The following is a 107,815-nucleotide window of genomic DNA, read 5'->3' as shown; positions in this document are numbered from 1 at the left end:
GAAGGACCAGCGCGGCGACGCCGGCCAGCACGCTCAGGATCGCGATCGGCAGTGCCCGGCCGAGAAGCCCGTCGAAGAGGCGGCGGGCATCGGCGCGCAGGACGAAGATCCCGGCAATGCTGAGCAGGCCGGTCACCCACGCGGTGAGCCATGCCCGCTGCCGGAAGTAGGGCACCAACTCGGGCGGGGCGTCGGCGGTGAGGAAGACCGCCGCCAGGTACGCGCACACCGCGACAGCCAGCACACCGGTGAACAGCGAGGTCGGGTTGATCCAGCTGGCCAGCGGCCCACCGGGCACCCGGCCGGAGGCGATCCCGCCGGCCACCGTACCGAAGAAGAACGGTGTCACCACGGAGCTGACGGCGAACGCGGCACCGGCCACCCGCTGATATGGAATCTCCTGTAACGCCTTGCGGAACGCGAAGCCGCTCCCGCGCAGCACGATGCCCAGCGCGGCCAGGCCGAGCGGAAGGTAGAGGGTGCGCATGACGGTCGCGAACGCGGGCGGGAACGCGGTCCAGAACACGACCAGGCAGTAGATCAGCCAGGTGTGATTGGCCTCCCAAACCGGGCCCAGCGAGTGGTCGATCACGGCGCGGGGAGCGCGGCCGTGCTGCGCGCCGCCGGCGGTCAGGTCCCAGAAGCCGGCACCGAAGTCGGCGCCGCCGAAGACCGCATAGGCCAGCACACCGAGCAGCAGGGCGATCGCGACCAGCGTGCTCACGGTTGCGGTCCATACGGTACGGGGGTCGACCAGCGCCGGCGCATGATGCGAAGAACGAACACGGCGCCGGCGCCCACCGCGACATAGATGATGAGCGCGCCGCTGAAGAACGCCCACACGTTCCCGGAGGTGGTCACCGCGTCCCGGGTCAGCAGCATGCCGCGGACGGTCCATGGTTGCCGGCCCACCTCGGTCACCACCCAGCCGGCTTCCAGGCACACGACCGCCAGCACGCCGGAGACCGCCGTGGCGCGCAAGAACCAGCGGGAGCGGGGAAGGTCCCGGCGCCGCCACCACACGATCGCGAACCACACGGCGAGCGTCAGTAACACGAAGCTGATCCCGACCATGATGTCGAACGACCAGTGGACAATGGTGACAAGACGTGGTGATGGCCGCACCTCCACCGGTATCGCGTCAAGTCCACTGATCCTGGTGCCCGGCGAGAATCCCGACAGCAGCGAGGCGCCATCGGGGATCGAGATGCCGTACTTGACCTGCCCGTTCACCAACACGCCGCCGAGCGTCTCGGGCACATGGGTGGACGTGTGCGGCAACGCCTCGATCGCCGCGAACTTGTCCGGCTCGCGATGGAACACCTCGCGCGCGGCAACGTCGCCCACGAAGATCTGCAGCGGCATGACCACCGCCGCGGTGACGAACGAAATCAAAAATCCGAGCCGGTGGTACGCGTCCCGCCGGCCCCTCAGCATGCCGGTCGCGTAGACGCCGGCGACGACAAAACCGGCCACCACGTACGCGGCGAGGAACATGTGGATGGCCTCGTACCAGAATGCACCGTTGAAGAACACCCGGACGGGATCGACGTCGACGACCCTGCCGGCCGAGTCGACAGTGATCCCGGCCGGCTGGTTCATCCATCCGTTCGCAGCGACCACCGACAGCGTCCCGCCGAGGCCGGCCAGCGTGACCGGCACACCGGACCAGAAATGCGTCCACGGGCTGAGCCGGCGCCACCCGTAGATGTAGATCGCGATGAAGATCGCCTCGATGAAGAAGAAGATCCCCTCGACGCCGAACGGAAGTCCGTACGCCGCGCCGTACCGGCCCATCAGCCCCGGCCAGAGCAGCCCGAGCTCGAACGAGAGCACGGTGCCCGACACCGCACCGACCGCGAACAGCACCGCCGCCACACCCGACCACCGCTCGGCGAGAAGCAGGGCGGTGTCGTCGTGGCGGCGCAGGCCACGGTAGTTCGCCACCAGCATGAGGAACGTGAACGCGACGCCGAACGGCACCAGGATGATGTGAAAGCCGAGGGTGAACGCCATCTGCTCGCGAGCCGGCAGCAGCTGCGCGGGATCCCCGGGCTCGGCCAGGAACGCCATCAACGGCATGGTGCCCGCCTTCCCCGCTACTGCTGGGGTAAACACCAGGTAGAACAGTGTTTACGGGTGCATCAGGGTGGTGGTCGGGGGCTCGTCGCCGGCCAGGATGGACTCCAGGTGCGGCGGCAGGCCGATTATGGTCATGGTGACCTGGGACCGCGACGCGGATATCCGGGCGTCACGCAACACCGCGGCACCGGTAGTGTCGATGTTGAGCACCCGGGTCAGGTCGACGCCGAGCCGGCCTTGCTGCCCCTGTTGGCCTTGTTCGACGGCCAGCGAGATGGCCGACTGTAGCCGCCGGGACAGCCGGTCCGCGGTGTCTGCGTCGATGTCGCCGCCCACCCGGACATCGATCGATGTGTCGGTCTTCCGTAGCTGCACCTTCATGGTCTCCGGCTCAAGGTATTCGTGCACCTGGTGCCACGATGGTGGTGAATCGCTGAGCAGAGCCGTCCGCAACCACGCCAGGCCGCGGCGCAGCAACCGCGACACGTGCATCTGCGAGATGCCGAATTCGGTAGCGATCTGCGACTGGGTCCGGTTGCCGTGGAACCGCATGATGATCATGCGCTGGATCTCTGGCGGCAGTTCGCGCACCAACTCCTCCAAGGCGAGCCGATCCGCGACGCTCTCGAGCGTTGAGTCCGATTTTCCGATCAGGTCACCGAGTTCTCGGCCGTCGTCGCCCAGCTGCGTGTTCAAGGACATCGGAGTGCGCCCGGCTGCGCACATATGTGCGTTGCGTACGTCGTGCTCGTCCACCTTGAGGTGCCGGGCGATCTCGGGAGCAGTAGGCGTCCGGGACAGGGCCTGGGTCAGTTCGGCGGTGGCGTGACCCACCTCCATGGACAGGTCTTGCAGCCGCCGGTTCACGTGCACGCTCCAGGTGCGGTCCCGGAAGTGGCGCTTCACCTCGCCGTTGATGGTGACGAAGGCAAAGGCGGTGAACGAGCCGCGCTCCGGGTTGTATCGGTCGACCGCCTTCACCAGACCGAGCCGGGCCGCCTGACGAATATCGTCGAGCGGTTCGGTGCGTTCCCGGTAACGCGATGCCAGCCGATCCGCGAACGGAATCAGACGGCGGATCAAATCGTCCCGCAACAAGTATCGGTGGCTCGTATCGGAAACCATCCAGGCGATGGCGTACTCCGATGCCGCGTGGTCCAGGTCCGCTGTCTCGGAAAAGTCTTCTTCCCGACGTCCTCCGTGCATCCGAAACCCCTCGCGGTGCTGGCGGATGATGTGAGTAGTGCGGTATCACCGCCATTGTTGAATGCTGTATCGGTTTCGGACGCAGGTCACGGATCCTTGACGAGGATGGCCACCCGCCTACCGCTTGCTTCGTCGGCCATCTTCGATTCCCCCGTCCGCGAGATGCCGTACCACCCATATGACCCCGGATGGTCGTTCGAGCGCATCGGCACAACTGCCATGATCCGTCCACCGCTCGCAGATGACGCCAGACCGGCTGCCGCAAGGACTACCCGGCGGCAGCGGCGTTCTCACTTGGCAATTCTGCCAATCGACGTCGGGCGCGGATGCTGCTGGGATGGGTCGGAGGAGGAGAGCAGGATGTCACGACGCGCGCGGTTCCGGCATGTGCCGGGGCGCCTCACCACCGGGGTGTTCCTCATCAACTCAGGCCTGTCCAAGCGGCACGCCGACGACGACACCGCGGCGGCTCTGCACGGCATGGCGACCATGGCCTATCCGTTCCTTCGTTCGGTATCCCCGCAGCGATTCGTCCGCTTGCTCTGCGCCGGAGAACTGGCGCTGGGAACCGTATTGCTCGTTCCCGTCGTACCCGCCGCAGTGGTCGGCGCCGCGCTGACGGCCTTCTCCGCAGGTCTGCTCGGCCTGTACCTTCGCACCCCCGAGATGCGAGAGAAAGGCAGCCTGCGCCCGACCCAGCAGGGCTTGACCATCGCCAAAGACGTCTGGATGACCGGCATCGGTCTCACCCTGCTCATCGACGGTCTCGGCGACGACGAGTGCTGAATGCACCGGTTCCGGCGATGATGCCGATCGGCGCCGACCGCTGGACGCGACATTGGGTCCTTCGAGGGGCTCGGTGCGGAACCGGACGTCGGCATCCCCAAGCGCGTGCGACGGTTGGCAGCCCGCGGCGCAGCCGCCGGCCACCGTACGGTGCCGGGGCGCGCCGCCGACCGAGAGGGCCTCGGGCAGGTCGGCGCACGGCGCCGACCTGCCCGAGGTAGCGAACGGGGCCGTGGCCGTCCTGACGTTTCGGCGGCCGCCCGATACGAATCGTTTCGAGCGGCCGAACGCGGGAACACGCGCCGCCATGTCGTACAACGCCGTTCCCTCGGGAAAGCTCCGCCGGTCGCGTTCCTCTGCGATCTGTGTCGCCCGGTCGGCCGTTGCCGCGGCGGCCGCGGCGGCCGCGCTCGCCGGCTGCTCGTCCGGCCAGGCCGCCGAGACCGCGACCCTCAAGCCGCCCATCTCCGGGCTCAACACGCAGAGCCCGGACGGCAGTTTGCTGATCCGCAATCTGCAAGTGCTCTACGCCGGACCGGCCGGCTATCCCGCCGGCGGTACGGCGCCGCTGCAGGTCAGCTTGTTCAACGAGACCGAGCAGCCGATGACCGTGGTGATCCGCAGCGCGCCGCCGACGGTCGATGTCCCACCGCCCGGGTACGTGACGGCACAGCGGATAGCGCTCACCGGCGGGACAGCGGCCGCCTCACCCAGCGCGAACCCGGAACCGGCGCCCGGCGGCAAGAAGTCGCCGCATCCGAGCCTGTCGGCGGGCGAGGTCAACGACCCGTCCGGGGCGGCCTCGACGGCGCCGACGCCGGGCGCCTCCCTGGTGTCCGGCTCCGCCGGCCAGCCCGCGCAGATCACCATCCCGGCGCTGGGCGAAGCCTCCTTCCAGCCGACCATGGCGCAGAAGCTGCTGGCGGTCGGCCTCAGCGGCCGGTTCAGCCTCGGCAAGTCACTGAGCCTTGTGCTCGAACGCGGCGCCGGCCTCGCACCAATGAACCTGCTCGCGCCGATGGAGGTTCCGCTGTCCCCGGTCCCGGTTTCGGCCGGCGTCAGTACGGCACCCGAGAAGAACATGGGCGAGGGCCAGTAGACCAGCGCCGCTGACCTCCGGGCCATGCCCCGCCGGGGCCGGCGCGGCAGGAATGCCGCGTGTGCCCGGACTGGCGCCCGCGCCGCCGGCCTGCGCCAGGACATGGCCGCCGCCCGGCTGACCGCCCGCACCTGGACCCGCGAACACGGCGCCGGCCTGCCCGAGGTCGCGAACTGGACCTGGTCAGTCGGCGCTGCGCGGATACTCGTCGTCGTCCAGCCGGTCCGGGATGGGCGCCCGGCCCGACTCGCCGCGGGGCTTCAGTTCGGTCCGGTCCGGCCGTACGGGGACGCACCGTCGGGTGAGGGCCGCAGTCCCCGCCCCTCCGCGGAGGTCGCCTCCGGGTCACCAACCGCCGAGTCGCCGTCGCTGGGCCTCGCCCGTGCGCCGTGACCGTATTCGTCCTCGGCACCGGCATCCTCGCCGGTCAGGTCGTCGACCTGCCCATCCTGCGAGTACGACGCCATCGCCTTGGTCAACTCGGACAACGGCAGCGAGCTCTCGTCGCGCCACACGCCATCGGTCTCTTCGCTCATGGGATCCCGACTACCCACCGCGCTGCGATCTACCCCCGCCAGGCGCGCTTCCTCGATCGAGCTTCGCTGCAGACGGTGACCGGCGTTCCGGGGGAGCGCCGGGCCGGCGACGCGACGCGCTGATCACCCGGGAGGTCGACCGGCCCACCTGCGAAGCAACTCGGAAGTCCGCCGGTCTTCCAGCAGCGTCTGCACTCCGGCGACGGCAGCAGCCTGCTGCCGCGCATTCCCGGCGGTGCGCCTTAAAACCGTCGTCCCGGCTGCAGCGACGTCAGTGCCGGGAACCACATGTTTGCGGGTCGATGCGCGGGGAAGACGACCGCTTGCTCGGGGAAGGCGGTGGCCAATGGTCGAGCAGGCAGACGGGGTACGGGCGCCGGTGATCATCGGGCCGGGGACCGCGTCCGGTGGTCCGGGTCCGTTGCGCCGGCGGGTGCGTGGCTCGACGTTGGCGCCGATTCTGCGCACCACCAGCGACGGCTTCACCGCGCTCAATGACCAATTCAAAGCAATCGAGGACCGCAGCGGAGAACCGCTGACTGCGGCGCAGATCGACGCAGACCGCACCTCGCCGGACCGCTCGACCGCCGAGCCGCACGCCGGCGGGGACCCGGAACCGGCCGAGCGTCGCCGATGAGATATCCGGGCGAAGTGATGTGCGCGGACAGCGTCGGCCGCACGCTGCTGGCGGTGGCGGTTCCGCCGGCGCAGCGCCGTGGCGGCGGGCTGCTGCGTGTTCCGGTGCTCGGCCGGTTCGGTGAGCTGTCCGAGGAACGCCGCCGCCTGGCGCTTACCTCGGAGGCGGTGGCGGAAGCCGTGCCGGCGGGGCAGATCGACGACGTGGACGCGGCGGCCGTCGCCGCATGGATCGTGGAACACTACCGCCAGCGCATCTACCCGGCCGTCGCTCTCGGCTCGCCGCACGGGGCCGCGGTGCACCTTGCGGCCGGCTGCGGCGCGGCTTGGCTGCCGACGTCGTTCACGATCACCGCGCCGTGGCCCGGCGGCTCGCCGGGCAACTGGCCCGGCGCCATGGACTGGGGCAGCAAGCTGGCGGAGCGCTTGGTGGCCCGTAATCCCGACGTGACGGTACGGCAGGTGCACGACCCGGTGCTGCGTGGTCCATTGTGCGGGGCAACGGTCTCGCTGCACGTGCAGTGGCGGACCTTGCCTGTGGCCTATCGGTCGTTCCTGCGTTCCCGGCTCGCGCCGAATGGCGCCGCCGTGCTCGTCCGCGATGTGCGTACCTGGCCGGTGCTGGACGGGTCGCCGGGGCACAGCTTCCAGATCGGCACCCCGACCGGCGGCTGGAAGGCGGACTGTTACTCGACCGGCGAGGCCGGATTCCGGCGGCTGTTGTGCGCCATCGGCGTCGACGAGTGGCCGGACCCGGTCGGCACGGCGCCGCGGCGGTACGCGGAGACCAGCGGGGATCCGGCGCTGGGACCGGAGCTGTGCGAGGTCGTCGAGGTGGCCGGCGGGGTCAGTTGTCGGGTGCTCTACCGCGATTCGCAGGCGTTGAGCGCCGGCGTCGCCGACGTCCTCCGACGCTGGCTGCGCCCGAGGACCGGCGCGCAGCATTGCGTTGTCGGGACCGGTCGGATGGCCGACCCCTGGCGGATCATCGCCGGCGGGATGGTGCCCTACTGGTGCGAGTCGTCGTCGCGTTCGGCCACCCAAGCCGCCGAGTTGTGGCTGGCAGGAAGTGAGCCGTTCGAGCGGATCAGTGTCCTGCCGGAGCCACCCGGGACGCTCAACGACGATACGGCTACCTTGTCGCACTGGCGGTCGGTGGCCGGCTTCGCCCGTGGCTGCGGAAGAGTGGATAGCCTGGTCGCCCGCCGCTATCCGATGCTGCCGCCCGCTCCGGGCCACGCAAGCCGTTTCCCGGAGGACACCGTTCTGTCGCCCCCGATTCCGGTGATGCCGATGGAGCAGGCCGTGCGGCGACTGGCGGTCGCCGCAAGGTCACTGGGTCTGCTCATCGTCTGACATCGGGTCCGGGCCGTCGCCCTTCCGTGTCATCTCGGCATGTCGCCCGGGCGCGTTCAGCGGTTCTCGAGGGGCGCCGGGTGCACATCCTTCTCGGCATGGACGCCGGCGATGCCGACGTGGCCGCCCGGCTCGACCGGTCGGCAGGTCACCGCGCTTGGCTACACCGACTCGGCTCGGCGCCTGCGAGCCGCCATCCGGGTCAGCCCTTCGACATCGCCGTGCCGGAGCCGCCGCGTAGGCGCCGTCGGCGAGCCTGCAACCCGTGGCCGATTCACCGGAAACCGGAAAGAGGTACCGATGCCGGTGTGGACTGTCCCCCATGGTGCTGCTCCGCCACGGCAGCTTCCCGAGCAATCGCGAACCCGGGGGAGTAGCGCCGCTCGTTGCGGGTAGTCGGCGCGGATGAGTCCCTCCATCGGCGGCAGCACGGGAAGACAGGGATCCGGGATCAGTCAGCCACCGGTCCAACCCGAGCATGAGCTGGAGGAAGCGTTCGGCCTGCTGGTCGACGAAGGGTCCACGCGCCTGGCGCGGCCGTGGTCCAGCCTGACCGTCACCGGTCTGGTGGGTGGGATCGACATCGGCACGGGCGTGCTGGCCTATTTGATCGTGCACCGCGCCACCGGATCGACGGTGCTGGCCGGGCTCGCGTTCAGTATCGGTTTTGTCGCGCTGGTGCTGGCCCGCAGTGAGCTGTTCACCGAGAACTTCCTGGTGCCGGTCGCCGCGGTGGCCGCCCGGCACGGCTCGCTCGGCGGGCTGGCCCGGCTGTGGGCGGTGACCCTGTTGGGCAATCTGGCGGGCGGCTGGGTAGTCGCCTGGCTGATCATGCGGGCCTTCCCCGAGCTGCACCCGACCGCGGTGCGGGCCGGTGCGAATTACGCCGACCTTGGAGTCAATCTGCGTTCGTTCTGCCTCGCCGTGCTGGCCGGCATGGTGATCACGCTGATGACCCGGATGCAGCACGCGACGGAGAGCCTGGGCGTACGGCTGGTGCCCGCGCTGTTGTTCGGCGCGCTGCTGGCGGGCGGCCAGCTGTTCCACTGCGTGCTCGACTCGATCCTGATGTTCGCCGCGCTGATCGCCGGGGCGCCGTTCGGCTACCTGGACTGGCTGGGCGCGCTGGCGTTCTCGGTTGTCGGCAATGTCGTCGGCGGGGTCGGGCTGGTGGCGTGCCTGCGGTTGGTGCGGGTGCCGCACCGGATCGCGGAGGAACGCCGCCGCGCCGGCTGACGCCACCGATCCGGTGTGGTTCTCACGCCGGCCGGGAACCGGCTTCCGGCTCGGTCGGTCATCCTGCACGGCGGGATCGTCGCGCTCGAGGCCGGTGACCGGCGTGCGAGTCGATCAGACGTAGCGGCGTGCGCGGGAGGCTCGTTGAGCGGCGTCCAAGCAGGCGAGGCGGGCCTCCACCCGGGCTGGGCGCGGTCGGCGTTCAGCCACGACCCAGGGCAGGCCGCGGATCGCGTCCCAGGCGGCGAAGGCCGAGACCCGGTCGCGCGGCACACTTCGGGCGAGGAACACCGTACGCCGTAGAGCCGGCCCGATCGGGCGGCGTAACCAGGTGAACCAGAGCGTGTTGCGCAGGCCGACCCGGCGCCGTAAGGCGGCGTCTCGCGTACGGGAGGCGTGGTGGTGCACGACGGCGTCCGGCAGGTAGCACAGCTCCCACCCGGCAGTGAGCAGGTCCGTGGCGAGCAGTTCCTCCTCGCCGCCGAGCCACAGCCGCTTGCTGAACCCGCCGGCCCGCAGGAACGCCGAGCATCGCACCATCGACGCGCCGGCCAGGAAGCTACCCAGCGCGGGACCCGGCAGCCAGTCCGGCCGGGGCACCGAGGAGTCGCGCAGTTCGGCCACGATCGGGTCGTCCTGGCCGCCGGGCTCGACCATGATGCGGGCGTTCACCACGGCCAAGCGTGGGCAGGCGTCGAGCGCCCGCGCGGCCATGGCGAGGCTGTCCGGCTCCCACCAGGTGTCGTCGTCGCAGAACGCGACGTAGGGCGTCCGTAGCCGGCCGACGCCGATGTTGCGGCCGACCGCACCCAGGTTGTTCGCCAGCGCTACCACGTCAACCTGCGGGAACAGCTTCCGTACGGCGTCCGCGGTGCCGTCGGTCGAACCGTTGTCGACCAGCACGACCGGCGGCTGCTCGGGCAACGCGAGCAGCCGTTTCACGGCCGTCAGCGCCTCGTCGCGCCGCTGGTGCGTGATCACGACGACCCCGACACTCGCCATGCCGGGCGCATTCCCCGGCCATCGCCGGCGAAACCGAGACGGCGAGGCTGGCGCCGGTACGGTGTGGACGTCCCGGCGCCCGGCGGCACCCAGCACGAAGCCACCCGGATATTGGGCGGTTGGCTGCGCGAGGTCGTGGACGCGAACCGGACCAGCTTCCTGACCTTCGCCCCGGACGAGCTGACCAGCAACCGGCTGCAGGACATCCTCGACGTGACCGACCGCGACTGGCAGGCCGAGATCGGACCGTACGACGAAAAGGCCGGCCCCCGCGGCCGCGTCATCGAGGTGCTGTCCGAGCACATTTGCGCCCGGGCCACTCCGGCATGAAGGGCGGTTGGCCGGGTACCGAGTTCGGTCAGCACAGCAACTTCGGCGAGCATGTCGACGAGCGTTTCTTTCCGGTTGGAGGAGGGGATCATGGCGACTACGCAGGCTCTTTCCGAACTGGTCGACGAGCTTTATGCCGGGCAGGAGCGGATCGACCGGGACGAGATCCATCGCCGGGCGGTCGCCGCGGAGTTGCCCTCCGGCGACATGGCCGTGCTCGACCGGCTGCCCGAGGGTGAGTACGCCGAGGACGAGTTGAACGAGGCGATCGCCCTGATCGCCGAGCCCGGCGCCTCCCCGCTGAGCGTCGACGAGGAACCCACCGACTGACGCGCCCGCTCCGTCCCTTGGGTGCCTTGTCCCTGATCAGAGCAATGCCGTGCGCTGCGGAGGTGGCGGTGACCGCCGGCGTTTCCCGCGCGGCTCATTCGGCGACGGACTTCCGTTCGCGGTCAGCGGCGGGCGAACCTCAGGGGCAGGCTCTCCGGCCCGTAGAGCGCGGTCGGTGGCCGCCATGGCACGGTGCCGGTGATCGAGGGCGGCCCCAGCCGGTCGGTCAGCGCGATGAGTGATTCGGCGATCTCGGCGCGGGCGGTCGCGGCCCCGACGCAGAAGTGCGGGCCACCGCCGAAGGTCAGGTGCGGTGTCTCCCGCGGGACGGTGATGTCGAAACGGTCGCCGTCGCTGAGGACGCGAGGGTCGCGGCTGGTCGCCTGCGTCCCGAGCATCACGAAGGTTCCGGTGGGGATGTGGACGCCTTGCACGTCGAGGTCCTCGACGGCGAATCGGAAGTTGGTGGGTACCGACGGAGCCCAGCGCATGACCTCCTCCACCGCCTGCGGCACGAGTTCCGGACGGGTGCCGAGCAGCCGCCACTGATCGGGATGGGCGGCGAACGTCGAAAGGGTCAGGCCGAGCTGGTTGCGTGTGGTGTCGTGCCCGGCGAACACGAGGGTCACCGCGAGGTTGCGCAGATCTTCCGTACTCAGGTGGTCTCCGCTTTCCTCGGCGGCGATGAGAGCCGACAGCAGATCCTCGCGCGGATCGACACGGCGTTGCTCGATCAGCGAGTCCACATACGCGTGCAGCCCCACCACGGCCTCCTCGACCCGAGCGCGCACCTGCGGCAGGTGGAAGCTGAACACCAGCCCGACATCGGTGGACCAGCGCCGGAACAGGTCGTAGTCCGCTGCCGGGACGCCGAGCAGCGCGGACATCACCCGTACCGGCATCGGGTCGGCGAAATCCGCCATGAATTCGCACTCGTCGCGCTCGGCGAGCGCCCCGGTCAGTTCAGTGGCGACGTCGCGCATGAAGGGGCGCAGGCCTTCGATCATGCGCGGCGCGAACGCCTTGCTGACCAGCCGACGCAGCCGCAGGTGGTCCGCTCCGCGCCGGTGCAGGATCATCGGTACGAACCAGTCGTACAGCGGCCCGTCAGAGATGCCCATGAGCTGGAGGTAGCGTTCGCCGCTCTGCGCCAGCCGTGGGTCGCGCAGCAGTTGCTGCATCTCGGCGTACCGCAGCACGATGAGGCCCATCGGCGTCATGGCGCACCAGCCGGCTTCGCGTGCGGCGGCGACCACCGGCGAGTCGAAGCGGAAGTCGGGGGCCGTGATGTCGAGAAACGGCAGGTCCACGGCTGGCGTCGTCATCCGCACTCCTGATTGCTGATCGAGATGCATGGATTTATGCCCTCGCCACGGTAACCGCAGCGGAGTCACGGCAACACTCGCAGTGATATATGTCCCTCGACCCGTCGGCCTCGACGCGGGGGAGGGGCGCAGGAGTCGGTGCGGGACACGTGGCGTCGTCGAACGCGCGTACATGGATCATCTTGATCGTCGCTCGGCTGTCAGTCTGACTCGTCCATCTACCTAGGATCTGGAAGTTTGCTGATAGATATAGATACTTGTCAGTCTGTTGACCCTGCTTCGGGCGTAGCTGTAGGTTCGCCATCACCCCAGAAGAACGCGCGTTCATGCGCCGCCGGGGCGAGGAGAAGCCATGAAGCGTCCTCAGTGGGTCAGGGCGGTCGCGGTGACGCTCGGGGCGACGGCGGGCCTGGCGGTCGCGGCCGTCGACTCGGCGCGCCCGGCCGCCGCGTCCGACAACGGGCTGTCGATCCGGCCCGCGATGGGGTGGAGCAGCTGGAGCTTCGTCCGGCGTTCCCCGACGGCGGCCGTCATCGAGGCCCAGGCCGACGCGCTCAGGAGCAGCGGGCTCGCCGCGCACGGCTTCGTGTACGTGAACCTCGACGACTTCTGGATGAAGTGCGACAGCAACGGCCCGGTCGTGGACGGCAACGGCCGCTGGGTCGTGGACACCGCGAAATTCCCGGGCGGCATGAAGACGCTCGCCGACCACGTGCACAACGATGGCCTGAAATTCGGCCTCTACGTCACGCCCGGCATCGCCCAGAACGCGGTCACCCGGAACACGCCGATCGCCGGCACATCGCACCACGCCGCCGACATTGCCGACACCTCCGTCAGCGAGAAGAACTACAACTGCAAGCACATGTACGGCATTGACTACGGCAGGGCGGGCGCCCAGGAGTTCGTCAACTCGTGGGCCGCTCAGTTCGCCTCCTGGGGCGTCGACTACCTGAAGATCGACGGTGTCGGCAGCCAGGACATCCCGGACGTGCAGGCGTGGGCGACCGCGCTGCGAGCCACCGGCCGGCCGATCAACTACGCGCTGTCCAACAACCTCGCCATCGCCGACGCGGCCACCTGGCGGCAGTCCGCGAACAGTTGGCGCACCCAGGGCGACGTCGAGTGCTACTGCGGCCCCGGGCCCAACGGCAGCGGTTACCCGATCACCGACTGGCCGCACGTCGTCGCGCGGTTCGCATCGGCCGCGTCCTGGCAGCCGTGGGCCGGCCCGGGCGGCTGGAACGACCTGGACTCCCTCGAGATCGGCAACGGCGACCAGATCGGGCTCACCGCCGACCAGCGCCGCAGCCAGTTCACCCTCTGGGCGATGGCCGCCTCGCCGCTCCTGCTCGGCGCCGATCTGACCCATCTCGACAGCACCGACAAGGCGATGCTCACCAACGACCGGCTGATCGCCGTCGACCAGGACGGCGTGGCCGCCAAGCGCATCGTCAACAGCGGCACCAAGCAGGTGTTCGCCAAGCGCGAGGCCGACGGCTCGTACGCCGTGGCCCTTTTCAATACGGCTACGAGCGGTTCTGCCACGGTGAGCGTGAACTGGTCGCAGGTGGGCTTCGCCGGCTCCGCGACCGTCACCGATCTCTGGTCCGGATCGAGCCAGGGCACGGTCACCGGCTCGTACAGCGCCACACTGCGGCCCGGCGAGACCCGGCTGATCCGCGCGGTGCCTTCGAACCCTGGCGCGGTCACCGTCGAGGCCGAGGCGACCGGCAACACGCTGGCCGGCGCGGTCACCGTCGCCGCCTGCGCGACCTGCTCCGGCGGGGCGAAGGTGCGGTTCATCGGCAACGGCGCCGCCAACTACGAGACCGTCAAGAACGTGACGGTCGCCGCCGCCGGCAACCACGAGCTCACCATCACCTACGAGGTGGACGGCACCCGGACGTTCTCGGTCAGCGTCAACGGTGGCGGCGCCATCGAGGTGCCGGTGAGCGGCGCCAGTTGGTCAACGCCGGCGAGCGTCACCGTGACCGTGGCATTCGCCGCCGGCGCCAACACCCTGACCTTCGCCAATCCCTCGGCGTACGCGCCGGATCTGGACCGCATCTCGGTCAGCTGATTCCTCCTGGAAGGACGGCAGGATGCCGCTTGCGCCGGTAGGCGGGAAGGGCAGCCGGCCCTTCCCGCCGGGACGAATGTCTTCTCAGCCGGTCGGTGTCGATGTCAGGTCGTTCGTGATGAGAACCCGGTCGAGCCTGGCCCCGTCCTCGCGATAGGCGTAGGTGATCGTGTGGGCGCCGGCTGCGAGGTCCGGCAGCAGCACCGCATCGCCCCGGGTGTCGTCGGTGACGGCCGCCCAGTGCCAGGAGCTGCCGGTGGGGATGTCGTTCCAGTCGGTCCAGGGCTCGTTGTCGACGCGAACCCAGAACGAGTCGTCATCGTCGGTCGGTGCGATGACCCGGCCCCAGAGCTTGTAGGTCCCGGCGGCGCTGACGGTGAACGGGACGACCGTCGATCCGTTCGACGGCGCCGACGGTTTGCTGTTGTTACCGGCGGCGACCGTGACGTCCTGGCCGCCCGAGGCGCTCGAGTCGGTCTCGACCTGCATCGGCGCGGTCACGGTGCCGCTCTCGGCCTCGGCGGTGACCGTCACCGTGGTCGGCGGCGTGCCGCACGACGTGGTCGAGCTCGACGAGTCGACCTTCACCGCGGCGCCGGTGGTGGTCTTGGCGTTGGTGACGCAGTAGCCGGTGACCGACTGGAAGCCCATGTCGTACGGGCTGTTGCTGCCGCGTTCCACGGTGAACCCGTCGAACCTGAGGTTGTTGCCGGCGTTGGCGATCACCGCGGGCCGGCCGTCGTTCGAGGCGAACTCGACCGAGCTGCCGGTGAAGGTGACGTTTTCGGCGTTGTGGATGTACCAGCCGTACGCCGGGCGGGTGCCGATGCTCTTGGGGTTGTAATCGGTGGCGTTGTTGCTCGGCACCGACGTCGACATGGTGCCGTTGCCGCCGGGCACGGTGATGTGCACGTTGGTGAAGGTCACGCCGCTGATCCGGTTGCCGCCGGACTCGCCCCACAGGGTCGGGCTGAAGGAGGGGCTGTTGCCGGTGGCGGTGATGTCGTCGTACGTGATGTTGCTGATGTGCCCGACGCCGGGACTGTTGCCGCAGCGTTTCCGGGTGCCGATCTTCTGCATGATCGGCGAATGCACGCCGGTCATGGTGATGTCGCGGTAGTGCACGTCGCTGATGTTCGCACCGTCCATCGAGACCATACCCAGGCCGGACTTGTCGGCGCCGGTGATGGTGATGTGCTGGAAGGTGTAGTCGCTGAAGTCGCCGCACGTCTCCGAGCCGAACATCAGCGCGTTGCAGCACTGCGCGGACAGGTGCGAGCCGGTGACGGTGACGTGCCCGTTGGGCAGCTTCGCGCCGAGCGCGTAGTCGCTCTTGAAGACGAGCGCGTCGTCGTTGGCGCTGATGTCGGCGTTGGTGACGGTGACGTTGGACGCGCTGATGACGTTCCAGCCGTCCCGGTCGCTCGCGGTGTCGATCCGCAGGTGGTCGGACGTGATGTTGTTGCAGTTGTTGGTGAGGACCGCGAAGTGGCCGCCGCGGCGGAACCGGACGCCGTCGAGCGTTAGCCCGTTGCACCGGGTCAGCGAGAGGATCTTGTCAGCCTCGCCGCTGTCGGGGTTTCCGGTGATGAGGTGACCGCCGCCGTCGATCGTGCCGGACCCGACGAACCCGATGCCGGTCAGCCGGTCGCCGTAGAACATCGCGTCGTGGAAGTGGCTGTGGCCGTAGTCCTGGTACCGGTCGTACGGGTTGGACTCGGCGGCGTCGTAGCCGGCGCCGGACGCGCCGGTGATCGTGGCGCCGGAGTCCAGTTGGAAGATGACGTTGCTCTTCAGGTGGATCGTCCTGGCCGACTTGTACGTGCCGGACGGCACCCGGACGGTGCCGCCGCCGGCGGCTGCGGCCGCGTCGACGGCCCTCTGGATCGCCCCGCTGTCGTTGCCGGTGCCGTTTCCGGTGGCCCCGTAGTCCCGGATGTTGAAGGTGCCGGCCGCCCACGCGCCGTTCGCGGCGACGAGCGAGGCACCGATTGCCAGCGCCGAGACGGCGGCCAGCAGCCCGAGGGTTCGCCTTCTTCTGGACATGTCCTTCCTTCCCGAGCGAGGACGGTCGCAGACATCCGATCTATCTGCCAATTACGACGGTACACATCATGATGTATCGATGGAATACTCCGGCATAGATCCTATGTCTGCGCGAAGAGAGGAGTTACCGATGACGCGACGAATGGGAGCCGCGCTCGCGGCCGGCGCTCTGCTGGCCGCTCTGGTGGCCGCAGTGCCGGCGCCGGTGGCGGCCGCCGGCCCGCGGCGTACGGCGCCGGTCGACTGGTCGGTGGAGATGGTCCGATCCACGATGGAACGATTCACGCCCAAGACCATCGGTGGCTGGAGCTACCCGGTCGCGCTCTACCTGCTCGGCCAGTACGAGGTGTACCAGCGCACCGGCGACCGTACGTACCTGGCGTTCGTCAAGAGCTGGGTGGACCGGTTCGTCGACAGCAAGGGTGTCATCAAGCAGAGCTTCAACAACTTGGACAGCATGCTGGCCGGACGGCTGCTGCTGGTGATGTATCGCGAAACAGGGCAGGCGAAGTACCGTACCGCCGCCACGAAGATCCGCCATCGGCTCGACACCTATCCGCGGACCAGCGACGGCGGCTTCTGGCATGCCACATCGGACAGCCGCGCGTGGCAGCTGTGGTCCGACGGCACGTTCATGCTGCTGCCGTTCCTGGCTGAATACGGCCGGACGGTCGGGGACAGCACGTACGCCTGGGACGAGGCGACCAAGCAGCTGGTCATCTACGCCGGTCATCTGCAGCAGCCGAATGGGCTGCTGAAGCACGCGTACGACGAGAAGCGCGCGCAGAGCTGGGCCGACCCGGCGACCGGACTGGCGCCCGAGTTCTGGTGCCGCGCGATCGGCTGGTTCGGCCTGGCCGCCGAGCAGGTCCTCGACGCGATCCCGGCCGATCACCCGCGCCGCGCCGCCGTCGTCGGCATCCTGCAGAACCTGGTGCGTGGCGAGGCCGCCGATCAGGATCCGAAGACCGGGCGGTGGTTCCAGGTGGTCGACAAGGGTGGCCGCGCGGACAACTGGACCGAGACGTCCTGCTCGAGCATGTTCACGTACACCATCGAGGTCGCGGTCGCCCGGGGCTATGTGGCCGCCGGGTACCGGACGAGTGCCGACCGTGGGTATCGGGGCGTCCTCGACGAGTTGTCGCTCGGTGCGGACGGGCGTACCGACCTCGCGAACATCTCGGTGGGGACCAACGTCGGGTCGTACGGCTACTACGTCGGCCGCACCAGGGCGACCAACGACTTCCACGGCCTGGGCGCCTTCCTTCTCATGAATGAGGAGCACGGCTCCGTACCTCGAAAACAATTGCCTGTGCCGGGTCGAGAAACGGCGCGGTGAGCCCGGCCGTCGCCAGCACCCGGCCGGTGACCTCGACCGGCTCGGCCAGCCACGGTGCCCGCCGAGCCAGGTCGGGTCGCGGCAACGCCAGCTCCGGGCAGGGCGCGACGGTGTACGCGGTGTCCGGGTCGAGACCGGGCAGCCGCAGGCGCGGTGGCGCCGCCGCCACGCTGACCCCCAGCTGGGCGAGGGAGAAGACGCCGTGCCGCCGGTCGGGTGCCACGACGCCGTGCAGCCACGCCTGCGGATCGGGGTGGTCGGCGGTGACCCGGCGCCCGGTATGCATGAGCGGTCGCAGGCGTTTGTACAGCGATATCCACGCGGCCAGGTCGGTCATCTCGGCCGGCGAGCAGGTGGTGATGTCCCACTCGATCCCCGCGTGCGCGAACAATGCGGTGGCGAGCCGGAACGGCAGGTCGGCGGTGCGGCCGGTGACATGGGCGCGGGCGGCGCCGACGTGGCTGCCGATCAGTTCCGGCGGCAGCAGCAGTCCGGTCCATCGCTGGATCTCCTGGCGCTGCAGTGGATCGTTGGTGTCCGACGTCCACACCCGGTCGGTACGGTCGAGAATGCCGTAGTCGACGCGGCCGCCGCCGCCGGCGCACGACTCGATCTCCAGCGACGGGTGCCGGGCTCGAAGGTCGTCCAGCAGCCGGTACACGGCCAGGGTCTGCTCGTGCACACCCGCGTGCCCGTCGTGGACCGCCTCCAGCAGGTCCCGGTTGTGGTCCCACTTCAGATAGTCCAGGCCGTACTCGTCGACGAGCCGGTCGAGATGGTCCAGCAGGTATCCGTACACCTCCGGCTGCGCGAGGTCCAGCACCAGCTGGTTGCGTTGCAGCGCCGGCCGCCGGCCGGGAGCGGCCAGGATCCAGTCGGGATGGGCCCGGGCCAGGTCGGAGTCCGGGCTGACCATCTCCGGCTCGACCCACAACCCCATGGCCAGGCCGAGATCACGCACCTGCTTGACCAACGGCCGCAGACCGTCCGGCCAGATGTCGCGATCGACGGTCCAGTCGCCCAGCCCTCTCGTGTCGTCACGCCGGCCCCGGAACCAGCCGTCGTCGAGGACGAACAGCTCGGCCCCGATGGACCCGGCCCGCTCCGCGAGCTCGCCCAACTTGGTCAGGTCGTGGTCGAAGTAGACCGCTTCCCAGGTGTTGAGGATGACGCGCCGGGGCGTACGGGGATGGACGTCACGGGCCCGCAGCCGCTCGTGCAGGCGCGCCGCGAGCCCGTCGAGGCCCTCGTCCGACCAGGCGAAGTACACCCAGGGGCTGCGGTACTCCGCGCCCGGTCGCAGCCGTACCTCCCCGGGGCCGAGGAGCTCCCCGCCGGCCAGGACCGGCGCGTGCTCGGGCAGGTTCTCCAACCAGTGCGCGTGGTCACCGCTCCAGCCGGTGTGCACGGCCCACACCTCACCGCGGCCGAACCCGAACCCGGCGGTGCCGGCGACCAGCAGCCCGGTGGCGTCATGACCCGTCTTGCCACGTCGCGACTCGCGCAGGGTGAGCCCGTCGCGCAACGGCCCGCGCTGGGGGCTGCGCTCCCCGGCCCACCGACCGGTGAAATCGAGCACCTCGGTGACCGGGCCGTCGACCGGCAGCTGGCAGGAGACGGCGTCCACGGTGTACATGTCGGCGCCCTCGTTGCGGACCCGGGTCGCCATCCGCACGACGCCGGAGGGCTCCATGACGATGTCGACGGTCACCGCTATCTCGGCGGCCGGGTCGCCGGCCTGGATCCGCGCCGTGCCGCCGATCAGCGACACCTCGCCGACCTCGAGGCGCGGGTGCGGCCAGCCGCCGTCCCGGTGCCCCGCCAGGGCGGGGCGGCCGTGCCACCCTTGCGCCTGGGCCGGCAGCACCGTGCAGGTGACGCGCGAGTCGAGGGACGGCGCGACCGCCTCGCTCAGGCCGATCGGCGGGCCCGGATCGGCGCCCCAATGAACGACCCGCGGCAGTGCCGGCCCCTCGGCGTCCAGGATCAGCGCGCATCCCGCAGCGGACAGGACGAGCATCCGGGGCGCATCGGCCATGGGAAGTCCTCTCTACCTGGCGGCCCGTGGCGGCGCCGTCGAGTTGCGGACGATCAGTTCGGTGGGCAGGCGCAGTGGCTCGGGCGCGCGGACGGTCTTGCCCGGATCGTCGCCGACGAACTCGAGCAGCGCCTTCACCGCGCCGTTGCCCATCGCGTCGGTGTCCTGCCGCACGGTGGTCAGCGCCGGCAGGGCGTACGCCGCCAGGTCGATGTCGTCGAACCCGGTGACCGAGACGTCCTTCGGAACCCGTAGGCCGTGCTCGTGCAGAGCGCGCAGCACGCCGATGGCCATCATGTCGCTCTCGGCGACGATCGCGGTCAGATCGGGCCGGGCGTCGAGCAGGTCGTTGGCCGCGTGGTAGGCGCCCTCGGTGGACCAGTCCGAGCGCCGGTGCAGGCCCGGGTCCTCCGGGATCCGGGCGGCGGCGAGGGCGGCGCGGATGCCACGGAGGCGCTCGCCGCCGGACGGGTCGGTCTCGGTGCCGGTGATCCGGGCGATCCGCCGGTGCCCGAGCTCGATCAGATGCCCGGTCACCGCCTGGGCGCCCTCGTGGTTCTCGGAGGTGACACAGGTGGCGCGCGGTCCGTACGCCACCGCGTCGATGAACACCGTCGGCAACCGCGCCTCGAGCAGTGCCAGGATCCGCACATCGTCGGGCGGGCAGGCCACCATGATGGTGCCGGCGACCCGGCGCGCCCGCAGTCGCCGTACGTAGCTCTGGCTGCCGATCTCGGCCTCTTGCGGGCGGGTCGGCAGCAGCAGGTCGTACCCCGCCTCGGCCGCGGCGGCCTCGATGCTGCGCAGCACGTTGAGGTAGAAGTAGTGCTTCGGCTTGGTCAACTGGGACAGCGCCCACCTGTCGTCGGCGAAGAAGCTGACCGCGATGGTCCGCGACGGTCCGCCGGACAGCGACTGCGCGGCCACGTCAGGCACGTAGCCCAGGACGGCGGCGGCCGCCTCGACCCGCTGCCGAGTTTCCTCGCTGACCCTCGCATTGCCCGACAGGGTGCGCGAAACCGTGGCGCGCGAGACGCCCGCCAGACGTGCCACATCCCCACTCGTCGCCAAGGTCCACCCCTTCCTCGTGAACGCGCGTACATGCTTTGTCGTCATCATTCAGGCCGACCCGAGGCCTGTCAAACGACGCAGTTAGTAAGGCTTATTGCCGATCTCTTGACCGCGGTTCGACGCCGAGAGTACGTTCCGCATCGCGCCCCAAGAACGCGCGTTCATAGGACAACTCCATGCATGTCGCTCGATTAGGCAGCTTCCGCCTACCGAAGGGCACCTCTCATGACCACGCTCTCCCGACGCGGCCTGCTCGCCGCCGGCGGCGCCGTCGCCGTCGCGGCCGCGACCAGCGCGTGCAGCGTCAAGGAACCGTCCAGCTCGTCGGGCCCCAAGGCGATCAGTTTCCTCACGTTCGAGACTCCGAACCTGACCCCCGCCTACTGGGACGCCGCCATCCAACGGGTCACCGCCAAGAACCCGGACATCAAGGTCCGCAAGCTGGTGTCGCCCACCGCCGACGGGCGTACCGACTACGCCAAGCAGCTGCTCACCTCGGGCCAGTTCCCGGACGTCATGATCGCCGTCTCGCCGGCCGGGTTCGCCGAGGCCGGCGACCTGTACGCGTGGTCACCGAGCGAGCTGGCGGACTTCGTCTACCCGACCGCCAACCCGATCAAGGGCAAGTACTACCAGCTACCGGCCAACACGCAGACAATCCCGCCGGTCTACTACAACAAGCAGATGTTCGCCCAGGCGGGCGTCACCGCGACGCCGGCCACCTGGGCGCAGCTGCTGACCGCCGCGGCGGCGCTGAAGGCCAAGGGCCACACGCCGTTCGTGGTGGGCGGCGGCAAGGACGCCTTTGCCTCCTCGATGATCCTCGACGGGATCGTGAGCGTGGATGTCTACGGCAGGACTCCGGACTGGATGACCAGACGGCGGGCCGGGACGGTGAAGTTCGCCGACCCGGACTTCACCGCGGCGCTGGCCAAGTTCGCCGACCTCGCGGCCAAGGGGTACCTCAAGGCGTCGGATGTGTCCCGCGACTACGCGGCGACCGAGCAGGCGTTCCTGGACGGCAAGGGCGCCATGTACCCGATGGGCAACTGGTTCGCTGCCAACGCCGACAGCAAACCCCACGCGTTCGACATCGGCGTGTTCAACCTGCCCGGCGACGACGGCCGTACCGTGGTCCCGGCGTACACCGGCGGCGGCATGATCGTCAGCGCCAAGGCGGCCAATCTCGATGCGGCGAAGCGGTTCGCCCTGGGGTTCCAGCTCGACAAGACCCAGTTGGACGCGTCCGTGAAGGCCGACGGCCTGATCCCGGCCATCAAGGGATACACGCCGCCCGCCACGGTCGGCTCGGTCTACCGGGCCGGCTACGACCTGTACCAACAGGCCGTGGTGAAGAACGAGGTGGTCCACGCGTTCCGCTGGGAGACGGCCGACGACGGGCTGCTGCCCGGCATGACCGACAAGGTCGACGCCGCCGCGCAGGACCTCATCACCGGCCGAAAGAACGCCGCGCAGGCCGCGGCGTACCTGGACGCCCAGTGGGCGAAGGCAGGCCGCTGAGCGATGTCGCCGGTTCCCACCATCGAGGCGCCGCCGCTCCCGGTCCGGACGGACCGGCCGGCGCGCTCCCGCCCGAGACGAGGCCGGCTCCGGCACTTCGGCCTGTTCGCGGCGCCGGGCGTGTCGGTTTACCTCTGTTTCGTGCTGGCGCCGATCGCGGTGAGCTTCGGCTACAGCCTGACCAATGCCAATCCGTTCAATCCGCCCACCCGGTTCACCGGCCCGCGCAACTACGTCGAGCTGATGCACGACCCGGAGTTCTGGACGGCGTTGCGGGTCACCGCGATCCTGACCCTGATCGTGACGGTCGTGCCCAACGTCGCCGGCCTGGGCATCGCGCTGCTGCTCGACCGGCGCGGCAAGTTCTACAACGCGCTGCGCAGTGTCTTCTTCACCCCGGTGATCCTGAGCTCGGTGGTGGTCAGCATCGTCTGGTCGCGGCTGCTGGACGCGGGCGGTCCGGTGAACGAGGCGCTGCGCGCGCTCGGCTGGCACGATCCGCCCGGATGGCTGTCCGACCCGGCGTACGCGCTCTACGCGGTGGCCTCGATCATCTCCTGGCAGATGCTCGGCTTCTGCGTCGTGGTCTACCTCGCCGGCCTCCAGGGCATCCCGCAGGAGCTGATCGAGGCGGCGGAGCTGGACCAGGCCGGGCCGGTACGGCGGTTCCGGCACGTGGTCTGGCCGCTGCTCGCGCCGGCCCTGACGGTGAACACGGTGGTGCTGCTGATCTCGGCCTTCAAGACGTACGACTACATCAAGGTCATCACGAACGGCGGCCCCGGAGCCGGGACGACCGCCACGATCGCGTTCGACGTGCTGCAGACCGGCTTCGACGCCAACCACGTCGGCTACGCCTCGGCCATGGCGATGGTGATGCTGGTGATCGTCGCGGTCGCGACCGCCCTGGCGCTACGGATCCTGCGGGCCCGGGAGGTGGACCTGTGACCGGCCGATTCGCCTGGCTCCGCCCGTTGGTCGCCACCTGCCTGTGCGCGCTGTTCTTCGTTCCGCTGTACCTGGTGCTGGCCAACACGTTCAAGCCGGGTGACCGGATCTCCGGGTCGCCGGCGTCGCCGCCCTGGCCGCCGACCTTGCACAACATCACGGCCGTGCTGACCCGGCCGGACCGGCTGTTCTGGGTGTCCTTCACCAACAGCGTGCTGATCACGTCGGTGTCGGTGGTGACGCTGACCGTGCTGTCGGCGATGCTCGGGCACTACCTGGCCCGCTCGCGGTCGCGATGGGCCAGAGGACTGACGCTGGTCCTGCTCGCCGGCTTGATGATCCCGCCGCAGGTCATCCTCATCCCGATCGCCGACGTGCTGCGCGCCGGCCATCTGATGGGCACCCTCCAGGGCCTGGTGCTGTTCAACGTCGGCTATTACGTGCCGTTCGGCGTGTTCGTCTTCTCCGGCTTCATCCGGACCGTGCCGATCGAGCTGGAGGAGGCGGCCACGGTCGACGGGGCGAGCCCGGCCAAGGTGTTCTGGCGGATCGTCTTCCCGCTGCTGCGGCCGGCCAGCGCCAGCGTGCTGATCTTCCTCGGGGTGTGGATCTGGAACGACTTCATCGACCCACTGATCATCCTCGGCCCGAGCCGCGGCACGACGATCACCACCGGCGTCTACCGCGCGGTCGGGCAGTACCAGTCCGACTTCGGCTCGGTGTTCGCGCTGATGTTTCTCGCGACGCTTCCGGTGCTCGCCTTCTACCTCGCCCTGCAGCGGCACTTCGTGAAGGGACTCACCGGCGGCGCCACCAAAGGTTAGGAGACCCCCATGAGACGTCTGCTCACCCTGCTCGCGACGGTCACGATGGTCGCGGCGGCACTCGCCGGATTCGGCGGCAGCCGGCCGGCCCGCGCCGACCTCACCAACCCGCGGCAGGACTTCCTGCGCGCGTCGACCGCCGGGGTGTTCCTGCACTGGGGCATGCTCACCTCGCCCGGCTACACCAGCTGCTCGGCCTGGGAGAACGCGATCACCAGCGGCGGCTGGAACGCCGGCTACTGGGTGAGCGAGGCCCGGAAGCTGCACGCCGGCTACCTCACGCTGGCCACCTTCCACAGCAAGCTGGGCTACGGCCGGGCCTGGCCGTCGAGCATCCCCGGCACGTGCAGCACCAAGCGTGACTTCCTGGGCGAGCTGATCACCGCGGCGCACGCGGCCGGCCTGCGGGTGATCCTCTACATGACCAACGACGCCCAGTGGCACGACTACCGGAACCACGAGTGGATGGATTCGTCCGCGTACTCCTCCTACAAGGGACACTCCGTCGACCTGGACACCCAGGACGGCTTCGGCGAGTACAGCTACGACAACTTCTTCGACGTGATGAGGAGCCACCCGGCCCTCGACGGGTTCTGGATCGACAACGACAACCAGTACTGGCTCGACCACGACCTCTACCCGCAGATCTACCAGCTGCACCCGAACATGACCATCAGCAACAACAACGAAGACACGCCGATCATGGACATGATCAGCAACGAGCAGAAGACCGGGATGACGCCGGCGTACGACATGCCGCAGGCGTACTACACCGCTCAGCCCCGGCTGACCGAGGCGGACTACAAGCTCCCGTCCTCCGGCGCATGGTGGTACGACGGGTCCAACTCGGCGGTGGATTACGCCCTGAACATCGGGCGGTACATCGCCAACGCCGGATCGTCGGTGAAGTCGCTGATGGCCGAGACCGCCCAGGTGAACGGGCAGTTCCCGGCGAACCAGGTCAACTTCAACACCTTCATGAACTCGTACCTCCCGCCGATCTGGGAATCGATCGGGGGCGACGAGGGCGGCGGGTTCATGTACGGCGGCATGCCGGGCGGCAACTTCGGCAGCGGCGCCTACGGATACACCACCATCAACAAGACCAACCCCGATCTCCAGTACGTGCATGTGGTCACCAAGCCCACCTCGGGCAACTCGGTGAAGCTGCGCGACAGCGGCTACGTGGTGTCCGCGGTGACCAACCTGCGCACCGGCGCGCCCATCACCTTCAACCAGGGCAACGGCTTCCTGACGATCAGCGGCGTGTCCACCTGGGACCAGTACGACACCGTCCTCAAGGTGACGATGTCGGGGCGTACCGGAATTGTCACCGGCGTCCGGGCGAGCGCCACGGCCTCGGCCAGCGGGCACGCGGCGGCCAACCTGGTCGACGGCTCGTACCTGACGTACTGGGACAGCAACAAGACCACCCCGGTGTCGATCACCCTCGACCAGGGGTCGGCCCGCACCGTCGCCTACCTCGCGGTCAACCAGCGCGAGGACACGATCACCCAGACCGCGAGCTCCTCCGCCAGGATCAAGAACTACAAGATCCTTACGAGCAACGACAACAGCACGTACGCCACTGTCAAGTCGGGCAGCCTCCCGAACGCCCGCGGCGCCCAGTTCATCGACATCGGGAAGTCGGCGCGGTATGTGCGGCTCGAGGTGGACGGCGTCTACGCGTCGTCGAAGCAGCTGCGCATCGACGAGATGTGGCTGGGATCGGCCTACCCGGGCGGCGGCATGCCGCCGGCCACCGTCGAGGCCGAGGCGTCCGGCAACACCCTCTCCGGAGCGGCGGCCGTCGCCTCGTGCCCGGCCTGCTCGGGCGGCGCCAAGGTGCGGTTCATCGGCAACAACGCGAGCAACTACGAGATCGTCAACCTCACCGCCGCGACCGCCGGAAACCACGAGCTGATCATCACGTACGAGGTGAACGGCACCCGCTCGTTCGACCTGAGCGTGAATGGTGGCGCCTCTGTCCCGGTCAGCTGCACCGGCACCGACTTCAACAGCCCGGCCACCGCCTCCGTCACGGTCCCGCTCAACGCCGGCAGCAACACGATCAAATTCTCAAATACCAGCGCGTACGCGCCCGATCTCGATGCGGTGACGATCCGATGAGACTACGTGCCACCCTGGCGGCCGCTACCGCACTCATCCTCGTGACGCTCGGCGGCGCCGCCGCCCAGGCCGCCCCCGCCGACGCGCTGCTGTCGCTGAACAAGCCCGCCACCGCGTCGTCCTCGGGCGGCTGCTGTCCGGCCAGGAACGCCGACGACGGCGACACCGCCACCCGGTGGGCCAGCGGGGCGAACGTCGACCCGTCCTGGATCTACCTCGACCTGGGCGCCACCTACGCCGTGCACCGCGTCCAGCTGACCTGGGACGCCTCCTGCGCCACCGCGTACCAGGTGCAGACCTCGCCCGACCACGTCACCTGGACGACCATCTACGCCACCACGGCGGGCAAGGGCGGGGTGGAGAACCGCACCGGCCTGTCCGGCACCGGCCGCTACGTGCGGATGAACGGCACGAAACGCTGCCGGTCGGACTCCTCGCACGGCTACTCGCTGCAGGAGTTCGCGGTCTACGGTGCAGCCGGCGACGTCACCCCGCCCGGCGTTCCCGGCACCCCGACGCCGGCCGGCTCCACCCCGAGCAGCGTCACCATCGCCTGGACGGCGGCCACCGACAACGTCGGGGTCACCGGCTACGACATCTATCACGACGGACAGTTGTGCGCGAGCGTCGACGGCAGCACCCTCACCGCGACCTGCGGCGGGCTCAACCCCAAGACGACGTACGGGTTCTACGTCAACGCCCGCGACGCCGCCGGCAACGTGTCGCAGCCGAGCGGCACGCTCTCGGTGACCACCCCGGCCTCCGACGACCACAGCCCGCCCACCGTGCCCGGTAACGTGCACACCACCTCGGTCACCAGCACCAGTGTCGCGCTCGCCTGGACGGCGTCGACCGACGACACCGGCGTGACCGGCTACACCGTCTACGACGTGACGGCCTCGCCCCGCACCAAGATCGGGGCCTCCAGCGGCAACGCGCCCAACGCATCGCTCGGCGCGCTGACCCCGGGGCACACGTACAAGCTGGTCGTGACCGCGTCTGACGCCAACAAGAACGAGAGCGGCCCCAGCACCGAACTGGATGTCACCACCCCGAGCGGAGCCTGCAACCAGCCGATCTGCTCGGTCACCCAGGTCGGCACCGACGACGACGTCGTGTGGGGCCTGGTGACGCTGCCGGACGGCACGATCCTGTTCAACGAGCGGGACTCGCACGCGATCGTCCACCTCAACCCCCGGACCGGTGCCAAGAAGACCATCGGTACGGTCCCGAACACGCAGAGCACCGACGGCGAGGGCGGACTCACCGGCCTGGAGATCAACCCGGTCAGCTTCCCCGCCGACCACTGGCTCTACGTCATGCACACCTCACCGGCCGACAACCGGATCGTACGAATCAAGTACGACCCGTCGACGGACTCGCTGACCACGAGCACCGAGCAGGTCCTGCTCAGCGGGATCGCGCGCAACAAGTACCACAACGGCGGCCGGCTGCGGTTCAGCCCGGACGGCAGGTATCTGTTCGCCGGCACCGGCGACGCCCAGAACGGCGACAACGCGCAGAACAGCAAGAGCCTCAACGGAAAGGTGCTGCGCATCAACCCGAACGGCAGCATCCCGCCGGACAACCCGTTCGGCAACGCGGTCTGGAGCTACGGCCACCGCAACGTGCAGGGGCTCGCGTTCGACTCGCAGGGCCGGCTGTGGGAGCAGGAATTCGGCAACAGCATCATGGACGAGACCAACCTCATCGTGCGCGGCGGCAACTACGGCTGGCCGTCCTGCGAAGGCACCTCCGGTACCTGCGGCACGGCCGGCTTCATCAAGCCGAAGCGCACGTACCCGGTGGCACAGGGCTCCTGCAGCGGCATCGCCGTCATCCGGGACGTCCTCTACGTCGCCTGCCAGCGCGGCACCCGCCTCTACCGCGAAGTGATCAGCGGCAGCAGCCTGACCGATGTGCAGGTCTTCTTCAACGGCACGTACGGCCGGCTACGCACCCCCGAACCGGCCCCGGACGGCGGCATGTGGCTGGCCACCTCCAACGACGGGGACAAGGACAGCGTCCCGCACAACAGCAACAACGTGATCCTGCACGTGAGCCTGGGCGCGGGCTGACGTCAAGACCGCCCGCGGCGGATTATCGACAATCTTAAATTTTCCTAAGGGTTGTTACGGGCCGACGGGCATTGATGCTTGGATCTGTTAGTCAGTCTTACTAACAATTGAAGGACAGGCGTACCCCATGTCATCCCCTCGTACCCTCCTCGCTGCGGCAGCCGCCGCGGCCCTCGCGCTCACCGTGCCGCTCGCCATCAAGAACGCCGACGCCGCCACGACGCCCCCCGCCGTCGACGCCGACTCGGCCGCCACCTCGTTCACGCCCGCCCAGGTGCTGGCGGGCGTGAAGAAGAACATGACGACGGCGAAGAAGGTCAACTCCAAACCCCACATCAACACCATGACGCGGGCCCAGAACGTGAACGTGTACCAGGTGACGTCAGGCGTCTTCGCCTACACCTCGAGCCTGGCCGTGGACGACGACGGCAGCGACCCGGATCCCGACCCCGACCACCAGGGCGAGACGACTTTCCAGGACAGCAACGGCAAGCAGCTGGCCGCGCACCACGTGCCGTTCTACGTGCTGGGCGACGACTGCTGGGATCGCAAGTCCCCCTGCCCGCACTTCTTCTACAAGGAGCACCACATCAAGGGCCGGCAGTTCGCGCTGATGTTCTACCAGAGCAAGTGCATCGGTGCGATCTTCGGCGACACGCAGACCGGCAACGACCAGACCACCTCGGACAACGACTCCCGCGAACTGGGCGAGGCGTCGGTGAAATCGGCCTCGCTGCTCGGCATCCCCAGCAGCGGCACCACCGGCGGCGTCGACAACGGCGTGACCGTGGTGATCTTCTCCGGCTCGGCCTGGGTCGTGAACGGCAGCAACTCCAACCTGAACGCCAACGCCCAGGCCCTGGTCACCAAGGCCCTGGACAGCCTCGGCTCGAGCATGGGTCTCTAGGCCGGCGAGATCGCCGGCCCCGGCCGGCCCGGCCGGCCCGGGTCGGCCCGGGTCGGCCGGCCCCGGCCGGCCCGGTGCGCGGCTACGGCGCCGTGGCCAGGGCCTCGGTCGGGGTCAGCCGGGCCGCCCGGCGTGCCGGGTAGAGGCCGGCCAGCGCACCGACCAGAACCGCCGCGACCACTTCCGCAGCCGGCGTCTGTGCGGGCACGACGAGCGGCCAGTCGCGGTCAGGGCGTAGCCGGGGCAGATGATCAGGCCGAGCCGCACCCCGTGACCCCGCCACCCACCGACGGCACAACCTGAAGACCACTCGGCCGCCGTCGATGTCGCCGACGACGGTCATGAACGGCCGGCTGCCGGTGGCGGGCTCAAGGGGTGGCGCCGGGCCGGCCGGTTGGTGTGCTGGGGTCGCGGTGGTGTTCGCGTTGTTGCTGGGTGGTTTGGCGTAGCTGGTCGGTTTGGTGGCCGACGGTGGTGATCTGTTCGGCGAGACCGGGGTGGCGGCTGTGCAGGTGTTCCAGGGTGGCGGCCAGCGGCGGTAGCAGGGCGGCTGGGTCGGCGTCGCCGAGGGCGTGGTGCAGCCGGTCGAGGCTGGGCTGGGCGTGGGGTTCGAGGTCGGTCAGGGCGGTGATCTGGCCGGCGAGCCGGCGCAGGTCGGCGCTGTGGGTGCGGGCCCAGTCGGCGACGGCGCGGGTGCCGGCGCGGCGGTCGCGTTCGGCGGTGACGCGTTGGTCGCCGGTGGCGCCGGTGTCGTCGTAGGTGGTGCGGCGGATGCGCAGGTAGCGGCGTTCGGCGGCTTGCCGGCTGGCTACGCCGAGGGCGGGGGCCAGGTCGGCCCAGCTGGCTCCGGCGGTGCGGGCGGCGGCGATGAGCTGGGGTTCCAGGGCGTCCAGCCGGTCGCGCAGTTCCCGCAGGGTGATCAGGGCGGCCAAGGTCGCCTGCCGGGTCGTGGATTCGGCTGTGTTCGCGGCCGGTGGTTGTGCCAGGCCGGTCTGGTGATCAGCTGGGTCGGGACGTCTCATGAGCCACCTCGTCATCCTCTAGGTGACATTCTACTTGTCATCGTTTGGACGACATGCTACAACGGTTGGTGAGCGCATTGACACCAGGAATTCGTACGATGGAGGTGGAACGATGTTGGTGCGCACAGACCCGTTCCAGGAAATGGACCGCTGGGCCCGGCAGTTGCTCGGCGACCCGCAGTCGGGGACCTGGTCCCGGCCGGTCGCGATGCCGCTGGACGCCTACCGCACCGGTGACGAGTACATCGTGGCGTTCGACCTGCCCGGCGTCGCCCCCGACAGTATCGATGTCGACGTCGAACGCAACGTGCTGACGGTCAAGGCCGAGCGCCGCCCCCTCGATTTGGGTAAGGACGCGCAGCTGCAGGCCTCCGAGCGTCCGCTCGGGGTGTTCTCCCGGCAGCTGATCCTGTCCGACACGCTCGACACCGAACACATTCAGGCCGGCTACGACAACGGCGTGCTGGTCGTACGGATCCCGGTGTCGGAGAAGGCCAAGCCCCGCAAGGTCGAGATCGCGGTCAACGCCGGCGAGCCCACCGCGATCAACGCGAGCAAGTCCACCGCGATCAACGCCTGACCCCTACCGCGCGTGCCCGGCCCCTCGGACGAAACCCCGAAAGGTGGTGATGACCGTGGATCCCGCGCTGGTCGAGGCTGTCCCGGGCACCGCCGCCGGGCAGGCGTTCGTGGATCTGGTGTGCGCCGACGACGAGTTGATGCGGGCCGAGTTCGACGCGTTGATCGCCGCGTCCTGGCCCTCCCCGCCGGCCGTCCCGCCGGTCCCGCCGCGCCGGCCCGCACCGTGGCCGGGCGGCCCCGCCCTCCCACCCGGCGAGGCCGCACGGCCCCCGATCCACCACATCCCTGACACCAGCTGGCGCCGCCAGCGAGCCCCGCCGTGAAACCGGGCCCCAGTCGCCGCGACCGAAGCTGCCCATGACGCGGCGGCAAGGGCGCAAGCCGAGACTGAGGGAAGGACGGTGATCCATCACCCGGAGCAGTCACGATCCACAGTTCACCCTGCACACAGGCCCGTGGGGCGGCAGGTTCTGCGGCTCCACGGGCTCCCTCGTATCCGGTAAGGCGGGCGATCAGCACCGATCCCGCGGACCCCGCCTGACGGTGGAAGGCTCTCGCCGTGGCTGCCCCCTTGCCTCCCGACCCGCTGCCGTTGCAGGTCGAGGTTCTTCCGACGACGCCGGACGGCCACCTGGCCATCACGATCGCCGGCGAAATCGACATGGACACCGGTCGCCGGCTCCAGCGAGCCATCACGGACGCCCTGGACCATCACCGCCCGCAGCGCCTGAGCCTGGACATGGGACAGGCGACATTCCTGAGCTCTGCCGGTATCTGGGCGCTGCTCGACTGCCACCGGCACGCGGAACAACTCGGCTGCGCACTCGAGATCAGCAAGGCACACGACAACGTACGTCAGGTACTGGCCATCAGCGGCTTGCTGGACATATTCCACCTGTAGGACGCCCGGTGTGGGCGGTCACCGGCGGGCAGGCGTCACCCGAGGTGCCGCCGATCAAGGCCGTCGTTCGGCGGTCCCTCGGCCCAGGGCGGCCCAGACTTCGGTGACCGTGCGGAAGACGACGTTGTCCGGCAGCGTCCGCAGGTCGTCCAGGATGTCGTCCGGGGCCTCGAGGGCCTGCGCGCTTCGTAGCAGAGCGTCGCGGTCGCCGGGCATCGCGGACCGGCCGATGTAGCGTCCGAAACGGCTCAGGTCGTTCCCCCTGTCGGGCTCGACCGTCTGCGTCGCGTCGGGCTGGTCCTCACCCGCCGGCTCGGCCATCTTCCACTCCTCGGCCCGCCCGCCGGCAACGCCCTGCACAGTGCCCAGGACCTCGTGCTTCATCTCTTCATCGACGCGCGGGCCGTGTTTGCTGCTGCCTCGTTCCATGGCCGCTCCGTTCCCCGCCCGGGCCGCTTCAAACGGCGGCCGGGCTTGCCCCGGCCGGCGACGTGGAGGCATGAGTCACCGGATCAAGGGTTCGGGTCAGCTCGCGGCGGTGCTCGCGTCCGCGTATCGCAGGACGGCGCCGATGCCGTGCTCGAGCGGGACCTCGCCGGGTTCGAGCAGAACCAGGTCGGCCCCGGTGCCGGCGATGGCCCGCACCAGCGCGGCGTCGGCGCGGACCTGCTGCGGATCGTCCACGCCCGCCGCACGCAGCACGTGGTCGTCGACCGCCACCAGGGTCGGATCGGCCGGTGCTATCCAGAGCGTGTCGGTCGAGGACTGGTCGTTCACCAGCAGCACGGTGTCGACCTGGCCGCGCTGCAGCCGGCCCACCACGTCGACGAGCCCGGTGCTCGCAGTGCCGACGCCGCGTTGCGCCCGGTAGCGGTCCAGGACTTCGCGGAGGTGCCGGTCGGCGGTCTCGGTGACAGCTTGAATCGTCACCTCGTCCAGCGCCGACTCGTCGGCACCGGCGTGCCGGGAACCGGCGTCGGTCGCCACCACCCGCTCCTGCCAGCGCTTCGGCAGCCGTCCCACCAGTGTCTGCACCGCGCGGACATCACCGCCGACCACGATGACCTCCGCCCCGACCGCCTCGGCGAGCTGCACAGCCGCGGCCGCGACGTCCCCGGCGTTGCGCTTCCACGACTCCTCGACCGCCTGCAGGTAGTGGCGGTGCGACCAGCCACCGACGTGCACCTTGCGCAGCGGGAAGGTCGCGCTGCCGGCCACCGTACGGTGCCGGGGCGCGCCGCCGACCGACAGGGCGTCGAGGTCGGCGCCGGTCCGATCGGCGAGCACCCGCACGTACGGCACCTCCGCGCGACGCTGTTCGAGCAGCGGCAGCACGTGCGGCAGCGGTTCGGAGTAAGCCACGTCGGCGGGAGGAGGCGAGGGGAGTGCCTGTGCCATCGCGACCTCGCCGTCCACGGCGAAGACCGCCAGACCGTACCGTCCTGGCTGGATCGGATGGTCTCGCACGGCTGCCTCCACGGCGTCGAGGGTCGCGACCTCGGCGCCGTGGCGGGTCAGGTTCTCTCGTAAGCCGCGCCAGCGCAGTGTGACCTCGTGGTCAGCGTTCTCGCCGGCCCGGGTGGCGTCGAGATATACCGACACCCACCCGCCGGGATGCTCGAACAGAGGGCGCAGGAAATCGAGATTCACGGCAGGTCACCTTCCGCTGGTGGCTACGGCGCTACGTTCGCCGCCTACCCGCGAATCGCCGCATCTCACCTGCGGACGAAGACATTTCGGCGGCACTCCGGCGGGTCGCCGTCACCCGACAGCCTGACGATTACGACGCGGGGTGAGCACGGGTGCGGCCCCGTGTGCGAACGAGCTCGCTTCGGCGCCACGCGCCGGCGCCGACTGCCGGTCCAGCCGCTCCACGGCCCGTCGCAGGTCTTGGAGGAACAGGTCGGCCAGGTCGTGGGTGAAGCCGTTGCGCACCACGACGCGCAGCACCGCCAGGTCCTGCCGGTTCGCGGGCAACGTGTAGGCCGGGACCAGCCAGCCGCGCTCCCGCAGCGCCATCGACACGTCGAACACCGAGTAGTGCGTGACCTCCGGGTGCAGGGCGAAGGCGAATGCGGGCAGCTCGTCGCCCTTCGTCAGCAACCGGAACGGGCCGAGGTCGCCGATCCGGTCGGCCAGCGAGGTGGCCACCGCCCGGCTGTAGGCATGCACCCGGTGGTACCCGTCGAAGCCGAGCCGGATGAAGTTGTAGTACTGCGCCACGATCTGGGAGCCGGGGCGGGAGAAGGTCAGCGAGAACGTGGGCATCTCCCCGCCGAGATAGTTCACCCGCAGCACGAGGTCCTCCGGCAACGCCTCCCGGTCGCGCCAGACCACCCACCCCAATCCGGGGTACACCAGCCCGTATTTGTGGCCGGAGACGTTGATGGACGCGACCCGCGGCAGCCGGAAGTCCCACCGCAGTTCCGGGTCGCAGAACGGCGCCACCAGCGCACCCGAGGCGCCGTCGACGTGCACCGGGATGTCCAGGCCGGTACGCGCCTGCAGATCGTCCAGCGCGGCGCAGATGTCGGCCACCGGTTCGTAGCTGCCGTCGAAGGTGGAGCCGAGGATCGCGACCACGCCGATGGTGTTCTCGTCACAGCGGGCCACCGCCTCCTCGGCGCAGAGGTGGAACCGGTCGCCCTCCATCGGCACCAGCCGCGCCTCGACGTCCCAGTAGTTGGCGAACTTCTCCCAGCACACCTGGGTGTTGATGCCCATCACAAGGTTGGGCCGGCCGCCGGAACCGTGCGCCCGTTGCCACCGCCGCTTGAGGGCCAGCCCGCCGAGCATGCACGCCTCGCTGGAGCCGGCGGTCGAGCAGCCCGGCGCGCGCAGGGGGTCGGGTGCGTGCCAGAGGTCGGCGAGCATCCGGATGCACCGCTGTTCGAGGTCGGCGCTGCGCGGGTACTCGTCGCGGTCGATGAGGTTCTTGTCCAGCGCCGCCTCGGCCAGCCGGGCGCCCTGCGGCTCCATCCACGTGGTGACGAAGGTGGCGAGGTTCAGCCGCGGATTGGCGTCGAGCATCAGCTCATCGTGGACGATCTGGTAGGCCGCGTCCGGGTCGAGTTCCTCGGCGGGCAGGCGGTTCCGGGGAATCCGGACCGGTTCCCGGACGAAGATGGGGTTGACGGAAAGGTCTGGACGAGGCTTGTCCTGCGGCTCATGCGAGGCCATGTGATCACCCTCCAATGCGGTCCGGTTTCGCGCTCGGCAACGCGGGTAGGTGACCGGCATGTGTCGTTGGCTGGCGTACCTTGGCGAGCCCATCCCGATGGACTGGCTCACCGTCAAGGCCAGCCACTCGCTCATCGATCAGAGCTTGCACGCACGGTTGGGGGAGACCACGACCAACGGCGACGGGTTCGGCCTCGGGTGGTACGACCGCGGCGAAACGCCGGGCCTGTACCGCAGCATGCGTCCCGCGTGGAGCGACCGGAACCTGCGGGAGCTCGCGGCACACGTGTCGTCCGGGCTGTTCTTCGCGCATGTACGCGCTTCCACCGGATCGGCCGTGCAGGACACGAACTGCCATCCCTTCCGGTACCACCGATGGTTGTTCATGCACAACGGCCTGGTGCGGGACTTTCCGCGTCTGAAGCACGACTTGCTGGTAGCCATCGACCCCGCGCTGCTCGGGGCGGTCGAAGGGTCCACCGACTCCGAACTGCTCTTCCATCTCGCCCTCACCTTCGGCGCGCAGGACGATCCCCGGACCGCGCTGGAACGGATGGCGGGCTTCGTGGAGAGCGTGGCTGACCGGCATGGGGTGGCGAACCCGTTGCAGCTGGCGGCGGCGTTGACCGACGGCCGGCGGACGGTCGCCGTGCGGTACTCCAGCGAAGGGCGGTCGCGGTCGCTGTTCTCCTGCGTCGACGCCCGCGCCATCAAGCAGCAGTACCCCGCCGACGACCGCATCCAGAGCGTGTCGGACGAGGCGCACATGATTGTCTCTGAGCCGCTGGTCGACCTGGTCGACGCGTGGACGGAGGTGCCGGAGTCCTCCGTGGTGGAGATGCGGCCCGGGGAGGACGAGTTCCGGCCGTTCACCCCGTGCCGGTGAGAGGGCGGGACGGCGGAGGACACGGGTCCACCGGTCGCCCCGGTTGTCGGACTCGGGCGCTCCAGCCGGTCGCCTTACGGGAGGTCGCCGGCGCCCAGCAGCCCTGCGATCGCACGTCAGCCGGTCGGGCCGAGCAGCTTCCATCCCGACTCCCAGGGCCAGCCGTGCCGGAGGTTGAGGTCGATGTTGAGGAACGCCATGAGTTCCAGCGCCCGTGCGGTGAGCAGCTCCCCGGTGTCGATGGGGCGGAACCCCATCTCGGCCAGCAGATCAGCGACCACCTGTTTGGCCGCCGGATCGTCGCCGGCGTAGAAGCCGTCGAGCGGCACACCGTTGACCACGGGATCACTGAGCCGGCCGGCGAAAACCGTGTTGAACGCCTTGACCACCCGGGCACCGGGCGCGAGCAGCAGGATGGCTTCGGCCAGTGATGTGACGGTATGACCGGCGACGTTCAGGGCGCGGGCCGGCGCACTGCCCATGGTGCCTGCTCCGATGACGGTGATTCGCACCGCAGTCCTCCGAACTGGTTGCTCATCGCATGCTCATTGCCGCGCTTCAGATGCCGGGTGAACCGGGTCGAAGATGTCCTCCGGCTGCCCGTCCTGAGGCGCGAGGTAGAGGTAGCGGACGAAGTCCGCGCCTGGGTCGTTGTCGGTTGCACCGGGCCATTGGCCGCTCGCGTCCACGCCGACCACGGCGCGCCGCGTGCTCGGACCAGGTTCGTCGACGATTGCCCACACCGTGACGGGATGCGAGATCGTGTGTTCAGGGGTTAACCGCCAGCGCGCATACCACCCCGGAAACGCCGGAACGATATCGATGATCTTCCGCATACCGGTATTCCCCTTCTCCTCGGCCGCAGGGACGATCACATGGCATCGTTCCCAACACAGGGGTGACAGTTCCTCCCCCTTCCGAGATGAGTTGCTCCGTCGGCGAGGGGGACGCGGAGAACGCCGGCACGGACCGCGGCTGAGATCACCAGACCGGCGGCGGCTCCGCGCCGGCCGGCAACGGGTCCAGGAAGCTGCTCCGGGCCAGGTCCGGGATGTCGGACCGGCCGGTGCGGAAATAGTCTTGGTGGTACGGGTCGATCACCGACGGGTTCCAGGGCGGGTCGCCGGCGTACATCAGGTCGTCGTGGTTGTTGCCGACGTGCCCGGCCCGGGTGTGATGGGGTGCGGCCGCCGGGACGAAACCCATGGTGTGCAGGATCTCGTGCAGCATCTTGAACTCGTTGATCTCCGGTGTCACCCCGTCCGGGCTGAACCGGTCCTCAGCGCATACCACGTCGTCGTATGTACCCTGCAGGTACAGCGCCGCCACCCGGCCGCGAAGTTCTGGTGGCCAGGCGCCGCCGCCGCACGAAAAGGTGCTGCTGCCGTCGTACCAGACCGCGTACAGCGTGCGCGGTTCGTGAAAGCCCTGTCGCCGCAACAGGCGCTCGATCCGGTCCCGGACGTACGAACCGCGGTCGGCGATCCGGGCGTCGGTCTCGGGCAGCCGGACCGTACGCACCGGTTCGTCGGCGAAGCGCAACCGGGCACCGGTCTGCGCGGCGAACCACGCCTGCATCGCCGACAGCGAGCGGCTGACCGTGCCGTCCTCACCGAGGCGGCGGTCGGCGCCGTCGCGCGGCAGCGCGTAGACGCACCGGATCACGAACGGTCCCACCGAGTCCAGGTCGTCGCTCGGCGGTAGCGGGAGGCCGTCGGTGCAGCGGTCGAGCGGTGGCCGGTTCATCGGTTCAGCATTCCCGACCGTAGCGTGTTCCAACGTGTCCGGTGGGCGCGACGTCGTCCAGCGAAGGGTCCACCGGCCGGAGCACCACTCTGAGGCGTTCTATCGAAGGGGACCCGCGGCGCGGCCACGTCCCGGGGCGTCGGGGGCGTCGAGTAGTTGGATGGCCTGCGGCGCGACCTCAGCGTCGACGAGGACGTCGTAGCTCTCGGCGCGCATGCCGGCGACGGAGCTGAAGTCACGCCGGCCGCCGGTGAGGGCGTGGCCGAGCAGGCCGAGCAGGCCGCCGGCGACGGCGCCGAAGATTGCTCCGTACAGGGCGAGCAGGAGGCCGGAGATGACCGGGTTGACCCAGTTGAACAGGCCGAACAACCAGCCGAACAGGGCGCCCAGGACGGCGCCGTAGGCGGCCGACTGAGCGGCGGCGCGCCAGATCGTCAGCCGCCCGGTGATCCGCTCGACACTGGTGAGTCCGCGGCCGACGATGGCGGCGCGCTGTACGGGAAATCGGTGGTCGGACAGGTAGTCCACCGCCCGTTCCGCGTCGGTATAGGTGGGGTAGGAGGCAACGACGACCTGCTCGTCTGTTGAGCCGCCGGGTTTCGGTGTGGTGGCGGCGGATCGTTTGTCGTACTGGGGCTGCATCATGACGATCGCTCCTTGGTATCGGTGTCCGGTGACGGTCGTGCTCCCGCCGGCGTGGCGGCCAAGCGTCCCTCAGCCGCGCTCGACGTGTCCGGTGCGCGCGCCGCCCCGTCGACTGCTGTCACCAGCTCAGGCAGGGAATGACCACCGGTGTAGAGCATTCCGTTGATGAAGAACGTCGGGGTGCCCTCGACGCCGCTGCGGATGCCACTGACGAAGTCCGACTGGACCTTGTCCAGGAAGGCATGGTCCTGGACTTCGGCGGCGATCGACCGGCCGTCGAGGCCCAGGTCGGTCAGCGCGGCGATCAGGGTCGCCGGACTGAGCCGGTCCTGATTGGCGAACAGCCAGTCGTGGACCGGCCAGAACCGTCCTCTCGCCCCCGCAGCTTCGGCCGCCTCGGCGGCCGGTTCCGCGTACGGGTGAATGTTGATCAGCGGGAAGTGGCGGTACGCGAACCGCACCTGGTTCGTCCGTCGGCGCAGCAGTTCCTGCATGATCAGGTGCGCGCGTGCACAGTACGGGCACTGGAAGTCGCCGTACTCGACGAGGGTGACCGGCGCGTCTTCGGGACCGAGAACGTGATCTCGATCGCCGACCGGTACGGCGAGCCGGCCACCGGCTGTGCTCAGCGGGGACGTCAAGTCATCACCTGCTCCCGTTCAGCGGCTCGCCGACGCGGTCGCGACCAGATCGCGAAACTCTCTCGGCAGCTGGGCCATCGCGTCGGTGAACTCCTTGTGCCCGACCGTCTCGTGCAGTGCCGAGAGCACTGCCGCCACGCCGCGCTCGGCGGTCGGACGGTCCACCCCGGCGTGTTCGGCGACCCGCACCGTGAACTCGTCATAGGAGAACGGCACGGCCGGCTCGGTCAGCTTGATCAAATACGGCCGGAGCTGGTCCGGTACGCGTTCGGCCAGATCCTCCGCCTCACCGCCGCTGATCCGGGCCGCGAGGGTGAGCAGCGTGCCCTCGGTGAGCAGCCGCGCAGTGTCTTCCGAAACACCGGCCCGCTCGGCCACCTTGTCGATGAATGCCAGTTCCGCCATCGCGGTTACCTCCTTCTTCCGCATCCCGGCCGACGCTACGGAGCCCGGAGATGAAGTCAGCTCACCTGACGGAGGTGAATCCGACGACGAGGCAGCACCGAAGCCGGCCGAGCCCTGGTGCATCAGGACCTGCGCGAGCAGGAGGGCGAGCGGCAGCGTGATCTCGCGGTGCGGTTGGCGGCTGCGGCGGAGGCGTACCCGCGGCCCGGGCGGAGCCGGACGATTCTGCCGCAGGTACCGCGCGTGGAGGCGTCCGAGTAAGACAACTAGTCAGTTGCGGGCGAACGGCGACCCGCCTGCGCGGCGCGCGCCCGGTCGAGGCCGTCCAGCAGCAGGTCGAGGGTGAACTCGAACTCGGTCTGGCTGTCGCACCAGCCCAGCGTCGGGTCGCCGGCCGCGTGTATCTCGGCGGCCACCATCGCCGTCAGGTGTGGCACGGTCTCGGCCATCGCGGCCAGGTCGTCCTCGGCGGCGTCGACATCCGTCGCGGCCGGCGTGAACAGTTCCTGCACGAAGCCGAGTGCCATCGTGCCGAAGGCATGCAGCGCCCGATGGGCCAGATTCGGCGTGAAGCCGGCCGCCAGCAGCGTGCCGACGATCTGGTCGTAGTACGCGTAGAGGCTGGGCGGGACCGCCGGCCGGGAACCGAGGACGGCCGGTGCCCAGGGGTGCCGCAGCATCACCTCGCGTGCCCGGAGGAAGCGATGACGCAGCCGGTCGCGCCATTCCCGCTCGTCGTCGCCGACCGCCGCGGCGATCTCCCCGATCACCGACTCGGCCAGCCCGTCGAGCAGGCCCTGTTTGCCGGGCAGGTGGTAGTAGAGCGACATCGCTTCGACGCCCAGCTCGGCGGCCAGCCGGCGCATGGTGAGCGCCTTGAGGCCTTCGGCGTCGACCAGGGCGACCGCGGCGGTCAGGGCGCGTTCGCGGCTCAGCGGTTCCCGGACGATCGGCTCTTCCCCTCGTTTGACCCGAGGCCTTACCTTACGACGTATGGCTACCTTACATAGTAAGAATGCTGCCCGCCTCACCGGCCTCTTCTACCTGGCTCTCGCCGTGACCGGCGCCGCCGGCTTCCTCACGATCCGGCCGATGCTCTTCGCCGCCGGCGACCCGGCCGCGACCCTCGCCCACCTCGACGACCACCTCGCCCTGGCCAAGGCCGGCGTCGTGCTCGAGCTGCTCGTCGTGCTGACCCAGGCGCTCGCGGCGGCCGGCTTCTACCGCCTGTTCCGCGGGAACGACCCGGTCAACGCCGCCGGGATCGCCGCGTTCGGCCTGGTCAACTCGGTGGTGATCCTGGCGAGCGCGGCCATGCTCGGCGCGGCCGTCGAGGTCGCCGGCCGGCCGTTCGGCGACGCTGCCTCGACGGTCCAGCTGCTCCACCTGGTGAGCGGCCACCTGTGGACCGTCGGCGGCCTCTTCTTCGGGCTGTGGCTCATCCCGATGGGCCGCTGCGTCCTTGGCTCGGGCCCGCGCGTCCTGGGCTGGCTGCTCGTCGTGGGCGGCGTCGGCTACATCCTCAACACCTTCGCGTCGTACGTGACGCCGGCCGTCGCCGACTTCCTGGTGGTGCCGGCCACCGCGGGCGAGCTCTGGATGATCGGCTGGCTGCTGGTGCGTGGCTTCTCCGGGCGTGAGCTTTCCGGCGTACGCGAAAAGACGCCGGCCATCGCAGCAGGCTGACCCCGCCGGGGCCTCGCCCGCCAGGACGAATTAGCGTGCTCGGTATGAGCCTGGAAAAGGTGGTTTTCGGCTTCTTCGTGCTGCTGGCGGCGACGCTGAACTTCGGGTTCTTCATCGGCGACCTCTCCGACCCGGCGTTGCACAGCGTCTACGAGCTGTTCGCCGCGCTGGTGGTGAGCTTGATCGCGACGGTGCTGAAGTTCGGCGACCGCACCCAGCTCGGCGCCGTTCACCTGGCCACCAGCCTGGTGGCCGACCTCCAGCTGATCGCGGCGGCGGTGGTGTGGGCGTACGCCACGCAGGTGTCCCACGCGGGACTGGACGCCGAGGCGTTGGCCACCGTGGTGTCGCTGTCCGGCGGGGCGCTGCTGGCCAACCTCGTCTCGGTCGTGCTGCTGGTGATCGAGACCGTCTCGTTCCACCGCCGATGACTCGGCAGCGGCGCCGGCGGCGCCGGATCTCCGCCCGGTACCCGGACACGTCGCCGACGATCTTTCTGATCCTCCGGCGGATGCGCGCGCCGCTGATCGTGCTCATCGTGATCTTCTCGGTCAGCGTGCTCGGCCTGTCGCTGATGCCGCCGAGGATGGGCATCTTCGACGCGTTCTACTTCATGAGCTACACGGCCACCACGATCGGCTACGGCGAGCTGCCGGCCCCGTTCTCCGGTGCGCAGCGGATGTGGGTCATCGCGTCGATCTACCTGACCGTGGTGGGCTGGGCGTACGCCATCGGCTCGCTGCTGACCCTGTTCCAGGACCGGACGTTCCGGCAGGCGATCGCGCTGCGCCGGTTCTCCCGCACGGTGACCCGGCTGCGCGAGCCGTTCCTGCTGCTGGCGGGCTACGGGCAGACCGGGCAGCTGCTCGGCCGGGCGTTCGACGCGCTCGGCCGCCGCCTGGTCGTGCTGGACCTCTCGGCCGAGCGGGTGGACGCCTTGGACATCGACGCGTACCACGCCGACGTGCCGGGGCTGGCCGGCGACGTCACCGACCCGCGCACCCTCGACCTGGCCGGCCTGGAGCACCCCTTCTGCGAGGCGGTTCTGGCGCTGACCGACGACGACGAGGCCAACCTCGTGGTCGCGATGACGGCCGCGCTGATCCGGCCCGAGCTGCAGGTCATCGCGCGTACCGTGTCGCCGGTCATCGAGCAGCGGATGCGGGCGTTCGGCTCACCGACCGTGGTCAACCCGTTCGACCGATTCGGCGACCGGATCCGGCTGGCGTTGCGCGCACCCGCCTCGTATCAACTGTTTTCCTGGCTGGTCGGCGGGCCGGGCGCGGAGCTTCCGGAAGCGGGCCGGACCCCGGCCGCCGGGCGCTGGGTGGTGTGCGGCTACGGGCGATTCGGCCGCAAGTTCACCGAGGATCTGCGCGCCGACGGCCTCGAGGCCACCATCATCGATCTGGCCGGGCACGAGGACGAGCCGGGGGTGATCGTGGGGGACGCGTCCGATCCGGAGGTGCTGCGCCAGGCCCGCGTGGAGGAGGCGGTCGGCTTCGTCGCGGGCACCGACAACGACACCGCCAACCTGTCGCTGATCGCCGCGGTCCGGCGCCGTAACCCGCGGCTCTTCCTGGCGGCGCGGCAGAACCGGCCGGCCAACGCACCCCTGTTCGCGGCGCTCGACATCGACTGGGTGCTCGTTCCGGCCGAGCTGGTGGCCCGGGAGATCTACGCCCAGCTGAGCACCCCGCTGCTGTGGCGCTTCCTGCAGGACATGCCGGCCCGCGGCGAGGAATGGGCGGCGCGGCTGCTCGATCGCCTTCAGGCCCACTGCGGCAGCCGCCTGGGCAGCGTCTGGAGAGCCGTGCTCACCGAGGCGGAGGCGCCCGCGCTCGGCCCGTGGCTGCGCGGCGGCAACGCTCGCCTGGGCGATCTGCTGCGCAGCCCGCAGGACCGCAACCGGACGGTGGCGGCGGTGCCGCTCATGGTCCTGCGCGGGGACCGGGCCATCCTGGGCCCCGACGACGACCAGCAGGTCCACGACGGCGACCACGTGTTGTTCGTGGGCCATCCGGCCGCCCACCGCGCGCTCCTGGAGACGATGACCGACCACCCGATCAGCGAATACGTGCTGTACGACCGGAACGTGCCCAGCGGCTGGCTCTGGCAGCGGCTCAGGCGATCTCGAAGAGTGGGAACGAACAACCCTGCCTGAACCGGGGACGGGTCGGGCGCGTACTCCAAAGTGGATGTCGACAGGTCCTACCTCTCACCCAGAGGACTTGCCCGTCATCTGCCTGATTGAGGTCACATGCGAAGAAAACCGAGGTCCGTTCGCTCGAAGATAGTCCTCGCTCTGCTGGTGCCGGTGGTTGCGCTGACCGGGCTGTGGGTGATCGATGTCAAGGCTTCGTTCGCCGACGCGACGGCGTTGCGCGACACGTACAGCACCCGGGACAACGTGAGCCTGCCGTGCGACCGGATGGTGGCCGCCCTGCAGGCCGAGCGCACCCAGTCGGCGGAGTTCCTGGCCACGCCCAACGGGGACGCCGGCGCCCTGCGGACCCGGCGGGCGGCGACCGACGCGGCAATAGCGCAGTTCCAGCAACTGTCCCGCAGTTACCGGGGGAGCGGGGTATCGGCCGGGATCACGCGGGCACGGTTCGCGGACATGGCCGTCAGCCTCGACTCCCTGGCGCTGGTGCGGGCCAGGGTCGATGCCAGGGACGCCACCCGGACCTCGGCCCTCAGCGGCTACACCGGCGTCATCCGGACCGCGTTCAGCGTGTCGAACGCGGCCGCGGCGTCCAGCGACCCCCTGGTGGAACGGGTGATGCGCACCATGGTCGCCATGCGCCGGGCCGGGGAGCTGCTCTACCAGGAGGACGCCCTGATGACCGGCGCCACCGCGGCGGGCCGGTTCGGCAGCGGGGAGTATTTGGAGCTGATCCAGATCGTCGGGGCGTTGCGCTTCCAGATCCCCACCGCCGGCGCGACGCTGCCGGCGCCCGACCAGGCGAAGTTCAAGAGCATGCTCAGCGGTCCCGCCTTCGCGGCACTGCGGCAGGCCGAAGATCAGATCATCGGGGCGGGACGGTCCGATGGGCCGGTGACGATCAGCAGGGAGGTCTGGCGGGCGACCTCGGCCCCGGCCGTGGGCCAGTTGTTCGCCTTCCTGGCGGACGGCTACGACCACGCCGTCGAGTTCGCGCGGGAGGCTCGTGATCGGATCCTGCTCCGGTTCGGCGTGTCCGGACTGCTCGGCCTGCTCGCCATCGTGGTGTCACTGGTGATCGCCGTGCACATCGGCGGCTCGGTCGTACGGCGGCTGTTCCTGCTCCGGACGGCGGCCACCGACCTCGCCCGCCAGCGGCTGCCCGACCTGGTCCGGCGGCTGCGGGCCGGTGAGCGCATCGACGTGGACGGTGAGGCGGTGCGCCTGCGCCTGGGCGACGACGAGATCGCCGAGGTCGGCGCCGCACTGACCGACGTACACCTCAGCGCGGTCGAGTCGGCGGCCGCGGAAGCGGCGGTGCGGTACGACCTGAACCGGGTTCTGGTCAACATCGCCCGGCGCAACCAGACGCTGCTGGACCGCCAGATCGAGGCGCTCGGTCCGATGGACGGCGCCGACTCCCGCGCCTACCAGCTGGCCGTCCGGATGCGCCGGCACGCCGAGCATCTGGTGATCCTGGCGGGCTCCGCGCGGAGCCGGCGCGGGCACGGCGCCGAGTCGCTGGCCACGATCCTCGCCCGGGCGGCCGGCGAGATGGAGCACGCCGGTCGGGTCGCGATCGGGTCGATCGGGAATGCCGAGGTGCCCGAGCATGCCGTCGGCGACCTCGGCCATCTGGTCGGCGAGCTGCTGGAGAACGCGGTCACGTTCTCGGCACCGGACACGTCGGTGCGCCTCTCGGCCCGGCGGACGCCGGACGGGATGGTGGTGGAGATCGAGGACCACGGGATCGGGATGTCGCCGGCCGCGGTCGAGCAGACGAACCGGAGGCTGGCGCAGCCGGGGGAGTTCGATCCGGCCGACAGCGCCCGGCTCGGCCTGTTCGTGGTCGCGACCCTGGCCGCCCAGCACGGGATCAAGGTGACCCTCGGGCCGACCGGCGAGGGCGGCATCCGGGCGGTGGTGACCATCCCGGCGGCGCTGGCCGTCCCGATCGACGAAGCGCCGGAGGCCGGTTCGACGAGGCGCTCGGATGCGTCCCGGCTGGTCGGGATGACGGTACGGGCCGGCCGTCGACCCCGCCACGCCGCGGTCCAGGCCGACGCCCTGCCGTGACGAAGCGGGGTGGGTGCTCCGTGTCCAACCGGAGCACCCACCACCTCACCTGCGGGTCTTGGGCAGATCGAACTGGTCGGCGGAGCGGCAGTCCTTCTGGTTGCCGATCGCGGCGGGGCCGAGCTCGTCGAGGGCTTCGCGAGCGCGTTGCCGGCCGAGGTTCCACGCGTACCAGGGGTCGGGCTTCTTCAGGTCCTCCGCGATCCAGCTGAGCGTGCAACGGCGTACGGGATCGGGAAGTTTGGTCAGAGCGGGAGTCGCGTCGGCGGAGAGGGCCCGCAGGTACCAGGCGTCGATCTTGCCGGAACCGGCGTAACGGGCCGCGTTGCGGCTGGCCACGTAGCCCTCGGGGTCGAGGGCGGCGAGACCGAGCAGCATCAGCACGGCGAGCGCGACGGTGGTGCCGGGGATCCACTTGCCCTGCCACTTGATGCCGGCGACCGCGATCATCACGAAGATCACGCCGAGCAGCATCTCCGACGACATCACGAAGATCCGCTCACCGGTGAAGCTGTAGACCCGCTGGTACTCCCACATCCGGGAGAGCGCGGACGCCACGATGACGACGCTCAGGGCGCAGAGCAGACCCAGGAGTACGCGCAGCAGCACCCGCTCCACCTTCTGGTCCCGTTTCGCCCAGCGGGCCAGGCTCGCGATCAGCGCCAGCGACAGCAGCGTGACCGCGACCAACTGCCAGAAGCCGCTCCGGGCGTACTGCGAGTAGCTCAGGCCGGCCGTCTCCAGCACGTGCCGGCGTCCACCGAACAGGACGGTGAACTGCACCGCCACGAAACCGGCGAAGAGCAACACGAGCGCGGCGCAGGCCGGCGCCCACTCGATCAGGCCGAGCCGGCCCTTGCCCTCGGTGTCCAGGCCGGACGTCACCGGCGGCGCGGACAGCGTGTAGATCCCGGAGACGGCCAGCAGGCCGCCGGCCGCGGCCAGGAAGATCCACTGGAAGACCGACGCGATCGCGAAATCGGGGACGACGTCGTCCAGCAGCTTGGAGAACGCGAAGTCGGCCGACGACAGCAGCGCGCCGAAGACGAGCAGCACCACGACGGTGAGGGCGACGGAGAAGAAGGCCCGCCGGGCGATTCCCGGGTTGCGGCTGGTTTTCAGGTGCTTTCGGACCCACGGGATGCCGGCGAATGCCGCCCAGGTGGCGGCGACCAGGCTGAACAGGATAGACCGGACCCGCCGGCCGCCGACGAACGCCAGCGCGGTGCAGCCGATCGCGCCCAGCACGCTGAACGTCACCAGCCACCACGCGTTGCGGAACGCCAGGATGAGCAGCAGGGCGAGCGCCGCCGCGGCCCAGCCGGACCGGACCAGCCGCTCCCGGCGCGGCAGGTCGGTGGACCTCCGGACGGCGTACGCCACGCCCAGCGTCAGTGCGAGCCAGCCGAGGAACCAGCCGATACCCACCCGGTTCAACGGCAGGAAGAACAGGAAACCGAGGGCACCGCCGAGCACGCCGGCCGGGACGGCCCAGCCCTGGGCCTCCTTCGGTCCGGGCCAATGCTTCTTGCGGAACTTCTGCCAGGGGGTTTCCATCCGCTCGTACGTGCCGAACGGGCGCATCGGGTACGGGGCCGCATATGGCTGCGGCGGCGCCTGAGCGGCCAGCGCTCGGGGGTTCGGCTGCGGGATCACCGGGGGCTCCGGCATCGCGCTCACGGCCGGCTTCGGCGCCGCGCTCTCGGCCGGCCCGGGCGGCGCGCTCTCGGCCGGCCCGGGCGGCGCGCTCTCGGCCGGCCCGGGCGGCGCGGTCTCGGCCGGCTTCGGAGCGACCGCGGCCGGCTTCGGAGTGACCGGGGTCGGCGTCGGGGCGACCGCGGCCGGCGTGGCCACGACTTTCTCAGGGTGATCGGCCGGCTTGGTGACGGCCTGCGCCGGGATCATCGGCACGAAAAGGGCGTACCCCCGCGTACCAGATGGAATTTGCACCGGGATCGCCCATGCCGTTTCGCCGTCGGTTCCCGGCCAGACCATCGACGGGATCACGTCGGTAGGCGGCATGACCAGCAGTTGGGGTGCCGGCACCGGGGCGTCTTCGGTCGTGTCCGGGGGATCGGACTGCGCTGATGGCAGGTCGGCCACTACACCCTCCTAGGTCGCTCAGTGCGCACACAGTAAGCCGTGCGCACGGCATGTGTACGCCGGGACGGGTCCGTATCGCCGCGACGGCCGACCGGATTGGCACGGATAGGGGAGGCGCCGGCTCGGTAAGATCATCATCCCGGACGTTCTCGGACAGGAGCATCGATGCGCAAGGCCCTCTTGGTCGCCGGTCTACCGGCGGTTGTCGTCATGGTCTTGGCCATGCCGCTGACGGCAGTGGCGACGCAGGCGCTGCGCACCGGCCAGGCCGACGCGGGCCCCGTAACGGCCTGGCCGAAGCAGGCGTCGTCGGTGCTGTCCGGGCATCTGGATCTGATCCTGCGACTGGTCCGCTGCCCGGTCATCCACAACGGGAGTGGTTCGGTTCGCTGAGCGCGATAGCCGGCCCCGCCCTCACTTGGCGATCAGCAGCAACACCGCGCGGCCGTGCAGCACGTAGGTGGTGCCCTGTCCGCCGAGGGCGACCTCCGAGCCGGGGCTGGCGACCTGGTCGGGGCCTTCCGCCCAGGCCGACGTGTCGGTGACCCGGTACCAGGACTTTCCCGCCGGGGGCGCCGGAAGCGTGAAGGTCACGTCGCCCGACCAGCCGTTGTACCCCACATAGAGGGCGGCGGCGGTGTCGCCCAGCTCGGTGCCGTCGTAGCGCCACGCGAGGGCGTGGTTGTTGCCGTTGCCCCAGTACGCGGCGTCCGGTGCCGCCCCGGCGGGGGTGAACCAGTCGAGTTGACCCAGGCCGTTGCCGTTGCCGTCGCCGGCCGCGTAGAAGTTCAGCGGCCGTAGCGCGGCATGCGCCTTCCGGAAGGCGATCATCCGCTGGGCGTACTTCAAGAAGTTCGTCTGGTCGGTGGTCAGCGACCAGTTCAGCCAGTTCGCCGAGCTGTCCACGTTGTACGGGTTGTTGTTGCAGTTGAGGGAACGCAGCATCTCGTCGCCGCCGGTGATGAGCGGGGTGCCGCCGGAGAGCATGAGGAAGGCGAGCCCGTTGCGTGCCGCCTTGCGCTGGTCGGCGGCGACGTTGCCCTGATCCCAGGACTTGTTGTCGTCGCTGCCGCCGTCGGACGGACCGTACGGCCAGGCCTGGTTGTTGTTCTTGGTGTTGCAGCTGTAGAGGTCCTTGAGCGTGAAACCGTCGTGCACCACCATGATGTCGATGGAGTTCCACGGCTTGCGGCCGTCGTCGGCATAGAGGTCCGACGAGCCGGCGAAGCGGGTCGCCAGGTCGCCGGGGGTGACCGTGGCGACGCCGAGCTGGTTCTGGTCGGCCCGCAGCGTGTCGCGGAAGATGCCGTTCCATTCCGACCACCCGGGCGGCAGGTTGCCGACCTGATAGGTGCCGGACCCGACGGCCCACGGCTCGGCGATCCAGTCCACGCCGCTGCCGCCGCCGCCCGGGCGGGCCGGCATCTCGGCGGTGAGGCGGTTGAGCGCCGTCGCCGAGTTCGTGCGGCCGTAGCTGTAGCAGCCGTGCTGGCAGGTGTTGCCGAGGACGGTGGCGAGGTCGAACCGGAAGCCGTCCACGCCGAGGTCGTTCTTCCAGTACGCGACCGAGTCGACGATCAGGTCCTGGGCGACCGGGTTGAACGTGTTGAAGGTGTGCCCCAGACCGGTCACATCCATCTCGCCCTGATGGTCGCTGGTGAGCGAGTAGTACGTCGGGTTGTCCAGGCCTCGCCAGGAGAAGATGTGGTAGACCGTCTTGTCGGCCGGATCGACCCGGCCGCCCTCCGCGGTGTGGTTGTAGACGACATCGACGAAGACCTTGATCCCGGCGTCATGGAACGCCTTCACCATGGCCTTGAACTCACGGGTCGGTCCACCGGCCGAGGTGTCCGACGAGTAGCGCCGGTCCGGGGCGAAGTAGTTCAGCGTCTGGTAGCCCCAGTAGTTGTCGCCGCTCGTACTCGTGGGGTTGATGTCGTTGCTGTCGTTCTGGGTCTCCTGCAGGGGCAGGAACTCGACCGCCGTGATGCCGAGCGAGGACAGGTAGCCGGCCTTGAGTGCGGCGCCCGCATAGGTGCCCCGCACCCCCGCCGGGACGGCGGAGTCGTTCCTGGTGAGGCCGCGCAGGTTCACCTCGTACGTGACGTCGTCCTTGAACGCCCGGGTCGGTTTCGTGCCCGTCCCGGTGGGGTCGGCCGCGAGCACGATGCCCTTCGGCGCGATGGTGCCCGTGTCGGCTCCCCGCCGGGCCGATCCGGTGTTGTAGTCGGTCGCCGCCGCATCCGGGATCGCGGTGTCGTGGCTGATCTCCCGCGCGTACGGGTCGAGCAAGAGCTTGTTGGGATTGAAACGGTTTCCAGCGGCGTCGACGTCGGCGACGAACCCGGTCTGCGATCCCTTGGTCCAAGCCGGATCGTACGGCCAGTTCGGGCCCCACGCCCGGTAGCCGTAGTAGATCGTCGTGGGCACGCCCGCCGAGCGCAGGGTCGCGACGCTGATCGTCGCCGACCAGACGTTCGCGGCGTCTCTGGTGAGCACATAGGACGCCTTCTCCTGCTGACCGGTCGCGGCGGCGTAGACGAAGACCGCGATGCGGGTGGCGTGCGCGGAGAAGACGCGGAATGTGACGTTGGCGCCGGTGCCGTCGAAGCGTGCACCGAGGCGCTGGCCGTCGATGCCGGCGTGGGCGGGGGTGGTGGGCAGCAGGGCCAACCCGGCCAGCACTAGCAGCGGCGTACAGAGAGCGCAGAGCAGTCGGCGCATGGCGGACTCCCGACTACGAGGAGGGAGGTATTCGCAGATCGGTCGAGGTGGAGCGCTTTGCAAAGGGATGACAGATGTGAAAGAAGTTACAAGCATGTTTCATCGGAGTCAATGGATTGCAGGCTGCGCCGGGCGTCCGCCCGGCGATGCGAGGCACCCTTGTGACCCCGGCATCCTGGTCAGGCGACTACTCGGGTTCTGTGGATTGCCGGGCGGCCCGGGTTCCATCGTGGGCAAAGTTGGTCCGGCCCCCGAACGCCGCGACCGGCGCTGCACTCGTTTCGCCGTAGGCGCCGGCCGGGAAGATCTCGATGACGGGCTTCTCAACCATGGGTGATTGGCACGGGGCAGGGCGGGGTGGTGGCGGCCAGCTGGTCTTCGTGTGCGGCGTGGCGGTGTGCGGCGGCCCGGCGCAGCTGTTCGCCGGTGTCGCCGGCGCCGGCTTCGGCGAGGCGTTCGTGCAGGGCGGCGGCGTGTTCATGGGCTTCGGCCGCGGCGATGTGGGCTGTCGCCACGAGGTCGGCGGCGAGGGCTGCGGCCTGCTGTGCCCGGGCGAGGCTGTCCTGCGCGGCGCGGACCTGCTGGGGGGTTGATCCGCTGCGTCTGGTGATCTGTGCGGCGAGTTGGGCGCGGCGTGCGGCGAGTTCGGCGATGCGGTGACGGGCCTGTTCGGCGCGATCACGGGCCTGCTGTCCGCGCTGGTGTCTGGTGTGTTCGTCGGCGGTCATCCGGCACCGGCTCGGTTCGGGTGGTCAGCCATGCCGCTCGGGTGAGCGGGGCTTTCGGTGTGGCGGCGCGGTGCCGGCCGGGTCGGTGAGATCGTGCAGGTCGACGATGATGCCCGCGGGCCGGCTGGCCAAGCAGGTGCACGGAACGGCAGCGACGGTGGTCTTCGGTCCGGGGTTCCAGCGACCGTGCACCGTGATCTCGGCCAGGGCGGTGTCGAAGTCACCCAACACGGTGACCGTTTGCTCGCGCGTGCTGGTCTGGTGCCCGGAATGGTCAGGATCGGACGGCAGGAACGGCAACTGATCACGTCTCATGGCTGCCTGCCCAGCTATACCGAACGACTCCAAGGGGACCACCGCGACGTGGCCCTGGTCACCATGCCCACAGAGTCGGGCAGTGCGCCAGGGCCGAAGAGCCCTAGGCATGCGCGATCGTCGTGGCGGGCGGCGCAGCCGCCTGTGCCGCCTGGAGCCCATGTCCAGGCCGCGGAGGTCAGGCGGTAAGTGGGTCCCGGAGCCTGAGGCTGGCCCAGACCACCTTGCCGTCCTCGCGCGGGTGGCAGCCCCATCGGTGCGCGGTCGCGTCTACCAGCATCAGGCCCCACCCGGCCTGGGGATTCCGCGGTGGTCGCGGATCGAGGCGCGGTGGGGCGGTGGATCCGTCGCGTACGCTGATCAGCAGGAAGCGGCGGCCGACCGAGAACCGGATCGCGGCCAGGGTGCCGGCATGCACTGCCGCGTTGGTGGCCAGCTCACTCGCGATCACGCGGGCCGGGCTGAGCAGGTGCGGCAGTTCCCAGCGGACGCAGGCCTCGGTGGCCAGCTCTCGCGCCCGGGCCGCCGCGGCCCCGGCGACCGGCAGCAGCGTGTCGTGGATCAACATGGTCCGGCGGTGGGCCGGGGACGCCAGGGCCTGCTCGACCGAGCCGAACACCGGCAGCCGCATACCCCGGGTGAGCAGCCGCGCCGTGTGCTCGTCCGGAGTACAGACCAGCAGCGGGGTGCCGGGCCACATCGCGGCCTGCCGGGCCATCGCCGAGAACACCGTCAGCACGTGCGGCTCGCGTACCCGCAGGCCGGTCAGGTCGGCGATCACCGCTTCCGGCCGCTGCGCCAGCGCCTTCACCAGCGCCGCCCGCACCTGCGGAGCGCCGGCCAAAGTCAGCTCCCCGGACAACCGCACCAGCACCCGGTCACCGATCTGCTGTGCAACGCACTCGAGCGGTGCCATGACCCATCGTCTCGTGTCTCTGCACAATCCGCTATCCGCAACACGAGCCGGTGCGTGCCAGGGGCGGTGCGGTCAACCGGAGAGCGGCCGGCTCATCGTGATGGGTAGCACTACGCATTCCTTTGTGCGAGCGACATAGCGTAACCCGTAGCGAAAGAGCCGCGGGATCTCTCGCGTTCCGATCTCGGCCGGGACGACGCGCGGGACGCCCAGATCGAGACATTCCCGGCCGAGCCGAACCCGAGCGCTTCCGGCTTTCGTCACGTTCTTGAACCAGTCCGAGCGGCGACCGAAGTTAAGACCGATGACCACTGTGTCTCTCACCCGGAACGCTCGGACCGGGGTGTGGTACACCTGCCCGGAGCGGCGCCCGATGTGCTCGAGGTCCGCGAAGGCAGCGTGACCGGCGAGACGCAGCATCATCCGATTCATCGGACCGCGCAGGCCCTTGGTCAGTGTCCGCGGGAATGGCATGAACACCTGCCGTGAGACGAAATGCCGCCGGATGTTGCCGCCTCTCACGGTCGAGCCTTGATGTTCCATTGCCAAGAGCCAACCGACTGGCGGACCCGGGACGAAATCCCTTCCGCAGTCTCGCGAAGCGCAACTCCCGCCTCCATGGCATCAATGCCCAAATCCGACGTCGTAGGCATGGGCGAGCAGGAAACGGGTCGCCGCCGCTTGCCGATGCCGAGGCTCCCGCGCTTGATGGCCGTTTCTGGACCGATTCGGGAGCAGATGCGTTTCTCGCCCACAGCAGCGATCGAGCCGTGCTCGACGACCTGGCCACCCGGCTCCGCGCGATCGCGGCTGACGAAGCGCGCCTGCGGCAGGTGATGGAGCTTGCCCGCAGCCGCGGGTTCGAGTTCGACGACTGACCGCGGATGGAAACGTATCGTGCGCCGGCGGCAGACCGGAAAATGGCTGGCCATGCTGCGGTCTCTCGGTCAGGGTGAGTCGTGATCACCATCCAACGGGTACGGGTGCGGTGGAGTGCGGCCGCACGCGGAGCGCCGCACGCGGACGCCCGCCGAGGCCTATGTCGGCCGGCGATGCTGCCGACGGCGACTCCGACCGATGGTGTGGTCATCCATGAGGTGCTCGCTGATGAGGCAGCCCGGTATGCGCGTCACGACGACATGGTCACTGGCGGCCCGGATCGAGCTCGTGACCTCGACCTGTGGTTGTCGGCGGAGGGCTCGGTCCTGGTCGTCGACCGGTTGCCGGGCTGGGCCGCCTACCCGCGGCTGAGCGGCCCCGGCCGTCTTTTCGCGCTCGAGCCAGGTCAGGTGGGCCGATACCGGGCGAACTTCCGGTTCACCGTCACCACCTGTGCGTGTAATCCGAGCTGGTACTACGAGGACTGGCTGATTCTTGTAGCCAATGGCGAGGTGAAATCGGACGGGTTCATCTCCCGCGAGCCGGACTACGACGTTGACCACCGAGTCCACCTCTACGGCGGATCGAGACGGTCGGGCAAGCGTTAGCCCGTTGCAAGCAGCAGCCCACGCCGGGAGAGTTCGACACCGAGGAGGAAGCCAGGGCCATGGTCGCGAGACTCATGGAGGCCGCTGGGCCTGGCGAATGGCGCGAGATGGACAAGTCCCACGCCACGAAGCCGCCGGATCGCTGAAGGGCGGGCCCAAGCTGTATTAGGTCATGACGTTGTTGACACCGGAGTGAGCCGGTTCCCGCCAGCGTCTTACCGTCGAGGCGCCGATATACGCCGGACTGCGGCGACCGCCGTCTCGGTGCTGGTGGCGGGTCGACGATGGGCGCCCCCGCTACGCGCCCGGCAGAGCAGGATCGGGGTTGGCCAGGTCGTCCCGGGTAAGCGTGACGGTAGTGGCCTTGCCGGCCTTGCTCGCCGTCGCAGCTGGCGGGAGTGCCCGGATACCGATGAAGTAGACGCGGACGCCGGCCATCTCAATGTAGGGCGGCCAGGCTCCGGCGGGCCCGTCGGTGGGGAACTGCAGCAGCCGGTCGGTCAGGTTGAACACCACCAGGTAGGCGACGCTCTGGTTGTAGTCGTGGGCGTACTTGATGACCTGGTGGAAGCCGCGGGCGAGGTAGGACTTGCCGCGGCTGTCGAACAGCTTGCCCTCGCAGACCAGGGGGTCGTCGGTGTCCAGCCCGCCGATCAGGTCGGCCTCCCCGGATGCGGAGCGGGCCTTGGCGTGCGTGATGTACCCGCCCTCCTGGAACAGGGACCGCTGCAGGTTGAGGTTGTAGACCTCCTCCCCGTTGGCCCTGTCCGCCTCGAAGTCGGCGTAGAGCTTGTCGCGGTCGAACCACTCGATGGTGCGCACGTACCGCTCCAGCACGAACAGCACGCTGCTTTCGTCACCGACGCGTTCTTCGAGGAAGTCGATCAGCGGCTGGATCACCTGCTCGGGGAACGTCTGCCACATCGCGGACAGGTTGTTTACGCTGAAGCCGGTGCCGTGCGCGTAGTGCATGGTGAGTGCCTCGCCCGAGCCGGCCCTGTCGGCGGCGGCGTGGCGCTTCATCAGGTCCCAGACGAGGGTGGCCCGTCCCTCCTCCGTCCGGCTGGGCCAGGTGAGGTGGCCACGCAAGTTGGCGAAGCTCTGGTGGAACGCCTCGAAGTCGAGGTTGGGCTCGGCCAGGGCAGCCTCGGCGAGGATGGTGCGCAGTGCCGGCTGGCTCTCGATCCAATCGACGGCCAGGCGCACCTCGTGTGACGCCGCGCCGAAGCCGGCGGTCATGAGCCTGCGCAACCGCTGGCGCAGCTTCACCTGAAGATCCTGCTGGTATCTCACTGGGACAAGCCTCCGAAGATCTGGTCGAGCTGCGCGTCGATGTTGGCACCGAGGTTCTGGACGCTGCCAGTGGCGTCGACCAGCCGGACGCGACGTCGGCAGCACGGACACCGGATCGTGGTCTGGGCAACGATCTCCGACCACAGCACCCAGATGGGGTACTCGCACTCGGGGCAGTCAATCTCGTGGTCGCGATGCAGGAGCTCCTGCGCGAAACTCACCTCTTCGTCTCCGATCGTTCGTCTCCGATCGCGCGGCCGGGTCGTCTTCGACCTACAGAGCTAACCGGGAGCTGCGCGAGGTTGATCTCCCGCCGGGGATCGCCTGTGGCATGCATGACGAAGTCGATGCGCTCATCGCTGTGCGTCGGCCCCGGGGTTTCTGCACCAGCAGGACAGCCTAGCTAGCGGGAGCCTCGGCCGCTGGGGGCGGGGCGAGGGCGAAAGTGGGGTTCGGAAGCCTCCGCCGGGTTCGCTCAGACTCCGTCAGAGTGGGCGACCAACTGGCCTTGACCTGGGAAAATAAGGCGGAACCCAATGCCCCAAGCTGGGTTGACCTTGGTTGCGGTCCCGGTTGTCGCCGGTCTGACGGTCGGTCACTCGCATGCCGCCGGCCGGCACGCGTAGCAGCCGCCGCGCGGGCGCCCGACGGCAAATCGGCGGCAACCTGGCCCCACCGGAGAGTGTTTGCGCAGCTAGGAAGCGGTGCGGATCCCGGTCTTCAAAACTGTTGTGACCCGGCATCTCTGTCAGGCGGGTTCGATTCCCGTCCGCCTCCGCTGATCAGCCAGACCCCGCCCGCCGGCGCAAACAGCACCGCCGACGGGCGGACTCGGCGACCGTGGGCACGCGCCGGCGCGGCTCGTCGATCAGCTGTACTCGGCTTCGTGCTTTTCCAGCCACTGCAGATACCAGGTGCCGAAGGTGTGGCGGTTGCCGTTCGCGTCGAGGTAGGGATCGAACGGGGGGTTCAGGGCGCAGTCACGGTCGCGCACTTCCCCCCGGTGCGGGCCGACGATGACGAGCCAGCCGGTCATTCCGCAGCCGTTGTCGCTGATGTGGATCGCGCCCCGACCGCGCTCCCGATGCCAGGCTTCCTCGCCCTGGTCGCCGAACACGGCGACGTAGTCGTCGAAGTAGTCGTGCTCGTCGTCACGGCGGGCGGGCTCGTGGCCGGCAGTTCGGAGAGTCGCCAACTGCTGATCTGCCCAGCCGTCGGTCTCCACGAACGGCCCGCCGGCGTCCAGCAGCCACGGGTTCTTCTCGTCGTGATCCCAGACCCAGCCCCACGTGCCGTCGATCCGCTTCAGCGTGGTCAACTCCAGTGCCGGTCCGGGGCCACCGGCCTCGACCTCCATCAGGAAGGTGCGGTAGTCCTCCGGGAGCGTCACGCCGCACTGGGCTTCGACTTCGGCGACCTCCTCGGCGGTCAGGACCGGCTCGAAGAGGCGATACCGCAATGGAGGTCGGCCCCAGGCGCGCTGCTGGGCCTGTTCCATCGCGATGACACGATCTCGGACGCCTGACCAATACGTTTGTGGCTCCACCGGTGCCCCTCTCGACGAGAGGCTCGACAATAGTCGGAGCGGCCGACACCCCATGGTCAGGAAGGTCGGTGGACCGGCCCGGTGTACTCGGTCAGCGTGAACCGGCGGGGGTCGTCGGCGGGGTGCACGGTGACGGCGACGGTGCTCTCGTCGGCGAATCGCAGCGTGAAGACGGGGTCGAGGTCGCAGAGGAACGCGAACTCGTCGCGCTCGTCCTCGTCGTCGCTGATCAGATGACCGTGGGCGTCCCAACCGGTTTCGGTCGGCGTGATCACGACCGCGATCTCGCAGCCGCCGAGGTTGGTGGAGGAGTTCGCCCACCAGTCCAGCCGGCAGGGCCCTTCGAACCTATCCATGGTTGCCAGTGCACCTCACGCACGGCCCTTCCGGCGACCGTCGGTGCCCGACCTCGGGGGTGGGGACTTCGCGGGGCCGGTTCCGCGCCGCGCTCGGTGGCGGCGTTGCGACGGAATGGTTCCCCGGGCACAGCCTGGCCGCAGGCACAGGCATACCAGCCCGAGTGCCAGCAGCACGCTGAGGCCGAACACGGCGATCACCGGGGACATGCTCTGCGGGCCGATCGCATACAGCACGGCCGCGACACCCGCACCGCTCGCGGCAATGACCGCCGCTTCCCTAGCCTTCTGAGGCATGTACTTCATCCTCGGCACACGGCTTCCGTGCCTTCGCGCCTATGCGCACTTCCTGGGTCCGCCATGACCCCTTTTGCCCGAGATGTTAGCCTGCTCGAACGGGTGTTCGCACCACCGTTTTGGCGGATCAGGCGCCTTTTTTCACTATCTGAAGGTTGTCCGGGACGCACACCGCGGCTCGGCGGTTCTCGGCCCTCCGGATCAAGCTGCGAGAACCGGGCGGAACGGCGTTATCGTGCGGGCATGGCGGAGATGCGACGTTGTCCGCGGTGCGGGCATCCGACCCGCGCCGATCGGATGGTCAAGGGCTTCGGGCGGGAGTGCGCGACCCAGATGGGCCTGGTCGGCCGGACGGTCGACGTCGAGCACGACGGGCCCGATCTGTTCGACGTCCTGGACGAGCTGATGGACGACGCCTGCGACGGCGCCGACCGGCCGGCCGACCGCTGAGGTCACGGCTCCAGGTCGACCGCCGCGCGCAGCGAGCCGTCCATGTAGAACGGGACGGACTCGTGCTCGTGGGTGACCAGCCAGTGGCCGTCGATCCGGCGCAGGCCGAGCGTCACCCGGAACCACAGCGTGAACGGTTCGGTGGCGCCCTTCGGGGTTGCCGTCATCGAGTCCAGGCTCGTCGCGAAGGCCACGTCCCCGTCCGCGGTGATCTCGAGGGAGGTGACCGTTCGCTGCGGGGGCGCCTCGAAACCCTGCAGCCACGCCTCGACGCCCTTCGGGTCGCGGCCGTTCGGGTCGCTGACCAGCGGCGGTGCCAGCGTGAAGGCCATCACCGACGGCGCGTTGTGCTCTTGCATCCCGGCGACGTCGCCGGCCGACATGCGGTCGGCCCGGGCCAGGACGACCTTCCTGATCTGCTCGGTCATCTCTGCTTCCTCCTCTTCCCAGGAAAACTTCCGCCGGTACGTCGAAGCCACGGCCCCGGTTTCGACATGCTGATGAGCACGTCCTCGTGGGCGAAGGAGCGAGCCGATGAAATATCTGATCCTGATCCAGTCCAACCCCCGCAGCCTGGCCGCCTGGGAGAAAATGTCCGACGACGAGCGGATGGCGTTCGGGCGCGACCACCGCCGGCTGTCGGAGCGGATGGCCGACGAGGGGGTGCTGATCGCCTCGGAAGGGCTGGCCGACCAGTCCCTGGCCCAGTGGGTGTCCGTGCGGGACGGCGACACGATCAGCTCGGACGGACCGTACGCGGAGGTCAAGGAGCATCTCGCCGGGTTCTACCTGATCGACACCCCGGGCCTGGACGAGGCGGTGGCGTGGGCGGCCCGGGTGCCGGACGCGAAGTACACCGAGGTGGAGGTGCGGCCGGTGCTCGACATGAGCGGCTGGGAGTTCTGAGGGTGGTCGAGGATCTGCTGCGCACGTCGGCGCCGCAGGTTCTGGCCGCGGTGGCGCGGCGCTACGGTGACTTCGACGCGGCCGAGGACGCCGTGCAGGAGGCGCTGCTCGCGGCCAGCCGGCAGTGGCCGGCCGACGGGATTCCCGGCAATCCGGTCGCCTGGCTGATCCGGGTGGCCTCCCGCCGGCTCATCGAAACCGTGCGCAACGAGCAGGCCCGGCGCCGCCGTGAGGCATTACCCCAAGACCCGGTTCCCGTCGTACGCGGTGACGACGAGCTGACGCTGCTGCTGCTCTGCTGCCATCCGGCCCTGACCCCGCCGGCCCAGGTGGCGCTCACCCTGCGCGCGGTCGGCGGGCTCACCACCGCGGAGATCGCCCGGGCGCTGCTGATCCCGGAGAAGACGGTCGGCCAGCGGGTCAGCCGGGCAAAAAAGCGGCTGCGGGACGCCGGCGCGCGCTTCACGCTGCCCGATGACCTGGAGGCGCGGATCCCCGGCGTACGGCAAACCCTGTATTTGATCTTCAATGAGGGGTCGACGGCGAGCTCGGGATCGGCGCTGCACCGGGTGGAGTTGAGTGCGGAGGCGATCCGGCTGACCCGGCAGTTGCGGGCGATGCGGCCGGCCGACGGCGAGGTGGCCGGGCTGCTGGCGTTGATGCTGCTCACCGATGCCCGGCGGCCCGCACGCACCCGGCCGGACGGTGGGCTGGTGCCGCTGGCCGCGCAAAACCGTACGTTGTGGAACCGGGAATTCGTCGCCGAGGGCGTTTCGCTCATCACCGATGCGCTGCGGCGGTTTCCGATCGGGCCGTTCCAGGTGCAGGCGGCGATCGCGGCGGTGCACGACGAGGCGCCTAGCGCGGCGGATACTGACTGGCCGCAGATCCTCGAGCTCTACCGGCTGCTGGAGTCGCTGGCGCCGGGGCCGATGGTCACCCTCAACCGGATCGTGGCGCTGGCCGAGGTGGACGGGCCGCTGGTGGGGCTGCGTGCGCTCGACGCGGCGGGTTTGGAGCACTATCGGGTCGCGGCGGTCCGGGCGCATCTGCTGGAACGCTCCGGCGACCGCGCGGCGGCCCGGACGGAGTACCGGAGCGCGGCGCGGCTGACGCTGAGCCTGCCGGAACGGCGATACCTGGAGGCGCAGGCGGCCCGGCTGGCGTAAACCTCTTGGTATGCCGGAATGGAAAGAAGTCCTCGACGAGGCCGGTCGGTACGCGGTCCGCTACCTCGAGGGGCTGCCGGCGCGGCCGGTCGGCAGCAACGCCACGCTCGAGTCACTGCGGGCGGCCCTGGACCTGCCGCTGCCCGCCCAGGGCACCGACCCGCGCGAGGTGATCGCCGAGCTGGCGCGGCACGCCGACCCGGGCGTGGTGGCGTCGTCGAGCGGGCGGTTCTTCGGGTTCGTGATCGGCGGGGCGACGCCGGCGGCGCTCGCGGCCGACTGGCTCACCTCGGTGTGGGACCAGAACGCGGGGCTGTACGTGCTCGGGCCGGCCGCCGCGGTGGTCGAGGACGTCGCGGCGCGGTGGCTCGCGACGCTGCTCGGGCTGCCGGCCGGCGTGTCGGCGGGCTTCGTCACCGGCGCGCAGATGGCCAACCTCACCGGCCTCGCGATCGGGCTCGGGTCGGTGCTCGGCCGGGCCGGGTGGAACGTCGCGGCGGACGGGCTGTGGGGTGCGCCGCGGGTGCGGGTGCTCGCCGGGCAGGGCCGGCACGGGACGATCGACCGGGCGTTGCGGTTCCTCGGGGCCGGTACCGGCTCGATCGTCGAGGTCGGGATGGACGACCAGGGGCGGATGCGGCCGGCGGAACTGCGTACGGCGCTGGCCGCGGGCAGTGGGCCGGCGATCGTCTGCGCGCAGGCCGGGAACGTGAACAGCGGCGCGTTCGACCCGGTCGGCGAGATCTGCGACCTGGCCCACGCGGACGGCGCCTGGGTGCACGTGGACGGGGCGTTCGGCCTCTGGGCGGCGGCGAGTCCCCGGCTGCGGCACCTCGTGGCCGGAGTGGAGCGGGCCGACTCGTGGGCCACCGACGCGCACAAGTGGCTGAATGTCCCGTACGACTCGGGCCTGGTCTTCTGCGCCGACCCGGTGGCGCATCGCACGGCCATGGGAACCCGGGCCGGCTATCTGATCCACGGCGCCGAGGGCGAGCGGGACGCGCTGGACTACGGGCCGGAGCACTCCCGGCGGGCCCGGGGCTTCGCGGTCTACGCGGCGATCCGCGCGCTCGGCAGCGACGGGGTGGCGGACCTGGTCGAACGGTGCTGCGACCTGGCGGCCCGGTTCGCCGAACGGCTGACCGCCTCGGGCCGCGCGACGATCCTCGGCGAGGTGGTGCTGAACCAGGTGCTGGTCCGCTTCGCCGACGACCACGTCACGCGATCGGTGATCGAGAAGGTGCAGCGGGAGGGCACCTGCTGGATGAGCGGGACGACGTGGCGCGGGCAGGCGGCGATGCGCATCTCGGTGTCGAACTGGTCGACCACGCCGCAGGACGTGGACCGCTCGGTGGCGGCGATCCTGCGCTGCCTCTGATCACCTAAGGTTCCCTTGTGACAGTACGCGGAGTGCGACGGATCATCGTGTCGGTGGCGGACCGGGAGCGGGCGCTGGCGCTCTACCGGGACGCCTTGGGACTGGCGGAGAAGTACTCCGCGGGCGAGATCGTGGCGCTTGCCGTGCCCGGTACGGAGATCGAATTCTTGCTGCACGAGCGCCCGCCCACCCCGGGCTTGGCCGGTGTCGCCGTCAGCTTCGTCGTCGCGGACGTCGACGCGGCCACCGCCGCGGCGGAGAAGGCCGGCGCCGCGATCGTCGATGCCCCGGCCGACCAGCCGTGGGGCGAGCGGCAGTCGGTGCTCACCGATCCGGACGGTCACGTCCTCTGCCTGGTAGCGCCGCCGGCGTCCTGAAGTTTGCTGCGGCGCGCGCGCCCGGCGGGCTGAGGTTACTGCGGCGAAACGTCGGCTATCTATGCTTCGCGGATGGACGGGGAGCGGATCGTCGAGGTGCACGGGCACGCTCGTGCCTTCCGGCTCCTGGGTACCGGCCCGACCGTACTGCTGCTCGTGCACGGCATCGGATCCGACGGCGACACCTGGGACATCGTCGCGCCGGCACTCGCCGAGCGGTACACCGTGATCGTGCCCGATCTGCTCGGACACGGCCGGTCGGCGAAGCCGCGGGCGGACTACAGCATCGGCGGCTACGCCAACGGCATGCGGGATCTGCTCGGCACGCTCGACATCGACCGGGTGACCGTGGTCGGCCACAGTTTCGGCGGCGGCGTGGCGATGCAGTTCGCCTACCAGTTCCCGGAGCGGACCGACCGGCTCGTGGTGGTCGCCGGTGGCGGGCTCGGCTCGCAGGTGAGCGTGGCGTTCCGGGCGCTGACCCTGCCGGGCGCGTCGCTCGCGCTGCGGCTCAGCCAGCTGCCGCCGTCCCGCCTCGCCCTCGGTGCGCTGCGCGCCGCCGCCGGCCTGGTCGCGCCGGCCGCGCTCGCGGCCGACCTGAACGAGGCGTACACCGTGCACACCGGGCTACGCGACCCGGCGGCCCGGTCGGCGTTCCTGCACGTGCTGCGGCACGTCGCCGACTGGCGCGGACAGTTGATCACCATGCGTGACCGCGCCTACCTGACCCAGGGCCTGCCGGCGCTGGTGATCTGGGGCGACCAGGACCACGTCCTCCCCGTCTCGCATGCCGAGGCCGCTGCCTCCCTGATGCCCGGAGCGCGGTCGGTGGTTCTGCCCGGCGTCGGGCACTTCCCGCACCGGGAGGCGCCCGAGGAGTTCGTCCGCGCGCTGACCGACTTCGTCGAGAGAACCGAACCGAAACGGTGGGACGCCGGCCGCTGGCGCCGCCTGCTGCAGACCCACTCCTATGTCGGCAACTTCGCGATCACGGAATCGTCGAGCGCGGCCAGCAACGCGGCCGGGTCGTCGTAGACCGCAACAGCGCCGGCCTCGCTCAGCTCGTCGGCGGAGGTGCCGCCGCAGACCAGGCCGATGCACGGGATGCTCAGACGGGCAGCGGCCTGCACGTCCCAGACCGAGTCGCCGACGAAGACCGCAGCACCCGGGTCGACGCCCGACTGCTCGATGGCGGCCTGGAGGATGTCCGGAGCGGGTTTGCTCTCCTCGGCGTCCGAGGAGGAGGTGGCCGCGGCGATCACGTCGTCCGCGCCGACCACCCGGCGCAGCTGCTTCAGCTCCGGTTCCTTGGCCGACGAGGCGAGCACGACCGCGATGCCGCGCTCGGCCACCGCTCGAAGCAGCTCGGCCGCCCCGGGCAGCGGGCGCAGCCGCTCCCACCAGGCCCCGTAAAGGACGTCGTGGGCGGTCGAGGCCTGCTCGTCCTGGTCACGGTCGCGGGCGTCGCCGAGCAGGTGGTCGAGCAGTTTGTCCGAGCCCATCCCGATGGCCCGGTGGATCCTCGCCATGGGTACGTCCGCGCCAAGCTGCCGCAGCGCCTCCCACCAGGCGACCGTATGCAGGTACGTGGTATCCACCAAAGTGCCGTCGACGTCGAAGAGAACCCCGGATCGCATGGATGTGGGGTACCCGAGATCAGCGTCGCGAACCACCGGTCCTCTCCGAGAGACCGCAGCATGGCCAGCAATTTTCCGGCCTGCCGCCCTACGGGCAACGATTCTCTGCGTCGAACCATCTCCGGCCGGCGGCATCTGCTGCGGTTTGTGTGCGAGCCGTTATGGTGCTGCCGCGGCGGCCGGTCAGGTCTACCATTCGGTTCCTCTGTCCGGCCGGGCCGGCGGAAGGTCCATCTCCCGCCGGTGTCGCCGGCGGAGCATGACCATGAACAGGGTCAGCGGGATGAGGGCAACTATCCCGAGGCAAAGCCACTCGCCGGGGCCGCCGCCGTCATAGGTGGGCTGGTACGGGGCGGCCACCGGCGTCGCCGCGGCCGTCGAGGGTGTCACGGTGAACCGGAATTCGCCTCGAGCCGGGTCTCCCGTGCCGGTCGCCGCGACCCAGGTCACCTGGTATTCCCCGACGGGCAGAGGGCGGACCTGCTGCTCGAGATTGGTGTAGAGAAGCACCTGCAGGTGGCCGTCGTTGTAGGTGGAGCCGTCGGATCCGCGAACGACGACACTGCTGAGATTGGCGTCGATGTTCTCGGTGAAGCTGAGGCCGACTTTGTCGATTGATCCTTCGGTGACCGTCGAGTCGGCCTGTGGCCAGCTCTGGAGCAGGGTGGTGCTGGCCCAGGCCGGCGTTGCGGCGGGCGCGGCCGCCAGGAGCCCCGAGCCGATCAGCAGCATCAGTACCGTCGCAACGCGCAGGCATAGGCGGTTGGGAATAGAGCATCGGAGCACGGTGAGATGATCACGGATCCGGGCCGCGTCCGCTGTCCCCCGTTCGGCCATGCCGACGAAGAAGATCTATGGAGTACCGACCGCCCCTGCCCGCAACGACCAACGACAGCCCGGTCAGGGTCATGCCGGCGAGCCCGACCCAGAAGCCGTAACTCGGGCCGGCCTCGATGCCAGGGTCGGTGTACCGCCGTAGGTGATCACGTGGCATCAGCGACTCTGCGAACTCGGTGGCAGACACCATCGCTACCGCAGACGCCTGAAGTTCCGACTCTCGGGGCGCGGTGACCTCGGCCGGTGGCCAAGTCTCGACATCGCTGCGCTGCTGAAGTGTCAGCAACACCGAGACCGCAATCGCGGCCAGGGCCGCGAGCCATATCGCCACCGGCACTCGCCCGCGGGCCATCCGCCACGCCAGCCATCCGACCGCGGCTGCCGCCGTCAGCCAGATCGACGCGGTCCATCGGGAGGACATTCGCCACGCCGATCCCACGAACGTCTCGGTGCCCACCCGCATCGTCCACCAGGGCAGGAAACCGCTCACAAGCGTCAGGACGGCCGAACACCCGATGATTCCCGCACGCCATTCCCAGGACACGAAATGACCCTACGGAGCACAGGTCGCGCCCGCGCAGGCTTCCGACCATCCGAGCGGGCCGGAGTCACCCTAGATCTACCCACACAAACCCAGTGGACTCGGAGGCTTCCGGTGCGAGCAGGGAGAGGTCCCGCCGGCCGGCCGGGGTCTGACCGGATTGGCGGAGGCGGACGGGAATCGAACCCGCCTGACCCGGATGCCGGGTCACAACAGTTTTGAAGACTGCGAGGGGCACCAGCCGCCTGAACGCCTCCTCGCTGAGCCTATCCATCCCGCCCGTGCCAGAGTGGGCAGGGTGACGATCGAAGCGGTCAAGAGGCTCACCGGTTACGCGCACGGCGGCGGCTGTGCCTGCAAGATTCCGCCCGGTGAGCTCGAGGCGGTGGTCTCAGGTCTGGTCGGTGGCGTGCCGTCCGGTGTGGGGGAGCTGCTCGTCGGGCTGGACGACGGGGACGACGCGGCCGTGGTCCGGATCGCCGGCGGCACCGCGGTGGTGGCCACGGCGGACTTCTTCACGCCGGTGGTGGACGACGCGTACGACTGGGGGAGGATCGCCGCGGCCAATGCTCTCTCGGACGTCTATGCGATGGGCGGCACGCCCGTCGTGGCGGTGAACCTGCTCTGCTGGCCGCGCGATCTGCTGCCGATGGAGCTGGCCGCCGAGGTGTTGCGGGGCGGGCTCGACGTGGCCCGCGAGGCCGGCTGCCACGTTGCCGGCGGGCACTCGGTCGACGATCCCGAGCCCAAGTACGGCATGGCGGTGACCGGCGTGGCCGACCCGATGCGGCTGATGCGCAACGACGCGGGCGCGGCCGGGCTGCCGCTCACCCTGACCAAGCCGCTCGGCATCGGCGTGCTGAACAGCCGGCACAAGTCCACCGGCGACGTCTTCCCCGCCGCGGTCGACGCGATGACCACCCTCAATCGGGACGCGTCCGAGGCGGCGCTGCGGGCCGGTGTGGTGTGCGCGACCGACGTGACCGGCTTCGGCCTGCTCGGTCACCTGCACAAGCTGGCCCGGGCGAGCGGGGTGACCGCCCGGGTCGACGCTGCCGCCGTGCCCTATCTGCCCGGCGCCCGGCAGGCCTTGGCCGACGGCTTCGTGAGTGGCGGAACAAAGCGAAACCTCGATTGGGTACGCCCGTCCCTCGACGCCGGTTCGACCCCCGAGGGCGAGTTGCTGCTGCTGGCCGACGCGCAGACGTCCGGCGGCCTGCTGGTGGCCGGCGAGATCCCCGGCTACCCGGTCGTCGGCGAACTGCTGCCGGCCCGCGCGGACGGCACCACGGTGATCGTCCGCTGACGGCCCGGCCGGACAAACCTCCGCTGACGGCCCCGGCCGGACAAACCTCCGCCGGGGGTCAGCGCGCCGGCTCGGCCGACTCCGCCGCCACGCCGGCCGGCGAGGGCATCTTGGTGATCAGCGGCAGGGCCATGGCGACCAGCGCGATCCCGGCCAGCACCAGGAACGGCAGCGTGTAGGACTGGTTGTTCGCCTCGTACAGGGCGGCGGTGAGCAGCGGCCCCACCACCCCGCCGATGCTCCAAGCCACGATCATCGCGCCGTAGATCGCGCCCGCGTTCGGCGTGCCGAAGTAGTCCGCCGAGGTGGCCGGCATGGTGCCGAAACCGCCGCCGTACGCCAGGTAGATGAACGCCGCCAGGATCGCGAACAGGGCGAAGGCCGCCGCGAACGGAAGAATCGCGAAGCAGATCGCTTGCAGGCCGAGCATGCCCAGGAACGCCTGCATCCGGCCGACCCGGTCGGAGAGCCAGGCCCAGAAGATGCGGCCGCCGCCGTTGAACAGGCCGAGGATGCCGACCATGGTCGCCGCGGTGGTGGCCGCGACGCCGGCGATGTCCTCGGCCGAGTCGGCGGCCTGCGAGATGAAGCCGATGCCGCAGGTCACGTTGAGGGCGAGGATCGCGGTCAGCTGGTACCACTGCCGGGTGTGCAGCGCCTCGGGCAGGGTGTAGACCCGGGTGCCGGCCACGGCCCGGCCGGTCGACGCGGGCACGAAGCCGGGCACCGCGTAACCCTCCGGCGGGTTGCGGAAGAAGGTCGCGCCGATCAGCCCGGCGACCAGGTACGCGATGCCCAGCGGCAGGAAGACGCTGGTCTTGTCGGCGGTGTTGCCGAGCAGCGCCTTCGCCACCGGCGCGGTGATCACGGCGCCGAAGCCGAACCCGGCCACCGCGATGCCGGTGATCAGGCCGCGCCGGTCCGGGAACCACTTGGCGAGCATCGCGATCGGCGTGATGTACGCGGCGCCCAGCCCGATCCCGCCCATCGCCCCGTAGGTCAGCACCAGCAGCCACAGCTGGCCGGGGGAGGAGACCAGCGACGCCAGCATGATCCCGGCCGAATAGAGGACGACCCCGCCGAACGCGACCGGTCGGGGCCCGTACCGGTCCTGGATGCGCCCGCCGACCAGGCTGCCGATGAAGATCGTGCCGATCGCCACCTCGAACGGCAGCACCGCCTGGGTCTTGCTCCAGCCGAACTCGGCCTGCAGCGGTTTGTTGAACACGCTCCACGCGTAGACCGCGCCGAGCGCGAGCTGCACGAGCACCGCGGCGACCACGATCCACCACCGGCCACGAGTGGGGTTGCTGCTGCTGGACGTCGTCATGGCGACCTCCCTGTCGAAGTGGTCCCCCCTCGGTTTCCCCCTTTCGACGATCGTGAACCGTCGATGCCGTGGCTAGCCAGTGGCCGCACACTAGTTGCCGATTCGGGCCCGGCTCGCGAGCGCCTCGGCCAGCGGCAACGGGTTGAGGTAGTCCCGATAGGACAAAACCAGGTCATGGCGTACGCGGAAGACCGCGATCACGGTCTGGGAGAACGGTGCGCCGGTATCGAGAACCGTCCCGAGCGCGTCATACTCGACGATGACCACCTCGGGGTCGGTGGTCTCGTGGATGACCACGTTCCGGTACTCGGAGAATCGCACGAAGCCCTTGGCCGCCTCGGTCAGAAACGCGCGGATCTCGTCGCGCCCCTGAAGTCTCCCGGGCACCCCGGCCGGCCGGAACGGCCACTCGATGATCCCGTCGGGCGCCATCAGGCCCACCAGGGCCTCGACGTCCGTCTCTCGGCCGGCCCGCAACACCTTCTCGACGATCTCCCGTGCGGTCATCGCCGCCGCCTTTCGTTGAACGGTTGTTGATTGAACGACCGTAGAACGAACTCGGAGGTCGGTCAACAACCGTAGAATGAACAGGTGACTGAACCGAGCCCGCGGCCGACCCGGGCCGAGCAGCGCCGGCAGAGCGAGGAGAGGATCCTCGCCGCGGCCCGCCAGATGTTCGCCGATCTCGGCTACGACCGAACCACGATCCGGGCGGTCGCCCGGGCGGCCGGAGTGGACGCCGGGCTGGTCATGCACTACTTCGGAGCCAAGGACGAGCTCTTTGCCCGGGCCGCCGAGCTCCCCGCCGACGAGCTGCCCGCCGACGAGCTCCCCGCCGACGAGCTGCCCGCCGGCGATCCCGCCCGGATGGCCGAGGCGCTGCTCGGCTCCCTCGCCAAGCGTCTGGACAGCGAACCGGTGGCGTCGCTCGCCGTACTGCGCTCGATGCTCACCAACGCGGGCGCGGCCGACCGCCACCGGGCGGCCGCCGAGCCACAGCTGGGCCAGATCACCGCCGCGATCCCGGGCGACGACGCCGAGCTACGCGCCAGCCTGCTCAGCGCGATCGTGCACGGCGTCATCATCGAGCGGTACCTGCTGCGGCTCGGGCGGCTGGCCGACGCCTCCCCCTCGCAGATCGTCGACCTGCTCCGGCCGTGCTTCCAGGAACTGGCAGGCTCCGGCCCCGCGGACCGATAGAAGGCGCCCGCCGGCCGCCGGGCACGACGGGATCGGCGCGTGTGAGTCGATGGATGCGGGGGCGCGGCTCTGCCACTATGACCGAATGGGTACCGCAGGCGAGCACGAGCATGCCTCCGAGGCCGCGACCGAGCCCCCGATCCGCGCCGAGCGGCATGAATCCGCGCCGGCCCTGGCCGGGTTCGCCGGTGTGCTGCGGCAGGTGCAGCAGACCGGCGGGAATGCCATGGCCGTACGTCTGATGCGGTCCGTCGCGGGCGAGGCCGGCGACTCAGCGACCGACGTCGCCGGGCGGGTCAACCGGCAGCGGGGCGGTGGCGAGCGGCTCGCGCCCGAGGTGCGGGAGCGGTTCGGGGGCGTGGCCGGCGGCGATGCGCTGGACGGCGTGCGGGTGCACCGCGACGCCGAGGCGGCCGACCTGGCCCGGGCGGTCGGGGCGCGGGCGTTCACCGCCGGTTCCGACGTGTTCTTCGGCCGCGGCGAGTATCGGCCGGACACCGCGGACGGGTCGCGGGTGCTCGCGCACGAGCTGGTGCACACGACCCAGACGCCGGCCGCGCCGGCCGGCGGCGGGTTGAGCGTCAGCGATCCGGGCGACGCGCACGAGCTGGCCGCCGAGCGTACGGCGGAGCAGTGGGTCTCCGGGGCGCCCGGCCCGCAGGCCGGCGTCACCCGCCCGGCCGGGATCGCCCGGGTGCCCGATGCCGGCGGCGGCTCGGACATTCCGGAGGGCTACCGCGGTCTGCTCAAGCCCAGCCTCGACGAGGCGGACACGGCCAAGCTGCACCAGGCGACCGGCGGCGCCGGCCTGGTCGCCAAGATCAAGCGGCGGGACGACACCCGGGCGGCGCTCGTGGCCATGGAGGCCGACCAGGCCGATCGCTCCGGCGTGGACGACGTCGCGGCGACCGACTACGAGGCGCTGAAGGCGATGGACACCGAGCTCACCCTCCAGATCGAACACGAGCTGATCGCGCTCGACGTACCCTCCGAGCAGGACCTGCTGAACCTGGTGAACGACTGGTTCCCGAGGCGCTTCCTGGACGAGGCCAAGCAGGTCGCCCTGGACATGTTGCAGCACAACGCCGATGAGGCGCAGGGCGAGCTCGACCGCTACTCCAAGCTGGTCTGCTCCCCGGACATCGACGGCCTGCTCGCCGCCGACAAGGCGCTCGGCGAGCTGGCACCGCAGAGCCTCATCCTGTCCATCCAGGCCGCCGAGCAGGCGCTCTCGAAGTATGCGCCGGCGGCCGGGGTGCTGACGCCCGAGGAGTTCGCCCGGAACGTGCCGCCGAACGAGCAGTCGGTCATGGTCGACATCGCCAACCTGGACCGTAACCGGCAGCTGCTCGCCCAGCAGCTGCCGATCTTCAACGCGGCCCGGTACGCCTACGGCAAGTCGTACCCGATCCTGCTGAGCAGCGAGTACACGCCGGGCTCGTTCTCCGCGGCGGACCCGATGGAGCTCGGCAAGATGGTCGGCGCCCCGGTCCAGGAGATCCTCACCAACATCGACCGGGTTCGCGGCGCCATCAAGGACGACGAGCTCAAGGTCTGGAACATGCGCGACGTCATCCGGATCACCCAGGAGCGGCTCGGCGTGACGCACGAGACGCTGCTGGCGGCGATCGAGACCAGGATCAAGTCGATCGAGAGCGACGAGGCGTTCCTGGGCTGGGTCAAGGCCGCCCTGGCGATCACGACCACGATCGTGGCGGGCCTGCTGTTCACCCCCGCGGTCGGTGCCGCCGTCGCCGCGGCCTGGGGCGCCGGCTCGCTCTACGGCAGCATCAACACCTATCTCAACGAGTCCGCCGCCGACAACATCGCCCTCGACCCGGCGGTGGCCGACCTGTCGCTCAACGAACCCACCCTGACCTGGGTGCTGCTGGACGCGGCGTTCCTGCTGATCGACCTGGCGCCGGTGGCCAAGGGGCTGCGGCAGGCGGCCCGCACCCTGACCGCGAACGCCGATGCGATGGCACTGGCGGCGTTCCGGCGGCAGGCCGTCGAGCAGCTCGGCGAGGACGCCGCCGCCCGGCTCACCGCCCGGGCCGCCGGCCGCTTCGGGATCCAGCAGGCCGGGCTGCAGATCGCCGAGGAGCAGCTGGCCCGGGCCCGGGCCATCCTGGCCGGGCTCGACCTCTCCGACGACGCGATCGTCCGGGTGCTCGCCAAGGGCGCCGACGTCAACCAGGTCAAGGGCCAGCTGTTCGAGGAGCTCATGCACGTCGACGTGGCCCGGCGGCTGGCCACCGGCTCGTCCGACGTGCTGGGCGTCGCCGACGCGGCCGGGCTGGAAGTCATCGAGGGGCATCGCATCACCGACCTGGCCGGCCTGCAGCTGACCGACGGGGTCATCGCCCGGCGGCTGCCCAACGGCACGCTGGAGCTGGTCACGGTGCTGGAGGCGAAGGCCGGCCGGAGCGCGGCGCAGGGCCTGCGGACGGCGTCGAAGGGCATCGGCGACCCGGCGGAGTTCGCCCGGTTCGTCATCGAGGAGAACCGGGCGGCCGTCGTGAACGTGCTGCGCCGGGCCAACCTCACCGCGGAGGCCGAGGCGGTCGCCCGGGGCGGCGAGACGCTGTCCCCGGCCGCGATCGATGTCGTCTCCGCGGACAAGGGCCTGCGCAAGACCGTCACCCAGGCCGAGCTGGGCGGCCAGGTACGCCGCGACGTCGAACGACTCTCGCCGAACACGACCGACGTCGACGACATCGCCCCGCACCTGGACGAGGTGCCGACCCAGATCCTCGTGGACGGCGTGCCCACCACGGTCCGGATCAGCCCGAACAACACCCGCTTCGTCGGGGTGGTGCCGAACGACGTCGCCACCGACGCGATCACCGCGTCCCTGCGCGGCGAGGGCTTCAACTTCACCGCCATGCAGACCGGCGGCCGGGCCGCCGACCTCACCGCCCGCGCCGAACGCCTGGTCGCCGACCAGGCGGCCGCCTCGACCGCGGCCACCGCCACACCGGCACCGGCAGGGACCCCGACGCAGTAAAAGAAGCGATCCGTGCGGGCGGGGACCGGAACGGCTAGGGTCGATCTCGTGGGCGTCCGGACGTGGATCGAGGGATGGCCGGTCTATCGGCAACTGACCGGGACCGACCCGCTGGGCCGGGGCGCGGCCGCGCAGTCCGAGCGGTCGAGGTCGTTGACCGCCCGCACCGAGACCGCCGACCGGGTCGCCCGCTCGGTGTGCCCGTACTGCGCCGTCGGGTGCGGTCAGCGGATCTTCGTGAAGGACGAGAAGATCGTGCAGATCGAGGGGGACCCGGACAGCCCGGTCTCCCGTGGCCGGCTGTGTCCCAAGGGGTCGGCCAGCCTGAGCCTGGTCACCAGCGACCGCCGGCAGCGGCAGGTGCTCTACCGCCGGCCGTACGGGACGGAGTGGGAGAGTCTCGACCTCGAGACGGCGATGGACATGATCGCCGACCGGGTGCTCGCCGCGCGCGACGCCACCTGGGAAGACCGCGACGATCACAACCGGCCGCTCAACCGCACGCTGGGCATTTCGAGCCTGGGCGGCGCGACGCTGGACAACGAAGAGAACTATCTGATCAAGAAGCTCTTCACGGCGATCGGCGCGATCCAGATCGAGAACCAGGCCCGTATTTGACACTCCGCCACCGTCCCCGGTCTGGGGACCTCGTTCGGCCGTGGCGGGGCCACCAGCTTCCTGCAGGATCTGGCAAACGCTGACTGCATCGTCATTCAGGGCTCGAACATGGCCGAGGCGCACCCGGTGGGCTTCCAGTGGGTGGTCGAGGCCAAGAACCGCGGCGCGAAGATCATTCACGTCGACCCGCGGTTCACCCGGACCAGCGCGCTCGCGCACACCTACGTGCCGGTGCGGGCGGGTGCGGACATCGCGTTCCTGGGTGGGGTGGTCAACTACATCCTGAGCAACGAGAAGGACTTCCGGGAGTACGTGCTGGCGTACACCAACGCGTCCACGATCGTGAGTGAGGACTTCCGGGACACCGAGGACCTGGACGGGCTGTTCTCCGGCTTCGATCCGGAGACCAACACCTATCACCAGGGCAGCTGGATGTACGCCGGGCAGGAGGAGGACGGCGGCGATCACGGCGACACCCACATCGGCCGGGAGACCGGCGCCGGCCTTCAGCAGGAGTCGCACGGGCCGCCGATCCACCGGGACGTGCCGCGCGACCCGACACTGCAGCACCCGCGCTGCGTCTACCAGGTCCTGAAGCGGCACTACGCGCGCTACACCCCGGAGGTCGTCGAGCGGCTCTGCGGCGTACCGAAGGAAAGGTTCTTGGACGTTTGCGAGGCCTGGACCGCGAACTCGGGCCGGGAGCGGACCACCGCGCTGGTGTACTCGGTGGGCTGGACGCAGCACAGCGTGGGCGTGCAGTACATCCGCACCGGCGCGATCATCCAGCTGCTGCTGGGCAACATGGGCCGGCCCGGCGGCGGGGTGCTCGCGCTGCGCGGCCACGCCAGCATCCAGGGCTCGACCGACATCCCGACGCTGTTCAACCTGCTGCCGGGTTATCTGCCGATGCCGCATCACGGGCAGCACGAGACGTTCCGCCAGTGGGTCGACGCGATCCGGCACCCGGGGCAGAAGGGCTTCTGGTCGAACGCGGAGTCGTACGCGGTGAGCCTGCTCAAGGCGTACTTCGGCGCGGCGGCGCGGGAGGACAACGACTGGGGCTTCGACTGGCTGCCGAAACTCACCGGTGACCACGGCACCTACCGGCAGGCCCTCGACATGATCGACGGGAAGATCAAGGGGTACTTCCTGCTCGGCCAGAACCCGGCGGTCGGCTCGGCGCACGGCCGAGCCCAGCGGCTGGGCATGGCGAACCTGGACTGGCTCGTGGTCCGCGACCTCTACCTGATCGAGAGCGCGACGTTCTGGAAGGGCGGGCCGGAGGCGGCGACCGGCGAGATCGTGCCCGAGCAGTGCCGCACCGAGGTGTTCTTCCTGCCGGCCGCCTCGCACGCCGAGAAGGCGGGCACGTTCACCCAGACCCAGCGGATGCTGCAGTGGCGGGAGCAGGCGGTCGAGCCGCCGGGCGACGCGCGCAGCGAGCTGTGGTTCTTCTACCACCTGGGCAAACGCATCCGGGAACGGCTGGCCGACTCCACGCTGCCCAGGGACCAAGGGATCAAAAACCTGACTTGGGAGTACGGGGATGACGAGCCGGACTCCGAGGCGGTGCTGAAGGAGATCAACGGGTACGACCTCACCACCGGCAAGCTGCTGTCCGGGTTCACCGAGATGAAGCCGGACGGGTCCACCTCGGGCGGCTGCTGGATCTACTCCGGGGTCTTCAAGGACGGCGTCAACCAGGCGGCCCGCCGCAAGCCCGGCCGCGAGCAGAACTGGGTGGCGCCGGAGTGGGGCTGGTCCTGGCCGGCCAACCGCCGCACGCTCTACAACCGTGCCTCGGCCGACCCCGACGGCAACCCGTGGTCGGAGCGCAAGAAGTACGTGTGGTGGGACCCGGAGAAGGGCGAGTGGACCGGCGAGGACGTGCCGGACTTCGAGAAGACCAAGCCGCCCTCGTACCGGCCGGCCGACGACGCGACCGGCGTGGCCGCGATCTCCGGCGACGACGCGTTCATCATGCAGGGCGACGGGAAGGGCTGGCTGTTCGCGCCGACCGGGCTGATCGACGGTCCGATGCCGACGCACTACGAGCCGGCCGAGTCGACGATCCGCAACCCGCTGTACGGCCAGCAGGCGAACCCGACCCGCAAGGTCTACGACCGGGAGGACAACCCGACCAACCCGAGCCCGCCGGAACGGCACAGCGAGGTCTTCCCGTACGTGTTCAGCACCAGCCGGCTGACCGAGCACCACACGGCCGGCGGGATGAGCCGGCAGCTCGCGTACCTCTCGGAGCTGCAGCCGGAGATGTTCGTCGAGGTCTCGCCGGCGCTCGCCGCCGAGCGGGGGCTGACCCACCTGGGCTGGGCGCACATCGTCACGGCGCGCGCCGCGATCGAGGCGAGGGTGCTGGTCACCGCCCGGTTGACGCCGCTGCGGATCGAGGGCCGCACCATCCACCAGCTCTGGCTGCCCTACCACTGGGGCTCGGAGGGCCTGGTCACCGGCGACTCCGCGAACGACCTGATCGGCATCACGCTCGACCCGAACGTGCTGATCCAGGAGAGCAAGGTCGGCACCTGCGACATCCAGCCGGGCCGCCGTCCGATCGGAAAAGCCTTGCTCGCGTACGTCGAGGAATACCGCCGCCGGGCCGGGCTGATCCCGGGTCACCACACGCCGATCGTCACCACCGGGGACGCCGATGGCTAACAGTCTGTACGGTCCGCTCGACCCGGCGCCGGACGCCGGCTACGTCGACGCGCCACCGCGGATGGGGTTCTTCACCGACACGTCGGTGTGCATCGGGTGCAAGGCCTGCGAGGTGGCCTGCAAGGAGTGGAACGCCATCCCGGACGACGGGTTCGACCTGCTCGGGCAGTCGTACGACAACACCGGCGGCCTGTCCGCGAACAGCTGGCGGCACGTGGCCTTCATCGAGCAGCCCCAGCCGGAACCGGTGTTTCTCGGCATGCCCGGACAGGACAAACCGGACTTCCGCTGGCTGATGATGTCCAACGTGTGCAAGCACTGCACCCATGCGGGCTGCCTCGACGTCTGTCCCACGGGCGCGCTGTTCCGCACCGAGTTCGGGACCGTGGTGGTGCAGGAGGACGTCTGCAACGGCTGCGGGTACTGCGTGGCGGCCTGCCCGTACGGCGTGATCGACCGGCGCGAGGGCGACGGCCGGGCGTGGAAGTGCACGATGTGCTACGACCGGATCGGCGACGGCCTGACGCCGGCCTGCGCCCAGGCCTGCCCGACCCAGTCGATCCAGTACGGCGAGCTCGACCTGCTGCGCGAGGCCGCCGCCGAGCGGGTCGAGAAGCTGCAGGCCGAGGGGGTCGGGTCGGCCCGGCTGTACGGCCACGACCAGGAGGACGGCGTCGGCGGGGACGGCGCGTTCTTCCTCCTGCTGGACGAGCCCGAGGTGTACGGTCTGCCGCCCGACCCGGTGGTGACGACGAAGGATCTGCCCGACATGTGGAAGCGTGCGGGGATCGCCGCGCTGGCCATGGCCGCCTCGGTGGCGGTCGCGTTCCTGGGACGGCGGAAATGAGCCCCCGCGGCGGCGACCGGCCGATGGTGCCCAAGGCCGACTTCCGCTCCTATTACGGCCGGCCGATCGTGCGGCCCGCGCCGTGGACGCACGACATCGCGGCGTACCTGTTCACCGGCGGGCTCGCGGCCGGGTCGGCCCTGCTCGCCGCGGGCGGTCAGGCCACCGGCCGGCCGCGCCTGCGCCGGGCCGGGCGGGTGGCGGCGCTGGGCGCGGTGACTGCCAGCGGCTACTTCCTGGTCGCCGACCTCGGCCGGCCGGAGCGGTTCCACCACATGCTGCGGGTGGCCAAGCCGACGTCGCCGATGTCGATGGGCACCTGGATCTTCTCGGCGTTCAGCGCGGCGGCGGGTGCGGCCGCGGTGGCCGAGGCGGCCCCGCTGGTGCCGTCCCGGCTCGTCCGCAAGGTGCTGCCGCCGGTCGGGTCGGCCGCGGGGCTCGCCGCGGGGGCGATCGCTCCCGCGCTGGCCACCTACACCGCCGTGCTGCTGGCCGACACGGCCACGCCGAGCTGGCACGCGGCGTACCCGGAACTGCCTTTCGTCTTTGCCGGCAGCGCCCTGGCCAGCGGCGCCGGCGTCGGGTTGATCGCGGATCCGAGCCCGCCGGCCCGGCGGATGGCGGTGCTCGGCGCGGCCCTCGAGCTCTACGGCGCGCACCGGATCGAGACCACAAAGGGTCTGCTCAGCGAGCCCTACGCGACCGGGACGGCGGGCCGGCTGCTGCGGGCCGGGCGCGCCCTGACCGCGGCCGGGGTGGCCGGCGCGGTGCTCGGCCGGCGCAGCCGGATGGTGTCCGCGCTCTCCGGCCTGTCCCTGCTCGCGGCGTCCGCAATCACCCGATTCGGGATCTTTGATGGGGGTATGGCCTCGGCGCGGGACCCGCGGTACACGGTGATCCCCCAGAAGTCGCGAATCGCGGGGAAATCGACCGATTAGGAGCGTCGTTTACGTGATCACCTCCGGACCTCACATCGGCTTCACGGATTGAGCCGGTAGGGTTCCCGCGTGTCTTCCTGGTTCCGTCGGCGTGATCACAACATCTTCACCAACGCGGCCTCGCTGGTGGTCTGCGGTGCCCTGGCCGGGGTGGTGGTGGCCGCCGCGGCGTTCCCGGCCGCCGCGATGTCCGGCCTGACCGTCGAGGCGGGCGGCAAGGCGTTCGCGTCGCTGCCGAGTCAGCTGAAAGCGTTCAGCTCCCCCCAGATCACTCGAGTCTTCGCGTCGGACAACAAGACGCAGATCGCGGTCATGTACGACGAGTTCCGCAGCGACGTGCCGCTGTCGCAGATCTCGATCAACATGCAGAACGCGATCATCGCCGCCGAGGACCGGGGCTTCTACCACCACAGCGGTGTGGACATCAAGGGCACCGTCCGCGCGTTCGTCAACGACCAGAGCGGCGGCTCCAAGCAGGGCGCCTCCACCCTGACCATGCAGTACGTGCGGATGGCGCTGGCCTACTCGGCGACCACCCCGCAGCAGGTCGTGTCCGCGACCGAGGACACCGCGAAGCGCAAGATCACCGAGATGAAGTACGCGATGCAGGTCGAGAAGGAGCTGACCAAGCAGCAGATCCTCGAGCGGTACCTGAACATCGCCCCGTTCGGCAACGGCGCGTACGGCATCTTCGCGGCCAGCCAGATCTACTTCCAGAAGAGCCCGAAGGACCTCGACGTCGCCCAGGCCGCGCTGCTGGCCGGCATGGTCAAGGCCCCGACCAGCTTCAACCCGACCACGGCGACCGGCTACCCGCAGGCGGTCACCCGGCGGCAGTACGTGCTCGACGGCATGGTGACCACCGGCGCGATCACGCAGGCGCAGGAGGCGGCCGCCGCGAAGGAGCAGATCCCGCACAAGGTGAAGAAGACCGGCAACGGGTGCGTCTCGGTCAGCAAGAACGAGTGGGGCTTCTTCTGCGACTACTTCACCCGCTGGTGGCTCGGCCAGCAGGCCTTCGGCGCGACCACGTACGACCGGGAGCAGCGCCTCAACGACGGCGGCTACCGGGTCGTCACCACGATGGACCTCAAGGCCACCGCGGCCGCGCACAAGCGGATCACCGAGCAGATCGGCAACAAGAACAAGGACGCGCTGATGCTGGCGGCGGTGCAGCCCGGCACCGGCCAGGTCCTGGCGCTCGCCGCGAACCGCACGTTCAGCCTGGACGACTCGAAGAACTTCCTCTCCTCGAACCCCGCCAAGCGTGACCGGAAGATCAAGGGCACCTACCCCAACACCACCAACCCGATCATCAGCGGCGGCGGCGACGTCGACGGCTACCAGGCCGGCTCGACGTTCAAGCTGTTCACCATGGTGACGGCCCTGAAGCAGGGCATCCCGCTGACCAGGACGATGAACGCGGGCAAGGTGGCACAGACCCACTACATCGTCGAGCGGGGCAGCCCGGCCGCCTGCCCGGGCACGCATTTCTACTGCCCGGGCAACGCGGGCGAGAGCGAGGCCGGCGTCTACAACATGTGGTCGGCGTTCGGGCACTCGGTGAACACGTTCTTCGTGCCGCTCGAGGAGGAGGTCGGCGCCGGCAACGTGGTGCAGACCGCCGAGGACTTCGGCATCCAGTTCCGCGCCTCCAACGACGCCGACCTGGCCAAGCCGGGCAACGCCGAGCAGTGGGGCGCCTTCACCCTGGGCGTCTCCGAGTCCACCCCGCTCGACCTGGCCAACGCGTACGCGACGCTCGCCTCCGACGGCAAGTACTGCGCGCCGACGCCGGTCAAGGCGATCGTCACCCAGGACAACGAGAAGATCGACGTCGGCAGCGCGAACTGCCGCCGGGTCGTCTCGGCCGACGTGGCCCGGGCGGCGCTCGACGCGGCCCGCTGCCCGGTCGGCGACTCGGCCCAGATGGGCAGCTGCGGCGGCGGGGGCACGGCGCCCGGGGCGCACGGCGTCGTCGACCACCCGGTCTTCGGCAAGACCGGCACCACCGACAGCTCCAAGACCGCGGCCCTGATCCTCGGCACGACCTCGATCGTGGTGGCCGGCTACCTCGCCGACCCGGACTGGCCGCAAACCAGCCAGCACATGTCGCACGGCCAGGTCAACCCCGCGGTCTGGAACACGGTGGCCGACTACATGAGGGGCAAGCCGAGCGTCCAGTTCCCGAAGCCCGGCGACGCCAAGGTCGCCATCGGCGACATGGTGCCGGTGCCCGGGGTGTCCTGCACGACCGTGGCGGACGCGCAGGCGGAGCTGAAGAACGCCGGCTTCATCGGTGTCGTCGGCGGCCAGGTTGCCTCGAGCTGCCCGGCCGGCACGGTGGCCGACACCAGGCCGGGCAGCATGGCCCCGAAGAACACGGCGATCGTGCTGGAGATCAGCCTGGGACCGGGCGGTGCCGCACCCCCCAAGCCCGGCACCAAGGGCGGCAAGAAACACGGCCCGGGCCACTGACGGATCCCGCCGAGGCCGCCCGGGCTACTACGCACCCGGGCGGCACCGGACGCCGTACGCAAGAATGGGTTTGTGATCGATCTTCATCCCGTTCCGGAAGCGCGCACGACACTGACGCACGCCAACTGCGTGGTGTCGACTCCGCTCGGATATCGCCCGCTGCACCTCGACCTGCATGTGCCGCCGGGGGAGGGGCCGTTCCCGGTGGTGCTGTGGATCCACGGCGGGGGCTGGATGAGCGGCAGCCGGGTGTGGACGGTGGACGAGCGGTTCCACGAGCGACTGGTGGCCCGGGGCTACGCCGTCGCCGACGTCGACTACCGGCTGGCGCTGGAGGCGACCTACCCGGCGCAGCAGGCCGACATCGACGCGGCGATCCGCTGGCTGCGGCACCACGCCGCCGCGCTGCGGATCGACCCGGACCGGTTCGCCGCGCTCGGTGAGTCGGCCGGCGGCCAGCTCGCGGCGATCGCCGGCCTCACCGGCGCCGGCGACACCGCGATTCAGGCCGTCATCCTCTGGTACGGCCCGGCCGACCTCGCCGGCCGCCCGAACCGCGACGACCCGTTCAGCAACCCGGCGATCCTGCTCGGCGGGCCGCTCGCCGAACGCGCCGCCCTCGCCCGGCTGGCCAGCCCGCTGCACCGGATCCACCCGGCCGCGCCGCCGTTCCAGCTGGTCCACGGCACCGACGACGAGATCGTCCCGTTCGCCGAAGCGGCCGGCTTCGCCGAGGCGCTGCGGGCCCAGGGCGTACGGTGCGACCTGCTGCCGGTCGAGGGCGCGGGCCACGTCTTCACCGGCGCCTCCGTCCCGATCGGCACGCTCACCGAGGCGGGCGCCGACTTCCTGGACGACGTTCTCGGCCGCTCACCGCACTAGAGACGCTTGGACATTCGCCGGCCGGTCTCGACGTAGCCGAGTTGCTCGTACAGGCTGCGGGCGCCGTGGTTGTGGGCGAAGACGTGCAAGCCGATGGTCGCCGCGCCGTGGGCTCGGCTCCAGCGTTCGCCGGCCTCCATGATGGCGCGGCCGTAGCCCCTGCGGCGCTGGTCCTGCTCGACGGCGATGTTGTACACGAAGGCGGTCGTGCCGGTGAGCTTCAGCCAGAGGAAGCCGACCCGGCGGTCGCCGTCGCAGGCGTACCAGAAATGGTGCCCGGCGGTCCCGGAGCCGTCGGGGAGCAGCGTCGCGTAGGTTTCGGCGGCCTCGGCCGCCGCGGTCTCGGCCGGCACGCCGGAGCGGGTGACGCTCTGCGTGAAGTGCGCCTCGGCGTCCGCCCGCCAGGGTCCGAACTGTTCCTCGGTCATCGGTTCGAGCCGCACGTCCACCATGACCGCCAGCCTAGGTCCCGTCCGGACTCGAGCCCGTTCCGGACAGGACCTGGCGGGGGTTCACTTCTTGGCGACGGTGACCTTCTTGCCGGACGCCTTGAGCGTGAAGGCGGCGGTGCGGTGCGTCCACGGGTTCTTGGCGTACACCCGGATGCCCCCGCTGACGCTCTTGGTCTTGATCATGTGCACGCCGAGCATGTCGTTGACACTCCGGACGTCGTCCTTCGTCACGTTCCGCAGCAGCGACACCGCGACCTGGTGGCCGTTCGCGTCATCCAGCGCGTCGGTGGCGGCCTCGCCGGTGACGTACTTGACCGCGGGCGCCATGTTCAAGTACGCCAGCCCGACGTTCAGCCAGGCGTCACTGATCGTCATGCCGGCGGTCGGCAGGGCCACCTTCTGCGGCCCGTACCCGTACCCGAAGTTCACGGTGAAGTCGTGGTCCTTGTCGGCGTGGGACACGTAGTCCGCGGACGCCAGCACTCCGGCCGCGGTGACGTGCACCGTCATGGTGTCGCCGTCCTCGCTGAGCCGGTAGTCGGTGGATCCGTCGTCGTGCACCGTCTTGGTGGCCGGGTACTTGGTCTCTTGGTCCAGGAAATGCCCCGGCGACATTCCCTCGACACCGTCCTCGCCGTCCAGTGAGGTCGACTTGTCCGAGGTGAAGACGTACTTGACCGACGGGCGGCGCATCATCTTCAGCGCCTCGCGGGAGTCCGGGTCGGAGATGTAGTTGTACGTTCCCCGGCCCACGACGATGTAGCGCGACTGGGGCTCGCCGCCGAGGTTGTACCGCACGTAGGCCGCACCGTGGATCGTGTCGACGACGAGGAACTCGTTGCCCGTGAAAGAACCGACGGCCAGCTTGAGGTTGGCCTTCCAGCCGGCGGCGGCCGCCTTCGCGGAGGTGTCGCTCACCGTCTTGAACTCGGCAGCCACCTCGGCCGCGGTCAGTTCCGTCGACGTGTCGGCGTACGCCGCACCCGGGCCGGCCAAGACGCAGGTAGCCATGGATGCGGTGGCCACGAGCAGGGCACCACGGGACACGACGGGCATGTTCACCTCGGGGATAGCGAGCGGGGAGTCGAGCAAGAACATACCGTCAGCAATCGGACAAAACATCATCTGCACGGTTTGCCGGAATAGCCCGATACCGATCGGGGACGCCGGAGCGGTCGGCGCGACCGGCCGTTCAGCCGACCCGACACTCCCCCGAACAGGCCGGCCGCCACCCGGCCGAGCTCGCCGGGCGCCGTCGAGGACCCTTTTCCGCGTACGGCAGGAGGGCCCGGCCTTCCTCGATCAGCGCCACCCCGCGCGGCAGCCGGTCGCCGGTCGCTGGGTATCCATGATGGACAAGCATGCCAGCCATGCCGGACCGTCGCTGGTGGCCGGCCGATGCGCGGCCTAGCGTCGGCCTGATGAGGATGACCTTGGACAACCCGGCGACCGTCGCGGCCCCGTTCGGCGACCGGTTCGCGCATCTCGCCCGCGTCGACCTGCCGGGCGGCTCGCTGCTGATGCTCTCCGGTCAGGTGGCGGTCGACGCCGACGGCCGGGTCGTGGCGCCCGGCGACGCGGGCCGGCAGGCCGAGCGGATCTTCGAACTGATCGCGGCGATCCTGGCGGCGCACGGCGCCGGGCTGACCGACGTGCTGCACATCCGCACCTTCCTGACCGACCTGGCCGACCTGCCCGCCTACGGCGCCGTCCGCCGCCGGCTGTTCCCCGGCACGCCGCCCCCGGCGAGCACGACGGTCCAGGTCGGCGCGCTGTTCCTGCCGGGGGCGGTGCTGGAGGTGGAGGTGACCGCGGCCGTGCCGGTCACCGGAAACGCAGCCGCCACGCGACCGTCGGAATGATGATCGCTCCCGCGATCAGGTGGGCGGCGGCCAGGACGAACTTGGTCGAGGCCGGGGTGTCCGCCGCCGGCAGCGGCGCGGCCAGCGAGAGGACGAGCAGCGGCAACGTCGTACGCAGGTAGACGCGCCGGGGGTGGGTCGCGAACCGGGCGATCAGCACGACGGCGAAGGTGAACCAGAACGTGACGACCAGCGTGCCCATCGCGAACATGCCGACGGTGATCGGTGTCGCGTGGTGCGAGCCGAGCCCGGCGGCCCGCATCGGCACCCCGGCGGCCCGCGCGGCCAGCCCCCACGCCTCGACGGCGACGCAGGCCGCGAGGGCGGCGAGATAGCAGACCTGCCAGACGGGGCGGCGCACCAGGAACGACGTGGTCGGGACGGCTTCCGTGTCGGACATGACGTTTCCTCCCGGATACTCGGATCGTGTCTTCCGCAGGGGACGACGAAGCCGGTCCGCGATCCTCGACATGACCCGTGTCGAGAACGCCGGGGTGGCTTCGTCTGCCGGGTGAGAGCACGTCTACGGCGGAGAGGAAGCCGCGGTGAAATACCTTCTGATGATCTACGGCAACCAGGAGAAGTGGTCGACCATCCCGGCCGAGGACTGGCCGGCCGAGATCGCCAAGCAGGACGCCTACAACAAGAAGTACACGGCGACCGGCGAGTTGATCGGCGGGTACGGGCTGGCCGACGCGGGCGCGGCGAAGCTGGTCGAGCGCAGGGACGGCGCGCCGGTGGTCAGCGACGGCCCCTACCTGGAGACCAAGGAGTACATGGCATCCTTCTACCTGGTCGACGTCGAGAGCGAGCAGCGGGCGTACGAACTCGCCGCCGAGCTGCCCTGGGCGGACCAGAACCCGACCGAGGTCTGGCCGATCCTGCACGACTCCGCGACCGACGTGTGAGTCCGCCACCGATCGAGGACCTGCTGCGCGAGCTGGCGCCGCAGGTCCTCGGCGCGCTCACCCGCCGCTACCGCCGGTTCGACGCCTGCGAGGACGCCACCCAGGAGGCGCTGCTGCGGGCCGCCCGGCGGTGGCCGGCGGACGGGATCCCGGACAACCCGCGCGGCTGGCTGCTGACAGTCGCCTCGCGCGTGCTGATCGACGAGCTACGCCGGGCGGACGCGCGGCGCCTGCGCGAGGACACGGTCTTCGCCGCGACGCCGCAGTCCGAGCTGCTCGCGCGGCCGGCCGACGCGTTCACCGATCCGGACCGGGACGACTCGCTGACGATGCTGTTCCTGTGCTGCCACCCGGCGCTGTCGGCACCGAGCCAGATCGCGCTGACGCTGCGGGCGGTGGGCGGGCTGACCACGGCGCAGATCGCCGCGGCCTTCCTGGTGCCCGAGGCCACGATGGCCCAGCGGGTCAGCCGCGCGAAGGCGGCGATCAAGGCCGGCGGCCTCGAGTTCGACCTGCCGCGGGGCGAGGGCCACGAGCGGCTGCACGCGGTCCGGCAGGTCCTTTACCTGATCTTCAACGAGGGCTACACCGCGTCCTCGGGCGAGCAGCTGACCGGGCCGAGCCTGTCCGGCGAGGCGATCCGGCTGGCCCGCATGCTGCACCGGCTGCTGCCCGACGACGCCGAGACGGCCGGTCTGCTGGCGTTGATGCTGCTCACCGACGCGCGCCGCCCGGCCCGTACCCGGCCGGACGGCGCCCTGGTCCCGCTGGCCGAGCAGGATCGCACCCGGTGGACGCGGTCGTTGATCGCCGAGGGGACCGCCCTCGTCTCCGGGGTCCTGCCCCACGGCGAGCCCGGCCCCTACCAACTGCAGGCGGCGATCGCGGCGGTGCACGACGAGGCGCCCACGATGGCGGACACCGACTGGCCGCAGATCCTCGGCCTGTACGAGCTGCTCGACCGGGTCGCGCCGAACCCGATGACGACGCTGAACCGGGCCGTGGCGACCGCCATGGTGCACGGCCCGGCGGCGGGGCTGGCGCTGGTCGCCGGGCTGGAGTCGGACCGCCGGCTGGCGCGCCACCATCGGCTGCTGGCGACCCGGGCGCACCTGCGGCAGCTCGCCGGCGACCTGGCCGGCGCCGCCGGCGACTACCGGGAGGCCGCCCGGCGCACCGCCAGCCTCCCCGAGCGGCGATACCTCACCGCCCGGGCCGGCGATCTGGACAGCGCTCCGGTCGCCGGCCGAGACGATGCACAAGCGGACGATGGCTTGCATGCGGGCGACGTGGGTTTCGAGGGCGACCGGGCCGGCTGAGGCTCGGCCCGACGATCGCGTCGGCTCCGGCGCGGTGCGGGCGGACGTTGCCGTTCAGGCGAGTTCTGCCCGCGGGTCGGTGATACGCCGGTCGTCGCCGAGCCGCCGGGTCAGCCCGCGCCGGTCCAGCAGCTCCAGCAGCGGCACCGCGACGCGACGGGTGGTGCCGAGCGCTCGGCGGGCCTCGCTGAGCGTGAACGGCTGCTCGATCTTGGAGAGCTCTCGCGCGGCGTGCTCCGCGGCGTCGGCTCGCAGGAGCACGTTGGGCGCCAGCTGGATCAGCAGTCCGGCGCGCACGGCCGCCGCCTGCTGGCGGGGCCCAAGACCAAGATCATTGAGGTGGTACGCCTCGGGCGCGGCGAACGGGCTCCTCCCCGCGAAGGCTTTGTCCACCGCGGCGGTCAGCTGGGCCGGTACTCCGGGCGGGCCGGCCGTCGGCCGGACGCGGCCACCCTTGACGCTGAGCGGGGGTCTGACCAGCGCCTCCACCAGCACCCGGTCCGGCAGGCCGAGGCGGTGGCGCAGGGCCTCGAGCGGGGCGCCCGGCTCGAGCGGGTTCTCCCGGGTGTGCCGCTCGACCTCGTCGGCCAGGCGCCGGTGCAGGTCCGCCCAGTGGTCCGGGTCGACGAACCAGTCGCCGGCGGTCGGATCGCGGTCGACCGGCACGCCCATCGCGGTGAGGTCGCCCCGCCTGGCCAGGCGCCGGCGGCGAACCTCGGCGGCCAGGTCGGGCACGCCGTCGACGCCGTCGAGAACGGCGGCCCGCGCCGCGGCGGCCCCCCGGCGGGTGAGGCCGGGCGGGGCCACGTCGAGCACGGTGACGCCGCCGGCGATGTGCCGGCGGCCGGGGTCGCGCACCAGCGCCCGGTCGCCGATGTGCATCGGCAGCGGGCGGGCCAGCCGCAGGCGCGCGGTGTCCGCGCCCAGCGGGCGCACCCGGGCCGGGACGGCGGCCGAGCCGAGGTGCAGGATCAACGTCTGCGGCAGGTCCGCGACCGGGTCGCCGTGCACCCGTACGTCGAGCAGGTCGGTGGCGCGGAACCGGCCGGGGGTCAGCAGGGCGTCGCCGCGGGCAGCCTGGTCCCGGTCGACGCCGCGCAGGTTGACCGCGACCCGGGCGACGGCGGAGACCTCGCCCCGTTGCTCGCCGAGGGACTGCAGGCCGCGGACCCGGACGGTGTCCGGGCCGAGGGTGAGCTCGTCGCCGGGGCGCAGGCGGCCGGCGCCGAGCGTGCCGGTGACGACCGTACCGGCGCCCTTGATGGTGAAGGCGCGGTCGATCCAGAGCCGGACGGGTGCCTCGGGGTCGGGCGCGGGCAGGCGGCCGGCGAGCCGGTCGAGCGCCGCGCGCAGGTCGTCCAGGCCCGCGCCGGTGGTCGCGCTGACGGTCACCGCCTCGGCCCCGGCCAGCGAGGTCCGGGCCAGCTCGGCCTGGGCCTGCGCCTGCGCCGCGCGCGGGTCGGCCAGGTCGGCGCGGGTCACCACGAGCAGGCCGTGCCGCACGTCCAGCGCGTGCAGCGCGGCCAGGTGCTCGGCGGACTGCGGCTTCCAGCCCTCGTCAGCGGCCACGATCATCAGGGCGGCCGGGACCGGGCCGACGCCGGCCAGCATGTTCGGCACGAAGCGCTCGTGGCCCGGAACGTCGACGAACGCGACCGTCCGGCCGGTCGGCAGCGTGGTCCAGGCGAAACCGAGGTCGATCGTCATGCCGCGGCTGCGCTCCTGCGCCCAGCGGTCCGGCTCCATCCCGGTCAGGGCGCGGACCAGGGTGGACTTGCCGTGGTCGACGTGCCCGGCGGTGGCTACGACGTGCATGCGCGTGCGGCCTCCAGCACCGCGGCGACCAGGTCCTCGTCGGACTCCGGCGAGACGCAGCGCAGATCGAGCAGGAGCCGGCCGCGCTCGAGCCGGCCCACGACCGGGCGTGCGCCGGTGCGCAGGCTCAGCGCGTACGGCTGGGGTAGGGAGAGGGACCACGACGGGAGGGTGACGCCCGGCGCGCCCCCGCCACCCACGACGGCCTCGGAGGCAACCAGGGTGACCTCGACGCCCTCCTCGGCCAGACGCTTGGCGGCCCGCTCGGTGCGGGTCTTGAGCTCGGCCTCGGACAGGTGGAGGGCCTGCCAGGTGGGTGTGGGCGGGCCGGTCAGCGTGGCCTGGAGGGCGGCGAGGGTGAGCTTGTCGACCCGCAGCGCGCGGGCGAGGGGGTGCCGGCGCAGGCGCTCGACCAGGGCGGTGTCGCCGAGGATCAGGCCGGCCTGCGGGCCGCCGAGCAGCTTGTCGCCGCTGGCGGTGACCAGGGCGGCGCCCTGCTGGAGACAGGTGGTGGCGTCCGGCTCGTCGGGGAGGAGCTGGTCGGGCCGGAGCAGTCCGGAGCCGATGTCCACGACCACCGGCGTGGTGAGCCGAGCCAGCTCCTGCGTCGACGCGCCGCTGGTGAATCCGCTGATCACAAAGTTGGACGGGTGAACCTTGAGGATGAAGCCGGTGTCTGGGTTTATCGCTGTTTTGTAGTCTTCGACGGTGGTGCGGTTGGTGGTGCCGACCTCCCGCAGCCGCGCGCCGGTCGACTGCAGCAGGTCGGGGAGGCGGAAGCCGTCGCCGATCTCCACCATCTCACCCCGGCTCACGATGATCTCCCGGCCGGCGGCGAGGACGGTGGCGGCCAGGACCAGGGCGGCGGCGCCGTTGTTGACCACGTGCACCGCCCCGGCGTCCGGGACCGCCGCGCGCAGGGCGGCCAGCACGCTGCGGCCCCGCCGGGCGCGGGCGCCGGTGTGCAGGTCGAGCTCGACGTCGGTGGGCCCGGCGGCGGCGGTCAGCGCCGCCACGGCGGCGGGGGAGAGGGCGGCCCGGCCCAGGTTGGTGTGCAGGACCACGCCGGTCGCGTTCAGCACGGGCCGCAGGCCGCCGGCGGTGGCCGGCAGGGCGCGCACGGCGGCGTCGGCCACCTCCTCGGGGGCGATGTCGCCGGCCCGGGCACGCTGCTGGGCGTCGGTCACCGCCGCCTTCACGGCGGCGCGGCCGATCCGTGCGGCGGCGTCGGCCAGGCGAGGGTCGGCCAGGACCACATCGGTACGCGGCACGCGCCGGCGCGGATCCGTCATCGCTCGAATCTATCGGTTCTCCGGATGGGCGGCGCGTCAGTCGGTTCCACGGGCCTGGTCGCTTAAGTCCCGAGCTTGTGGGGCGCGTCCATCGGTTCCTCGATCCTCCCTTCAACTGGTCCACAATGGATGACATCATCCTTCGATGCGTTTGTTGACCCGGCCGGCCGCCGCCTCCGCCGTGCTGCCGGCCGCCTGCGGCGTGCTGCCGGCCGCCTGCGCCGTGCCGCTGGCCGCCTGCGTCATGCTGCTGGCCGCCTGCGCCGTGCTGCTGGCTGCCTGCGGAACCGCCCCCGGCGAGGCCCAGATCCTGGCGCCGTGGGCGGCCAGCGCGCCCGGGGTGGTGTTCGCGCCCAGCGGGGCGACGAGGGTGGTCGGCAGCGTCGGGCAGATGGCGTTCTGCCTGGACCGGCCGGGAGCGGCCCGGGTCGACCGGGTCGTACCGCACGTGGTGGCCGGAAGCCTGCGGATCGACCGGTTCTGGGTGCAGAGCGCGGGGAGCGGCGGCGGCGCGGGGACGGTGGTCGATCACACGTGCCCGCGGGCCGGGCGCCGGGCCACCCGGGCGGAGCTGTCGACCATGGTGTTCCTGCAGCTGAGGGTCGTGCAGCTGGCCGAGGTGTCGACGGTCGTGGACGCGTTCGTGCTGGAGTACACCTCGGACGGGGTGCAGCTGTCATACACGTTGCCGTGGGGTTTGACGGTGTGCGTGCCGGGGGATGCGGCCACGCCGCTGTGCGATCCGCAGGGATAGATCCCGTCGACGATGGGTGAACCCAGCCCGGTAGGGTCTCCGTCCCTGAGGTGGGATCGGGGGAGGCGTGCGGGTGGAATGGCAGACCGCCGTTCTGGCGGCAGAGTCCGACAGCGGCGTGGCGTACAACTTCGGCTTCGTGGTGGGCAGGCTCCTGTGCTGCCTCATCATCGTCGGCGGCATTGCGGGGCTGGTCGTGCTGGCGGTGCGCTCGTCACGCAGACCCCCTGCGCCGACGAATGCCACGGAGCCGCCTTATCCGTCAGCGCCCGGCTCGTATCCGCCGCCGGGCTCTTACCCGCCGCCGGGCTCTTACCCGCCGGGCGCGTATCCGCCGCCCGGCGCGTATCCGCCGCCGGGGTCGTTCCCGCCGCCGTCTGAGCCGCACTCACCGGGCACTCCGCCCGGTCCGCCGCATCCCTAGATCACTCGCCGTGGCCTGCCCGCTTGCGCCCGACGTCGCCACGGGTCGATCTTGGAGATTTTCGGTTTTGTGCGAGCACAAAATTGCCATCCTTGGGCCGATCATCAGCCGTATGAATGCGGCTGCCGCGGCGCGATATTGGCATGATCGAACAATGGTTCCGGCTTACCGCGGGCGAGCTGAACGTGGGACAATTCTTGGGTGGGACAGCTAGGATTGTTTTCGAGGGCCGAGCTCGCCGAAATGCGTGATCGGACCAGATCGCGACGATATTCGCCCGAGGCCGAGCGGTTTCGCCGTGAGCACGAGCGGCATCGTGCGTGGGGCCTCAAGCAGCGGCACGCCCAGAGGCTGAGCCATCCGCACGACGGCGAAGCGGCCGCAGCGCCTGCAACGGCGATTACGGAGACGGCTTCCGGCCCGGCGATCCCACAACGGCCAAGCTCGGCAGCTGCAGAGCGGCCAGGCCCGGCGGGTGCAAGACGTGCAGGTTCGGCGAGTGCGGGGCCGCCAGGCCCAATGGGTGTGGGGCGGCCACGCTCGGCGGGTCTGAGGCGGCCACGCTCGGCGGGTCTGAGGCGGCCACGCTCGGCGGGTCTGAGGCGGCCACGCTCGGCGGGTCTGAGGCGGCCACGCTCGGCGGGTCTGAGGCGGCCACGCTCGGCGGGTCTGAGGCGGGCGGGCCTGGCCGGTGCAGGGCCGGACTGAGCTGGCGAAACACCGCGGGCGGCAGTCGGGCGGCAAGCTGGCAGGCGGCGCAGTTCCGATGAGGCGTGCCATTCCGGTGTTATTCGCTTTCGTTTCTGCTGCCATTCGCGCGCGTTTCTGCGCTGCGGTTTCGGTTCCTTGTCGGTGCGGTGCGGTGCGCGCGATCGCAACCGGTCGGTCTCGGGGATTTTCGGTGCCATTTATTCCCCGGGTATCTGGCTCCGGACGTGTTTGCGTATGTGGCACGGGCCGCGGCCCTGCTGGGCCGCGGGCCGTTGTGGTCATGCCTTGTGTGGGCAGTTCGTCTGGTATTCGCTGATGCCGTTGCTGGACGGGCCGGGGCACAGGAACTGCTCGAACCTGGTGTCGCCGTCTACGAAGCGCTTCAGCCAGGCGATGCTGGTTGAGGCGATCGTGGGGTTGGGGATGTTCGGGGCGAAGTGTGATGCGCCGGCCAGTTCCAGGTAGCCCTTGTTGGTGGCGGCGGGCAGGCTGGCGAAGAACTGGTCGGAGAAGCGGCTGGGCGGCGCGATGGTGTCCGACTGGGCTCCGATGATCATTGTGGGGACCTTGACCGTGGCGAAGTTCTTGGTCAGGTCCCAGGGGGTCAGTGGCACTGCCGCCTTCAGTGACGGGCGCGCCTTTGCCGCCTCCAGGGTGCCGCCGCCGCCCATCGAGTGGCCCATCACCGCCAGCCGGGTCCTGTCGATTTTTGCTCGGGCGGTGCTGCTGCCGGTCAGGAAGTCGAGCGCGGCGAGCAGTTCCCGGCCGCGCTGGGCCGGCTGGTCCGAGGTGGTCAGGGTGTCGATGTTGAAGACCACGAAGCCCTGCGACGCGATTCTCGGCGCCAGCCAGGCCAGGCTGCTGCGGGTGGCGGTGAACCCGGGCGCGATCGCGACCGCCCCGAACGTGCCCCGGCTGGTGTCGGTGGGTGCGTAGATGTCACCGCCGCCGAAGCCTGCCTGCCGGGCCACCGTGGTCTTGGCGATCGCGAACGGCCCGTTGGCCGCGCGGATGCTCGCCGCCGACGGGTCAGGACCCCGGCGGAAGGACGTGGTCGCGGCGTCCGCGTGCGGGATCAGGGTGATGGCCGCCCCGGCAAGTGCCAGGCCGGCGAGTGCGGTGACAACGTTCCGTGTCCTGATAGCCATGGCCCGAGCTACGGAGCCGGTCGCGAAAAACGTTGAAGATTCAGGTGTACGTGAGACGGCGGTCGCAAGCATTGAACCGAACCCGCGAAACGGGTGTTGAGCAGGACGTGACGACGCAGAGTTCCCGCCGGGTGCTCGCGCCGGGCGCGGTGGTCCGCGGCGCGGTGCGCCAGTTCCAGGCGCGCGGGTCGCTCGACATGGACCTGCTCGCCACCCAGCTGGCGATCAGCCGCGCCACCCTGTACCGGATCGCCGGCAGCCGGGACGCGCTGCTCGGCGACGCGCTCTGGGCGCTCGGCCGGCGCACCCTCGACCGGGCCCGTGCGGCCCGCCGGCAGCCGGGCGTGGACGGCGTGATCGAGGTGTCCCGGCGGTTCGCCGACCGGCTGTGGGCGGCCCGGCCGATGCGGCGGTTCGTCGCGGCCGAGCCGTCCACCGCGGCCCGGGTGCTGTTCACCCCGTCGGGCGCGGTGCACCGGCGGGCGATCCTGGCCCAGCGGGACATCTTCGCCGAGGCCGGCGTGACGCCGCCCGGCGACCCGCTGCAGCTGGCGTTCCTCTACGTACGAATCATGGAATCGGTCCTTTATGGCGAGTTGTTCAGCGGCAGCCGGGTCGAGTTCGCGGTGGCCGAGCGGGCGTTGCGCGGGTTGCTCGGGAGCGCTTGACGCGGCCATCGGTAAGTCGTAGCTTACGGTAAGCCATGACGAACGCAACCGCGATGCTGACCGCGCTGGGCGACCCGACCCGGCAGGCGATCTTCGAGCGGCTGACCGACGGACCACTCGCGGTCGGCCAGCTCGCCGATGTCCTGCCGATCAGCCGCCCGGCCGTCTCCCAGCACCTCAAGGTCCTCAAGGAGGTCGGCCTGGTGGCCGACCGGCAGGAGGGCACCCGGCGCCTCTACTCGGTCGATCCGGACGGCCTCGCCAAGCTCCGGGCACACCTCGACGGGTTCTGGGAGCGGTCGCTCGCCGCGTTTCAGCAGCACGCCAACCGGGAGGCCGAAAATGATCGAAACCACTGACGCGGTACGCCGGGAGGTCGTCGTCGACGTGCCCCCGGACCGCGCGTTCCACCTGTTCACCGCCGACATGACCAGGTGGTGGCCGGCCGCGCACCACATCGGGTCGGCGCCGATCGCGGAGATCGTCATCGAGCCGCGCACTGGCGGCCGCTGGTACACCAGGCACGAGGACGGCACCGAGACGTACACCGGGATCGTGCAGGCCTGGGAACCGCCGTCGCGGCTGGTGGTGACCTGGCAGATCGGGTCCGACTGGAAATACCACGACGACCTGGTCACCACCGTCGAGGTGCACTTCCGGCCGGACGGGCCGGACCGCACCCGGGTCGAGCTCGTGCATCGCGACCTCGACGGGTACGGTGCCGACGCCGCCGCGATGAAGGAGACCTTCGAGGGTTCGGGCGCCTGGGGCGCCACGCTCGCCGCCTACGCCGCGGCCGCGAAATGAGGACGTACGCGGTGCTGCTCTACGAGTCCGCCGACGACGTGGCGAGCCGGGCCCCGGCCCACTTCCCGGCGCACAAGGCCCGCCTCGACGAGTTCCACGCGGCCGGCGACCTGGTCATGGTCGGCACCTTCGGCGACCCGCAGGCGCAGGGCTCGATGGCCGTGTTCGCCACCCGCGAGGCGGCCGCGAAGTTCGTCGAAGGCGACCCGTTCGTGCTCCACGGCGTGGTCCGGCGGCATGAGATCCGCGACTGGAACGAGATCTACTCCTGAAGGGGGCGTACCCACCCAAAGTCGGACGTATAAGACCGGTTTTCGTGGGTACGCGGTGGGCATGACGGCGACTACGACTCATTTCCCGACCGCGGGCACCGAGCTGGAGGGCGACCTGGTCCTCCCGCCCGGCGCGCACGGCGTGGTGCTCTTCGCGCACGGCTCGGGCAGCTCCCGGCACAGTCCGCGCAACCGCCAGGTCGCCGCCGAACTGACCAGGCGCGGGCTCGGCACCCTCCTGGTCGACCTGCTCACCCACCAGGAGGAGGTCGATGACGCCCGCACCCGCGACCTGCGTTTCGACATCGGCCTGCTCGCCGACCGGCTGATCGGGCTGATCGACCGGCTCGCCGAGCGGCCGGACACCCGCAGCCTGCCGGTGGGGCTCTTCGGCGCCAGCACCGGCGCGGCCGCCGCCCTGGTCGCGGCGGCCGCCCGCCCGGAACAGGTGCACGCCGTGGTCTCCCGCGGCGGCCGGCCCGACCTGGCCGGGCCGGCACTCGTCCAGGTGCGCGCGCCGACGCTGCTGATCGTCGGTGGCCGGGACCTGCCGGTGCTCGAGCTCAACGAGCAGGCCCGCAACGCGATGACCGTCACCGCTGAGCTGCGCATCGTCGCCGGCGCCACCCACCTGTTCGAGGAGCACGGCGCCCTGGCGACCGTGGCTGAGGAGGCCGCGACGTGGTTCGTGACGCACCTCCGCTGATTTTCGCCGACCGTGGGGAGGCCGCGACGTGGTTCGCGACGCACCTCCGGTGAAAACCGCCAACCGTGAGGAGGCCGCGACGTGGTTCGTGACGCACCTCCGCTGATCTTCGCCGACCGTGACGAGGCCGGCCGGCTGCTCGGCCACGAGCTGGCCCGCCGGCACCTGGCCGAACAGACCCGGCCGCTCGTGCTGGCCCTGCCGCGCGGGGGAGTGCCGGTCGCGGTGCAGGTCGCGGCCCGGCTCGGCGGCGACCTCGACATCGTCCTCGCCCGCAAGATCGGCGCGCCCGGTCAACCGGAGTTCGGCGTCGGCGCGCTCGCCGAGAACGGTCCGCCGGTCTTCGACGAGCACTCGCTCGGCTACCTGCGGCTGACCCCGGACGACCTGGCCGGCACGGTCGCCGCCGAACGGCTGGAGCTGGAGCGGCGAGCGCGCCGCTACCGGGCCGGCCGTCCCGCGCCGATCACCGCCGGGCGTACCGTGATCCTGGTCGACGACGGCCTGGCCACCGGGGTGACCGCCCGGGCGGCCCTGCGCTGGCTGCGTGGTCAGGGCCCGCACCGCACGATCCTGGCCGTGCCGGTCTGCGCCCCGCAGGCCCGCGAGGCCCTGAGCAGCGAGGCCGACGAGATCGTCTACCTGAGCGCGCCGCCGGGGTTCCACGCGGTCGGCCAGTGGTACGACGACTTCGGCCAGCTCACCGACGAGGACGTCGACGCCGCCATCCGCGGCTTCGCCAGCGCTTAACCCAGATCCCGTACGTGTGCGGGCGGGAAGTGCACGCTCGGGGCGGGCGAGCCGGCCCCCGGCACGTAGTCCTCCAGCAGCGCCGGGGTCAGCCCGGCCCGGTGGATCGCCCGCAGCGCGGCCAGGAAGTCCTGCACGAACGCCGGCCGGAAGTGCATGAGGATGATGTCGCCGGGCTGGACCCGCTTGAGCTGCTCCTGGTAGCGGACGATGCCCTTGTCGACGGTCTCCTTCCACATGAACACCGCCCGCAGCCCGCACTCCTTCGCGATCCGCAGCGTGGTGTGGTCCTTGTCGCCGAACGGCGGGCGGAACAGCACCGGGCGCCGGCCGTACCACTGGCCGAGCCGGTCGGCGCCGTCGCAGATCTGGCGCCGCTGGAAGTCGTAACCCCGCCCGGCCAGTTCCGGATGCGAGATGGTGTGCGCCTCGATCACCGCGCCGTAGTCGCGCAGCCGGTTGAAGAACGGGACGTCGTCCTGGATCGCGTCGGTGGTCAGGAACAGGGTCACCGGGATGCCGGCCGCCGCGAACAGCTTCACCGCCTCCGGATTCTTGAGGAAGCCGTCGTCGATGGTCAGGAACGCCACCGGCTGGGTCACCGGGATCCGGGACAGGAACGGCGCCTCGTCGCCGGGCGGCAGGGTGATCGGCTCGGGCGGTGGGGCCGGCGGGAACCGGGGCACGTCGCTGAGCTTCCAGCCGACCGGCGCGCCCATACCGGCGGGCAGCGTCGCCTCGGTCGAGGCCGGCGACGGTGAGAGAGCCGGGTCGACCGAGGGCATGAGCACGGCCGGGTCCGGAGCGGCGGAGACCGACGGCGCGGCGGACGGCCGCAGCGCGCGGCCGGTGCTCCACCCGGCCACGGTCGGCACGACCACCAGGGCGGCGCAGGCCGCTCCCAGTACGAGACGCCGCCGCGACACTGTGATCACGCCGGGCACCCTACCCGTTCCGGGCAAATCGCTAGGACATGGGCGTCAACTCGCCAGGCGGAACGTCTCGGCGTGCCGCTGCCGGGCGGGCACCTTGAGCGCCCGCAGCGTCCGCAGCACCGCGTCGGTCATCCCGGACGGGCCGCACACGAACACATCCCGCTCGACGATGTCCGGCACCAGCGTGATCAGACTTTCCGGACTGAACGGGTTGTTCGGCGGACTTCCGGCGCCGGTCCGGCCGGTGAGCAGGTGCAGAGTCGCCCCGCGTACGGAAGCAAGGTTTTGCATCTCGCCCAGCAGGACGGCCTGGGCCGGCTCGTGCACCCGGTAGAGGACGACGATGTCGCCGGTGAGGGTGTTGTCCTCGAGCAGGGCGCGGATCGGGGTCACGCCGATGCCACCCGCGATGAGCAACGTCTTGTCGGTGACCCGCTGGCCGGCCGTGAACCCGCCGTAGGGGCCCTCGGCGAAGACCCGGGTGCCCAGCGGAAGGCGGCGCAGGCCCGCGCTGGTCTCGCCGATGCCCTTCGCGGTCAGCCGCAGCGAACGCCCGTCCGGCGCGGCCGACAGCGAGAACGGGTTGACCTGCCACCACCGGTTGTGGCCGAGGAAGCGCCACAGGAAGAACTGCCCGGCCCGGGCGTCGAGGCGATCGAGGTGCTGCCCGGTTATGTAGACCGAGACCACGTCGTCGGCCTCGGGCACCACGGCGGCCACCTTGAGCTGGTGGCGGGCGTTGCGCAGCAGCGGCACGAAGAACCGGCCGACGAACAGGGCGCCCAGCGCGAAGGCCCACAGGCCCCACCAGTACAGCTGGGTGAAGATGTTGGTCTTGAAGGCCGAGCCCTCGAAGAGCTGGTGCACGATGCCGAGCGCCACGATCGCGTAGACCAGCAGGTGCAGGGTGTGCCAGGTCTCGTAGGAGACGCGGCGGCGCACCAGCCTCAGCGAGACGGCCGCGGTGACGATGAGCAGGCCGGCGGCAATCATGCCGAGCAGCACCGGCATCTGCCCGGCCAGGTTGGGGATCTCGTCCAGGAAGGAGATCTTGTCGAGCTCGGAGTACCCCAGGAGCACGAACGTGGGGTGCAGCAGGACCAGCCAGAACAGGGTGAAGCCGGTCCACCGGTGCCAGGTGGTCAGCTTGTCCATGCCGAGCCGCCGGTCGAGGAACGGCAACCGGGCGATCAGCAGCAGCTGCAGCGCCATCACGAAGGCCAGGTGCAGGCCGAAGAATCGCCCGATGGAGGTCAGCGTGTTGTGTGCCGGCGGGCTCGCGGTGACGAACATCAACTCGACGATCGCCAGGTTGGCGACCAAGAAGATCCACAGGACTAGGTGAGCGCTACGAGCCGTCGTGGCGGAGCGGGTCTGTGGCTGGGTCACTGCGGTCATTCGATGTCTCCCCGCTGCTGGCGTATGCCGGCGTGTACCACTCGTAGCGGAACTGGGTTCAGTACGCAATGTGTGAGCCGACACCGGGTCGCGACGGCTGGCGCGGGGCGGCAATACTTGTCGGGCGTCCGGGGAGGCCGGGCCGGCTTGGAGGGGTGGAGCGGCGATGCCGGACGAGGGCGCGATGCCGGACAGGACCGCGAGGCCGCCGAGGGCTCCGGGCGTCCCACGGCCACCGGCGGCCGGTTCGGCCCGGGTGACGCCGCCCGCGCAGCCGCCATCCCAGCCTGCCTCGCTGCCGCCTGCTTCGCCTGCTTCGCCTGCTTCGCCCGCTCCGCCTGCTTCGCCTGCTTCGCCGCCGGGCGGCATGGTGTACGGCGGCCGGCCGTCGCCCGCCGGGCGAGCGCAAGTTTCGCCCCCGGCGCCCTTTTTGCCCCGCCAGCCGGCCGCCGGTAAGGCTTCGGTGCCCGCCGCGCCCCAGCCGCCGTTCCCTCCGCAGCCGCAGCGCGCTCCGCAGCCGCAGTTCCAGTCGCCGCCGCAGCAGTTCCAGCCGGCGCAGCAGTTCCAGCAGCCGCCGCAGCAGCCGCAGTCGCCGTTCGCGCAGCAGTCGCAGTTCGCGCCGCACCCGCAGCCCACGCCGCACCCGGAAAATCCGAAAAATCCGAAAAAGGCGAAAGGCCGGAAACGCCTCCTCGCCGTACTCCTCCCGGCGATCCTCCTCATCGCGCTCGCCAGCTCCGGCGCCGCCGTCCAGCTGCACCGCACGCTCCCGGCGGCCACCCTCACCACCACCGTCGCCAGCAGTTTGCGCATCCCCGGCAAGCTGCCCACCCTCCCGTGGCCCAAGGCGGGTTCGGCCGAGCTGATGATCGAGGGACTGGGCCGGCTCGGCGGCTCCGGTGACAACGACCCCGAGGCGATCGGCAGCGTCGCCAAGGTGATGACCGCGTACCTGATCCTCAAGAACCACCCGCTCAGCGGCACGGACGAGGGTCCCGCCATCACGGTCACCGCCGCGGACGTCGCCGATTACCAGTCCCGCATTCCCTCGGGCCAGTCGCTGGTCAAGGTGGCCGCCGGTGAGAAGATCACCGAGCGGGAGGCGCTGGAGGCGTTGCTGCTCCCGTCCGCCAACAACGTCGCGCACATGCTCGGCGTCTGGGACGCGGGCTCGGCGGACGGGTTCCTCACCAAGATGAACGACGCCGCCCAGGAACTCGGCATGAAGAACACCCACTACACCGACCCGAGCGGGTTTCTGCCGAGCACCGTGAGCACCGCCGCCGATCAGGTGCTGCTGGGCCGGGCAGCCATCAAGGACCCGGTCTTCGCCGAGATCGTCGCCCTGCAGGGTGCCACCATCCCGGTCGCCGGCCCCATCCAGAACTACAACGCGCTGCTGGGTGAGCAGGGCGTCTTCGGCATCAAGACCGGCTCGACCGGCGACGCCGGCGGCAACCTGCTCTTCGCCGCGCACCTGCAGGTGGGCGGCAAGACCCTCACCCTGGTCGGCGCCGTCTTCAACCAGCCCGGCGCGCACACCCCCGAGCAGTTGGCCCAGGTCAACAGGGTGGTCCGCAAACTGCTGACCGCCGTGAACGCCGCGGTCAAGGAGTACACCCTGCTGGCCGACCAGCCGTCGGGCGCGGTCACCACGGCCTGGGGCGCCACCGTGCCGATCAGTCCCACCGCCCCGTTGAAGGTGGTCGGCTGGCCCGGCCTGTCCTTCAAGGTCACCACCAGCCGGGTGAATCCTTCCGCGGAGGTGACCTCCGGCCAGGTGGTGGGTGCGGTCCAAGCCGGTTCCGTACGCGTCAACCTGGCCACCGACGCGGCATCGTCCCCGCCCAGCCTCTGGTGGAAGCTGACCCGCCGTCCGTAGCACTCAAAGGCGGCCCCGGCGGCCGCGCCTGGTGCCGACCGTCGCCGGCATCGGGCTGGTCAGCCTGTCCGGCCAGGTGAAGACGACCTTGCCGGTCGCCTCGAAGTCGACCGCGAGCTCGCCCAGCATGGCGACCGCGGCCGCCACCTCCTCGGCGGACCAGGGGAGCGGCTCGGTGCTGAACACGCCCCAGCTGCGTCGCAGCCGCTCCATCGTGGAGGTGGCGTCGTGCTCGACCGCGTCGTGCACCACGCCGGCCAGGATCTCGGCGATGCCCAGCGACCGCTTGTTGGCCGCGAGCAGGCGCTTGCTGCGCTCGGCGGCGTCGTGCCGGGGCCGTCCCGACACCACCCGCATGTTGTCGAAGACCCCGCCGCCGGCGATCGACCCGAACACCCCGCCCGCCATGCCGAGCTCGCGCTCGGTCACCGCGTGCGCCAGGTCGTGCGGCACCCGGTACCTGCGGTCGTAGCCGGGCAGCTCGAGCACCACCCCGTCGCCGCGCCGGATGGTGGCCAGCGTCGATCCACTCAACCCCCGGGCAAAAGTGATCAGCATCTTCCGATGCTGGCCCCAATCCGGGGACTTGGCCAGCAGTTGTTCCCCGCTTTCCAGGATCTGCTCGACCGGCGCCCGTCCACCGATCGGTGGACCGGGTCAACCGGTTGGTGCAGGCGGCATTTCCACCCCGGAATCGACCGCGATGGGCAGGCGTCGCCCCGGCCCCCGTTGACACGCTGAGGTTCCGGCCACCACCGGCCGGGCCGATGTGGACGGGAGGCACATATGGGTCAGCAGGAGCGGGGCGGAGTGAGCCGGCGCGGGCTGCTCGCAGGGGCGGGAGCGGGCGTCACCGCCGTCGCTGTTCCAAGCGCGGCCGCGGCGGCCCCGGACGGCGGGTTCGGGCCGGTGAGCGTGCGCCCCGGCGACCCGCGCTACGAGAATCTGGTGCGGGGCAACAACTTCCGCTTCGTCGGCCGCCCCGACGAGGTGCGGGTGGTCGGCTCGACCGAGCAGGTCGTCGCCGCCGTGTCGGATGCGGTGCGCACGCACCGAAGGGTCGCGGTGCGCAGCGGCGGGCACTGCTTCGAGAACTTCACCGCCGACCCGGGCGTACGCCTGCTGCTGGACATGTCCCCGATGGACGAGGTCGGCTACGACCCGGCCCGTCGCGCCTTCGTGGTCCAGCCCGGCGCCACCCTCGGCCGTGTCTACCGCACCCTGCAGAAGGGCTGGGGCGTCACGATCCCGGCCGGCGGCTGTCCCGAGGTGGGCGCGGGCGGTCACATCGCCGGCGGCGGGTACGGGCCGCTGTCCCGCCGCTACGGCTCGGTCGTCGACCATCTGTACGCGGTCGAGGTCGTCGTCGTGGACCGGCACGGCACCGCCCGGGCCGTGGTGGCCACCCGCGACGCCGGCGACCCGAACCGGGACCTGTGGTGGGCGCACACCGGCGGGGGCGGCGGCAACTTCGGCGTGGTGACCCGCTACTGGCTGCGCTCGCCGGGCGTCACCGGCGCCGACCCGGCCGCGCTGCTGCCGAGGGCGCCGGAACAGATGCTGGAGTGCCTGGTCGAGTGGGCGTGGGACGCGTCGATGACGGAGGCCGCCTTCACCCGGCTGTTGCACAACTTCGGCGCCTGGCACGAGCGGAACAGCGCGCCGGACTCGCCGTACGCAGGTCTGTATGGGATTTTGCTGCCCACGCACAAGAGTGCCCAGGGTTTCGCCATGGTGGTGCAGATCGACGCCGGCCTGCCGCGCGCGGACGCGATGGTGACCGAGTTCGTGGCCGCGGTGACGGCCGGGACGGGGCTGACGCCGGTGCTCGACGCCCGCCGCACGATGCCGTGGATGCACCTGATGACCTGGCCGGGCACCGGCGAGCCGGGCGACCAGTTCAACCGGCGGTACAAGATCAAGGCGGCGTACCTGCGGAAGGGCTACGGCGCCGGGCAGCTCTCGGCGATCTACCGAAACCTCACCGACGACAGCGGCACGGGCAACTGCGGCATGCTGCTGATCGGCTACGGCGGCCGGGTCCGCTCGGTGCCGGCCGGCGCCACCGCGGTCGCCCAGCGCGACGTGATCATGAAGGCGGTGTTCCAGAACATCTGGGTCGACGAGAGCCAGGACGCGGCGAGCCTGTCCTGGGTTCGCAACCTCTACCGGGACGTGTACGCGGCCACCGGCGGCGTGCCCGTGCCGGACGACGCGAACGACGGCTCCTACATCAACTATCCGGACGCCGACCTCGCCGACCCGGCCTGGAACACCTCGGGCGTGTCCTGGCAGACGCTCTACTACAAGGGCAACTACCCGAGGCTGCAGCAGGTCAAGGCCCGCTGGGATCCGCGCGACGTCTTCCGGCACGCCCTGTCGATCGAGCCCTCCGCCTGACCCGGAGCAGCACGGGCAGCGCGATCAGCAGTGCGCCGCCTCGCACCATGCCCGCGATCGGGTAGGCGGCGCGCACCCCCAGGTCGTGCGCGACGAAGCCGCCGGCCAGCGCGCCGAGCGGGGCCAGTCCCAGGCTCAGCATGCGGTAGACCGCGTTGACCCGGCCGAGCAGCCCGGCCGGCACGACGGTCTGCCGCAGGCTGACCGTGGCGACGCTCCACATCGATGCGAAGAAGCTGATGATCAAAAGCAGGACCATGATTGCGTACGGGTGGAGCACGGCCCCGGCCGCCAGGTATGCCGGGATCGGCCCCGCGAGGGCGACCAGCACCGTCGGCAGCGTCCCGAGGCGGGCGGCGACCCGGTGGCCGGCCAGCCCGCCCGCCACGCCGCCGACCGCGCTCGCGGCCGGCAGCAGCCCGAAGGCCCGGGCGCCGAGGTGCAGTTCCCGCGTCGCGAGCAGCACGAGGGTCACGTTGGCGAGCTGGAAGCAGAACAGGTTCACCGCGAGCAGGGCGGCCAGCGTACGCAGCAAAGGATGCCGGCCCAGCCAGCGCAGACCTTCGACGACGGCTCGGCCCAGCGGGGCGCCCGGCGCCGCCGGTGCGCCGCGCGGCAGCCCGGCCAGCAGCGCGGCGGACCCGGCGAACGAGAGCGCGTCCAGCCCGAACGGCAGCGCGGCGGCCACCGCGAACAGCAGGCTGCCGACCGGCGGACCGGCGAACGTGCGCGCCGTGGTGGTGGCCGCGAACTGCCGCCCGTTCGCGCGGTGCAGGTCCGCCGCGGGCACCAGGCCGGGCAGGATCGCCAGGGCGGCGTTGCCGAAGACCACCTCGCCGGCGCCCAGCACGAACGCGGCGACGGCCAGCAGCGGGATGCTCGCCGCGCCGAGAGCGACCGCGACCGCGAGCAGGCCGGCCGCGACCGCCTGCGCCGCCTGCGCCCGCCACATCAGAGCGGCCCGGTCGTGCCGGTCGACCAGCGCCCCGGCCGGCAGCGACAGCAGCACCCACGGCACCGTGGTGGCCGCGGAGACCAGCCCGACCAGCCGCGGGTCGCGGGTCAGCGCCACGGCGAGCAGCGGGACGGCCGCCGCGGCCGCGCCGTCGCCGACGTTGTCCACGATCGCGGCCGCTTGCAGACGCCGATAAGCGGCGGGAAGTCGGGTCACGGCGGCAAGCCTCAGGCCCGGGGACGCCCGTGGACACCATTTAGGACGGCACTACATACTCGGCTCGTGGCTCTGATGGTCGACCTCGATGTCACCGAGCTGGCCGGCACCCGGTTCGCGGTGTCGCCGCTCGCCGAGACCATCGCCGGCCTGCAACTGCTCGGCGGGCAGGGCGCGACCGAGCCCCACCTGCGCTGGCTGCGCTGGGCGAGAGCCGAGGCGGCCACGCTGAGCCTGCCTGCGGCCTGGCCGCTGCTGGTCAACGACCGGCCGACGTGGCCCGAGTTCCTGCTGCCGGCCCCGGACGGCTTCGCCACCACCATCGACGACGACCTCGCCGCGCTGCGCCGCACCTCCGCCCGGCAGGTCCGCGCCGGCCTGACCCGGGTCTTCGGCGACGACCCGCCCCCGGCAGCGGCCGGACTGGCGGCGCGCCCGGCGGCCGGTCTGCGGGCGATCACGGCCGAGTTGCGGACCGCGTACGACCGGCTGATCGCCCCGCACTGGCCGAGGATCCGCGCCCTGCTCGACGCCGACGTGGCCCATCGGGCCGCCCAGCTGGCCGCGGGCGGCGCCGACCGGCTCTTCGCCGGCCTGCACCCGGACCTGCGCTGGCGCGACGGCCGCCTCACCCTCGCCGGCCGCCCGGCCGACCGGGTGATCCGCCCGGCCCCCGGCGGTCTGGTGCTGATGCCGTGCGCGCTCGGCCCCGCATATGTGCGGATCCGCGCCTCGACCTCGACCCGCACCACGGTCCGCTACCAGGCACGCGGCGTCGGCGCCCTGTGGACGGCCGGCGCCCGGCCGCCGGGCCGCGCCCTCGTGCGGCTGCTCGGCCGGGCCCGCGCCGACCTCCTGGAGGCGCTGCGTTCCCCGGCCACCGGCGCCGACCTGGCCCGCTCGCTCGGCGTCACGCCCAGCGCGGTCGCGCAGCACCTGCGGATCCTGCGGGAGACCGGCCTGGTCGCCCGCGTGCGCAGCGGCCGGCGGGTGCTCTACCTGACCACCGCCCTCGGCCAAGCCCTGCTGGACGGTCCGGAATGTGGGACTACTCCCGAGTAGTCACGCTGCGTAGAGCGCACAGCGACATTCCGTCAGGAAAACCCCTGTAAGCGGATCGTGCCGCGGCCGAATGCATGGCAACCGCCGAAGCCGGCGGGTGAACCGATCGAGGGGGACGATCCGATGTCTGTACGGCCACGCCGGAGTCTGCGGCAATCGACCATCACCAAGGCCGCTATCGGCACGCTTGTCCTGTTCACCGGGTTGCTCGTGCTCTGCGTGTCGCTGGTCAGTACGGCGATCAAGGCGGAGAAGACCGCGTTCGAGCGCCAGGCCGCGTTCAAGGCGCTCGGCATGCAGTTGCAGGCCGCCTCCGACTACCTCACCAACGAGGGCCGCCTGTACGCGGCTACCGGCGACCGGCAGCATCTCACCAACTACTGGAACGAGATCACGGTCACCAAGACCCGGGACAAGGTGCTCGCTCAGCTCAAGGAGCTCGGTGCCACCGCCGACGAGCTCGCCCTCATCGACGAGGCCAAGGCCAAGTCGGACGCCCTGGTCAAGACCGAGTCCCGCTCGCAGCGCCTGATCCTGGAGGCCGTCGGGACGTCCGAGGCCGAGATGCCGTCGGACATCGCCGGTTTCGCGCTCTCCGGCTCGGACGAGGCGCTGAGCCCGTTCCGCAAGCGCGAGGTCGCCCGGACGATCATGTTCGACGACACCTACGCCGCCGACAAGGCGGTGATCAGCGCGCCGATCGAGAAGTTCCAGAAGCAGCTCACCGACCGATCGGCGCAGGCCGTGGCGGACGCCACCGACCAGACGGGCACCTCGATCGCGCTGCTGATCGCGCTGGCCGTCGCCTTGCCGCTGGCCATCGGCGCGGTGCTCTTCCTGCTTCAGGTGAAGGTCGGCCGGGTCATCGTCCGGTACACCGACGCGCTGCACGCCCGGGACGCCGACGACCTGACGTTCCGGCTCGTCCCGGCCGGCACCCGGGAACTGTCCACGCTGGCCGAGACGCTCAACGAGGAGCTGGAGAGCAAACTCGCGCTGGTGCGCGCGGTGGCCGGCAGCGTCGACGCGGTGGCGTCCGCGTCCCAGGAGCTGTCCGAGTCCGGTGAGCTGGTGGCCGGCAACGCTGACCAGGCCAGCGAGCAGGTCGGCGTGGTGAACGCCGCGGCCGACGAGGTCGCCGGTCACGTGCAGAGCGTCGCCGCGGCGTCCGAGCAGATGGGCATGTCGATCCGCGAGATCGCCGAGAACGCCAACGACGCCGCGCAGGTCGCCACCACCGCCGTCCAGCTGGCCGAGTCGACCAACCAGACCGTTCTCAAGCTCGGCGAGTCGTCGCTGGAGATCGGCAACGTGATCAAGGTGATCACCGCGATCGCGGAGCAGACCAACCTGCTGGCCCTGAACGCCACCATCGAGGCGGCCCGCGCGGGTGACGCCGGCAAGGGCTTCGCCGTGGTCGCCAGCGAGGTCAAGGACCTGGCCCAGGAGACCGCCCGGGCCACCGAGGACATCTCCCGCCGGGTCACCGCGATCCAGGACGACAGCAAGGGCGCGGTCGACGCGATCGCGGAGATCACCCACGTCATCGACAAGATCAACGAGTACCAGACGATCATCGCTAGCGCGGTCGAGGAGCAGACCGCGACCACCAACGAGATCAACCGCAGCGTGTCGCAGGCCGCCACCGGATCGGGGCAGATCGCCGCCAACCTCGCCGGGGTGTCCGAGGCCGCCCTGGGCGTCGCGGAGGGCATCGGCGAGGCCAAGCGCGCGACCGCCGAGCTGGCCCGGATGGGTGCCGAGCTGCAGTCGTCCATCGGCCACTACCACTACTGACGCCTCGCCGGTCGCGGAGCCGGGACCGATCCGGTCCCGGCAACTGCGCCAAAGTCGGTACGCGACCCGAGTCACGCCCCTAGGCTGGGCCGCGGCGCCCGAATCACCCGCCGATCCTCGGGGGACAGCATGACCAAGGTACTGATCGCCGTCTCGGAATGGGGCTACTGGGGCGAGGAGCTGATCGGCCCGCTCGAGGCGTGCGAGAAGGCCGGGTTCGAGGTCGAGTTCCTCACCGCCACCGGCGCCCGGCCGACGCCCCAGGCGGCGAGCATGGCGTCCGACTACGTCGAACCGGCACAGGGCAAGACGGTGACCACGCGGACCATGGCGAAGAAGACAACCGACCTGGCCGCCTCGCGTCGTCTCGACAAGCCCCGCAACCTGACCGGCTGGGTGCCGGCCCGGCCGTACCCGAGCTCGCCGACCTACCTGCGCGACCTGGAGGCCTACTACGAGGCGGTCGAGCGGGTCGTCACCCGGGACCTGCCCGGCTACGACGCGCTCTGCGTCGTGGGCGGCACCGGCGCGACGGTCGACCTGGCCAACAACCAGCGCCTGCACGAGCTGATCCTCGGCTTCATCCGGCTGGACAAGCCGGTCGCCGCCCTCGGCTACGGCGTCGCCGCGCTGGCCTTCGCCCGCGACCCGCAGCGCCGCACCAGCATCATCCGCGGCAAGCGGGTCACCGGCCACCCGTTCCTCTACGACCTGCTCGACGGCACCGAGTTCGCGGGGCCGCACGCGATGGACGGCTCGACCACCGGCTTCGGCGACGGACACATCAACTTCGGCCCGCCGTTCTACCCGCTGGAGTTCGTCCTGCGCGACGCGGTCGGCCCGGAGGGTGAGTTCATCGGGAACTTCGGGCGCCCCGAGTCGGTGGTCGTCGACTTCCCGTTCATCACCGCCCGCTCCACGGAGTCCTCGGCCGGCTGCGGCCGGGCCATCGTCACCGTCCTCAAGGACGGCCGGCGCCGCCTCGGCTGGTGATCCCCACCGCCCAGCCGGCCGTGCGTCAGCGGCCGACCGTGAGGTAGCGGGCGGCCACCGCGGCCGGCTGCTCGGCGATCCGGCCCTCCTGCAGGTCCCAGGCCAGCCGGACGTACTGGGCGTGCGTCCAGGCCAGGGGAGTGGCCGAGGTGGTGGGCGTGCCCGGCGCGGTCGCCGGCGGGTACTGGTCCCACACCTGCTCGGGCAGCATGTCCCCGGGGCCGGCGGCGCGGGTCATCGTCGCCAGTTGCCCGGCGGCGCCCGCGCGGGAGCCCGCGGCGAGCAGGTACTCGCCGCGTTCGCCGTTGAGCAGCGGCCACGCCCGGCCGCGGGTGATCAGCGAGCCGTCGGGCAGGCCGTAGTCCCACGGGCTGCCGTCGGCCTTCTCGCCGTAGCCGTCGAACGAGGCCCGGTGCCAGAAGAAGCCGTTCGGCGTGGACACTCCCAGCCGCGCATCCACCACCGACACGGTGGTGCGCACGTCCGGGTCATCGGCGGGCAGCACGCCGAGGCGCACCAGCTCCAGGAAGCTCGGGTCGACCACCGCCCGCTGGTCCACGGCGGCCGGTCCGCTGTCGCCGATCGAGTAGGTGGTGCCCGCGTCCGGGTTGCCGTCCTTGGTGAGACGCAGGAAATACGGCTTCGACGAGTACGGGCCGGTGCTGGTCACCGTCCACCGCTTGAGGTTCGCCCGCCACCGGTCGGCGACGGCCAGGTAGTGCGAACCGTCGGCGCCGTTCGACGAGGCCATCGAGGCGGCGCAGACCAGCCCGGCGATCTCGGCGGCGATGGTGGCGGGGGACCAGCCGGACTGGTTCTCCCAGCGCTCCTGCGGCGTCCACGGCGCCGCGTGGCCGTCCTGCTGGAAGCTCACCAGGAAGTCGGCGGCCCGCCGCACGTGCTCCCAGGTGACCGCGTCGGTGCGGCCCAGCTGGTAGGCGAGCACGATCGGCAGCGCGACCTCGTCCAGCTGCAGGCCGCCCCAGACCGGCGTGCCGTCGACCCGCGAGTTCTGCGGGAACGAGCCGTCCGGTTTCTGCTGCCTGCCGAGGAGGAAGTCCAGCGCCCGGGAGGCGCCGGCCCGGTCGCCGGCCGCCAGCAACGCCGTGGCGATCTGATAGAGGTCGCGCGACCACACCAGGTGGTACGGGCCGGACGGGTCGTCGCGGCCGAAGGCCCACGGCGACGCGGGGGCCGCCACGTAGGCGCCCGGGTGGCTCTTGTCCTCACTGGCCGCGAGCACCATCGTGGACACCCGGTACAGGGCCGGATCGGGCACGGACGGCGGTGGCGGGCGCAGACCGGCGAGGTAGCGGTTCCAGCCGTACGCGAAATCCCTCGAAACCTGGCGGAAGCCGCGCCGCAGGGAGGAGGCCGCCGCGGAGATCGCGGAGCCGGGGGCCGGGCCGAAGCCGAGCGCGAGGGTCGTCCGGGGTGCGAGCGCGGCGGTCTGCACGAGGCTGCCGGGCCCGGCCGACGAGTAGCGCCAGTCCATCCGGCCGTCCGCGAGCAGGTCGGTGAGTCCGTCGCTGACGCCGGCGAAGCCACTGGACGCGGCCTTGATCGGGGGAGAGGCGGCGAGCGCGCCGGCCACGCCGTCGTCGGTGGCGATCAAAACCTTTCCGGCCGTACGCCCGGAGTCGTGCCCGCGGGAGTTGCCCAGCGCCGGATCGTAGACGGCGTACAGGTCGAACCCGCTCCCGTCGAGGGACAGGTCGGCGAGGACGGTGTCCCGGGACGGATCGGTGACGTAGGAGGCCGTCAGCCGCCAACCCGTGCCGGTGAAGGTCTGCCGGTATCGCAGGCTGTGCGAGTCCACCAAGGCGGTCGCGGCCCCCGAGGCGAGCCAGGCGTGGCCGTGCCGGTCGGCGACGACGAACCGTAGGGCACGGGCGCTCGGCGCGTCGATCGTCGGGTAGAAGATCTCGCCGAGACCGCCGTCGCGCTGCACGGTGGCCCAGACCCTGCTGGTCGCCGAGTGCGAGGTGACCAGGCCGGCCTTGTCCGCCGGCAGATACTGCTGATCGACGCCGGGCGCGCCCGGTGCGACCAGCGACCCGGCGGTGAGGAGCACGGCGAGAAGTCTCATGCGCCGGGTATACCCGCGGATTCGGTGGACAAGCGGCGCGCGGCGGGTAAAGGCTGGGCGAGGCATTTTCGTACCGCAGAGAGGCGATGACGACATGCAGTACCGGCAGCTCGGCCGCACCGGCCTGCGAGTATCCACGTTCACCCTGGGCACCATGGGATTCGGCGGGACGGGCTGGGCCACCCCGGTGGGCACGATCGACGTCGACGGGGCGCGGGAGGAGATCGCGATCGCCCGGGAGGCGGGCGTCAACCTGATCGACACCGCCGACGTCTACTCGGCCGGGCTCTCCGAGGAGATCATCGGGCAGGCGCTGGGCCGCACCCGCGAGGAGTGGCTGATCGCGACCAAGGTGCGGATGCCGATGGGCGACGGCGACAACGACGCCGGCCTGTCCCGGCACCACGTCATCCGTGGCGCCGAGGCCAGCCTGCGCCGGCTCGGCACCGACTACATCGACCTCTACCAGGTGCACGAGTGGGACGGGCACACCCCGCTCGAGGAGACCCTGACCGCGCTGGACGACCTGGTCCGCAGCGGCAAGGTCCGGTACGTGGGCTGCTCCAACTACGCCGCCTGGCAGATGATGAAGGCGCTCGGGATCTCGGACGCCCGGCACCTGGAGCGGTTCGCCAGCAACCAGCTGTACTACTCGCTGCAGGCCCGCGACATCGAGACCGAGATCGTGCCGGCCTGCCTCGACCAGGGCGTCGGCATCCTGGTGTGGAGCCCGATCGCCGGTGGGCTGCTGTCCGGCAAGTACCGCCGCGGCGTCCAGGCTCCGGCCGGCAGCCGGCATCTGAGCGACTGGGACGAGCCGCCGGTGCACGACGAGGACAAGCTGTACGACACCATCGAGGTGGCCGTGAAGATCGGCGAGTCGCACGGGGTGTCGGCGGCGCGGGTGTCTCTCGCGTACATCGCGCAGAAGCCGGGCATCACCTCGGTGATCGTCGGCGCGCGCACGCCGGAGCAGTTGCGCGACAATCTCGCCGCGGCTGACCTGGAACTG

General features: G+C 70.7%; 102 protein-coding genes and 2 tRNA genes (1 of these 104 only partly in view). 56 read left to right on the top strand and 48 right to left on the bottom strand.

Annotation, left to right across the window (positions count from 1 at the left end; genetic code table 11):
* The 3 genes from ODJ79_RS25585 to ODJ79_RS25575 all read right to left on the bottom strand — a co-directional run.
* Positions 1 to 724, bottom strand: a 724-nt coding sequence (locus tag ODJ79_RS25585) for a cytochrome d ubiquinol oxidase subunit II (protein ID WP_263026114.1), incomplete at its 3' end; no start/stop codon positions are given.
* Positions 721 to 2,082 (bottom strand): cytochrome ubiquinol oxidase subunit I, encoded by a 1,362-nt coding sequence (locus ODJ79_RS25580; RefSeq protein ID WP_263026113.1) that lies wholly within the window; start codon positions 2,080 to 2,082, stop codon positions 721 to 723. The genes ODJ79_RS25580 and ODJ79_RS25585, both read right to left, overlap by 4 nt.
* A 51-nt stretch (positions 2,083 to 2,133) precedes the next feature.
* A complete protein-coding gene (locus ODJ79_RS25575) occupies positions 2,134 to 3,288 on the bottom strand; it encodes a sigma-70 family RNA polymerase sigma factor (protein WP_263026112.1) in 1,155 nt (384 codons plus the stop codon).
* Between the two features lie 360 nt (positions 3,289 to 3,648).
* On the opposite strand from ODJ79_RS25575, the gene ODJ79_RS25570 reads away from it, so the two are divergent.
* Together ODJ79_RS25570 and ODJ79_RS25565 are read left to right on the top strand one after the other, a co-directional pair.
* Positions 3,649 to 4,074 (top strand): hypothetical protein, encoded by a 426-nt coding sequence (locus ODJ79_RS25570; protein ID WP_263026111.1) that lies wholly within the window; start codon positions 3,649 to 3,651, stop codon positions 4,072 to 4,074.
* 307 nt (positions 4,075 to 4,381) lie between these two features.
* Positions 4,382 to 5,173: a hypothetical protein gene (locus ODJ79_RS25565; RefSeq protein WP_263026110.1), complete on the top strand. Its 792-nt coding sequence runs from the start codon at positions 4,382 to 4,384 to the stop codon at positions 5,171 to 5,173.
* A gap of 260 nt (positions 5,174 to 5,433) precedes the next feature.
* Here the strand turns inward: ODJ79_RS25565 and ODJ79_RS25560 are convergent, their stop codons facing one another.
* Positions 5,434 to 5,709: a hypothetical protein gene (locus ODJ79_RS25560; RefSeq protein WP_263026109.1), complete on the bottom strand. Its 276-nt coding sequence runs from the start codon at positions 5,707 to 5,709 to the stop codon at positions 5,434 to 5,436.
* A gap of 346 nt (positions 5,710 to 6,055) precedes the next feature.
* Here ODJ79_RS25560 and ODJ79_RS25555 point away from each other — a divergent pair, with 346 nt between their 5' ends.
* The 3 genes from ODJ79_RS25555 (at position 6,056) to ODJ79_RS25545 (ending at position 8,937) form a co-directional block, all read left to right on the top strand.
* Positions 6,056 to 6,346, top strand: a complete 291-nt coding sequence (locus ODJ79_RS25555; RefSeq protein WP_263026108.1) for a hypothetical protein — start codon at positions 6,056 to 6,058, stop codon at positions 6,344 to 6,346.
* A complete protein-coding gene (locus ODJ79_RS25550) occupies positions 6,343 to 7,701 on the top strand; it encodes a hypothetical protein (protein WP_263026107.1) in 1,359 nt (452 codons plus the stop codon). Before ODJ79_RS25555 ends, ODJ79_RS25550 begins: the two co-directional genes overlap by 4 nt.
* A gap of 405 nt (positions 7,702 to 8,106) precedes the next feature.
* Entirely contained in the window at positions 8,107 to 8,937 is an 831-nt protein-coding gene (locus ODJ79_RS25545; protein ID WP_263026106.1) for a formate/nitrite transporter family protein, read from the top strand.
* Positions 8,938 to 9,051: 114 nt separating this feature from the next.
* On the opposite strand, the gene ODJ79_RS25540 is transcribed toward ODJ79_RS25545, so the two are convergent.
* Positions 9,052 to 9,939 carry a glycosyltransferase family 2 protein gene (locus tag ODJ79_RS25540; protein ID WP_263026105.1) on the bottom strand — a complete coding sequence of 296 codons (888 nt, stop codon included), beginning with the start codon at positions 9,937 to 9,939 and terminating at the stop codon, positions 9,052 to 9,054.
* A 63-nt stretch (positions 9,940 to 10,002) separates the two neighbouring features.
* Here ODJ79_RS25540 and ODJ79_RS25535 point away from each other — a divergent pair, with 63 nt between their 5' ends.
* Both ODJ79_RS25535 and ODJ79_RS25530 read left to right on the top strand, forming a co-directional pair.
* Entirely contained in the window at positions 10,003 to 10,269 is a 267-nt protein-coding gene (locus ODJ79_RS25535) for a hypothetical protein (RefSeq protein ID WP_263026104.1), read from the top strand.
* Between the two features lie 90 nt (positions 10,270 to 10,359).
* Positions 10,360 to 10,599, top strand: a complete 240-nt coding sequence (locus tag ODJ79_RS25530) for a hypothetical protein (RefSeq protein ID WP_317620698.1) — start codon at positions 10,360 to 10,362, stop codon at positions 10,597 to 10,599.
* 122 nt (positions 10,600 to 10,721) lie between these two features.
* On the opposite strand, the gene ODJ79_RS25525 is transcribed toward ODJ79_RS25530, so the two are convergent.
* Positions 10,722 to 11,924, bottom strand: coding sequence for a cytochrome P450 (locus ODJ79_RS25525; protein WP_263026102.1), 1,203 nt, complete (start codon positions 11,922 to 11,924; stop codon positions 10,722 to 10,724).
* A gap of 352 nt (positions 11,925 to 12,276) precedes the next feature.
* Between ODJ79_RS25525 and ODJ79_RS25520 the strand changes: the two genes are divergently transcribed.
* Entirely contained in the window at positions 12,277 to 14,007 is a 1,731-nt protein-coding gene (locus ODJ79_RS25520) for an alpha-galactosidase D (protein ID WP_263026101.1), read from the top strand.
* Positions 14,008 to 14,091: 84 nt separating this feature from the next.
* On the opposite strand, the gene ODJ79_RS25515 is transcribed toward ODJ79_RS25520, so the two are convergent.
* A complete protein-coding gene (locus tag ODJ79_RS25515) occupies positions 14,092 to 16,053 on the bottom strand; it encodes a glycosyl hydrolase family 28 protein (RefSeq protein ID WP_263026100.1) in 1,962 nt (653 codons plus the stop codon).
* 130 nt (positions 16,054 to 16,183) lie between these two features.
* Between ODJ79_RS25515 and ODJ79_RS25510 the strand changes: the two genes are divergently transcribed.
* Complete coding sequence (locus ODJ79_RS25510) at positions 16,184 to 17,392, top strand: glycoside hydrolase family 105 protein (RefSeq protein ID WP_263026099.1); 1,209 nt, start codon at positions 16,184 to 16,186, stop codon at positions 17,390 to 17,392.
* Here ODJ79_RS25510 and ODJ79_RS25505 read toward each other — a convergent pair.
* On the bottom strand, positions 17,322 to 19,430 hold the full coding sequence (locus ODJ79_RS25505) for an alpha-galactosidase (protein WP_263026098.1): 2,109 nt from the start codon (positions 19,428 to 19,430) through the stop codon (positions 17,322 to 17,324). The two genes, ODJ79_RS25510 and ODJ79_RS25505, sit on opposite strands and share 71 nt — an antisense overlap.
* A gap of 12 nt (positions 19,431 to 19,442) precedes the next feature.
* On the bottom strand, positions 19,443 to 20,483 hold the full coding sequence (locus ODJ79_RS25500) for a LacI family DNA-binding transcriptional regulator (protein WP_263026097.1): 1,041 nt from the start codon (positions 20,481 to 20,483) through the stop codon (positions 19,443 to 19,445).
* Positions 20,484 to 20,726: 243 nt separating this feature from the next.
* On the opposite strand from ODJ79_RS25500, the gene ODJ79_RS25495 reads away from it, so the two are divergent.
* The 6 genes from ODJ79_RS25495 (at position 20,727) to ODJ79_RS25470 (ending at position 28,909) form a co-directional block, all read left to right on the top strand.
* Positions 20,727 to 22,022 carry an extracellular solute-binding protein gene (locus tag ODJ79_RS25495; RefSeq protein WP_263026096.1) on the top strand — a complete coding sequence of 432 codons (1,296 nt, stop codon included), beginning with the start codon at positions 20,727 to 20,729 and terminating at the stop codon, positions 22,020 to 22,022.
* A 3-nt stretch (positions 22,023 to 22,025) separates the two neighbouring features.
* Positions 22,026 to 22,970, top strand: coding sequence for a carbohydrate ABC transporter permease (locus ODJ79_RS25490; protein ID WP_263026095.1), 945 nt, complete (start codon positions 22,026 to 22,028; stop codon positions 22,968 to 22,970).
* Positions 22,967 to 23,794 (top strand): carbohydrate ABC transporter permease, encoded by an 828-nt coding sequence (locus tag ODJ79_RS25485; protein WP_263026094.1) that lies wholly within the window; start codon positions 22,967 to 22,969, stop codon positions 23,792 to 23,794. Before ODJ79_RS25490 ends, ODJ79_RS25485 begins: the two co-directional genes overlap by 4 nt.
* A 9-nt stretch (positions 23,795 to 23,803) precedes the next feature.
* Positions 23,804 to 25,924: a discoidin domain-containing protein gene (locus ODJ79_RS25480; protein ID WP_263026093.1), complete on the top strand. Its 2,121-nt coding sequence runs from the start codon at positions 23,804 to 23,806 to the stop codon at positions 25,922 to 25,924.
* Entirely contained in the window at positions 25,921 to 28,002 is a 2,082-nt protein-coding gene (locus tag ODJ79_RS25475; RefSeq protein ID WP_263026092.1) for a PQQ-dependent sugar dehydrogenase, read from the top strand. Before ODJ79_RS25480 ends, ODJ79_RS25475 begins: the two co-directional genes overlap by 4 nt.
* 127 nt (positions 28,003 to 28,129) lie before the next feature.
* Positions 28,130 to 28,909: a glycoside hydrolase family 75 protein gene (locus ODJ79_RS25470; protein ID WP_263026091.1), complete on the top strand. Its 780-nt coding sequence runs from the start codon at positions 28,130 to 28,132 to the stop codon at positions 28,907 to 28,909.
* Positions 28,910 to 29,277: 368 nt separating this feature from the next.
* Here the strand turns inward: ODJ79_RS25470 and ODJ79_RS25465 are convergent, their stop codons facing one another.
* On the bottom strand, positions 29,278 to 29,931 hold the full coding sequence (locus ODJ79_RS25465) for a hypothetical protein (RefSeq protein WP_263026090.1): 654 nt from the start codon (positions 29,929 to 29,931) through the stop codon (positions 29,278 to 29,280).
* Positions 29,932 to 30,043: 112 nt separating this feature from the next.
* On the opposite strand from ODJ79_RS25465, the gene ODJ79_RS25460 reads away from it, so the two are divergent.
* The 3 genes from ODJ79_RS25460 (at position 30,044) to ODJ79_RS25450 (ending at position 31,414) form a co-directional block, all read left to right on the top strand.
* Positions 30,044 to 30,511, top strand: a complete 468-nt coding sequence (locus ODJ79_RS25460; protein WP_263026089.1) for an Hsp20/alpha crystallin family protein — start codon at positions 30,044 to 30,046, stop codon at positions 30,509 to 30,511.
* 49 nt (positions 30,512 to 30,560) lie between these two features.
* A complete protein-coding gene (locus ODJ79_RS25455; RefSeq protein ID WP_263026088.1) occupies positions 30,561 to 30,836 on the top strand; it encodes a hypothetical protein in 276 nt (91 codons plus the stop codon).
* A gap of 236 nt (positions 30,837 to 31,072) precedes the next feature.
* Positions 31,073 to 31,414, top strand: coding sequence for an STAS domain-containing protein (locus tag ODJ79_RS25450; RefSeq protein WP_263026087.1), 342 nt, complete (start codon positions 31,073 to 31,075; stop codon positions 31,412 to 31,414).
* 54 nt (positions 31,415 to 31,468) lie between these two features.
* Here ODJ79_RS25450 and ODJ79_RS25445 read toward each other — a convergent pair whose 3' ends face one another.
* From ODJ79_RS25445 to ODJ79_RS25435, 3 genes are all read right to left on the bottom strand, one after another.
* Positions 31,469 to 31,843, bottom strand: coding sequence for a DUF2795 domain-containing protein (locus ODJ79_RS25445; protein WP_263026086.1), 375 nt, complete (start codon positions 31,841 to 31,843; stop codon positions 31,469 to 31,471).
* Between the two features lie 96 nt (positions 31,844 to 31,939).
* Entirely contained in the window at positions 31,940 to 33,064 is a 1,125-nt protein-coding gene (locus ODJ79_RS25440) for a Vms1/Ankzf1 family peptidyl-tRNA hydrolase (protein WP_263026085.1), read from the bottom strand.
* A 111-nt stretch (positions 33,065 to 33,175) separates the two neighbouring features.
* Positions 33,176 to 34,594, bottom strand: coding sequence for a glutamate decarboxylase (locus tag ODJ79_RS25435; protein WP_263026084.1), 1,419 nt, complete (start codon positions 34,592 to 34,594; stop codon positions 33,176 to 33,178).
* 58 nt (positions 34,595 to 34,652) lie between these two features.
* On the opposite strand from ODJ79_RS25435, the gene ODJ79_RS25430 reads away from it, so the two are divergent.
* On the top strand, positions 34,653 to 35,480 hold the full coding sequence (locus tag ODJ79_RS25430) for a class II glutamine amidotransferase (RefSeq protein ID WP_263026083.1): 828 nt from the start codon (positions 34,653 to 34,655) through the stop codon (positions 35,478 to 35,480).
* Positions 35,481 to 35,596: 116 nt separating this feature from the next.
* On the opposite strand, the gene ODJ79_RS25425 is transcribed toward ODJ79_RS25430, so the two are convergent.
* The 7 genes from ODJ79_RS25425 to ODJ79_RS25395 all read right to left on the bottom strand — a co-directional run bounded on the left by ODJ79_RS25425 (position 35,597) and on the right by ODJ79_RS25395 (position 39,852).
* Positions 35,597 to 35,992, bottom strand: a complete 396-nt coding sequence (locus tag ODJ79_RS25425; protein ID WP_263026082.1) for an NADPH-dependent F420 reductase — start codon at positions 35,990 to 35,992, stop codon at positions 35,597 to 35,599.
* Between the two features lie 33 nt (positions 35,993 to 36,025).
* Positions 36,026 to 36,316, bottom strand: coding sequence for a hypothetical protein (locus ODJ79_RS25420; RefSeq protein ID WP_263026081.1), 291 nt, complete (start codon positions 36,314 to 36,316; stop codon positions 36,026 to 36,028).
* A 145-nt stretch (positions 36,317 to 36,461) separates the two neighbouring features.
* Positions 36,462 to 37,226 (bottom strand): hypothetical protein, encoded by a 765-nt coding sequence (locus tag ODJ79_RS25415; RefSeq protein WP_263026080.1) that lies wholly within the window; start codon positions 37,224 to 37,226, stop codon positions 36,462 to 36,464.
* 99 nt (positions 37,227 to 37,325) lie between these two features.
* Positions 37,326 to 37,871, bottom strand: a complete 546-nt coding sequence (locus tag ODJ79_RS25410) for a general stress protein (protein ID WP_263026079.1) — start codon at positions 37,869 to 37,871, stop codon at positions 37,326 to 37,328.
* On the bottom strand, positions 37,868 to 38,512 hold the full coding sequence (locus ODJ79_RS25405) for a DsbA family protein (RefSeq protein ID WP_263026078.1): 645 nt from the start codon (positions 38,510 to 38,512) through the stop codon (positions 37,868 to 37,870). The genes ODJ79_RS25410 and ODJ79_RS25405 overlap by 4 nt, the downstream gene beginning before the upstream one ends.
* An 18-nt stretch (positions 38,513 to 38,530) precedes the next feature.
* Positions 38,531 to 38,941 carry a DUF2267 domain-containing protein gene (locus ODJ79_RS25400; protein WP_263026077.1) on the bottom strand — a complete coding sequence of 137 codons (411 nt, stop codon included), beginning with the start codon at positions 38,939 to 38,941 and terminating at the stop codon, positions 38,531 to 38,533.
* 242 nt (positions 38,942 to 39,183) lie between these two features.
* Positions 39,184 to 39,852 (bottom strand): TetR/AcrR family transcriptional regulator C-terminal domain-containing protein, encoded by a 669-nt coding sequence (locus ODJ79_RS25395; RefSeq protein ID WP_263026116.1) that lies wholly within the window; start codon positions 39,850 to 39,852, stop codon positions 39,184 to 39,186.
* 58 nt (positions 39,853 to 39,910) lie between these two features.
* Here ODJ79_RS25395 and ODJ79_RS25390 point away from each other — a divergent pair, with 58 nt between their 5' ends.
* From ODJ79_RS25390 to ODJ79_RS25375, 4 genes are all read left to right on the top strand, one after another.
* Positions 39,911 to 40,603 (top strand): DUF4386 domain-containing protein, encoded by a 693-nt coding sequence (locus tag ODJ79_RS25390; protein WP_263026076.1) that lies wholly within the window; start codon positions 39,911 to 39,913, stop codon positions 40,601 to 40,603.
* 44 nt (positions 40,604 to 40,647) lie between these two features.
* Positions 40,648 to 41,034 carry a DUF6394 family protein gene (locus tag ODJ79_RS25385; RefSeq protein WP_263026075.1) on the top strand — a complete coding sequence of 129 codons (387 nt, stop codon included), beginning with the start codon at positions 40,648 to 40,650 and terminating at the stop codon, positions 41,032 to 41,034.
* Positions 41,031 to 42,767, top strand: coding sequence for a potassium channel family protein (locus ODJ79_RS25380; protein WP_263026074.1), 1,737 nt, complete (start codon positions 41,031 to 41,033; stop codon positions 42,765 to 42,767). The genes ODJ79_RS25385 and ODJ79_RS25380 overlap by 4 nt, the downstream gene beginning before the upstream one ends.
* A 96-nt stretch (positions 42,768 to 42,863) precedes the next feature.
* Positions 42,864 to 44,843, top strand: coding sequence for a nitrate- and nitrite sensing domain-containing protein (locus ODJ79_RS25375; protein ID WP_263026073.1), 1,980 nt, complete (start codon positions 42,864 to 42,866; stop codon positions 44,841 to 44,843).
* Positions 44,844 to 44,888: 45 nt separating this feature from the next.
* Here ODJ79_RS25375 and ODJ79_RS25370 read toward each other — a convergent pair whose 3' ends face one another.
* Positions 44,889 to 46,946 (bottom strand): DUF4153 domain-containing protein, encoded by a 2,058-nt coding sequence (locus tag ODJ79_RS25370; protein WP_263026072.1) that lies wholly within the window; start codon positions 46,944 to 46,946, stop codon positions 44,889 to 44,891.
* A gap of 165 nt (positions 46,947 to 47,111) precedes the next feature.
* On the opposite strand from ODJ79_RS25370, the gene ODJ79_RS25365 reads away from it, so the two are divergent.
* A complete protein-coding gene (locus ODJ79_RS25365) occupies positions 47,112 to 47,339 on the top strand; it encodes a hypothetical protein (RefSeq protein ID WP_263026071.1) in 228 nt (75 codons plus the stop codon).
* Between the two features lie 21 nt (positions 47,340 to 47,360).
* Here ODJ79_RS25365 and ODJ79_RS25360 read toward each other — a convergent pair whose 3' ends face one another.
* From ODJ79_RS25360 to ODJ79_RS25340, 5 genes are all read right to left on the bottom strand, one after another.
* On the bottom strand, positions 47,361 to 49,670 hold the full coding sequence (locus ODJ79_RS25360) for a glycogen debranching protein (RefSeq protein WP_263026070.1): 2,310 nt from the start codon (positions 49,668 to 49,670) through the stop codon (positions 47,361 to 47,363).
* Between the two features lie 323 nt (positions 49,671 to 49,993).
* The gene (locus ODJ79_RS25355) at positions 49,994 to 50,398 is read right to left on the bottom strand and encodes a hypothetical protein (protein ID WP_263026069.1); all 405 of its coding nucleotides are present in this window, start codon (positions 50,396 to 50,398) and stop codon (positions 49,994 to 49,996) included.
* Between the two features lie 24 nt (positions 50,399 to 50,422).
* Positions 50,423 to 50,713, bottom strand: a complete 291-nt coding sequence (locus ODJ79_RS25350) for a hypothetical protein (protein WP_263026068.1) — start codon at positions 50,711 to 50,713, stop codon at positions 50,423 to 50,425.
* Between the two features lie 178 nt (positions 50,714 to 50,891).
* A complete protein-coding gene (locus ODJ79_RS25345) occupies positions 50,892 to 51,629 on the bottom strand; it encodes an ATP-binding protein (protein WP_263026067.1) in 738 nt (245 codons plus the stop codon).
* A 72-nt stretch (positions 51,630 to 51,701) separates the two neighbouring features.
* On the bottom strand, positions 51,702 to 52,172 hold the full coding sequence (locus tag ODJ79_RS25340) for a nitroreductase family deazaflavin-dependent oxidoreductase (protein WP_263026066.1): 471 nt from the start codon (positions 52,170 to 52,172) through the stop codon (positions 51,702 to 51,704).
* Positions 52,173 to 52,681: 509 nt separating this feature from the next.
* Between ODJ79_RS25340 and ODJ79_RS25335 the strand changes: the two genes are divergently transcribed.
* On the top strand, positions 52,682 to 53,116 hold the full coding sequence (locus ODJ79_RS25335) for a hypothetical protein (protein ID WP_263026065.1): 435 nt from the start codon (positions 52,682 to 52,684) through the stop codon (positions 53,114 to 53,116).
* Between the two features lie 297 nt (positions 53,117 to 53,413).
* Here ODJ79_RS25335 and ODJ79_RS25330 read toward each other — a convergent pair whose 3' ends face one another.
* A complete protein-coding gene (locus ODJ79_RS25330; protein ID WP_263026064.1) occupies positions 53,414 to 54,409 on the bottom strand; it encodes a hypothetical protein in 996 nt (331 codons plus the stop codon).
* Positions 54,406 to 54,630, bottom strand: a complete 225-nt coding sequence (locus tag ODJ79_RS25325) for a hypothetical protein (RefSeq protein ID WP_263026063.1) — start codon at positions 54,628 to 54,630, stop codon at positions 54,406 to 54,408. Before ODJ79_RS25325 ends, ODJ79_RS25330 begins: the two co-directional genes overlap by 4 nt.
* 476 nt (positions 54,631 to 55,106) lie before the next feature.
* Between ODJ79_RS25325 and ODJ79_RS25320 the strand changes: the two genes are divergently transcribed.
* A tRNA-Sec gene (locus ODJ79_RS25320) sits at positions 55,107 to 55,188 on the top strand.
* 89 nt (positions 55,189 to 55,277) lie between these two features.
* Here ODJ79_RS25320 and ODJ79_RS25315 read toward each other — a convergent pair.
* The gene (locus ODJ79_RS25315) at positions 55,278 to 55,907 is read right to left on the bottom strand and encodes an SMI1/KNR4 family protein (RefSeq protein ID WP_263026062.1); all 630 of its coding nucleotides are present in this window, start codon (positions 55,905 to 55,907) and stop codon (positions 55,278 to 55,280) included.
* 104 nt (positions 55,908 to 56,011) lie between these two features.
* A complete protein-coding gene (locus ODJ79_RS25310) occupies positions 56,012 to 56,311 on the bottom strand; it encodes a hypothetical protein (RefSeq protein ID WP_263026061.1) in 300 nt (99 codons plus the stop codon).
* 540 nt (positions 56,312 to 56,851) lie between these two features.
* Here ODJ79_RS25310 and ODJ79_RS25305 point away from each other — a divergent pair.
* Entirely contained in the window at positions 56,852 to 57,058 is a 207-nt protein-coding gene (locus ODJ79_RS25305) for a hypothetical protein (RefSeq protein WP_263026060.1), read from the top strand.
* 2 nt (positions 57,059 to 57,060) lie between these two features.
* On the opposite strand, the gene ODJ79_RS25300 is transcribed toward ODJ79_RS25305, so the two are convergent.
* Positions 57,061 to 57,486 carry a nuclear transport factor 2 family protein gene (locus tag ODJ79_RS25300; RefSeq protein WP_263026059.1) on the bottom strand — a complete coding sequence of 142 codons (426 nt, stop codon included), beginning with the start codon at positions 57,484 to 57,486 and terminating at the stop codon, positions 57,061 to 57,063.
* Positions 57,487 to 57,592: 106 nt separating this feature from the next.
* Between ODJ79_RS25300 and ODJ79_RS25295 the strand changes: the two genes are divergently transcribed.
* The 5 genes from ODJ79_RS25295 (at position 57,593) to ODJ79_RS25275 (ending at position 61,923) form a co-directional block, all read left to right on the top strand.
* Complete coding sequence (locus ODJ79_RS25295; protein ID WP_263026058.1) at positions 57,593 to 57,964, top strand: YciI family protein; 372 nt, start codon at positions 57,593 to 57,595, stop codon at positions 57,962 to 57,964.
* A 2-nt stretch (positions 57,965 to 57,966) separates the two neighbouring features.
* A complete protein-coding gene (locus tag ODJ79_RS25290; RefSeq protein ID WP_263026057.1) occupies positions 57,967 to 59,133 on the top strand; it encodes an RNA polymerase sigma factor in 1,167 nt (388 codons plus the stop codon).
* 10 nt (positions 59,134 to 59,143) lie between these two features.
* Positions 59,144 to 60,511: a pyridoxal phosphate-dependent decarboxylase family protein gene (locus ODJ79_RS25285; protein WP_263026056.1), complete on the top strand. Its 1,368-nt coding sequence runs from the start codon at positions 59,144 to 59,146 to the stop codon at positions 60,509 to 60,511.
* Between the two features lie 32 nt (positions 60,512 to 60,543).
* Positions 60,544 to 60,888: a VOC family protein gene (locus tag ODJ79_RS25280; protein WP_263026055.1), complete on the top strand. Its 345-nt coding sequence runs from the start codon at positions 60,544 to 60,546 to the stop codon at positions 60,886 to 60,888.
* Between the two features lie 72 nt (positions 60,889 to 60,960).
* Positions 60,961 to 61,923, top strand: a complete 963-nt coding sequence (locus ODJ79_RS25275; RefSeq protein ID WP_263026054.1) for an alpha/beta fold hydrolase — start codon at positions 60,961 to 60,963, stop codon at positions 61,921 to 61,923.
* Here the strand turns inward: ODJ79_RS25275 and ODJ79_RS25270 are convergent.
* The 4 genes from ODJ79_RS25270 to ODJ79_RS25255 all read right to left on the bottom strand — a co-directional run bounded on the left by ODJ79_RS25270 (position 61,857) and on the right by ODJ79_RS25255 (position 64,160).
* Positions 61,857 to 62,525 carry an HAD family hydrolase gene (locus tag ODJ79_RS25270; RefSeq protein ID WP_263026053.1) on the bottom strand — a complete coding sequence of 223 codons (669 nt, stop codon included), beginning with the start codon at positions 62,523 to 62,525 and terminating at the stop codon, positions 61,857 to 61,859. The genes ODJ79_RS25275 and ODJ79_RS25270 overlap by 67 nt on opposite strands.
* A 189-nt stretch (positions 62,526 to 62,714) precedes the next feature.
* Positions 62,715 to 63,257, bottom strand: a complete 543-nt coding sequence (locus ODJ79_RS25265) for a copper resistance protein CopC (RefSeq protein WP_263026052.1) — start codon at positions 63,255 to 63,257, stop codon at positions 62,715 to 62,717.
* A gap of 64 nt (positions 63,258 to 63,321) precedes the next feature.
* Positions 63,322 to 63,819, bottom strand: coding sequence for a hypothetical protein (locus tag ODJ79_RS25260; protein WP_263026051.1), 498 nt, complete (start codon positions 63,817 to 63,819; stop codon positions 63,322 to 63,324).
* Between the two features lie 245 nt (positions 63,820 to 64,064).
* Positions 64,065 to 64,160 (bottom strand) — tRNA-Sec (locus ODJ79_RS25255).
* Between the two features lie 41 nt (positions 64,161 to 64,201).
* On the opposite strand from ODJ79_RS25255, the gene selD reads away from it, so the two are divergent.
* Positions 64,202 to 65,209 (top strand): selenide, water dikinase SelD, encoded by a 1,008-nt coding sequence (selD, locus tag ODJ79_RS25250; protein ID WP_411267368.1) that lies wholly within the window; start codon positions 64,202 to 64,204, stop codon positions 65,207 to 65,209.
* A gap of 58 nt (positions 65,210 to 65,267) precedes the next feature.
* On the opposite strand, the gene ODJ79_RS25245 is transcribed toward selD, so the two are convergent.
* Both ODJ79_RS25245 and ODJ79_RS25240 read right to left on the bottom strand, forming a co-directional pair.
* Positions 65,268 to 66,539: an OFA family MFS transporter gene (locus tag ODJ79_RS25245; protein WP_263026049.1), complete on the bottom strand. Its 1,272-nt coding sequence runs from the start codon at positions 66,537 to 66,539 to the stop codon at positions 65,268 to 65,270.
* A 90-nt stretch (positions 66,540 to 66,629) separates the two neighbouring features.
* Positions 66,630 to 67,046 (bottom strand): nuclear transport factor 2 family protein, encoded by a 417-nt coding sequence (locus ODJ79_RS25240; RefSeq protein ID WP_263026048.1) that lies wholly within the window; start codon positions 67,044 to 67,046, stop codon positions 66,630 to 66,632.
* 84 nt (positions 67,047 to 67,130) lie between these two features.
* Between ODJ79_RS25240 and ODJ79_RS25235 the strand changes: the two genes are divergently transcribed.
* The 7 genes from ODJ79_RS25235 (at position 67,131) to ODJ79_RS25205 (ending at position 79,188) form a co-directional block, all read left to right on the top strand.
* On the top strand, positions 67,131 to 67,739 hold the full coding sequence (locus ODJ79_RS25235; RefSeq protein WP_263026047.1) for a TetR/AcrR family transcriptional regulator: 609 nt from the start codon (positions 67,131 to 67,133) through the stop codon (positions 67,737 to 67,739).
* 85 nt (positions 67,740 to 67,824) lie between these two features.
* A complete protein-coding gene (locus tag ODJ79_RS25230) occupies positions 67,825 to 70,746 on the top strand; it encodes a DUF4157 domain-containing protein (protein WP_263026046.1) in 2,922 nt (973 codons plus the stop codon).
* A gap of 48 nt (positions 70,747 to 70,794) precedes the next feature.
* Positions 70,795 to 74,043, top strand: coding sequence for a formate dehydrogenase (gene fdh, locus ODJ79_RS25225; RefSeq protein WP_263026045.1), 3,249 nt, complete (start codon positions 70,795 to 70,797; stop codon positions 74,041 to 74,043).
* Positions 74,036 to 74,890 carry a 4Fe-4S dicluster domain-containing protein gene (locus tag ODJ79_RS25220; RefSeq protein WP_263026044.1) on the top strand — a complete coding sequence of 285 codons (855 nt, stop codon included), beginning with the start codon at positions 74,036 to 74,038 and terminating at the stop codon, positions 74,888 to 74,890. Before fdh ends, ODJ79_RS25220 begins: the two co-directional genes overlap by 8 nt.
* Positions 74,887 to 75,828: an NrfD/PsrC family molybdoenzyme membrane anchor subunit gene (gene nrfD / locus ODJ79_RS25215; protein WP_263026043.1), complete on the top strand. Its 942-nt coding sequence runs from the start codon at positions 74,887 to 74,889 to the stop codon at positions 75,826 to 75,828. The genes ODJ79_RS25220 and nrfD overlap by 4 nt, the downstream gene beginning before the upstream one ends.
* Before the next feature lie 69 nt (positions 75,829 to 75,897).
* Positions 75,898 to 78,306 carry a penicillin-binding protein gene (locus ODJ79_RS25210; protein ID WP_263026042.1) on the top strand — a complete coding sequence of 803 codons (2,409 nt, stop codon included), beginning with the start codon at positions 75,898 to 75,900 and terminating at the stop codon, positions 78,304 to 78,306.
* 72 nt (positions 78,307 to 78,378) lie between these two features.
* Positions 78,379 to 79,188 carry an alpha/beta hydrolase gene (locus tag ODJ79_RS25205; RefSeq protein ID WP_263026041.1) on the top strand — a complete coding sequence of 270 codons (810 nt, stop codon included), beginning with the start codon at positions 78,379 to 78,381 and terminating at the stop codon, positions 79,186 to 79,188.
* Here ODJ79_RS25205 and ODJ79_RS25200 read toward each other — a convergent pair.
* Together ODJ79_RS25200 and ODJ79_RS25195 are read right to left on the bottom strand one after the other, a co-directional pair.
* Positions 79,185 to 79,640 (bottom strand): GNAT family N-acetyltransferase, encoded by a 456-nt coding sequence (locus ODJ79_RS25200; protein WP_263026040.1) that lies wholly within the window; start codon positions 79,638 to 79,640, stop codon positions 79,185 to 79,187. The two genes, ODJ79_RS25205 and ODJ79_RS25200, sit on opposite strands and share 4 nt — an antisense overlap.
* Before the next feature lie 60 nt (positions 79,641 to 79,700).
* Positions 79,701 to 80,732, bottom strand: a complete 1,032-nt coding sequence (locus ODJ79_RS25195; protein ID WP_263026039.1) for a hypothetical protein — start codon at positions 80,730 to 80,732, stop codon at positions 79,701 to 79,703.
* A 329-nt stretch (positions 80,733 to 81,061) separates the two neighbouring features.
* Between ODJ79_RS25195 and ODJ79_RS25190 the strand changes: the two genes are divergently transcribed.
* A complete protein-coding gene (locus ODJ79_RS25190) occupies positions 81,062 to 81,502 on the top strand; it encodes a RidA family protein (protein WP_263026038.1) in 441 nt (146 codons plus the stop codon).
* Here the strand turns inward: ODJ79_RS25190 and ODJ79_RS25185 are convergent.
* Positions 81,465 to 81,902, bottom strand: coding sequence for a DUF6069 family protein (locus tag ODJ79_RS25185; protein ID WP_263026037.1), 438 nt, complete (start codon positions 81,900 to 81,902; stop codon positions 81,465 to 81,467). The genes ODJ79_RS25190 and ODJ79_RS25185 overlap by 38 nt on opposite strands.
* A gap of 145 nt (positions 81,903 to 82,047) precedes the next feature.
* On the opposite strand from ODJ79_RS25185, the gene ODJ79_RS25180 reads away from it, so the two are divergent.
* A complete protein-coding gene (locus ODJ79_RS25180) occupies positions 82,048 to 82,410 on the top strand; it encodes a YciI family protein (protein WP_263026036.1) in 363 nt (120 codons plus the stop codon).
* Complete coding sequence (locus ODJ79_RS25175; RefSeq protein WP_263026035.1) at positions 82,407 to 83,729, top strand: RNA polymerase sigma factor; 1,323 nt, start codon at positions 82,407 to 82,409, stop codon at positions 83,727 to 83,729. Before ODJ79_RS25180 ends, ODJ79_RS25175 begins: the two co-directional genes overlap by 4 nt.
* 54 nt (positions 83,730 to 83,783) lie before the next feature.
* Here ODJ79_RS25175 and selB read toward each other — a convergent pair whose 3' ends face one another.
* Together selB and selA are read right to left on the bottom strand one after the other, a co-directional pair.
* Complete coding sequence (gene selB / locus ODJ79_RS25170) at positions 83,784 to 85,544, bottom strand: selenocysteine-specific translation elongation factor (protein WP_263026034.1); 1,761 nt, start codon at positions 85,542 to 85,544, stop codon at positions 83,784 to 83,786.
* Positions 85,532 to 86,836 carry an L-seryl-tRNA(Sec) selenium transferase gene (gene selA, locus ODJ79_RS25165; RefSeq protein ID WP_263026033.1) on the bottom strand — a complete coding sequence of 435 codons (1,305 nt, stop codon included), beginning with the start codon at positions 86,834 to 86,836 and terminating at the stop codon, positions 85,532 to 85,534. The genes selB and selA overlap by 13 nt, the downstream gene beginning before the upstream one ends.
* 145 nt (positions 86,837 to 86,981) lie before the next feature.
* Between selA and ODJ79_RS25160 the strand changes: the two genes are divergently transcribed.
* The gene (locus ODJ79_RS25160; RefSeq protein ID WP_263026032.1) at positions 86,982 to 87,590 is read left to right on the top strand and encodes a hypothetical protein; all 609 of its coding nucleotides are present in this window, start codon (positions 86,982 to 86,984) and stop codon (positions 87,588 to 87,590) included.
* 1,413 nt (positions 87,591 to 89,003) lie between these two features.
* On the opposite strand, the gene ODJ79_RS25155 is transcribed toward ODJ79_RS25160, so the two are convergent.
* On the bottom strand, positions 89,004 to 89,873 hold the full coding sequence (locus ODJ79_RS25155; protein WP_263026031.1) for an alpha/beta hydrolase family protein: 870 nt from the start codon (positions 89,871 to 89,873) through the stop codon (positions 89,004 to 89,006).
* A gap of 107 nt (positions 89,874 to 89,980) precedes the next feature.
* Between ODJ79_RS25155 and ODJ79_RS25150 the strand changes: the two genes are divergently transcribed.
* The 6 genes from ODJ79_RS25150 (at position 89,981) to ODJ79_RS25125 (ending at position 93,076) form a co-directional block, all read left to right on the top strand.
* On the top strand, positions 89,981 to 90,541 hold the full coding sequence (locus tag ODJ79_RS25150; protein ID WP_263026030.1) for a QsdR family transcriptional regulator: 561 nt from the start codon (positions 89,981 to 89,983) through the stop codon (positions 90,539 to 90,541).
* 35 nt (positions 90,542 to 90,576) lie between these two features.
* Entirely contained in the window at positions 90,577 to 90,900 is a 324-nt protein-coding gene (locus tag ODJ79_RS25145; RefSeq protein ID WP_263026029.1) for an ArsR/SmtB family transcription factor, read from the top strand.
* Complete coding sequence (locus tag ODJ79_RS25140; protein WP_263026028.1) at positions 90,884 to 91,348, top strand: SRPBCC family protein; 465 nt, start codon at positions 90,884 to 90,886, stop codon at positions 91,346 to 91,348. Before ODJ79_RS25145 ends, ODJ79_RS25140 begins: the two co-directional genes overlap by 17 nt.
* Positions 91,345 to 91,620, top strand: a complete 276-nt coding sequence (locus ODJ79_RS25135; RefSeq protein WP_263026027.1) for a YciI family protein — start codon at positions 91,345 to 91,347, stop codon at positions 91,618 to 91,620. The genes ODJ79_RS25140 and ODJ79_RS25135 overlap by 4 nt, the downstream gene beginning before the upstream one ends.
* A 61-nt stretch (positions 91,621 to 91,681) precedes the next feature.
* Complete coding sequence (locus ODJ79_RS25130) at positions 91,682 to 92,326, top strand: dienelactone hydrolase family protein (protein WP_263026026.1); 645 nt, start codon at positions 91,682 to 91,684, stop codon at positions 92,324 to 92,326.
* Between the two features lie 81 nt (positions 92,327 to 92,407).
* Positions 92,408 to 93,076, top strand: a complete 669-nt coding sequence (locus ODJ79_RS25125) for a phosphoribosyltransferase (protein ID WP_263026025.1) — start codon at positions 92,408 to 92,410, stop codon at positions 93,074 to 93,076.
* On the opposite strand, the gene ODJ79_RS25120 is transcribed toward ODJ79_RS25125, so the two are convergent.
* Positions 93,073 to 94,011 carry a polysaccharide deacetylase family protein gene (locus ODJ79_RS25120; RefSeq protein WP_263026024.1) on the bottom strand — a complete coding sequence of 313 codons (939 nt, stop codon included), beginning with the start codon at positions 94,009 to 94,011 and terminating at the stop codon, positions 93,073 to 93,075. The genes ODJ79_RS25125 and ODJ79_RS25120 overlap by 4 nt on opposite strands.
* A 45-nt stretch (positions 94,012 to 94,056) precedes the next feature.
* Entirely contained in the window at positions 94,057 to 95,409 is a 1,353-nt protein-coding gene (locus ODJ79_RS25115) for a ferredoxin reductase family protein (RefSeq protein WP_263026023.1), read from the bottom strand.
* Positions 95,410 to 95,872: 463 nt separating this feature from the next.
* Between ODJ79_RS25115 and ODJ79_RS25110 the strand changes: the two genes are divergently transcribed.
* Positions 95,873 to 97,291 carry a D-alanyl-D-alanine carboxypeptidase family protein gene (locus tag ODJ79_RS25110; RefSeq protein WP_263026022.1) on the top strand — a complete coding sequence of 473 codons (1,419 nt, stop codon included), beginning with the start codon at positions 95,873 to 95,875 and terminating at the stop codon, positions 97,289 to 97,291.
* 3 nt (positions 97,292 to 97,294) lie between these two features.
* On the opposite strand, the gene ODJ79_RS25105 is transcribed toward ODJ79_RS25110, so the two are convergent.
* Positions 97,295 to 97,849 carry a hypothetical protein gene (locus ODJ79_RS25105; protein ID WP_263026021.1) on the bottom strand — a complete coding sequence of 185 codons (555 nt, stop codon included), beginning with the start codon at positions 97,847 to 97,849 and terminating at the stop codon, positions 97,295 to 97,297.
* 228 nt (positions 97,850 to 98,077) lie between these two features.
* Between ODJ79_RS25105 and ODJ79_RS25100 the strand changes: the two genes are divergently transcribed.
* Positions 98,078 to 99,691 carry an FAD-dependent oxidoreductase gene (locus ODJ79_RS25100; protein ID WP_263026020.1) on the top strand — a complete coding sequence of 538 codons (1,614 nt, stop codon included), beginning with the start codon at positions 98,078 to 98,080 and terminating at the stop codon, positions 99,689 to 99,691.
* Here ODJ79_RS25100 and ODJ79_RS25095 read toward each other — a convergent pair.
* On the bottom strand, positions 99,627 to 100,862 hold the full coding sequence (locus tag ODJ79_RS25095) for an MFS transporter (protein WP_263026019.1): 1,236 nt from the start codon (positions 100,860 to 100,862) through the stop codon (positions 99,627 to 99,629). The genes ODJ79_RS25100 and ODJ79_RS25095 overlap by 65 nt on opposite strands.
* 75 nt (positions 100,863 to 100,937) lie before the next feature.
* Here ODJ79_RS25095 and ODJ79_RS25090 point away from each other — a divergent pair, with 75 nt between their 5' ends.
* From ODJ79_RS25090 to ODJ79_RS25080, 3 genes are all read left to right on the top strand, one after another.
* Positions 100,938 to 101,924, top strand: a complete 987-nt coding sequence (locus ODJ79_RS25090; protein WP_263026115.1) for a winged helix-turn-helix domain-containing protein — start codon at positions 100,938 to 100,940, stop codon at positions 101,922 to 101,924.
* 123 nt (positions 101,925 to 102,047) lie between these two features.
* Positions 102,048 to 103,721, top strand: coding sequence for a methyl-accepting chemotaxis protein (locus tag ODJ79_RS25085; protein ID WP_263026018.1), 1,674 nt, complete (start codon positions 102,048 to 102,050; stop codon positions 103,719 to 103,721).
* Positions 103,722 to 103,850: 129 nt separating this feature from the next.
* A complete protein-coding gene (locus tag ODJ79_RS25080) occupies positions 103,851 to 104,714 on the top strand; it encodes a type 1 glutamine amidotransferase domain-containing protein (RefSeq protein WP_263026017.1) in 864 nt (287 codons plus the stop codon).
* A 25-nt stretch (positions 104,715 to 104,739) separates the two neighbouring features.
* On the opposite strand, the gene ODJ79_RS25075 is transcribed toward ODJ79_RS25080, so the two are convergent.
* Positions 104,740 to 106,803: a glycoside hydrolase family 15 protein gene (locus ODJ79_RS25075; RefSeq protein ID WP_263026016.1), complete on the bottom strand. Its 2,064-nt coding sequence runs from the start codon at positions 106,801 to 106,803 to the stop codon at positions 104,740 to 104,742.
* Between the two features lie 94 nt (positions 106,804 to 106,897).
* Between ODJ79_RS25075 and ODJ79_RS25070 the strand changes: the two genes are divergently transcribed.
* On the top strand, positions 106,898 to 107,815 hold the 5' portion of the coding sequence (locus ODJ79_RS25070) for an aldo/keto reductase (RefSeq protein ID WP_263026015.1). Its footprint extends 132 nt past the window's final position; only the first 918 of its 1,050 coding nucleotides appear in the window; the start codon lies at positions 106,898 to 106,900; its stop codon lies off the right edge, out of view.

Source organism: Actinoplanes sp. KI2 (genome assembly GCF_025630775.1).
Taxonomy (GTDB): domain Bacteria; phylum Actinomycetota; class Actinomycetes; order Mycobacteriales; family Micromonosporaceae; genus Actinoplanes.
Note: the sequence above shows the minus strand (reverse complement) of the source record. Positions and strands in the feature narration are given on the sequence as shown.

Bases quoted from the DNA above. Each gene is read 5' to 3' on its own strand.
- ODJ79_RS25580 (WP_263026113.1), bottom strand. From the start codon at position 2,082: ATGCCGTTGATGGCGTTCCTGGCCGAGCCCGGGGATCCCGCGCAGCTG.
- ODJ79_RS25575 (WP_263026112.1), bottom strand. From the start codon at position 3,288: ATGCACGGAGGACGTCGGGAAGAAGACTTTTCCGAGACAGCGGACCTG.
- ODJ79_RS25570 (WP_263026111.1), top strand. From the start codon at position 3,649: ATGTCACGACGCGCGCGGTTCCGGCATGTGCCGGGGCGCCTCACCACC.
- ODJ79_RS25565 (WP_263026110.1), top strand. From the start codon at position 4,382: ATGTCGTACAACGCCGTTCCCTCGGGAAAGCTCCGCCGGTCGCGTTCC.
- ODJ79_RS25560 (WP_263026109.1), bottom strand. From the start codon at position 5,709: ATGAGCGAAGAGACCGATGGCGTGTGGCGCGACGAGAGCTCGCTGCCG.
- ODJ79_RS25555 (WP_263026108.1), top strand. From the start codon at position 6,056: ATGGTCGAGCAGGCAGACGGGGTACGGGCGCCGGTGATCATCGGGCCG.
- ODJ79_RS25550 (WP_263026107.1), top strand. From the start codon at position 6,343: ATGAGATATCCGGGCGAAGTGATGTGCGCGGACAGCGTCGGCCGCACG.
- ODJ79_RS25545 (WP_263026106.1), top strand. From the start codon at position 8,107: ATGAGTCCCTCCATCGGCGGCAGCACGGGAAGACAGGGATCCGGGATC.
- ODJ79_RS25540 (WP_263026105.1), bottom strand. From the start codon at position 9,939: ATGGCGAGTGTCGGGGTCGTCGTGATCACGCACCAGCGGCGCGACGAG.
- ODJ79_RS25530 (WP_317620698.1), top strand. From the start codon at position 10,360: ATGGCGACTACGCAGGCTCTTTCCGAACTGGTCGACGAGCTTTATGCC.
- ODJ79_RS25525 (WP_263026102.1), bottom strand. From the start codon at position 11,924: ATGACGACGCCAGCCGTGGACCTGCCGTTTCTCGACATCACGGCCCCC.
- ODJ79_RS25520 (WP_263026101.1), top strand. From the start codon at position 12,277: ATGAAGCGTCCTCAGTGGGTCAGGGCGGTCGCGGTGACGCTCGGGGCG.
- ODJ79_RS25515 (WP_263026100.1), bottom strand. From the start codon at position 16,053: ATGTCCAGAAGAAGGCGAACCCTCGGGCTGCTGGCCGCCGTCTCGGCG.
- ODJ79_RS25510 (WP_263026099.1), top strand. From the start codon at position 16,184: ATGACGCGACGAATGGGAGCCGCGCTCGCGGCCGGCGCTCTGCTGGCC.
- ODJ79_RS25505 (WP_263026098.1), bottom strand. From the start codon at position 19,430: ATGGCCGATGCGCCCCGGATGCTCGTCCTGTCCGCTGCGGGATGCGCG.
- ODJ79_RS25495 (WP_263026096.1), top strand. From the start codon at position 20,727: ATGACCACGCTCTCCCGACGCGGCCTGCTCGCCGCCGGCGGCGCCGTC.
- ODJ79_RS25490 (WP_263026095.1), top strand. From the start codon at position 22,026: ATGTCGCCGGTTCCCACCATCGAGGCGCCGCCGCTCCCGGTCCGGACG.
- ODJ79_RS25480 (WP_263026093.1), top strand. From the start codon at position 23,804: ATGAGACGTCTGCTCACCCTGCTCGCGACGGTCACGATGGTCGCGGCG.
- ODJ79_RS25475 (WP_263026092.1), top strand. From the start codon at position 25,921: ATGAGACTACGTGCCACCCTGGCGGCCGCTACCGCACTCATCCTCGTG.
- ODJ79_RS25470 (WP_263026091.1), top strand. From the start codon at position 28,130: ATGTCATCCCCTCGTACCCTCCTCGCTGCGGCAGCCGCCGCGGCCCTC.
- ODJ79_RS25465 (WP_263026090.1), bottom strand. From the start codon at position 29,931: ATGAGACGTCCCGACCCAGCTGATCACCAGACCGGCCTGGCACAACCA.
- ODJ79_RS25460 (WP_263026089.1), top strand. From the start codon at position 30,044: ATGTTGGTGCGCACAGACCCGTTCCAGGAAATGGACCGCTGGGCCCGG.
- ODJ79_RS25455 (WP_263026088.1), top strand. From the start codon at position 30,561: ATGACCGTGGATCCCGCGCTGGTCGAGGCTGTCCCGGGCACCGCCGCC.
- ODJ79_RS25445 (WP_263026086.1), bottom strand. From the start codon at position 31,843: ATGGAACGAGGCAGCAGCAAACACGGCCCGCGCGTCGATGAAGAGATG.
- ODJ79_RS25435 (WP_263026084.1), bottom strand. From the start codon at position 34,594: ATGGCCTCGCATGAGCCGCAGGACAAGCCTCGTCCAGACCTTTCCGTC.
- ODJ79_RS25430 (WP_263026083.1), top strand. From the start codon at position 34,653: ATGTGTCGTTGGCTGGCGTACCTTGGCGAGCCCATCCCGATGGACTGG.
- ODJ79_RS25420 (WP_263026081.1), bottom strand. From the start codon at position 36,316: ATGCGGAAGATCATCGATATCGTTCCGGCGTTTCCGGGGTGGTATGCG.
- ODJ79_RS25415 (WP_263026080.1), bottom strand. From the start codon at position 37,226: ATGAACCGGCCACCGCTCGACCGCTGCACCGACGGCCTCCCGCTACCG.
- ODJ79_RS25410 (WP_263026079.1), bottom strand. From the start codon at position 37,871: ATGATGCAGCCCCAGTACGACAAACGATCCGCCGCCACCACACCGAAA.
- ODJ79_RS25400 (WP_263026077.1), bottom strand. From the start codon at position 38,941: ATGCGGAAGAAGGAGGTAACCGCGATGGCGGAACTGGCATTCATCGAC.
- ODJ79_RS25390 (WP_263026076.1), top strand. From the start codon at position 39,911: ATGGCTACCTTACATAGTAAGAATGCTGCCCGCCTCACCGGCCTCTTC.
- ODJ79_RS25385 (WP_263026075.1), top strand. From the start codon at position 40,648: ATGAGCCTGGAAAAGGTGGTTTTCGGCTTCTTCGTGCTGCTGGCGGCG.
- ODJ79_RS25380 (WP_263026074.1), top strand. From the start codon at position 41,031: ATGACTCGGCAGCGGCGCCGGCGGCGCCGGATCTCCGCCCGGTACCCG.
- ODJ79_RS25375 (WP_263026073.1), top strand. From the start codon at position 42,864: ATGCGAAGAAAACCGAGGTCCGTTCGCTCGAAGATAGTCCTCGCTCTG.
- ODJ79_RS25365 (WP_263026071.1), top strand. From the start codon at position 47,112: ATGCGCAAGGCCCTCTTGGTCGCCGGTCTACCGGCGGTTGTCGTCATG.
- ODJ79_RS25360 (WP_263026070.1), bottom strand. From the start codon at position 49,670: ATGCGCCGACTGCTCTGCGCTCTCTGTACGCCGCTGCTAGTGCTGGCC.
- ODJ79_RS25355 (WP_263026069.1), bottom strand. From the start codon at position 50,398: ATGACCGCCGACGAACACACCAGACACCAGCGCGGACAGCAGGCCCGT.
- ODJ79_RS25350 (WP_263026068.1), bottom strand. From the start codon at position 50,713: ATGAGACGTGATCAGTTGCCGTTCCTGCCGTCCGATCCTGACCATTCC.
- ODJ79_RS25345 (WP_263026067.1), bottom strand. From the start codon at position 51,629: ATGGCACCGCTCGAGTGCGTTGCACAGCAGATCGGTGACCGGGTGCTG.
- ODJ79_RS25340 (WP_263026066.1), bottom strand. From the start codon at position 52,172: ATGGAACATCAAGGCTCGACCGTGAGAGGCGGCAACATCCGGCGGCAT.
- ODJ79_RS25335 (WP_263026065.1), top strand. From the start codon at position 52,682: ATGCTGCCGACGGCGACTCCGACCGATGGTGTGGTCATCCATGAGGTG.
- ODJ79_RS25315 (WP_263026062.1), bottom strand. From the start codon at position 55,907: ATGGAACAGGCCCAGCAGCGCGCCTGGGGCCGACCTCCATTGCGGTAT.
- ODJ79_RS25310 (WP_263026061.1), bottom strand. From the start codon at position 56,311: ATGGATAGGTTCGAAGGGCCCTGCCGGCTGGACTGGTGGGCGAACTCC.
- ODJ79_RS25305 (WP_263026060.1), top strand. From the start codon at position 56,852: ATGGCGGAGATGCGACGTTGTCCGCGGTGCGGGCATCCGACCCGCGCC.
- ODJ79_RS25300 (WP_263026059.1), bottom strand. From the start codon at position 57,486: ATGACCGAGCAGATCAGGAAGGTCGTCCTGGCCCGGGCCGACCGCATG.
- ODJ79_RS25295 (WP_263026058.1), top strand. From the start codon at position 57,593: ATGAAATATCTGATCCTGATCCAGTCCAACCCCCGCAGCCTGGCCGCC.
- ODJ79_RS25285 (WP_263026056.1), top strand. From the start codon at position 59,144: ATGCCGGAATGGAAAGAAGTCCTCGACGAGGCCGGTCGGTACGCGGTC.
- ODJ79_RS25275 (WP_263026054.1), top strand. From the start codon at position 60,961: ATGGACGGGGAGCGGATCGTCGAGGTGCACGGGCACGCTCGTGCCTTC.
- ODJ79_RS25270 (WP_263026053.1), bottom strand. From the start codon at position 62,525: ATGCGATCCGGGGTTCTCTTCGACGTCGACGGCACTTTGGTGGATACC.
- ODJ79_RS25265 (WP_263026052.1), bottom strand. From the start codon at position 63,257: ATGCTGCTGATCGGCTCGGGGCTCCTGGCGGCCGCGCCCGCCGCAACG.
- ODJ79_RS25245 (WP_263026049.1), bottom strand. From the start codon at position 66,539: ATGACGACGTCCAGCAGCAGCAACCCCACTCGTGGCCGGTGGTGGATC.
- ODJ79_RS25240 (WP_263026048.1), bottom strand. From the start codon at position 67,046: ATGACCGCACGGGAGATCGTCGAGAAGGTGTTGCGGGCCGGCCGAGAG.
- ODJ79_RS25230 (WP_263026046.1), top strand. From the start codon at position 67,825: ATGGGTACCGCAGGCGAGCACGAGCATGCCTCCGAGGCCGCGACCGAG.
- ODJ79_RS25220 (WP_263026044.1), top strand. From the start codon at position 74,036: ATGGCTAACAGTCTGTACGGTCCGCTCGACCCGGCGCCGGACGCCGGC.
- nrfD (WP_263026043.1), top strand. From the start codon at position 74,887: ATGAGCCCCCGCGGCGGCGACCGGCCGATGGTGCCCAAGGCCGACTTC.
- ODJ79_RS25200 (WP_263026040.1), bottom strand. From the start codon at position 79,640: ATGGTGGACGTGCGGCTCGAACCGATGACCGAGGAACAGTTCGGACCC.
- ODJ79_RS25190 (WP_263026038.1), top strand. From the start codon at position 81,062: ATGAGGATGACCTTGGACAACCCGGCGACCGTCGCGGCCCCGTTCGGC.
- ODJ79_RS25185 (WP_263026037.1), bottom strand. From the start codon at position 81,902: ATGTCCGACACGGAAGCCGTCCCGACCACGTCGTTCCTGGTGCGCCGC.
- selB (WP_263026034.1), bottom strand. From the start codon at position 85,544: ATGCACGTCGTAGCCACCGCCGGGCACGTCGACCACGGCAAGTCCACC.
- selA (WP_263026033.1), bottom strand. From the start codon at position 86,836: ATGACGGATCCGCGCCGGCGCGTGCCGCGTACCGATGTGGTCCTGGCC.
- ODJ79_RS25160 (WP_263026032.1), top strand. From the start codon at position 86,982: ATGCGTTTGTTGACCCGGCCGGCCGCCGCCTCCGCCGTGCTGCCGGCC.
- ODJ79_RS25155 (WP_263026031.1), bottom strand. From the start codon at position 89,873: ATGGCTATCAGGACACGGAACGTTGTCACCGCACTCGCCGGCCTGGCA.
- ODJ79_RS25145 (WP_263026029.1), top strand. From the start codon at position 90,577: ATGACGAACGCAACCGCGATGCTGACCGCGCTGGGCGACCCGACCCGG.
- ODJ79_RS25140 (WP_263026028.1), top strand. From the start codon at position 90,884: ATGATCGAAACCACTGACGCGGTACGCCGGGAGGTCGTCGTCGACGTG.
- ODJ79_RS25135 (WP_263026027.1), top strand. From the start codon at position 91,345: ATGAGGACGTACGCGGTGCTGCTCTACGAGTCCGCCGACGACGTGGCG.
- ODJ79_RS25130 (WP_263026026.1), top strand. From the start codon at position 91,682: ATGACGGCGACTACGACTCATTTCCCGACCGCGGGCACCGAGCTGGAG.
- ODJ79_RS25115 (WP_263026023.1), bottom strand. From the start codon at position 95,409: ATGACCGCAGTGACCCAGCCACAGACCCGCTCCGCCACGACGGCTCGT.
- ODJ79_RS25105 (WP_263026021.1), bottom strand. From the start codon at position 97,849: ATGCTGATCACTTTTGCCCGGGGGTTGAGTGGATCGACGCTGGCCACC.
- ODJ79_RS25100 (WP_263026020.1), top strand. From the start codon at position 98,078: ATGGGTCAGCAGGAGCGGGGCGGAGTGAGCCGGCGCGGGCTGCTCGCA.
- ODJ79_RS25090 (WP_263026115.1), top strand. From the start codon at position 100,938: ATGGTCGACCTCGATGTCACCGAGCTGGCCGGCACCCGGTTCGCGGTG.
- ODJ79_RS25085 (WP_263026018.1), top strand. From the start codon at position 102,048: ATGTCTGTACGGCCACGCCGGAGTCTGCGGCAATCGACCATCACCAAG.
- ODJ79_RS25080 (WP_263026017.1), top strand. From the start codon at position 103,851: ATGACCAAGGTACTGATCGCCGTCTCGGAATGGGGCTACTGGGGCGAG.
- ODJ79_RS25075 (WP_263026016.1), bottom strand. From the start codon at position 106,803: ATGAGACTTCTCGCCGTGCTCCTCACCGCCGGGTCGCTGGTCGCACCG.